Source organism: Paenibacillus eucommiae, from assembly GCF_017874215.1.
Taxonomy (GTDB): Bacteria; Bacillota; Bacilli; order Paenibacillales; family NBRC-103111; genus Paenibacillus_AI; species Paenibacillus_AI eucommiae.
This window is the reverse complement of the sequence record NZ_JAGGLB010000025.1, coordinates 1-115,343: the sequence shown is the minus strand read 5'-3', so window position 1 is coordinate 115,343 and position 115,343 is coordinate 1. Positions and strand designations below refer to the sequence as shown.

The window sequence follows — 115,343 nt, the reverse complement described above, 5'->3', positions numbered from 1 at the left end:
TAGTATTACGTTTTTATATCCATGTCTATTGTAGTTTTTGGCTGCTGCAATAAGGTTTTCAAACGATAGCTGTTCTTCTTTTCGTTGAGATATTTGGATTGACGGTGCCAACGTACGAAATTCTGGAATCCATCCGAATTCAAAGTAAGGTGATTCAAAATGCTCATGAATTTTTCTAGATAGCGTTGTTTTTCCATTCCCTGGTGATCCGTGTAAGATAATGAAATCTATGTTCATGGCTGTGCCCACCTTCTTTCTGTATGCTTGTTTCTTGCACTCTCTTACGGACCTAACCAACCTGCGCTACGTCCATCTCCTCATCCTCATTCACATGGACAAGCGTCTGGTAGACGCTGCATCTGCTTAAGAGCTCCTCATGGGTTCCCGAGTCGACTACTGCTCCTTTATCGAACACGATGATTACATCTGCATTCTGTATGGTCGACAACCGGTGTGCGATCGTGATCGTCGTCTTTCCCTGACGCATCGCGTCAAGCCGCTCTTGAATCAGCCGCTCCGTCGTCTGGTCCAGCGCGGAAGTCGCCTCGTCCAGGAGCAGCAGCTCCTTCGTCTCGACAACGGCTCTGGCTAGCGCAATCCGCTGCCGCTGGCCGCCGGATAATTGAATACCTCTTTCGCCGCAAAATGTATCGTATCCCTTGGGCAATGATTCGATCCAATCGGCGATATGGGCGGCCTCACAAGCCCGGCGTACATCCTCGCTGGTTAAATGATCGCGGCCGAAGCGAATGTTGGCTTCGATCGTATCCGGCAGCAAATAGGGCTCTTGCGGCACATAGGCCATTTTGTCGTACCAGTCCTTCCCCTGCAATTCGGATAATGAGATACCATTCACGGCAATAACTCCCTCCGATACCTCGTAGTGGCGGACCAACAGCCTGGCCAGAGTTGATTTACCACTGCCGCTTGCTCCTACGATAGCCGATTTGCGTCCAATCGGTATCGAAAGACTCAATTTATGAAATACTTTCCGGCTATCTTCTCCATAATGAAAGGAAACCTCGTTGAACTCAAGTGAGCCAATCGGAACGTCAAGCTGCACTTCGCCTTCCCGCCGCTGCAGGGCCATAAACTTGTGATGTACACGTTCTGTGAGGGCCTGTTGTTGCGACAAGCCGACAAGGCTGTGATAGCTGGAAGCCACTGCGTCCATGTATTGTCTCGCGTATTGAAACAAGACAACAAACACACCGATGCTGGTAGATCCTTGAATAACGCCGTATCCGACATAGCCCAGCACGACAAGTGATGGGACCCACTGGAGAGGCTCGGTAATAAACAACTGCCGGTTGCGCCAGCGCAGTTCTTCCATTACTTTGCGGAAATATGCCTCGAATGCCCGATTGATTTTGCCGCGTTCCCATTCCTGCCGATTAAAAGAAATGACCTCCCTAGTGGAAGTTATACCTTCCTCTACCTGCACCGTGTAGGCCGACTTTAAAGCTTGTTTGTCATGGGCGATACTCTTGAGCTCTGGAGCGGATTTCTTGCCTAATAGGATAAAAAGCAGGCTGAATATCGACAGTGCCACAAACAGCACCGGACTCGCCCAAGCGATAATCACAGCAAGTACAATTGCCTGCACGCCGTTACGGATCAAATTGGGAATGATATGGCTCGGATACATCGATACAGCAGCAATATCCGTTAGGAAGGTCTGCATCATATCTCCAGTCCGTACAGCTAATAACCGTTCCGCAGGTGTTCCAATTAGAATTTGCTTATAATCCAAGGTCAACCTTCTTCTGATGTAGTGTTCATTTTTGGCATTCATGATTCCCGCTAAGGCATGAGACACATTAGCGATTAAGGCTCCCATAGCGAGCAGCACGAGCAGCCAGGGCAGCTTATCGTATTGCTGTTCAATGATCACATCATCGATGATCCATTTCGGGATCGAAGTGTTGGCGATCAGAATGACGCCGGTTAAAATGAACAGAATCAAAGATACTATGTATTTCGTTCGAATCTCTCGAACGTAGCCGAATAGCCAGAGCAGCGACTTCATGAGGCATTCATCCTTTCGCCGTCCATGCTGTCCATGCCCTCGATAGAGGTTCTGGTTGCCATCGCATAGAACAGTCCCCGCGCTTCAAGCAGTTGTTCGTACGATCCCTCTTCCGCGATAACTCCATCTTTGACCAGAATGATCCGGGAAACATGTGCGATCGTGGACAATCGATGAGCAATGATGACCGTTGTGCGGCCCACCAGCAGCTTGTCCAGCGCTTGTCTTACTTCTCTTTCACTTACGTTGTCAAGGGCAGACGTTGCTTCGTCCAGCAGCAGTACGGGAGGATTCTTCAGAAATAAGCGAGCGATTGCAATTCGCTGCTTCTGGCCTCCCGACAGCTTGTACCCTCTCTCCCCGATTTCCGTATCATAGCCATCCGGCAGATTATCAATGAACTCCGACGCATAGGCCGCCTCGGACGCAGCAGTGATTTCCTCATCTGTTGCTCCCAATTTCCCAAAGCCGATATTATCACGGATCGAACCCGGGAACAGGAACGTCTCTTGAAACACGTATCCAACAGACTCACGAATTTGAGTAAGCGACATTTCTGTCATATCGACACCATCTAGCGAAATTGATCCTTTACCAGGCTGATAAAGCCGGCCCAGCAGCTTGATCAGTGTGCTTTTACCTGAGCCGCTCGGCCCAACGATCGCCACTGTTTCGCCAGCGTTGATGTGCAGGGAAAGATCGCTTAACACCGGGCGTCCGGGCTGGGCCGGATAAGCGTAAGTGACACCCCTTAAGTGAAGCTCTCCGCGGACATTGTTTAGCAGCACAGGATGAGACGTCTCGCGAACCTCAGGCTCTTCTTGCATGAACAGGTACAACCTCGTAATTTGGTGACTGATCATCTTTTGCTCTGTTAAATTCGTGATAAAAAATGTTAATCTCTCAATCACCATAAAATACAAAATCGAGAAAGCCACGAACCCGCCAACCGAAAGATCACCACTGCGAATAAATGTAACTCCCAGAAAAAAGATGAACACCGAGCCAAACGCCACCGTCAGTCTGCGGACCGTTCCACGCATAAAGGCGTTGAACAGCGATTTTCCCGCCAAATCCAGCAGCACATCCATTTTTCTTTCCAGCTTCTTCGTATCCCATCTATCCGCATTCATTTGCCGCATTTCAAGCAAGGAAGCCACACTTTCGTACTGCTGCGCGTTGACTATACCCGATTGCTCCGCATATTGTTTGCTGTAAATAGCCGCCTTCTTCTCGAAATACGGTCCAATCAAGTAATAGGAAAGGAAAAAAGGAATGATCGCGATACTCAAAATCCAATTCACCGTACAAAGATACGTAAATCCGATCATCAGAAATAAACCATGCTCGACCGAATTGCGAAAATAACGGGTAAACAACGATTGAATCGCCTGAACCTCATTATGGTATAAACTTAAAATGTCTCCGGTCGGAACACGTTCCGTATAAGTGATCCCGAGTGAGCGCAGCTGGTTGAACATGTTCTCATGAATTTTTTTGAGCGCCAGCTCTGACAGCGTCGTGTTCCACATATTCACCCTGCCGCTAAGCCAGGTTCGGACAAACAGAGCTGCTGCAAGCAGCAGGACAACTGTGATTAGCAGTTTCCCCACGTCAGCACCGTTCTGCAGTCCTTCGGTGAACTGCTGTAAAATAATCGGAAGCACCAGATCAGTTCCAGACAGCAAAAGACCACCTGTCACGATAAGCGCAAATTTCGTTTTGAAAAAGAGTAAGTGCCGAATAGCCCATCGAAAAGTAACACTGGCTTTCTGCGTTTCCACCTCATGCCCCCGTTTCTCTGTCTATTTTCAAGCATCTTCAAGCATCTTCAAGCATCAATCACAAGCGATTTCCAGTAATCCCATGCCTTCAAATAGGCTGCTAAATCCTCCGGATGGTGCTGTAGACAAGTCCCGATGCGACAATACAGCTGAATGATTGCTTCTTCAATAAGTCTGGACCTTTCAATTGGTTCATGTTTGAGCAAATCGAAGGCTGCAAGCAGAGTTTCCATGTTCAAATCATCAGGAGAGGAGCAGAAAGCATACATCAAATCATACGATACAGGCCCTGAGATCGGTGAAGGATCAATGATTCCAGCTAAACTATCTTGATTAAACACGAAATTATGGACACCACAATCGCCATGCAGCAAAAACCTGGCCTCAACCTTCGGTATTTTTCCAACAAATGATTTCACTATATAATAATCCTCAATGGGTAAAACATCCCCAACATGAACTCGGGCATATTCCACGCCTTGATCTATATATTCACGCCAAGTTTGATTGGGCCCTTCCAGCCAGGAACCCCACTTGTCCGTTTGTTGACTATTATCGTAATGGTTCATAAGGCCGTTGACCAGAATGGTCAGCCAGTTTATTTTTGCTCCCCTGTCAAAATGGGTCGTACCTTTTATGTAGGTATACACAACATACGCTTTTGCCGGGTCCGTGTAGAGGAGTTTCGGGATAAGCATGCTATGCCGGTAAGTATGAAACCATTGCTCAACCAACCTGATTTCTTGGGGGCGGTCCAGCTTCAAAACGTATTTGGGCTCGCCGTTTACTGAAAGCATATAGACAAGGCCATCCGTAGTTCCAGTCATGTTATGAATCCCATGATCGGTACTGCTATCGATTACACCTTTTTCATGTAGCTCCTTGATGATGTCATCCATATCCACCGTTTTTTGCAACAATCTCATCTTCCCCTTTATATAGTCGAAAGATCGACTACGTTGTTAATTTTTCAACAAGAACCTCAAGATGGGACTCCGTTAATTTGAGCAAATCAAATTTTCCGGCTTTAATTAATTCCATTAGCCTGTGTGTTTCTTCCCAAGCTTGTATATAGGCGAATTCACTTATTACTCCTTTGGATAGTGCTTCATCCAGTTCAGCGGCATCTTTTTCAAATACTTCTCCAGTAGGCAGTACAATCAAATCTAAATATAAATCATTGAACCAAGGCACGCTTCGCTCGTCTATTTCATTTCCCTGGCAAATATCAATGTACCACTGAACAATATGTCCAGCAGCATCAAACATAGTAGTTACGGAATGCAGCTTTCCAACGGGAAAGTGCTGCAGCCACATATATCCAGTGTCAACAATGCATAGGTTCTTATCCCCATATTGGGCAAACAACGGCTCAGTGACCTGATCCATCCGGATCAATGTGATATAACCAGTAAAATCATCATTTTCCAAATATGCTTGAGCATACGCCCTCTTGGCTACACGCTTCCAGTCCAATCGGTCTCCAAATTTCTTTTTCAAAGGATTAGTCTCCTTCTAGTTCTTTAAAAGATGATCTACTCAGCTGTAGTATTCCATGATTTGTACCTATATGTTATTCGCTGTACAAATGGGAATACCTTCCTATTTGTAGAAAAAGGACGATTTCCGCTAACAATAACTTCCCCCAAAGCGAAAAAGTGGACGTCAAAAAACGCCAGAAAAACTCACTTTCTGACGGTCGCGGGCCCATTCTCTTCTATTATGCTTGTTTTACACAGACATACCTTTCCAATTGCCTGACAATAGGTTTCAGCTCATGTTCTTTACCTACAAAATCCAACAAAGCATGAACAAGCACGGATTTATGGGATTCTTTGGCCAATTCCTCCTGAAGCATCGTGATCGCATCGCTCAATTCTTCTTTTCGGAAATTCGTTATAGAAAGCTCTTTGGTCGTTGATAGTAAATTTGCTAACAGACTAGTCCGATACTCTTTGATCAGGATTGATTTGCCCGCCTTCTCACATTGCATGTAATGGTTCATCATCGTATTTGAAAGCAGCGGCTGTGTTTTCTTCTGCACGATACAGGCCGCCATTTCTTCTACACGGTCAACAATATACACCGCAATCTCTTTAATATTCAACGGCTTGTTCTCGTATAACAACAGGAATATAAATTCCCTCACGATCCCGTTATACATAATAACCAAATCCCAAATATTCGGTCTAAACTGTTCTCCAAGTAAACGAATCAAGCCTTCCTTGCTATACTTCAGCAGGTTTGCTCTCAATTGAAGGAAATACGGAGCGATAGGTCCTTTCGAAGCATCGAGCTGTTTGATATCATGCATAATAAATTTATTGTTCAGGAAAAATTCGAAATGGCACTCGGTCTCAAGAATAAATACCTCCCGCAAGGACAGCGCTGCATCTGCTCTAATGCTTTCAACTCTAGTGTATAGGGCCTCCTGCTGCGCTTCGTGGAAAGCAATAAACAAATCTTCTTTCGATTGAAAAAATTTATATAATGACCCTTTGGCGATTCCACAATCATCGGCGATTTCTTGAATGGATGTAGCGGCATAGCCATGCTCCGAAAAATACCTTGCTGCCGATTCCATAATGTTTTGTCTAATAATGCTCAACATGTCCCTCTTTTCTAAAACAGATTGGCGTTAAACAGATTGGCGATCAAATCATAACTGTCAAAAAATAGATTGACTTTCAAATGAAATGAAGTAAAATAAAGTTTATTGTTTGACTCGTCGGTTTTTCATAAAAACTATAAGTCAATAATAAAGTGTTTGTTACATTTCGTCAAGGAGAGGAACCTACTTATGTCAACAGCAAATCCTGCTTCGGCAGCACCCCAGCCTGAATTTTCCATAAAGTCACTTATTATGCCCCTTATGGCTGTAATCATCGGAATGATTATGGTTATTCTGGACAGCACCGTCGTTAATGTCGCTATTCCCAATCTGCAAGGGTACTTCAACACCTCGCTCAAAGCGATCCAATGGACAATTACAGGCTATACCCTTTCTCTAGCAGCTGTAATTCCCTTGGCTGGCTGGTTAACCGATAAGTTCGGGGCCAAGCAGGTTTTTCTTACGACAATTGCTTTATTTACGCTCGGCTCCGTTCTTTGTGCTATCGCTCAGACGTCGGACCAGCTCGTTCTTTTCCGGGTTATTCAAGGACTTGGCGGCGGAATGGTCGCTCCGATCGGAATGGCTATGATTTTCAAGCTTTCACCGCCTGATAAGAGAGGCTCCGTAATGGCTATGCTTGGAGTTCCGATGCTTCTCGCGCCCGCTGCCGGACCCATTCTGTCAGGATGGCTCATTGGCCTCGCATCATGGCACTGGATATTCCTTATTAACCTGCCCATCGGTATTGTCGCATTGCTAGTCGGAATAAAATACTTGCCCAACATTGAGCGGCACAAAACCCCTGCCCTTGATATCTGGGGAATGATATTAGCGCCAATCGCATTCTCCATGCTAGCATTTGGGATGAGTGAAGGTGGTACAGATTGGACTTCTACCCGGACATTAACAGGGTTAATCGTTGGGGGCGCCGCGCTTATCTTATTTATTATTGTGGAGCTTCGTCAAAAGCAGCCGCTGCTCGAGCTTCGCGTATTCGGCTCATCCGATTTCACAAGAGGTGTTATTTTAACCTGGATTTCGCAAATTGCACTCATTGGTTCCATTCTGATGGTTCCCTTATTTTTGCAAAATCTGCTCGGCTACACGCCATTGGAAAGCGGATTGACTACGCTCCCTATGGCACTTGGTTCTGTCGTTTTCATGCCCATCGGGGGCAGGTTATTTGATAAAGTAGGGGCTCGTCCGCTTGCTTTTGTTGGATTAATAATTATCTCTACCGCTTTATTCCTGTTATCACGAGTCGACCTTGAAAGCACAAGAACTACGTTGATGCTGCCGCTAGGTATGATGGGAGCCGGTATGGGGTTATCGATGATGGCACTCAATACACACGTATTGAATTCTGCTCCTCGCAGACTGGTCAGCCGCGTAACGCCACTTACTACAGCTACCCAGCAAGTCGTGATGTCGTTCGCCATCGCCGGCTTAACCGGCTATTTAACTTCCAGAACAAGCCATCATATGGCAGAAGCAGGAGCCAACGCCAACATGGCCCAAAGCTCGGCAGCCGCGTTCGGTGATATCTTCTTTCTTACCGCCTGTGTCGCCGCCTTCGGTGTACTAATGAGCCTGACCCTGCGTAAACCACGTTTAAAGGACGATCACAACTCAGATGGAACAGAAGAAAAACCAGATGCTAAGATGATGATGGGACATTAAGCTATATATGTTTTATTAGGATTTGAGGGTTGAGCAGATTTAACTGCTCAATCCTTTGTTTTGCGCTGCAGGAAGGGGAGTTTCACACTCTGATTGCTCACAAATGTGCTAAGTACCTTTTAACGATGTTTTTCATCGTTAACTGGTGCAATTCTGGTTAAACAAGTTACTTAGTGATGTTTTTCATCACTAAAGTGCTTTATTCTTCCCGTTCGAAGCCTGTTTCGAGCAAATAACGATGTTTTTCATCGTTAAATCATGCCATCTATGGAAATCTGTCGATTTAGTGAAATTTTCATCGCTAACGCAATCGTAACAGCTGCAAATCAGCTTTTGATAGCCTGTTCTCCCCCAGAAAGTCGCTCTAACTCCACAACTCCGTATTCGTACAGAGACATATGATGAAACATATGATGAGGTTACTCTTTTTGCTATCGGTTACTTACATCTTATATCGAAATATGAGGTCCTTCATATTCAAGCAGTCTTCCTCCAAAAGGTTCTAGCACATTGTCAGCAATGGAAATTGCTTGATCGGGTTGAAATACTGGTGATTTAAAAAACTGTATGACACTTTGGCCAAATTGAGGATTATGATTGAAGACGTACTTGATGAGTCTAGAATGCTTCTCAGTCCAAAGTCGATGAAAAGCACAATATGCCTCTAAGCTTAAAGTTACAAGCATAGGAGCAAGCAAATGTGATTCGGGTGCTTCAGGAGAAATACCTTCAAGGTCACGAATTAAATCAGATAATCGAATACGCCAGTTGCCTTGTTCCAACAGGTTCAAGGGACTCGGTCCCATATCATAAATTTGTTTTGCGAATGCTGCTAATTCAGCTAACTTTCCATTAAGATCGAGCAATGCTGCTCCAGTGGCAAAGGCCTTAACAAAAGTTATGTTACCATTTTCTAAATTTTGATGACATAAATCCGCTGGTAGGAAGTACACTTCCACTTCTATACCTTCGACTAACCTTCTAAAATTCCACGTTTCACAACCTTCTACTATAGCAAATAAATCTAAATCAGAGGTATGTGTTGGATCTCCTAGTTGTACGGAACCAAAAAAAAGAATACCCTTTACTTCAGGCGTAGCTTTTAATTCAGTAGTAACTAATTCAAGTGCATCCCTAAAATTAGTATACATTCATTTACACCTCCCATGATGCAGCATCAGGATTGGGACAAGATTCACACATTTCAATGATATCTTGGATGTTTCAATAGCTGCTTATCTTACAGCAGAAAAAATTGCTTCATAATCATCCCTTAAAATCCCCATCATGATGACATCACTGTACCGGCCATTAGCAAAATGCCTTTGTCTCAGCCGTCCTTCTTCTTTAAAACCACATTTCAAATAACATTTTATTGCATTCGCATTATAATCATACACTTCTAATTGGATTCTGTTTAAGTTTAATTGTTGGAAAACAAATTTTTGCAATAGAAGTACAGCTTCTGTCCCGTACCCCTTATTTTGCAATTCTGGATTTCCGATCACCATACCCATTTCTGTGCTTCTGTTCTTCCAATCTATATAAAACAAATCAATTTGTCCTATATAAGCTTCGGTTTCCTTGTTCGCAATTACAAAACCTTTCTGATCTGATTTCCCTTCAAGTATGCCGTTCAGATAGGCTTCTGTTGAATTTCTTGTATGAGGATACAAAAAAACATCGGATAACTGACTCGTTATTACCGGATCATTAGCCCAAAATCTCATTGAATCTAAATCTTCTTTTCTATACTCTCTCAAAATAATTCTTTCACCAACAAGATGTGGCATCGTGTCACTTCCTCTTTTTGGATTTCGTGCAAAAGCTGACTGTTCTTAATCCTGCATTTACAGCTTGGGCCGAGATTCGCAAGATAGCCTTGGGATCTTCAGATATATTTTATAATCCAAAAACTGAACTTAGATACTTAGGTACCCCATTATTCAAATTACTATCAATTACTTTGTCTGCCACATTCCTTATCATTTCATGAGCGTTACTGACTGCATATTTCTCATCTGCCGCTTCAAACATGGGCAAATCGTTTAAATTGTCTCCAAAGCAAACCAATCTGTCAAAATGGTATTTTTCCTTTAAATACAGTACTGCTTGCTTTTTTGTAGCATGGCAATTCGCAATCTCAAGCCAATGAAATCCAGGCGTGTAGATATCTGGACCAAAGTGGCAAACACACTCTATATTTTCGATATATTCCTTATAAGCAGCATTGAGTTTGGCAGGGGTATCTATCGCATTAATTGTAATGATATTTTCATCCATGCACGCTTCGTAATTTTCCACAAGTCTAAACCGCTTATCGCCTTTGCTAAGCCTGCTGCCTATGTAATTGTCTTCACTTTGATTAAAAACACCTTTATAATGAATGATCGAATTCCCATTACAGTCAGTTGTATAAACTAAAGGATTAAGCCCTAGCTCTAGATACGTTTGGATAATCCTGGCCCCTGCATAACCTGATAAATAATTGCTCTTAACATTTCTATTACTTTCATAGTCGTAAATGAACACCCCATTAATTAAAACTAAGGGTAAATTTATTTTTAAACCCTGTAAGATTTCTCTCGCCGATTCTATGGAACGGGCTGTTGCGATTGTGAACTTCATCCCTTGTTCTATTAAATGATTGAGTATTTCCAGAGCTTCCATGCTTATTGCTTGATTATCATCTAATAAGGTCCCGTCTAAATCAGAAACATATAAGGTATTCATGAGAACACTTCAACTCCCTTAATTGCTGCGGCTAATTGTTAACTACTCCTTCTATTTCACTAATGATTTCCTCAAATATTGCAGAACATCTTACCACATATAACCAATTTTTAAAACAGTTAAATCAAGACAAATGAAAAAGAGCTCTATCTTTGGAAGAATAGGTTTATCAGAGCACCATCACAGAAAGGATGGTTACATGCTAGCAAACGTTGGGGATATTTACTGCGTGTACGTGGAGCGAATACAGCAATATACCGCCTGCCAAGTGACCATGTTGGAGGAACCGATTTCAAGTAAATCGCGTCCGCTCGCAGCTATTTTGGAACTCGACTGGATTGGAGACACGCTGCCGGATGAAGCCGAGCTGCATAAGATGAAGCCGCTTATTTGCGACTATTTCTTTTGGAATAACAAGCTGGAGCACTACTTCGCAGATGCTAATGTTCCACCTAATTATATGCTGGTAGGGAACCTCCCTCCGCTTACAACGGAGACAACAAATAGCTATGGAGAAAGCTGGAAACATTAATTATCGCTGCTGAGGGGCTTGAGGAACTGTTTTTAAATGAAGGTATGGACCAGCTCTCCCTGACAGGGACACTATCGCCTAAGCTAAAAATCCATGCCTTTGACAAGGGAAGATGGATTACGGCAATTAGTATCGTGCCACCAATGGGCTGCGGTCTGAATCGTTTAGGCTCCTTGCATCTTCAAAAAATTACGGAGCTTGACCTTGAGCCGATCGTTCATAGCTTCCCCGAATTGAGAGAATTACGTCTATGGGGCAAACCCGGGACAATCTCAGAAGCTATCTGGTATCGGTGTAGTGGCAAATAAAGACAAGCTTTTGGAAATTTTCGAAAATATTCGGGATTTTTAAGTAATATGGCTCCTCGAAGGGGCCTCATTTTGCTTTTCTCTGGTTGTATGATTTTGGGAGGGGATGGATTGTTCAAGAACTTATACGGAGGGCTTTTCAAAAAAAAGTCGTATCCTTCTTTCGAAAAAATATAACGTACCACTACGGATGCCTTACAAATTACTGGCCCAAAGAGGCTTGCCGTCCTTTAAAAGCTGAGGGATCATATCCTGTACAAGATAAGGCAAAACGTCTTCCCTCTTGAGATTGTCCAAGGTAGGCTCGATCCAATAGAACTCAAGATGTGCCTCTAAGGATTCAGGGGCAACACTTGCGCTTAGTTCTTTACTTTTAACTTCAAAAAGATGATTTATTTCGCAATAATTTTTTGCTTTAATACCAAACTCTATAACACCAAGAAAACGAATGATTTCACAAGTTTTAATCCCCAATTCTTCTTGCAGCTCTCTCTTCAGAGCAGTCTGTGCGCCTTCCCCCAGCTCAATTCCACCGCCAGGCAAAAACGAGTGCGCCCCTTTCATCCTAGCAATTAATATTTGATTATCATCCATAATCAAGGCTCTTGCGACATGACGAAACTGTATGGTCAATTCTATGAATCCCCTTTCAATTCATTTTCCCCCTCTTGCAAACGGGGACAAAGCAAATCAAAAGCAACTTATGGACATGAGGGACGTTATTTGCGAGTTTTAAGGTCTTTTTTGGATCTTACGGACATGAGGGACGTTATTTGCCTTTCATGGGGGTACACGGGCTCCTTTTTATCCAAATAAGGGATCTGATGTCCGTAAGCTTTCCTAAATTAGGGGAATTACGGTAAATAAGCGCTCTGATGTCCGTAACGATGATGAGTCCCCCCCTCACCCCCTTACTTGAATGTTTAAGCTGCCTATTCCAGATGTTTGATGCCGAATTTATAGTTTCATATTTTTATACATCCATTTAACCACCATTCTACATATTTACTTACCGATGGTGCGACCCACCTCCGACTATCATCATCATGATTCCATACAAATACATCTTCCTTGCACACAATCTGATTAATAATCGGAAATGCAAATAAATCACCTATGCCGCTTTCGGCGAAAAAAAGTAAGCTATCAAACGGCATATAGTATGTTTTAAAAAATTGTTCCCTATATCTCAGGTTCTCCTCGATTACTCTTTCCAAGGACCATATTAACCCAAGTTCATAACTTTCCTTGACACCGTTCGTTTCAAGTATTATACCTTTATATTCTTCAGGCAGTTTTACGCCAAATTGTTTTTCAACTGCAATAATATCATCTGTGGATGCTGGACCTGTGAAGGTGCATTTATTTGAAACACTTAGAAAGAATTCTAACCACATACTGGTACCTCCACATCCCACATCCCTTGTAGGAAGCCTCCAATAACCTATACCTCAGGAAAAAGTTCAGTTGATAAGTACCTTTCACCAGTGTCTGGAAGCAGGACAACAATTTTTTTGTTTTTATTTTCTACTCTTTTTGCAACTTGGAGTGCTGCTGATACGGCGGCTCCGGATGATATGCCTACAAGCAAACCTTCGACTTGGGCCAATTGCCGCGCAGTGTCCATAGCGTCTTCATTTTTTATTAGGATAATCTCATCTACAACCGATCTGTTGAAGTTCTCTGGAACAAAACCAGCGCCAATACCTTGAATTTTATGAATGCCTCTTGCTCCGCCAGACAGTACAGGAGAATTGTAAGGCTCAACAGCTATAATTTGAATGGATGGTTTTCTTTCTTTAAGCAACTCACCTACTCCGGAAATAGTGCCTCCAGTACCAACTCCAGCAATAAAAAAGTCTACTTCACCGTCGGTATCTCTCCAAATTTCTTCTGCAGTCGTTCTTTTGTGGATATCCGGGTTAGCTGGGTTCGTGAATTGTTGAGGTATAAAGGAATTAGGGGTTATTTTCGATAACTCTTCTGCCTTTTTGATGGCTCCGGCCATCCCTTCAGCAGCAGGTGTCAGAACTAATTCGGCCCCAAGTGCAAGCATGAGTTTCCTTCGTTCAATACTAAAATTCTCCGGAAGAGTAATGATGAGCTTATACCCCAAGGCTGCTGCTGCAAAGGCCAATCCCACACCTGTATTGCCACTTGTTGGTTCAATAATTACGGATTCCTTATTAATCAGTCCCCGTTCTTCTGCATCTTTGATCATGGCGAACCCAATCCTATCTTTAACGCTGCCTGCCGGATTAAAATACTCCAATTTTGCAATGATCTCTATATCGACTTGATTCTTTTTTGTGTAATTGGATAATTCCAATAAGGGAGTGTTTCCTATAAGTTCTGTTAGATTCTTAGCAATTTTGGGCATGTTTATCACTCCAAATCATGAAATCCAACTAAAATAGTTGGTATTTCCATGCTAACATAAGACTACCAAAATCACAATTCTGTAATCCAAGTATCCTGTCCGTTAAGGAGAAATGGAGTCAGTGCCCAGGTTTCGCCCAAATAAGATGAAGCATGTTAAGCCAGTAGCTTTCCGCTTTATCGATATGTATACCTGACTCTCGGATGATTTCTAAAATGTTCCTTGTTTGATGACATCCATATAAATGATATAAGAGTGGATTAAGTGCTTTTTGGATAATTGCATACATGTTCAATAAAAGAGTTTATTAAGCAATGCGGAGATTCCAGGGTTGAACTTAATTGTGGAACAAATAATGTTCCAATAAAGAATTTGTGTTCAGGTAATTCAATTATTCTTGGGTTTCCTTGTGCATCTGCTCCAACTATTCTTAATCCTGATTCATCAATTTGAGACTGGTATTCTGAATTAAGTCCATAATTACATCTAAATTGTTCTGTCACTTTTTGATTTTTGTAAATTCCAAATACTTTCGACAAATTCTTTATTACTATCTCGCCTTTTTGCTCGACTAAAGAACAAGTAAGTTTATTTACAACTAATTTAGAAGCATTGGGATCTAGTTCTTCATGACCTGCTTCTTGAATCATTAGCTTGTTCCTTGCATACTCAATAAGAATATTTTGAAAACCACCGCATGTACCTAACAGTGGAATGTTGTACTCACGTGAATATTGAATAATTTGTAATACTCCACTTACAGATTCAGGACTACCGGGAGCAATCCAAAAACCCTTATACATATTTATTATTTTATCCATTTGTTCTGAAATCAAAGATGTTGGAATCCAATCCCATTCTATATGAATTCCTAATTTCTCAGAAGAATGAATGAGTGCATCATTTGTAGCCTTCTGTGATGGATAGCTCGGATTGTAATCACCAACAATTCCAATTTTCATATGTTACCCCCTTGCGATGCATGAATTTTAACAACTAATAGCTGATAATATTAATTCCAGGGTTGTCCCACCAGTCTGTTGCAAGTCAACCTCTTGCTTGTATGTTCTCAACAGTTCCATTTTTGGCATGAGATCGGATCACTGCATCCGCCGCGTAGAGCGGGTAAATACCATCCTCAAGAGTACTGATTGGGGTCGTACCATTTTTAAGAATATCGACCAGATGACTGACAGCATTACTTATGCTGCTAGAGCGGTAGAGCATTCCGGTTTCCAAATCTTTGGGAACTAGATGGTTCAATCCCTTTTGAATGGGATGCTCCTCGATCTCGTAAAAACGTATCTCATCCCCGCTTTTGAGCATTTCGATTTTACCCTTTTCCAGATACAGATCCATTTCAAAAATTAAAAAATCCCTATCGTCAAAAGCTTCTGCATACCCCGTAACTGCCCCGTCTTCAAGCGTAAATGTAAAGGAGTATGTCCAGTCCTCGCGTTCATCCAGATTCGTCGGTATTTGCTGCAGCACCTTTACTTGCTCCATGGATCCCACAGTAAAACGGACAAGATCAAACATATGGGAGCCTGTGTTGTAAATCCCTCTCGTATAGCGCAGATGAATCTTCTTCAGCTTGCCGTACTGGCCAGACCGCAGCGCTTCACGTATTCGGGTCGCCCCATCGCTCCACCTTCTGGAAAGATTGACAACCACGGTGCGGCCATACTGCTCGGCGAGCGAAGCGATTGCCTCTGCCTCCTGAATGCTTGTGGCTACTGGTTTCTCCAGAAAAATAATCCTTGCCTCGGAATGCTCGAACACCGTTCGCAGCAGCTCAAGCCGAATGTGTTGAGGCGTGCAGATGCTGATTACATCCAATCGATGATTATTTAACATAGTAATGAGATCCATATAAAATTTGGTTTCTGGAGCAACTTGAGCGAGACGATCCCCCTGCTCTTGACGTACTCCGACAGCCGCAACCAGGTCAATATCCGGGTTCAAATGATAAGCCAAAACATGGCTTTGCGGAGCCGCCTTTCTTGGGATGTCGAACTGCAAACCAATATTGCCTAACCCAATAACTGCTGCTTGATACATGGTAGACAGCCTCCTTTTAACACGCTTGACTCCTTATTAACCTATTATAATGCCTTCCGTCCGCCTTCGACCAATCTATTTTTCCTGCACTTTCAGAGTATATAAAATCTCGGTCTCCAATTTCGTTTCATCATCACTCGGGTTCTCGTATATTTCTAAAATCGGAAAAGTAAACTCTCTTCCTAAAGCTTCTATATGCGAACGAATTTTCCTATGAGCATCGTCTAGTTCATTATAGGGGCCGATATGTTTATAGTAAGCATATTGTTCAAAAACAAATTCTCTTTCTTTTAATTTAATCCCAACTTCTATGGGTTCATTCAGCTCTATTCCGGCAAATAAAATGTGATTAACATCGTAAACAACGTGATTAATACCCTTGTGAGAAAGACTTTTTTCTTTCACCTCAGCCCAGACCGGGTTAATAACTTCAAATATCTCTTTACTGAATTCTTTATGTTCTTCGTGGATTTTGGAAACACCATATAATAAGAAAGCCTTTTTATCATTAAAAATAGTAATGTCCATAGCTGCTCCTTTCGAAAAGTGTTCTTAGTAATAAAACCTCACCGTTTTCCAATATGACATATTAATTCTACCATTTATTCCCTCAGTTATTCATTTAATTTTCCTAATATGACCTTTTTTCTGAGTTATCCATATTTGCTTTCGCTGCAAAAGCAAAAGGCTGCCAAGCGGCAGCCCTTCTAGTAGTAACCTATCGTTTTTTTAACGCTTATGCCTCGCACGGCTGTATACCGCCAAAATAGGCGCGAGCAATACAGCCGCGGCAACAAGAGACATTCGCACGGAGTAGCGTTTGCCGATCCAACCGACGAATGGGCCTCCGGCCGTCTGGCCCAGTGCATCCGACTGGCTCATCATCGAGATTACTGTCGCACGCGACTTGCTTTCGATGTTCAAGTTGAGCCATGTATCATACATCGGACCGTTCACCGTTCGCACGACCTCGAAGAGCAGGATCGCGACGAGTGCCCAGGCAAAGCTGGGGGCGAAAGCTAGCGCCAAGACACCTGCAATCCGTGCTACTGTCAGTACGATCATGCCGCGAAGAACGACCCGCTCATTGCTCATATCAATACGCTTCTCCACCACCCACATGACGAGCAAGCTCAGCAATGTCGACATTACGGCGATGAGTCCGATCCATGAAGCCATATTGAGGTGTATACCTTGTAGCTCGACCTGCGGAAAGCCTATATCTACAATGAGAAATGCCTGCCATAGGCGGTCGTAACCTTCCGAGGCGGCCCCGCTGAACAGTGTGACAATCAAGACCAGAAGCAGAACCGGCTGGCGCCCTATCACCTGCGCACCCGATAACCAAGTAGCTTTCATGCTTCTCCAATGCGAGGGAGCTTGCGAAGTTTCGTCTTCACACACAGCTCTGACAATATTGGTCTCCTTCATAAAGATTAGCAGAAAAATACCAAGCATCAAATACATCATGCCTCCGGCTATGTAAGGCAGGTTTGGCCCAATGGCAGATAAGCTCACGCTCAGTACAATGCCAACCAAAGTGCCAAAGAGACCTACACGTTTTGCTTTCAAAAAAATGCGTCCAGCCCTCTCTTCCCCAACCTCATCGACAATCCAAGCCGTATCCGCACCACTTATGAACGTAGCTCCGATGCCAAAAAACACCTGTGCCAGCAGCAGCCACATAAAAGCCGACATGAGCAGGCTAGCCTCCCCCAGCCACATCGCACTGCCCTCCAACACAAAGCCAAAGCCAAGCACGAACATGCCCAAAATGACAGACAGTCTGCGGCTGTACATATCAGCGATAACACCAGTGATGCCTTCAAAAATTAAAACCGTTACTTCCAAAATCATTCCCACCAACAGCAGTTGAAGGGGGTTTAGCCCTAGCGCGATAACCTGATATATGGCATAGGTCGTAAACATGGTTGCGTTGGCCATGGATGTTATAAACCCCATTATGGTATAAACTTGCGATGCTTTATGCTGCATAAAAAATCGGGTCCGCCTCTCTGATTTCGGCAGAATTCACACGTCACGCAAGTCCCGACATCGTCATGCACAGATCAATTGCGCGCGTCTGCTCTACCGATGATTTTCATCCTTTAGAATCGTAGATAATTTGACGGCCAATTTGTTTTTTAACATAATCGAACACCTCCGAAAGTAGTTCCTACCATTATACAAGCTCAGGGTATCACAGTTTAGGTAAAGTTTTTTTAAAATCATTTTATAACAACGAAAATTATATATCTTCAAATTAGCTGATGATACAAAAAAATGATACACTTCTCTGGAAGACATAATTTTCATTGTAAGGAGTGAATAATGTGGAAGTTTTTGCAGAATTTTTAGCGCGTATTGATAACCCGCAACATCGGGAACGAACGGAAGAAGTATTCGCTTGGGTAACTAAGAAATTCCCAAATTTAATACCAAAAATTGCGTGGAATCAGCCTATGTTTACCGATCACGACACATTTATTATTGGCTTTAGCGCAGCCAAACATCATTTGGCTGTTGCCCCTGAAAAGGCAGGGATTAATCGTTTCTCTGATGAAATTGTGCAGGCTGGCTATGATCACACCAAAGAGCTGGTACGTATCCGGTGGGATGGTCCGGTTGATTTCTCATTACTCGAGAAAATGATCGAGTTTAATATTTTGGATAAAGCAGACTGTTCAACTTTTTGGCGGAAATAGAAAAAAATAAGAGTGCATAAGAAAATCCCCTTAGAAAAGGGGATTTTTGTTTCTTCCTTTGGAATGTAATAATGCCGAATGAGACTAAGAATGTATACCGATTTCCGAAGTATGCTAATAATTCTAAATTCAGAAAATTTTACGTAGAAATGGGATTTTACGGATGATATAAGCAGCTAGAAAGCAAGTCATAGTTACAATTATCGAAACTATAAAAAATTTAAGAAGTGAGGGTATTTTACTATATTGAAAAAAGAAGGTAATATACACAGTGAAGAAAGCATGGATAAAATAAACAGCATAAGCATGATCCGCCATAAAGCGGGTTAGTCTGTTCGACTTGTTATATTTGGAACGAAAAGTACTTAGTAACCACAAACTTATTCCTATGCATACAAAGGGCTCCCAAAATGAATATACAAGTGACTGCCAATGCCATCCCCCAAAAAAAAGTTGCATCTGTCCGTCAAATGCTCCACCAATGTACAAGAGAATGGGAAAAAACAAAATACAAACAACACTAATTCGAAACCATTTTTTAATCTGGCTTTCATTTAGAAATGAGAGCCAACCAGATCTATAAGCAATGGTTCCAGATATAAAATAGCCGATATATGGAACAAAATGACCTAATCTCAGAAATAGAAATTGATTTTCAATGGGACTCCAAATTCGAATAATGAAATTAAGAAAAGATAATGTTATGACAAAAAGGAGAATGATATTATCCTTTGGAAAACGGTGATGAATGGGTATTATTTGCGCTTGCATTAAACATCTGATCAGTGCATAACAAAGGCTAAATATGAGCAGTGCCTCCAAAAACCACATTGGGCCAGGTGCAGCATGTTTAATAAAACCAATGGGATCACGGGATATTTCATCTATGATATATTCTATAAATGATTTACTTGTTCCAATATGATAAACGTATCTTATTACCGGATTCACTAGAAATACAAACAATAAAAGCGGGATGCCCAGGCGCAAGAATCGATCTTTAAGAAATGAAATGGAACCTTTACGATCATACGATATGGGCGTGAAAAAGCCGGCAATTCCAAAAAATAAAGACATAAAAAAAGCTTGATTCACAAGAACAAAATAAGTTAAGATCCCTTTTGTCAGCATATCGTCGGACAGATCGTAAAAATACCAACCTATATTAAATCCATATGTAATCGCCAAATGGAATGCAACAACCATCAAAGTGAGAAAGACGCGAAGATTATCCAGATAAATCAAACGATTTTGAACCATTGTTAACACCTCACTAATTCGCAGATCAATTGCAACACGATACAGTAAATTTTTTGGCAATGCAATTAGTTCTCTAGAACTCACAAAAAAGGAGTAAGTTATGAATAAAATGACCTGGTTAATTGCGTTTTTTATCTCCTCAACATTAGTAGGAATTTTATTTTTATTGGAAGGAAATGTAGGAATTAATTTAGCTGATGAAGGGTATCTCTGGTATGGTGCAATTCAAACAGCAATGGGTGATGTACCCTTTTTGGATTTTCAATCCTATGATCCAGGTAGATATTATTGGGTTGCATTATGGTTTCATATATTTGGAGACACTAGTATTCTAGCATTGAGAGCAGCACTTGCGATATTTCAAATTATAGGTCTTACATTTGGTTTAATGGTTATAAGGAAAATGACTAAGTCATGGCTTTTTATCATATTCGCTGGAGTTATTATGGTCCTATGGATGTATCCAAGACATAAGTTATTCGAGCCAAGTATTTCAATGATTGGGATTTATATGATTATGTTCTTATTAGAAAAACAATCATGGTCACGTTACTTATTAGGTGGCTTATTCGTCGGGATTGCGGCTTTCCTAGGAGTAAACCATGGATTATACATGGTAATATCCTTTAGTATAGCTATATTCTATATTTGGTTGAAGATAGATAAAGATAAAACTTTCAAAAAAATACTACTATGGGGAAGTGGAGTTGTAATAGGATACTCCCCAATGCTGCTAATATATCTCACTGTACCTGGTTATTTTGTGAATTTCATGAATGCAGTTAAGGAGCTGCTATTTTCCGGAAAAACAAATCTCCATTTACCAGTGCCGTGGCCATGGAAGATAGATTTTACGCTTTTAAATTTTATCGAAATGATGGGTCAACTATCAATAGGAATCTTTTTTCTCCTTGTACCGATTTTTGCTGTTGGAATCGGTTTATATGCATGTATCTCTAAAAAAATGATTAATCCTGCAATAGCTGCAGCTTCATTCGTAGGGTTGTCTTATACCCACTATGCGTTCGATCGAGCTGATCTTGGGCACCTGGCACAAGCAATAGAACCATTAATAATAGTAATTTGTTTACTTTCACTAAAGTTGACTGGCAGCAAACGTTATTTAAAATCAGCAATCATTCTATCTGTGTTATTACTTTTCACGCTCATTTCGGTCGGAAGAATGCATCCATACTTTCAAAAAATAACCTCAAAAGATAATAAATATATAACTTATAAAGTTAGTAACATTGATTTATCGATAGATGTGCATACGGCTAGCTTAATCGATCGAGTTAAGGAAATTAAAAATACTTATGTTCTAGAAGGAGAAAATTTATTTATTGCTCCACATTGGCCAACGATGTATCCGATATTAGGTTTAAAATCACCGTTATGGGACATTTATATGCTATTCCCGGAAACAGCCTATAAACAATTAAAAATGATTGAAGAACTAAAGAGGCAGAATGTTGCATGGGTCATATTGGGTGATATTTCTCTTGATGGAAGAGATGATCTCCGTTTTCAGAATACTCATCCACTTATCTGGGAATATTTCGAAAATAGCTTTGAAGTAATTATGGTTGAAGGACTTCCTTCAAATTACAAGCTGCTGCATATAATAAGTGAATGATTAATTAGTGATAAAAAAAGAGGCAACAAGCAATACCAATATGTACATACAGGTAACTGCCCCAACTAGTATAAGTAAAAATGATGAAAATAGTATTGCTCGATTTTTTCTTGTCGTGACATAGTCCAGGCCGTTAAACCAAAACTTTAGCAGCTTCAATAATGTGTAATTGGATTTTCCGGTTTTCCTTTCTCTATGTGCTGTTGGTGTGTTTACAATATTATTTGTTATTTGAAGTATCAGTCCTTGTATATTAGGATTGGAAGTAGCCTTCTTAAGGATCTCTTCTGCAATAGACTTTTTCATCACTAAAAAACTACTAAAATATATCTTTTTAGGTGATATTAAAAACCAATTTACGATGATAGTATTGACCTCTGAAAGGAGCTTCCGGAATGATGTTTGATTATACTTCACTCTTTGAGCAATTACGACATCATAACCCCCATCCATCTTGACGATCAGCTTAATCAGCTCCTCGGGAGGTGTTTGCATATCATCATCCATCAAAGCAATATAGTCTCCTTGAGCTAGGCTTAGTCCTTTTAAAATTGCAGCCTGCTGACCACAATTTTTCATCAGATCCAGATGTTTAATATTGGAATATTGGGCCGCTAATAAAGAGCATACTTCATTACTGCGGTCTATACTTCCATCATTAACTAAGATAACTTCCATCTTATAAGAAGCGGCATAATGTTCAAGTAGACTTTTTACGACAATTCCAATTGAGTCTTGGGAGTTATAGACAGGAATAACGACCGAAAGTTGAGTGCGCATCATGATCAAACATCCTGTTTGGGAAAATTTGCTTTTCTTAAAATATAATGGACGTCTCTGCATTCAAAGCCGACGTTAATATTAACCCGTAATGCTTCTAAATTATTGGAGGACACTCTAGTCATGACTTTAGAATAACCTGCTTCTTTCGCATATTTAAAGGCGGATTCTAATACAACTAGCCCTAGTCCGCTGTTTCGATATTTTTTATATACGGAAGCTAAAACTCCGTAACACGTAGTACTATTCTTTTCAATTACGTAAAAAAAACCAACATCCCGAGATTTCACTTCTACCTCGTATATGGCGGATGTATCGCTAAGGAGAGCATCACTAAGCCAATTTAGATATCGTTTATGTGCTATTTTCGTTCCAAATAGAGGGTCTAACGATATTCTGTCAGTGATGAATAAGTCTTCCTCTATTTTAGATAAAAACATACTCAGTTGATCAAACGTATCTACTTTTTTGTACTGAGATTGCTCGGACGTTTTTTTTACAAAGCTTGAGGGCTCTTTTGTCTTGTTCAGGTTATATAACAATTCGAATTGCGTTTCCATAAATCGAAATCCGTTATCTTCAAGAGCATGAATAAGATCCATTTTTTCTTTTGGCACTTTGGCGATAAGATAATCATACGTTTCAAATTCACTAGCTAAAATATTTAAGGAATCCGTCGTATCGTTTTCATCAAAATTGATCTCTAACACAGTTTTACCGAGGTTCCTCATTTCCCAGAAAGCATCGACTTTTTTCATGTTGACCCCTATCATATTATGTAGTTTATCGGATTTTCTGAGCACCTTGGATAACATCAGATTCTATTCATTATAACTTATTAATAGGTGTAGCGAGTACTTTCATGTAAGTCTCTTGTATCAATTGAATGATGTATGCTTGTTCTGAAGCGCTTAGTGAATAATACATGGGTAACCTTAATAAAGTATGACTTGCCTGCTCAGTAATAGGTAATCGCTCAGAGGACCATTGTTGTCCCATTTGGGATAGATGCAAAGGAGTGTAGTGTGAAGTTGCTGTAACCCCATTCTCTCTTAAATGGTTTATCATTTCGTTTCGTTCTTCTTCCGAATTCAAGAGAATGTAAAACAGATGATAATTGGGTGTGCAATGTTCCGGGATTATGGGCAGCCTTAACATTCCTTTGTTCTGTAAATGTTCTAAGCCGCTATAGTATATTTCAAATATCTTTTTTCTTTTCTCATTGATTTCCTTCCACATCTCTAACTGTCCAAACAAAAATGCAGCTAGCATTTCTGAAAGAAGATAGCTTGATCCGATATCCACCCAAGAATATTTGTCGACCTTTTTTTTCAAAAAGGAGGCTCGATTTGTTCCTTTTTCTCTTATAATTTCTGCTCTATTGATGAATTTATCGTTATTAATAACTAAGGCTCCACCCTCACCACATATATAGTTCTTGGTTTCATGAAAACTAAACGTTCCTAAATCACCTATAGTACCTAAGTATTTGTCCTTATATTTCGCTGTCAATGCTTGAGCAGCATCTTCGATTACATAAAGATCATAGCGATGCGCAATTTCCATAATGGTATCCATCTCACACGGAACACCAGCATAGTGCATAACAAAAATGGCTTTGGTTTTTGAAGTAATTTTTTCTTCGATTTTACTCTCATCAATGTTTAAGGTATCTTCTCTGATATCAATAAAAATGGGTTTGCCACCCTGCAGAATGAAAGCATTGACAGTGGAACTAAATGTATAGGAAGGAACAATAATCTCGTCCCCTAGTGTGATGCGAAGGAGTAAAACCGCCATCTCGAGCGCATGTGTACAAGAGGTAGTCAACAGAACATGATTTGCGTCGAAATTATTTTCAATGAAAGACTTACATTTCTCGGTAAAGGGACCGTCACCACATAGTTTCCCGCTATTAGCGGCCATTAATAGGTAGTCGTTCTCTTTCCCGATGGGTTGAGGATAATTAAATGGAATAATCATCTAGACAGCCTTTCTTTTTATAAAAATCTGATTTCTAAATCGTAAATATTTCAACAAAAATCGACTATATTCGCTCATTGTAACATGCATTGATTAAGACAACAATTAATAGATCATATTTTGATATGTACTTTTTACGATTGTGGAAAGCTCTATAACTTGCCCTACAAAAGAATTGAGGAGGCAATACTGTGGAAGATCATTCGCAAACTTGCATATTAAGTCGAAAAACCTTGAGAAGACTGTCGAAGTATTAAGAGAGCTAAGCGAAGGGAAAGCCAAAAAATGAGGATCAAGAGATCAAAGTTGTTATGTACGTAAGCAAAAGCAACGAGAACTAGATCAACGTGCTCCACGATTATTTTGTATGGGATACGGTAAAGAAGATCGGAAAAGCATTGTCCCTGCTTATCGAGGAGCCAGTGATGACGGCCGGTTATATCAAAGAGGAAATATTTGAGTTGTCGATTTTCGAAAACCTGCGAGAAGCGTGGGATAGCCGTACTGAGGATCTTGACGACTTCATAAGAATTACGAGTCCAGAACAAGCCGTAGATAAGCTGTCGGAACTCGTAAGAATGTCTATGTGGAGTGATCCTGAATGAGTGACTAACCAAATTACACGGTTTGATCTCACAGTTGGAGATCAAACCGCTTTTCAGCTGCAGCCTTCGGTTTTTAATTCAATTGAATCTTACTAGTTAGCCCGCCATCAACTGTTAAACATGAACCGAGGATATAGGTGGCCTTATCACTTGCCAGAAAGACAACAGCATGACCAATCTCCTTAGGCTCAGCAATCCGCCCGATAGGAATCTTCTCCCCCCAGCTTTCGAGAAGCTGCTGTTTCTCTGTTTCACTACACCCGGATAGCTGCTCATCGGTGGATTTATTCCGGGTCCACCCGGGCAATACAGCATTCACCCGAATGCCATAGGAAGCATATTCGGCTGCCATACTGCGTGTCAAAGAAACTACCCCTCCTTTGGCTGCAGAATATACTGTAAAGTTTCTATCCGACATGTTGGCGTGGACAGAGGATATGTGGATGATGCTCCCTTTTTTTCGCTCTATCATAGAAGGCAGTACATGCTTGGACATTAGAAAACAGCCTTTGAGATCCACACTCATCAACTGGTCCCATTCTTCCTCACGGATGTCCAACATGGGTTTGTAGAGATGCGTTCCTACATTATTAACGAGCACATCAATACGGCCCCACTTTTCCAGCGTCTGCTCTACTACCTTAAGCACATCTTGTTCTAATGCCACATTCACATTCACATACAACGCTTCAATTCCCATATGCTGCAAAAAGTCTCGGGTTGCTAACCCATCTTTCTCGTTATAATCAGCAATTACAATATGAGCTTGTTCCGCGGCGAAACTTTCTGCAATGCCTCTTCCAATACCTGCAGCTCCACCTGTAATGATGACAACCTGTTTTTCGTCTGACATGGCAAACCACTCCCTATTATAAAACCATTACCAATCCGCAACCGAGTGGTCATCCGAATGGAATTCTCTCGGCAGGTCGAAATCCCCTGCATATATTTTATCTTGCATAGCCTCTTCATCCAGTTCAATCCCCAGCCCCGGTCCTTCGGGCAGATCAATATAACCGTCCTTGATAACAAATGGTTTCTTTAGATAACCTTCCCCGAGTAAAACAAACTCTTGAGCGAGAAAGTTTGGCACATTGGCGGCCAATTGCAGGCTAGCTGCAAGATTGATCGGTCCCAAAGGATTGTGTGAAGCAAAGGCAGCGTAATAAGTTTCTGCCATTGCGGCAATCTTCTTACCTTCCATAATTCCACCGCAATGGGCCAAATCGGGCTGTATGACAAATGCAGCTTGTTTCTCCAGTACTTCTCTAAATCCCCATTTGGTAAACAGTCTTTCTCCTGTTGCTATGGGTATGCTTGTAGAACGTGCGATTGTAACCATGGTATCCACATTCTCCGGAAGACAAGGCTCTTCAATAAACAAGGGATTAAATTTCTCGATCCCTTTAGCGATTTGGACGGCAAGAGCAGGGCTGATCCGTCCGTGGAAGTCAATGGCGAAATCAACATTGTTGCCTATGGCACTACGAATCGCTTCAACCCGTTCAATTTGTCTAAATAGATAAGACGGCGTTTCCAGGATGTGAGCAATTTCGATGGCTGTCTTCACCATGGTGAAGCCTTCATCCGCTGCTTGCTTGGCAGATTCGTACAGCTCCTGTGTAGTTGCACCATGCACATGCTTATACATTCGGATACGATCCCGGACATGTCCGCCGAGCAGCTGATAGACAGGAACCCCCAGTGACTTTCCGAGGATATCCCACATCGCTTGCTCCAACCCGCTGATTGCACTGCTCAGAATAGGACCTCCGCGATAGAAGGTGCCCCGGTACATCATCTGCCACAAATGCTCTATCCTTCGCGGATCTTGACCAATCAGATGTGGTTCCAGCTCCTTCACTGCCATCTCTACAGTACGTGATCTCCCCTCCACAATGGCCTCACCATATCCGGTTATACCACATTCCGTGGTCATGATAAGAAAGGACAACCGCGGCAATACATGAATGATATTAATTGAGGCAATTTTCAATTCATACACTCCCCTATTTGATTTACAGTAAAATAAGTAAGTAAGCTTACCGCATAATGCAAGTTCAGGAGATTCAGCCTTTCACTCCTGAGCTGGCAATGCTGCTTTTAATTTGCTCTGAGAACAGCATCGTCAGGAAGATGACTGGAACGATGGTGATAATCGATAGCCCCATCATGAAATTAGGCTTGATCATAGCGTTCTTGGATAAATTGTATAAGGCGACATTCAGGGTCCACAGCTTTTGATCCTCGGTTACCATCCAGAACCAGAAGAAGTCGTTCCAGTTGCTTAGGAACAAATTCAAGGCTATTAAGGCGATGATCGGTTTAGACAGCTGCAGGCAAATTCGCGAATAATTGTACCATTCCGATGCTCCGTCAATCCGGGCAGCTTCGAAGATCTCCCCGGGAAGCTGATCAAAGAAACCTTTAAATAATAAAATGTAATAAGGAAACGGGTATAAAAAAGGAAGCAGCATAGCCCAGTAATTGTTATATAGCCCCAAGCTTTTGAACATCATAAACTGCGGAATCAGGATGGAAATAGAAGGCACCATCATCGTAGCCAGAAAAAACAGCATGAGCAAATTAGCTACGCGTTTCTTGAACAATCTTGATAAGCCATAGGCTGTTATTGAACAAATGATTGTTTCCATCACAATGGCCCAGCCGATGACAAGAAACGTATTGCCGATAAAGGTGAAGAAGCTGTATTTCTGAATCGTTTCGTTCTGCGGATACATATATACGGGCAGCTTCACGTAGTATTTGAAATTTTCCAGCATGAGAAAGAAGTTAGTCTTTGAAGTAATCGAAGACACTGCGCCTTCTACGCCATATTTTTCAATTAGAAAGCTTTTAATCTCGTCATCATGCCCAGATGCAGATCCTGAAGGGATTTCCATCTTCAGTCCAGACGGATCATACTTGTAGCACAATTTCTCCGCCGATTTCTTATAACGGTCGTTCTTTAATATGACATTCTTGTTCACATTGCTTGCTTTGAAGATACCGAAATCAAGCTCCAAGCGCATTTGAGCTTTATGAGCCCTGGTATAGAATATGGTTTTGCCATCCATAACTCCATACATTTTCACCTCATAGATAGGGTCCGTATTGCGCTCATAAGGGATGGAATACAAAACCATGGTCGAATCCTTCATCATTTGTTCCAATAACTCTTGGCCTGATTTCCCGGAACCGGAATAATCAAGCGCTACGGAGGTACTTATTGCACTCCTCGGAATAATCGTGGGAATGGAATCATAGATGATGCTGTCATCCTTCAACGAATTGCTGATCATAAACAGAAAAGGAAAGATAATGATAATGGAAAAAACTGCCGTCAACCAGAAGGAAACAAACCGCAAACGTCTTCCGGAATCAAAGTTCATGTTTGTTCGCCTCTATTCTGATTGAGATTTATTCATCCTTACTTGAAAAATAGTAATGATGGCTATCACGATAAACAACAAAACGGATGCTGCATTCGCTCTGCCATAAGAAAGATCCTGCTGAACGGTATTGTATATAAACACACCCATCGAGGTGGATACACCCGCTGGCCCTCCTCCTGTGAATTGGAAAGGTGCATCAAGGAGCTGGAAGGCACCGATGACAGTAATAATCAATTGGATAAAGATTAGAAAACGGATATTAGGCAGAGTAATATACAACATGCGTCTAAATCCCGTGCACCCGTCAATCGACGCTGCTTCATTAATTTCTTTAGCTACTCCCATGATAGCTGCCAAGTACAAGAGAACGGCCACTCCGCCGCCGACAATTCCCGGGAAAATAATGCTGAATTTCGTTAAATCGGCATCATTGAGCCATTGAAGCGGCTGCAATCCAAGGAATTTCAACACGGCATTAGCGAACCCATAATCAGGATGCCAAATCCATTTCCAAAGAATAACGTTTACAGAAAGCGGAACAAGGGCAGGAATCAGAAACAGCGTTGAAAAAAACTTTCTTCCTTTATAAAGTTCGCTTAAAAGTAAAGCCTGGATGATGGGAGGAATAAAAGTGATGATCAGGATCAGTGCTGTAAAAACCAGGGTGTTCATCCAAGCATCCCAATAGGCCTCCTGGTTAAGCAGAAATAAGTAATTTTTCAATCCGATAAACTTGCCAGGTGGATGGATGACATCATATTGGAAGAATGAAACATACATCGCCTGCATCATAGGATAATACCTCAGCCATACCGTGAAAATAATAGCAGGCAGGACAAATAACCAAGGTATTATTTTCCATGAACGCGATCTTGTTTTTCGAATAGTGCCCCATGATGCGTTAACAGTGGGTTCCATAGGATCCTCCATTTGAACAAATTAGGGGTACTCTCGGGAGTCTCCGGTGTACCCCTTTCTATAGGCTGTATAACATATATCCGTGTCAATATGGTTGCACGGTTTTTGGTATCTTACTGTTTATTAAACTCTTCTAAAACTTCCTTGGTAACAATATCCTGTGCTTTTTGCAGCTCTTTCTCCGGATCAGCGTTAGCATCCAAGATGAATTTCTGAATGGCCTGATCCAAATATTTAGTAAAAAAGCCGCGGCCATAATACTCTGGCTTGCTAGTCTTAATCGATTCTGCGAGGAAAGCTTCCATTTCGGGATCCATCGTTACTCCAGCATCGCTGTACTTCACATCAGTGCGATAAAGCGGCACAGGATTTACAGCACCTTTTGAGGCAGCATTTTTCATTAATGCAATCACATATTCTTTCGATGAGTAGAATTTGATAAATTCCCATGAAGCGTCTTGTTTGGCCTTGGAAGAATTCGGGTTGATGATAAAGCCTCCTCCGTAGGAGTTACCTAATCCGCGTTCACCGGAAGGTCCGGCAGGCATTAAGGCAAATCCGATATCCTCCGGCTTGGCTCCGAGGCTGACAGCCCAGCTTAACCAATCACCTGCGAAAGGCATCATAGCAATTTTCCCTGTGGCAAAAGCATTGACCATATCGCCGAATTTCATGGTTACATCGCTTTGTGTTACTTTTTCCTTGCGTAAGGTTCTGTAGAATTCAGCTGCTTTCAGCGCCGCCGGATCCGTGAAGGTTAGTGTAGCAGTCCCGTCCGGGTTTTCTTTGGTTAGATCGCCTCCTGCCTGCCACACATAATACTCAAACCACCAATCGGTAAATTCACCTGTTAACATGCCGTAACCCGCTTGCTGTTTATCCGGTTTGGTTAATTTCTTGGCATAAGCCAACAGTTGGTCCCAATCCTTAGGTGGCTCCGTAAGACCAGCTTCGGCAAACAACTTCTTGTTATAGCCAAGCTGCAGATTGCCCAGGCTGTTAATAATCGTATGCACATTTCCTGATTTGTCGGTAAATTTGTCCTGCTCCGTCTTCGGGAAGTTCGCGTAATCCGGCCAATCCGCAATGTAATCGTTTAATGGAAGAGTAATCCCCGCTTTGATGTATTTCGGCAGCACCGCGTAGGACGCACTCACCAGATCAGGCGCATTACCTGCTGCGACTCCTTGGAAATAATCATTTCCAACATCTCCTTCGTGAACAACCTTATTCAATGTGATATGCGGATTTGCTTCTAGAAACTTGGCTTCCATTTCCGCCGTGAAATCATCTTGTTCTCTGCTGGCTACCCAAAGGGTAAGCTCTGCCGGCTCCTTAGCTTTAACTTGCTCTGTGCCGGCTGGTGTTTCCCCAGCGACTTGTTTGGTTGGAGTCCCTCCATTGTTGTTCTCCGATGCTCCGCAGCCAGCTACAGTAAGCATCACTGCCAATACTAAAATCAGAACGCTCAGACCCCTCATTTTCGTTTCCTCCCAATAAGCTGTATTTGAATCCGTTTTCATAACTTATTTTAAATGGATTCCCCCTCATAAAACAGTAACTAAATTAGACAAAAGGTTCAGATTATTAACATCTTATTCCTCGATACCAGGCAGCGAATCTTTATATTCCCTCGGGCTTAAGCCTACTAAAGCTTTAAAGGTTGAACTGAAATACTTGGCGTTGCTGAAGCCGGTCATTTCTGCAATTTCATAAATTTTTAAATTAACGTCTTTAATCAGTTCCTTGGATTTCTCGATACGCACCCGCGTCAAATAATCGATAAAATTCACACCTGTTTTCTCTTTAAACAGCTTGCTTAAATAGTTCGGGTGTATATACAAGATGTCCGACAGCATCTGCAGATGCATATTCCTAGCATAGTTTTCATGAATATATTGTTTAGCTTTCTCTACAAGCAGTCCGCTGTTTCTCTCTTCCTGACTACCTGAATTCGAGTCGCTGTCATGTCCTTTGATCAGATTGATGAGAAACTTCTCCTTCTTTAACCGAGCATATTCTTCCTCCATATCCGCATCCTTCATTTCCTCGTCCAAAACAAGCTTAATCTTCGCAAAAATCCGCTTTAATTCATCAAAATCTACAGGTTTGGTCAGATAATCATAGGCACCCAATCTTAGGGCCTGCTGGGCATAATGAAACTCCCCGAATCCGCTAAGAATGACGGTTTTGATCCCAGGCTCACACTCATTCAGCTTTCCAACAAGTTCAATGCCATTTATTTCGTACATGATAATGTCTGTCAATACAACATGCGTCTTGTTTGCTTTAATAAACTCCAGTGCCTGCTCGGCCGATTCCACATCACCGCTGACTTGAAATCCAACGCTCCCCCAGTCGATCAGCTTTCTCAAGCCTTCTCTAACCCGATGTTCATCGTCCACTATAAGTAAATTATACATTTGGCGTCACCTCTTCAATCTTAGGTTCTTGACGTAAACAAGGCAGCTTGACGATCACTCTGGTTCCCGAACCAGCTTCACTTTGGATCATCAAACCATATTTTTTGCCAAAATAAAGCTTAAGCCTTGCATTCACATTGTGAAGTCCAATCTGATTGCCTTCGATACGGTCATCCTGCAGTTTTCGGTTCAACTGCTCCAGCATTTCAGGATCAATGCCTTTTCCATTATCACTGACCACAATGAATAATTCATCCAATTCCTTATAAGCTCTAATACTAACTGACTTGTCGCCTGTTTTTCCCGTAAATCCATGTAAAAGTGCATTTTCAACCAAAGGCTGAAGCGTTAATTTAGCTATCAGGCAGCCTGCTGCCTCATCTTCAATATCACATGCCCAGCGGATGCTGTCCCCATGCTTATATTTCATTACCTTCATATAGGCCTCAATATGACGAAACTCTTCCTCCACCTGAACAAGTGTATGATTGGCTTTAGTCCCTAATCTCAGCAAATCAGCAAACGCTTTAATCATCTGACTACCGTGCCCGTCACCATTTTCCTGCAGGGCAACCTCCCACCGTATCATATCGAGTGTATTATAAAGAAAGTGCGGATTGATCTGCATCTGCAGCGCATCAAGCTCTGCCGCCCTTCTTCTGAGCTCTTCGTCTTGTTTAATCAATTCCACCTTGTAGACGCTGCTGATTAAGTGATTGATCCGCTCCATCATGTGGTTGAATTTACGGCCCAATAGCCCGATTTCATCCTCATAAGGATCCTCGTATTTCGTCTCCGTGTTCTTTCCATAGATCATGCCCATGGCTCTCTTCAACTTCATCAGCGGGGTAGAGATGCTTAAGGTCACTCCATACGATATAAGGACGGCGATCCCAATACAAATGATACTAATCTGGATGATGATATTGCGAATCTTATACACGCTCGATAACAAGCTTTCCCTCGGGACCAGGAACGCCAGCTCCCACCCGGTATAAGCCGAATCCTGAAAGACAACAAGATCTCCGCTCTTCTTATCGATAAATCTTCCGTTCTTCTGCTTAAAGATCTCATCGGAAACATCCTTTCGCAAAAAGGGGCCGCTGACATTCTCATTCAAAGATACTTTAGCTCCGGAATCCCCCAACAGCAGCAGGTTCCCGTTATTCACAACATCCTTCGATTCAACGATATTCAGAAAAACATTAACGGAAATATTCATGACGATAACTCCAAGAGTTCCCCCATTTCCATCCGGGATAGCTCTGGCAAGCGTTATATAACTGCCTAAATTCATGCCGCTCATAAGTTGGTTTTCAAAACCATATTCAGCCGACGTATCCAACCATACAGGATAGCCCTTGGCTTCAATCGCCTTGGTATAAGTAGGGGACTTTCTGAAAGCGATGATCTGCTTTACTTTCCCGCCCTTTACTTCTCCATTATAATTAATTTGGGTAAATTCATCGGTATCGCTAATGATTTGAAGATTGGAAAGTAAGCTCCGATTAATGGATGTACGGTATAGAATAGCATTAATCCGTTTTTTTAAATCTTCGTATTTCTCCTTATAATCGGTTGGATTGGATTCTTTGATATGGTTGAGCGTATTACTGTCGACTAACAGCGCGACTAACTCTTCATCTGAATACAATCGATACGAGATATCCTCATATTTTTTCAATACCTCATTAATATTATTGTTAACAGTGCCTATATATTGATAAAGCGAGTTGGATACGGTTGTTTCAAGCTCTTCAGAGGAAATATCAAACAGCACATAGCTGATCACGATATTAGGAACGATTATAACCAGCAAAAAAGAGAGGACGAGCCGCTTGAATATATTCAAGCGGCGGATGGTGTTTATAAGAGCCTGCATAAGCAAGGTGAAGGGATTTCTAGCATTCATCGGATTACCTCTTTTACTATATATACTAGTGCAAATACAGAGTTAAACCAGCATCTCTTTAAACTAACAATAGCATATTCCCTATAGGCGAGGGAACGATATTTCATGTAAAAGAGAGAAACTCCAGCCGGAATACAGCGGAGTTCCTCCCTTGTTACATTTTATTTCGATAGATTTATGATCACTAGGGAGTAAAGGCAATCACTGGATCCCAGTTAGTTAAATCGAACGTTTGCGTCGATTTGCGGTTCAGACGGAAGTAGATCGCATCCCCAGCCGTCACGGATAGCGTCAAATTAACATCATAGCCTGTACTGTTGTTGTAGGCTATGTCCTGATTATAAATGTTCGTAGTATTGTGGATGATCTGGGCATTAACCCCATCCCCACCACCAACGTCATTTTTGGCTACATTGCCTGTTATCGTTATGCTGCCGCTTGCGGGGGCTACCCATTTACGGACTGCATCGGTTGTATTGCCCGGATGCATAACTCCAGCTGAAACCCAGTTATAAGAACCTGCTCCATACCAGCGGCTATTGGCACCATCCCATGTCATATTCGTATACGTGCTGCCATTCCCATACATATAGTACCATTGATTTTGTCCTTGGGTTCCGCTAAATCCGCTGGAAGCTTGATAATTGATTGTAGTGGGGCCGCCTGGGCCTGAACCTGGATCAGGCGTGTGAATGATTTGCGGATTGGTGAAAGTGCTATCATAGAGCTGACTGCCCTTTCTGTTCAGAACGAAATAAATGACATCTCCGGCTGCTACGGTTTGGGATACATATACGTGGTATCCTGTTGTATCGTAAATATCCTGATTCCAAAAGAGCGTACCGTTTTTCTTGATTTTAAAATTGACACCGTCTCCAGTAGCTGCAACAAGCTTTACCCGGTCACTAATCGTAATGGTGCCGTCTGAAGGCGCAACCCACTTGCGCACTGAATCCGCTGTGTTCCCCGGATGCTGGAAATCGCTTCCGACTAAATTGTAGGATCCGGTACCTGACCAGTAGCTATTCACGGAATCCCAAGTCATATTCGTATACGTGCTGCCATTCCAATATTGGTAGCCCCATTGGTTTGCACCCTGAGTACTGCTGAATCCGGTCTCAGCCTGATAAGTCGTTGAACCCGTTGAGTCTGTGGTGAACGAGAATGTGCTGGAACTGGTTGAACCATAAGCATTGGTAGCTATAACCTTCCAATAGTACGTTGTATTGCCTGCCAGATCGTAAGGCAGCGTATACTCGCTTACTTTAAGGTCTTGAACGTTCACTACTGGTGAGCTGAAATCGCTGTTATCGTCCACCAGCAGGTTGTAGGTCACTGCAGTGGTGGAATCAGCCCAATTCAGCGTAGGCTTACTGGAAACCCCAGTACTTGTATTTGCAGGAGACGTTAGACTAAAGCTGCCCGGAGCCGAGGTCCCCGTGTAGCTGATACTTCTTCTGGCCAGGTACGCATCGGTCCAACGATTCCATACGGCAGCGACTGAGCTTGTATAATATACATAAAATTGCCCATCGGTTATAGTCGGATCTTCGCCCATACCTACCAAGGTAGGATAGAAATATTCATTCGAGTTATTGACAATTAAAGTTCTGCCGCTGTTAAAATTTAATCCATCGTCTGATTCAATAATTTTTAGATGGGTGTTTGTAGCCGTTACATTTTCCAGTACACACATGATATATTTGTTAAGGTACGTGTTATAGGAAGCGCTTAGCCAACCCGTTGCAGGATTGCCCGTTTCCAGATAGTCAGACAATCCGCCTATGCCATCCTCCGTCCATGTTCCGCTATAATACTTTTTCCAAGGCACCACGGTATTGGAATTGATAGCTGCATCAACAACATCACTGATTTTGGCTCTGGCCACAGCAATATTATTGTATCCCCCTCCCGCTAGATAATCTCTGAAATACAAGTAGAAATAATCGCCTGCCTTTACATACGTACCCGCTCCAACTTCATACCCCTGTGTCGCTGAAGCGCTGTAAGGCACATTTGGTCTTACGATCTCTCCAAGATCCGTCCAAGTAGCCCCATCATCGGTTGATTTGGACATGGCCAGTAAACTGTAGTACTTCGTATGATCGCCACCCGGCCAAATTTCCACATGATAGAACATTAACAACGTACCGGTAGCCGGATCTTTATACACCGGTCCTCCAGCAGCATAATTATAGCTCGAAGGTATGCCAGATATCGATACGCCTGCACCTACTTTAGATGCAATAGGGTTAGTTAATGTTCCAATCGTTCTTGTAACCTTAGTACTATTCGCCGCATGAAACATATAATTCGAGCCTGATTTAGTAATTCCCATGGCCCCATCAGGCCAGAATTTCAAACCTACGCTTTCCCTGCTTGCCTTGGATACAACCGTCTCCTCACTGCCTGTCGTAAAAGCGGTGGCATGCACAGTTTGGGATAAATGGTATGCAACAGCGACCAACATAACGGAAAACATGATAACTTTCACCATATGCTTAACAATCATGGATCTTCCTCCCGTATATCGATTTAGATTGGATAAGATTTACGAAATACCAGATTTCAACTTTTGCCCATAGTTTCTTTTATCATTCATACCTCCTCCTCTATTTGAAATCGCTTACATTATTATTATAAAAGAAATACATTTTAAAAATAGTATATAAATTAGAGAAATGGTTCGGAATCTTAACTTGTTGTGCTGCAACTATTAATGATGAACAAACGAATACCCGCATAGGCCATCACTATTCCGTATTCATTTGCTGCCTCTATGACTTGATCATCACGTAATGAATTTCCGGCTTGAACCAAGTACCTCACACCACTTTGAGCAGCCCGGTCAATATAATCAGGATCAACCTCTAGGATAAGGTAGGTTCCGTTTTTCTTCTTTTTTAACTGGGTCAATGCTTCATCGTCATATCCTGGTGCGACAATGATATCGGAGACCTCTTTTTTCAGAAAATTGGCTACAGATACATCAACCTTGTCGCTGAAAGCCGCGCAGTCGCCGAATGAGGACATTCGGTCCGCGCCTCTTGCTCTTGCATATGCGGTAGCCAAAGGAGAAAGTTCGAGTCCTTCGACAAGGAGGGAATGGCTGTGGGCTCCAGCCGCTGTTAAAGATTTGTTTCTTTGAATGGTAGAGATGAGGAGGTAGAAACAAATCTTTAAAGGCGGACGCTACCGCTCTTCCTCCCACAGCCATTCCCTCATTCAGCTACAAATCGCACGAATCCTTGGACAAAGGCGTTGGGGATGAAGAACGGCCCCTCGAGCACGCACAACCTCCAGGATCTGCTACTTTAACGACGACTTTAACGATGTTTTTCATCATTAAAAGCGGCAAGTCCTCCCCATATCCTTGCTTTAACGATGGTTTTCATCATTAAATCCCTCTTATCCACCCTGAGAGGGCCATCCGACCTCTTTTAACGATGAAAATCATCATTAACGTGCTGATTGAGCTGGAAACACTTGCTTTAACGATGAAAACCATCGTTAAGTGCAGCTCATGCTCCTTTCGGCGGAAGGCGTGCTTCCTCTAGACATTACTATCACTCTACTCCCACATCCTTTCCCTGATCTCAGCTGCAAATCGCCTAACGTGCCACGTTCAAACCGATAACGGACTGCCAGTAGGGGTTGCTTCTTGAGTGAAAGGGATAGTGACGATAGGTAAAATCTGAGTTTCCTTCTGATCCTTAGAAAATAATGAGTTCAAAATAAAAAAAGTATTCGGATTTAACTCCAAATACTTTGCCCAGGCGTACGGCTCCTATAGTGTGTGCTCCCTCATGGTTTCCCCATGTTCACGCCAGTAACACACAGATCAATTATTGAAAATATCATACCTGATATATCCATTATTTTCAAGTAGAATCAGAAAACAATCTCTTGAAATAATATATCACTCATCCCCTTGAATCTCCTTTAAACAATTTGCCTAAAAAATAATTACATGCTAGTATAATAGATTGGAAAATATGGTTTTACTACTAATACATTTACTATCAAGGTACTCTAACTTAACCACGCCAACTTCGATAATTCTCCCTTCCATGGGATTAAATCTGTTAAGACAATACTCCAGCGTTTTGACCAATAAGTTTTGGTTAAGCATAATGGCTAACGTACAATATCAGGAATATAGTGGAAATAGAAATAACGTTGTAGTTGGTTATCTAAATACCCTCTCGTTTTAAGAAACCAAAAACTCTTCATAACTAATTCGCATCAGTTGATTATCTTTATATACGCCATCAAACAATTCCCGCTCATAGAGTATCTTCACTTTTTTAAAACCACACTTTTCATAACTCTTGATTGCTCTGATATTCCATGTTTGTGGATCGATATAAATATCCTCTGCTTCTCGCTCAGTAAATAAGAACCGAACCATCGATTTTAGCGCCGCGGTTCCAACTCCCTTATTCCAATAATCTGTCTCTCCAATAAATATATCCATCCCGTATTGTGGTCGGCCTTCTTTTACCCCGTATTCCTGAATTTCAACTTCTTGTAACTGGTAAAATTGCAAATAGCCAATTGGTGAATGGTTACATTCAATTATACATGGGGTGACATAATGCTCACCTTTTGCCCGTGGCCCATACTTTTCAATAATTTGTTCATGTGTATATTTGGTACCAGGACCTTCAATGTAACTTAGAACTTCTTTGTCATTAAGCCATTTAAATAACAAGGAGAAGTCTTCATCGGTATACAGCATTTTCCTAATAGATAGCTGACCATCCGAAACTAACACGAGCACCCCGCTCCTCTATCCAAAAATATTTTGCTATCACACACACCTATTTTTGAATGGGTCGTTCAAATATAATTTCGTGCGTTGTAGGCCTTCCATGACCGTTATAATTTTTCGCTAAAATTTGCACTAATCTCCAGCCATCCTTTGCATGCTCATCAATGGTTTCTTCATACGTTGAAGATGAGAACAACCCACCTAATGAAGTTTCTACATATTTGTATTCGTACATGGTTGAATCCTCCTCCTCCTTTTATTCAGAGCCAAATTTATCTGCCAACAGTGATTACCTGCCCATTTTTATCAAGACCACGAAATACAAAGCCCCCTACATCATTAACAGGCAATTCATTATAGGACACGGCAAAGCCATCTTGCACTTCCAATTCGATAAATATCGAAGAGTTATTTTTTATTTCATCTAGCTGTTCAGAAATTTCATTGTCTATATTGTCATTACTGATGATAACTTTTTCTATGTTCGCGTTTTTCACTTCTACTGCAAAAGTCGTTTCATATAATTTTTTTGAATTTAATGATGCTGACCATGTTCTGTTTATAGCATCGCCGGGCTCTCTAGAAAGTAATACAGAAACATTTCTTACCTGGTGTAATACTCCCCATTTTGTATGAATGACTTTGGCGTATTTGGTATTAGCCGTATCCCATATGATAATTTTGTTACTACCGAAATCCTTTTGGTAAACCACTTTGCCATCCTGATATGGAAGTGAGTTTCTAAGAGCCTTATTCTCATTAAATGAGTACCCAGATTCAGCCATAAAAAAATAAGATAATAACCACAGAAATACCAGCAGCAAAATAATACGTATCGGTTTTCTTTTCACCGTGTCTCCTCAGCTTTAATGTTATATGATTGACCATCTATTTGGACCTTATATTTTGATCTATATTACCACAATTCGGAAACCCTGTCTTGATTATAGAAAATTTGAAATCATGCGCAGCTTACTATCCATAACGGTTACTGCTGCTCCTCCCATTTGCTAAGAATGGAAGCTATAATTTCCTCTTTGGTTTCCTTCGTAAATCCGTTCCGCAGCTCTGTGATAAATTCAATAAATAGCAAGGATAAAAGCTCATTCAATTCCATATCCAGGGGATGATCATACTTCCAATCCAAATCAGAGAAAAGCACTTCAATACGATTAACTTCCCTTTGATGCAGTTTTACGTTGAGGGTCAGGTAGTCTCCCCCCTCTGTGTTATTGCTCTTATTTGAAAGGCTCCATTGGAATTTGGACGCTGCTTTGGAGTTTGGCAAATTCGGTTTATTCACTGTGGCCAGGACATTCTTGTAGGTTTCTCTCAAATTCAAAACGTAATCGTACATATCCTTCCCTTGACGGACGTGATCAAGAAAGTTATCAAATAAAAGCTTCACGAGAAAAGTCTTGTTCATTCCATGAATGTTTTCATTGGTCGTGTAGATGATATCTTCTATAAAAACATCTGCCCGGTTAAAATAATCACGAGGCGCACGAACTTTAATCGTATGGTACAAATCAGATGTATCCTTCTTGGTAAACAAACCTGCCCATGTTTTTAAAGTAAGCATACTACGCTCCCCCTTTTCTTCTCTACTACTATTATTCCAAATCTATTAAACATATGATAATAAAATTGAATTAGAAACATGCTCCGCTAAAAGCACAAAAACCACAGGTGCCACCCGTTAATGGGTGGTCTGTGGTTCAAAAAGAAAACGGCTCTTTATAGTCCTTAGGATGAAAAATTACCGGACTTTCGTTCGTCCTGCCAATGGCAATTACAGCGTGGTTCACATCTTCACGATAAGTTTTCAGTGCATTCTTGACCGTAGCAGCGGCGAGAGCACCATCGACAACTATGCAAAAGATGTTCATCGTCTTATTGCCGATATCGCCCCCGTCCACATGTCCAAGCCCTTTCCACCCGAGAACTTGATCGAGCATCCGCTCAACCCGCTGTCTTTTGACTAAATCGGCCTTGCTGCCTTTTCCCTTGATTTTATATTGAACGATGACCGTGTCATGATGCTCTGCCGGAATCTCTACGTAGCCGCCTGCTCTCGCTTTCTTCAGCAACGTCTCCAACAATTCGACTTCTTCCATCTGCCCATCCCATTCCGCGTATTCCGTTTTACCGTTCCGGCCAGATACTCCACTGTGAATGACGGCCCTCCGATTGTCCGGCTCCAGCCAGGCTTCGAAATAAAGGATGGTTCTTTGATCCTGTTCCTTTCCCTTTTCCTTTTTGTACAATTTGATCAATTAGGTCCCCCCATGTTTTCAAAATAGTACCGAAGTTCTGCATCCACTAAGAACGTCCTCCAATATGACGTCCGTATTCTTTTCTCATATTTTTCGTATAGAACTCCACAATGTTGCCTTCAGTATCTTTGAAATATAAGTTACTTCCTTCGTGGTTTTCCTTTACAGACACCAATAGATCAATGTCCATGGATTTCATCAGGGAAACTGTACCTTCAAATAATTCGGGTTTGATATATAAGGCAAAATGAACATGGATCCCACCCTCATCATATAGCCCATTTTTCCACTCACTAATAGGGGATTGCCTCGTTTTCAGTTGCTCTTCAGAAAAATTTCTTGGTAGCCACAATCCGAGCCTAGTGTTTCCACCGACGTATAACCAAGTAGCCCAAACACTTCCTGCACCACTCGTATCAAATTGCCCATTATTGTAACTCCACTGATCCACAATGGGGAATCCCAATTTATCAGACCAGAAGCTGACCGCTCTCTCCATGGATTGTACCTCTAACACCAACTCGGATACACCTTCAACCTGTAATTTCATGTTTTCAACTTCTCCCTATAGAAACACTATTATTATACTACCATAAATTAGGCAGAACAAAAGCCAATACCCTGGTCTCCCGTTGCATTGGCTTTAAGCTGCAATTCTGTTGATACTGCTGCTCATTCCGTTTCGGCTCTAACTCGCAGCCCATTCTTTTATCATTCTAACCAGTTCCTTCATCTGCAGCTTTATAGAAATCGGATCATTCCCCCAGAACAAATCAGGGTCGAGCTGGAACACACTATTGTTCTTTACTGCGTCAAGCGACTCCATACGCCTTCATTGTTTCCCCACACCTCGGAAATCATCTCACCCTGATCGAGAAAAATGTAATCGCCTGCATAATGGCCAACTACTTCATAAGAAATTTGCTTAAAGGACACCTTACCGATCATTTCCTGCTTTTGCTTATCCGGTGGAGTAAGCTGCAAGTGCTGATAGATCGCCTCGCCGCCACGGTAACCGCCATCCCCATAAATATAGAGGCTCTTGTCCACTACAAAAACACCCATTAATGCAAAAGTATCCTCCGGCTTGATAACGCCTTGAAGCTGCTCACGTGCCGCTTTCGCTTCCTCATCGAATTCCGCCAGCCACTGTTCGGCTTCGTTATTCTTACCAAGCGTTTCTCCGAGGAAAAGGGTAAGCTCCTTCATGCTGCTAAAGTAATTGTAGGGAATGGCCAGCGTCGGTGCAATTTTCTCAATCAGGCTCTGAGCGCTGCAGCATAATGAACTGCCCTTCCCCCACCCTGTAGGCCGTATCAATGGATCGCATTACGACGGCTCCTATCGGAACGATCATAACCGGGAATTGAAGGGCCAAGGCAATTGGGCTTAGCGTTCCCTGATCGGCTAACAGGCGTGCATCCTTCAGTTCATAGATAATCGTATTCATGATGACTTACATAAGGTATTAAGGAATAATTTAATTGAAAACAATTATCACTGTCAAATTTCCTTCTTTATCGTATTTAACATGTAGGCAGCAAACTCCGATAGCTGAAGCGGTTCCACCTTGTTATGTCCGATCGCCCCGTTATATTCATTCAAATAACTCTGAACCAGGTCCCGGTATTGTATCGGCAAATGAGTTATGCCCCACTCTCCTCCTTCTCTTTTTGAGCTTAATTTCCCTTCCCTTATATACAAAAGCACTCTGCACAAATTTAGGGTTACATATATCGGGTTACTAATAATCTCCTTGGGTGCACCTTCTACATCGTGAAGAATGGAAGCAAGATAGTATCGTCTCTCAATCGGCGGGTAGAGCTCTGCCAATGGTTTTCCATATAAAGTAATTCCTCTGTGATAGGCTATGGTGATTTGAGATGCCAGATCCCTATCCTTATCCCCCCCGCATACATAATGATCATCTGTACGATATTTCTCACGGTGATAATCCGAATAATGAAGCTCAAAGGGTGTTGGGTAATCAAACAAAGCAAGATTCTCATCCAAAATCACACTAAACTCAAGTCCGTTCGTCATTCCTTCGTGTAAAACTAGAACATCACGCACGATCCGTTTAATACCTGTTCTTGACAATTTCCTTTTGACAACTACTAGTAAGTCTATGTCACTCCTTGACGGATTGAAACAGCCCATAGCCAAAGAGCCGTGCAAGTAGATTCCTGACAGATTCTCTTTAAGCTCCTCTACAAATAAAGCTGTAAATGTATCCAAGTGCCTCTTAACCTGAGTATCCAAGACTCATTCCCCCTAATGGCTACTATACAATCTTAGTTTCCTATACAATCTTAGTTCCCAATCCAAACAGTTTCCTATACCATCTAATCTACTTCGCTATGCAGTTAAGAGCAAGGAATATTGCGCACTTGCACAAACCTTTTGGGAGGATGTTGACTCAGATATGGAGGCCGTTATATGATTAGCGTGCTAATTCACTCCTACGAGCTGCAAGCGGATAACAACTACGTAAGGGATGATAGCAAATTAAACGTTCCAAGAGATGTACGGAGGGAATTTATTGTGAAGGAAACATCAAGTTCAGGAGTAACACAACAGGTCATATCTATTGATAAAAAGAAGAGACTAGTCATCATGATATCACTGCTGGTGGGTACTTTCTTTGCCATTATGAATGAAACACTGCTTAACATAGCGCTTCCGGAGCTCACCGTAGAGCTTGCCGTGCCTGCGACTACACTGCAATGGTTGTCGGCAAGCTATCTGCTCGTGATCGGTGTCCTTGTCCCGGCATCTGCGCTTATTATTCAATGGTTTACAACACGCCAGCTGTTTTTGTGCGCGCTGTTGTTGTTCGGAATTGGGACTTTAATCTGTGCACTTGCCCCCGGTTTCCCGGTAATGATGGTAGGACGGATATTCCAGGCGGTTGCTGCCGGTCTTATGCTGCCTGTTCTCATCAATACCATAGTGGTGCTATACCCGCCTGAGGAACGCGGTGCAGCGATGGGAATGGTCGGGCTGATCATCATGTTCGCCCCAACGCTTGGTCCTGCCTTATCAGGACTTATTCTTGATACATTAAGCTGGCGTTGGCTGTTTCTGATCGTGCTCCCTTTTATTGTGATTTCTTTTTTCGTCGCTTATCGTTATCTGGTGAACGTATCTGAAATTACACGCCCCAAAATCGATTTGCTTTCTATACTGCTATCAACAATCGGATTCGGCGGCATAGTATTTGGCTTCAGCACTGCGGGTGAAGGACATGGTGGCTGGACAAGCCCTATGGTTTATTTTTCGCTTGGAATCGGTTCGCTCTCCCTGCTTCTGTTCGTGCTGCGTCAGCTTCGTTCAAAGGAGCCCATGCTTGATATGCGCACTTTCCGTTTCCCTATGTTCACCATTACAGCTATCATGATGGTCATTCTTATGATGACGTTATTTTCAAGCATGCTGCTGCTGCCTTTTCTACTGAAGGGGGCACTCGGACTGACGGCTCTGACCACAGGATTAATCCTGCTGCCTGGAGGTTTGCTGAATGGATTGCTGTCGCCGCTTACTGGTAAGTGGTTCGACAAGTACGGACCACGCGTGCTTATTATTCCCGGTGCCGCGCTGCTCACCGTTGTCATTTGGCTGTTCACCCGCATCACGCTCGATACTTCTGTCACATTCATCGTTATTCTTTACATCCTGCTCATGGGATCACTGGCCTTTATATTCACGCCTGTGTACACGAATGGATTAAACGCATTGCCGGAGCGCTACTATTCCCATGGAAATGCTATACTGACTACCTTCGAGCAAGTGTCAGGAGCAATTGGCGTAGCGTTGTTCATCAGCCTTATGTCTTCAGGAGAACGCAGCTATCTTGTAAAATCACTTAATCCAGAGGCTGCAGGCGAGAAGGCACAAGCACTGTTATCTGGTGTCAACGCCTCATTCACAGTAGGACTTGGCTTTGCCGCCCTTACCCTGATCCTTACATTGTTCACAAAAAAGGCAATTGCGCCAGAGGAGCTGCCTGCAGAGAGCTCCACAGAAAGCTTATCCAAGCCGCTGTAATTAGTCTTGATGCACGAAAACCGCTGAACTGCCGGGAATGCTTCCGGCAGTTCAGCGGTTTTTTTACGTTATGGTGGGACTTACCAGTGATTCGTAACTCTCTAAAGTAGTTCATACTCATAATATGCAGTTGGATATTGTTCAAATAATATTTGTTCCCCAACCTTTTTAAACCCGTTCATTTCATAAAAACCACAAAGCTGAGGACGATCAGCGGCGCAATCCAATCTTACATATTTCTTGTGATTCTTTTTGGCCAAAGATTTAGCCTCATCTAACATTTCGCTGGATAACCCTTTCTTTGCGAATTCTCTGCGTACTGCAAGCTTGTGCAAGAAGAGTGACTCGTTCGTTCTGACATTAGGCCAATAAAGGGAATCTTCTTCCTGAAGAATCATCGTTGCCACAGCTGCGCTCTCCAAAAAGCCAAGATAAATCTCCTTCATTTTGTAGCTGTCACGAAGCTTTTGAACGGATACTTGGTCGCTTTTCCACATTTCCTCTCCTTTATTTTTCAACCAAAGCGCTGTCTCATTAAGAATCGAGGATACTTCCTCCAGCTCTGCTTCTGTTATTTTGCGGATGGTCATGGGCTTCCGTTGTGAATTTGAAATCATCATTACCGCCCTTCTCTTTTAGCAACAAGAATAAGCTTAGCCCTCCTCCAATTCATTCATAATCTCCATTTTGCTTAAAGGTAAAGCATCCCAAATTTGCACTTCAATATATCTCTCCGGTCCATTAATTCCTTCTGAATTCCACGCTTGCGGCAGCCCGAATTCGTTGATTACATTGTAAATTTCATCAAGCGTATAGATCTGGCCTCGGTAAGGCTTACCATCCTGATATCTCATCGTAGGGAATAAATCTCCGTAAGTAAAACTAACGCTGTCCGGTTCAAATTCCTTCATCGCTATTCTCAGTTTTCTGCCATTTGGATACCAATCCAATAGCCATGGGCACTCCCCCAGCGTCATGTAATGAGGAAAACTTCGGACTGGCCTTCCGCCTTTCAATATGAATAGTTCTCTTGCCTTTAGTTCAAGATTGCGCCGAATTTCAAGGTAATCATCAGCACGTTTACTTGCGAATCCTCTTTGCTGAAGCCGAATATCCTGCAGCACTCGTTCCGATTCTTCTGCATCCAGCTCCGATAAATTACAAAAAGGCCCCGTTGCTGCATCATAATAATGATAAAAAAAATCTTTCATTCGTGCTCCCGTCTCCAACTAATTCTCTTTCTTCTCCTTACTTTATTTTACAGTTCGTTACGTTTTCTGTCCATTCATCTCCTAGAAGCATACGTCCATAAATTTATTGTTGCAACCTCAACCTAACGCTGTTAGGTTCCAAGCCGACGATCAAATGAGTTAAGTATTGTTCATACCGCTTCTTGGGATATATAGAAAGGGACGCTTCCGTCTGGGAGCGCCCCTTTTCCATATAAGGTATAGTGAACTTTAGAATCTAATCCGGGTGTTCATCCAATCACCGCTGGACCCGGGATAATATCTTAACTCAGAATATCGGCTTATTTTTTGTACAAATCTTTTGACAGCCATTCATCAATGTTAACGTCGTTCTTGATCAATTTTTGATCTAATAGAAATAGTCTGCCATTATCGAATGCTTCCAGGCCTTCTGCAGGGAATGGATTTTTCTGAAATAATGTGAATGGATAGGATTTCTTTACCACATCCAGATCATACCCCGAAGTGCCTGCGAAATAAACGTAAAAATCCTCAAGCTTGCTGTTGGCATCATCGTAAGCCTTTTGACGGGCTTCGTTCCATTTTGCGGCAAAATCCGGATGCTTTTCCAAAAATGGAGTGGCTGCAACGGTAACTGTGGTACCGGCCAGTCCCTGATGGTTGGCTGCTTCATCGATTGAAACCAAGCCTTTGGCTATAAACTGCGGTCCGGCGCCAACAGGTGCTGCATAGGCAGCGATATCGCCGTGGGATAAGGCTGCTTCTGCATCTTTGGGGGCCAGATTCACGATTTTGACGCTATCGAGGATTCCTGCTTCTTTTAAAACACCGATAACATATCTTTCCATGTAGGTGCCTCTGGCAACACCGACCGTTTTGTCCTTTAGCTCAGCTATTGTTTTGGGGCCATTCTTGTCGGCAAGCAGCCATACATTCGTTCCTACCTGGCGCAAAGTGATGATCGTTGTCTTCACTCCTGATGCTTTGCCAGTGATTGCAGGTACATCTCCATACAAGGCAACGTCAATATCTCCGGAAATGATCGCCTGATTAATATCGGGACCGCTGTTGAAGGCAACCAGTTTCACCTCTGTAACACCCAGAGGCTTTAATTCTTCCTCCAGAATACCCGCGTGGAGTCCCCAGCTTTCAATGCCGATAGGCGCTTTGCCATCCCCGCTTGTGTAAGCGACACGGACGATATAGGGATCCGCCGATTTAGCGGGCTCTGTTGCGGCTGGTGCTGTAGACTTCGGCGAAGCGGCTGGCGGTGCCGAAGATTCTGCTTTGGGCTCAGTTTTACCGCAAGCGGCAGCTAATACTGCGATCATGAGTATAAGCAGCAATTGAAAAACAATACGATTCGATTTCATGATATGGATTTCCTCCTGGTAGTTGGTTTCTTGTGGTTAGCTATAAATTCAAGCAAATATGTCAACCGTGAAGCAATTCGTTTATAATGTAGTTTTTCTCTTGCAGTGTTCCAGGCTTTCTTCCAATCCCCCAGCCAGCTATCTTCCGATAGCTGCCGATCAGCCCTAGTTCCAGCAGATCAGCTTCAACTGCACCGGTCAGCTTATCCGGATGAGGGGCTACATAAAGGGCATCGACAGGACAATACAATTCACACATGAAGCAGGTTTGGCACTCATCCTGGCGGGCAATGACGGGAGGTGCGTCCGGTACGCTGGAAAAGACATCCGTCGGACACACCTTCACACATAAATTACACTGAATACATGTATCCTCGTTTAGCAGCTCGATCATTTTGACACCTCCTTTGCAGACAGAGGCTGCAGAGGTTGTCTTTCCGGACGCACATAGAGCTCATCAAGACCTCCGCTGACTAGGCGGAAACCTTGCTTTGCATCCGCTACAGGAAAGTCGGTACGCTTATGCATGCCTCTTGTTTCAGTACGCTGCAGGGCGCTCGCATACATCCATCTCGCGGTAGCGAGCATCGAGACCACTTCCCGGGCCCGAAGAGAGTCAGCTTCTCCCGGCTGAAGATGAAGCCGCACAGCAGACCAGATTTCATGCAGCTTCTTCAGAGAGGCGCGAAGCGAATGCTCCGTACGGAACAGGTTCTTGTCATAAGGATATACCTCAGCTTGTACCTGTCTAAGTATATCGGTAACGTCCAGATCCTTTCTTTCCCTTTCCGCCGCCCGGATTCCAGCCTCACCGGCTCCCCGCAGACTGCGTGAAGAGGCTTTATCCTCAATCTTGAGGGCATACCCTGCTGCCGATTCCCCCGCCCAAAATCCGGATGAGGTAGCCCATGCTGCGTTATGACTGCCTCCTCCAGTAAAGCCTCCGCAAATCAGCTCCCGGGTCGCAGCATCTCCAGCAGCATAAAGTCCTTGAACGGATGTAGCACAGCTGTCGTCAATAATCCGGATGCCTCCCGTACCCCGAACAGTCCCTTCCAATCGCAACGTTATCTGAAAGGGCTGTGTAAATGGATCGATACCGGATCTGTCTAGCGGTAAAAAGAAGTTCGGATTGGAAGCGCGCATCCACCCCTTCATCTCTTCCGTCGCTTTGTCCAGCTTGGCATATACGGGCTCATTCAATAGTACCCTTGCAATTTCTGAACGTCCCCGCAAGGAACCCGCCTTTTCGATAAGGCTTCCATCCTGTTTGTAAAAAGAGGCCCAGTTGTAGAAAGCTGTCTTCGTTACACTGCCGAAGGCTGCTGAAATTGCATAAGCGTTGGAGAATTCCATACCAGACATTTCTCCCCCGGCTTCCGCAGCCATGAGGTAGCCATCTCCAGTCAGCACGTTACAACCCAGCGCTTTACTGAGGAACGCGCAGCCTCCAGTAGCGATCACTACTGCGCCTGAACGGACGATCCAGTGCTGCCCTCCCTGCTGACGCAATATGCCTGTTGCCCCTCCAACTCCGTGTTCGTCGATTAACAGCTGCAGCGCGGGACTGTGGTCAAGTATCCGGACACCGGCCTTTTTAACCTGCTTTCGCATCAGCCGCATATATTCGGGTCCATTCAGCGAGCCCCGATACGCATTTCCCTTGTCGTCGAACGGGAACGGAAATCCCCATTCAGCGATTTGATTGACATTCGCATAGGTTTGCTCCAATACCCGGTGCATCCACGGTCTCTCGGCCAGGAACCCTCCCATGGCCTCCCGGCTCTCCATCGCAGCTGTTCTCGATTCCGGATTAGGAGGTATATACCAGATTCCTGTACCGGAAGGCGCAGTTGCCCCGCTTGTGCCGCAGTAGCCTTTGTCAACAAGGACCACCTTCGCCCCATCCCTGGCAGCTTTCCATGCTGCCCATGCGCCGGCAGGACCTCCTCCGATGACAAGCACATCTGTCTCCAGCTTTAGACTGCAGCCCGCAGCAATCTTTTCGTAGCTATCCCCATTCGTATTCATGTTGTCCTCCAATCTGGCCGTTTTTTTCGGCCTAACCCGGCATTTTCCTCACGGCCAGTCGCCGCTGTCGAAGATACCCTGTAGAAAAAAACTAATATCAGAACAATGTTGTTAAAAACTGCAGTAAAGGCACAGCCAAAGCTGCCAGCACTAAGGCCGGAAGCATACTCGCTACACGAATACGGACAATGTCAAGCATATTAAAGCTAATGGCCATAATCATTACACCGCCAACAGCTGTAATTTCATTTGTGACCGCAAGCAGGGTCATTTCATCGATGACCGAGGAAGCAAGTGAGGCAGCTGCTGCAATCGCTCCTTCATATATAAACACGGACAGAGCAGACAGGATAACCCCGATTCCCAGAGTGGAAGCAAAAAGTATGGAGGCAAAGCCATCCAGCACTGCTTTGGAATACAGAATGCCATGGTCCTGACGCAAACCGCTGTCAAGTGCTCCCAGTATGGACATGGACCCTATACAAAAGAGCATCGTGGCATAAATAAAACCTTCGGACACTTTCCACTTCCCAAACCGGAGCACCGCTTTTTCCAAGCGTGCTCCCGCACGCTCCAATCGATGTTCGATCCCAAGCAATTCCCCAACAACGCCCCCCAATACCAGACTCGTTAACAAAATAAGCAGGTTGCCAGTTTTAAGACTCATCGAAGCGCCAAGAGCCAGCAGCGCCAACGAGAGTCCTTGAAGGACCGTTTTCTTGATCTGATCGTTCATTTTAGGCAGAAGTAAACCAAGTATACTTCCTATGATGATAGCTCCTGCATTAATGAATGTTCCCCATAATGCCAAATATGCTCGCCTCTTTATTTTCTGAGTTGTATACTAGATGGAATATTGCAAGTCAGCAGACCTCTTTGTCTTTTTTGTCAACAGCCTTTCCAGGATTAATTTCTCGAAATGGGCGAATCCGCTATCCTTCTCTCTCGGTCTGGGTAGTGTAATGCGCACATCCAGGCCAATGATGCCATTCTCGATCACGATAACCCGATCGGCAAGAGCAACGGCTTCACTTACATCATGTGTAACCAGCATGACTGTAAATTGCTGCTCCATCCATATATCCTCAAGGAGCTGCTGCATTTCAATGCGGGTCAGTGCATCGAGCGCCCCCAGTGGCTCATCCAGCAGCAGCAATTGCGGGCTGCCTACGAGTGCCCGGGCCAGAGCAACCCGCTGGCGTTGGCCTCCGGAAAGCATGGAGGGCCAAACGTCTGCCTTCTCTTCAAGCCCAACCTGCTGAAGGGTCTCGAGTGCAGGCTGCCTGGATTTAGATGCGGAGCCGATTTGAACATTATCGATAACCTTTTTCCAAGGAAGCAATCGTGAGTCTTGAAACAACACACGCGTTGTTTTCTGAATACCTGCAACCTGCCTGGAATCTACTCGTATAGATCCTGATGAGGTCTTATCCAGCCCGGCAACCAGTCTCAACAAGGTACTTTTTCCACACCCGCTTTTGCCAACTATGGCAATAAACTCCCCGGCCCCTGCGTTCAGACTAATATTTGATAAAACCGGAGAGGACTGAAATTTCTTTTCGACATTTTCGATTTGCAGCTTTACGCCACCAGCCTTATTACCCATCCATTAGCTCCTTTCTTCAAATTTGACTCGAGTAATTAGGATTCCATTTGAGCCATCTTCTCTCCATCCATTTAGCGATTAAATCAGACATCTTACCCAATAGGGCATATAAGATAATACTAAGAACGACGATATCCATATGGGTGAATTCTCTGGCGTTAGACGCCATATAGCCGATGCCTGAATCTACGGCTATTGTCTCTGCAACAATAAGTGTCATCCACATAATTCCAAGAGCAAATCGGATGCCGACCAGAATGCTTGAAAGCGCTCCGGGCAAGATCACCTTGGCAAATAGAGATAGGCCATTCAAACCATATACTTTACCCATTTCGATCAATCCCGGATCAACAGATCGGATTCCGTGAAGGGTGTTGATATAAATAGGGAAAGCTACCCCAAAAGCAACAAGAAACAGTTTCGAGGTTTCACCTATGCCGAGCCAGGTAATCACCAGCGGGATCATGGCCAAGTGGGGAACTGTGCGCAGCATCTGCACGGTGCTGTCGATATATCTCTCTGCCGTAGAAAATAGGCCATTTAACAGCCCCAGCAAAAATGCGATAGTGCCGCCAATCAGAAATCCGAAAAAAGCCCTTTTTGTGCTGGCCAGCACATTTTCAACCAATGAACCATCCTTAATTGTCTCAATAAAAGCTTTAATGACTTCTAGCGGTGTCGGTAATATTCGGTCTGACAAATAGCCTAATTCCCCCGTAACTTGCCATAATAGTAAGATAAACAAGGGAATAACCCAAGGCTGCCAGGCATGAATTTTTTTTTGTCGATGTATGTTCTGTCTTTCTGCCATTTTGTTCTCTCCACATCTCCTTTTTATGTTTTGCTATAAACAAAAAAAGACACACTCTAGATACATAGTCTTTCCATGCATCTCCAGTGGTCTGGTTGATACTTCCGCCATCATGTCGTAATTCATTTTCGTTATTCATTTGCTCTATGATATTGCTCAATCTATGAATAATGAAAGATATACTCGCCATATTAAACCTACTATTCCCACCTGTCAAGTGTAATTTAAATTTTTGTCGTTTAAAATTCCACCTATCATCCTGCAATTCTTTATGAAAACGTTGAAATGAACTTGATAGTATGTCTATTTTCCTCTTTATTTTGAATCCTCCCAATGCAAAAAACAGCCGAACTCAGTGAAAACTTAGTAAAAAGGATGAGTTAGAGATCACCAAACGTGATCCTACTCATCCTTTTTTAACAGGTTAATAATAGTCAAATTCCGTTATTTTCAAAAACGTTATATCCATTTTTTAGTAGTACTTCAATTGCATCATTCATGTTTGGTTCTTCATCAAAGTTGATGTAAAGTTGTCCATTATATCCTTCACGACTTTCTAAAATTCCAATATTCCTAATGTTAATGTTGTTTTCCCCTAACAATGATGCAACTTTTCCGATTATGCCTGGGACATCGGGTATATCAATGAAGACTTCAAACTTAGAAGGTATCGCCCCCCTAGGTTTGCTTACCAATTTAGATCTCCAATTCCTTGTCCGATCAAAAAAGTTCCAAATATCTTCTTGATTCTCTCTCTCAATTTTTCCAGCTAATTTTCCCAGTCGATTGATCCAGTCGTGCAATAGTGCCACAATGGCGTCCTGATTAGAAAAAGTAACATCAGTCCACAGCTTGGGATCTCCAGAGGCTATGCGTGTTACATCCCGGAAACCTCCTGCCGCTAATATTGAATATAATGGATCTGTTTCTTCAAGTTCTGCTACTTGATCCACTAGGTTAGCCGCTATGATATGTGGGATATGACTTATGGCAGCTACAACCTTATCGTGTTTATCAGGTGACATGACCACAGGCCTTGCCCCAATTTTCTTGAGACCCATTATAAAATGATTAATAGTACTCTCTGGGACGATCTCTGTTGGTGTTATTACATAAACAGCGTTCTCAAATAATCTAGCACTGGAGTACCTAATTCCTGATTTCTCAGATCCAGCCATCGGGTGACCCCCAATAAAATAGGTCCCATTAGAAAGACATTTTTTTGCAGCATCCACAATGACACGCTTTGTCCCTCCTACATCAGTTATAATACAACCTTTTTTAAGGTTCATATTATTCAATACTGACAGCATATCAATGGTTACCTTTACTGGCGTACAAAGAAATATTAGATCGCAATCAGAAACTTTTTCTTCATGAAATTCTTTATAACCTTCGTCCAGAATTCCTTCACTCATTCCATATGTAAGAGAATCTTCGTCCAAATCAATGCCAATTACGAATGAAGCCACTTCTCTCTGTTTGAGAGTAAGAGCTAACGATCCTCCAATGAGTCCACAACCCACAATACATACCTTTTTGAAATGCATTCAGCCCAATATCCCTTCTTGCATGATTTAATTGAATTAGTAAGTTCCCACATGTTCTTACTAGGAAATAATTCGAAAATATTTGTGGGAGATGGAATTATTGCCATGAAGGTTTCCTAATATCTTTTGGTAACATTATATCTGAATTCAAGAGTTTCGCCAAATAATGGAATATTAATCTTTGTACCGTAATTCTCCGTTTGTTCAACCGGAAAAAGATCAATCCCCTAAGAGGAATGATCTTTTTCTCTGTTCCTTGATGCCTGCAGCCTCGCGTTTCCAAGTTTCCGCCTGGCACTTTCCCATTAAGAGCTCTTCTGAATCGACTCCAGATGCTCGACCAGTCTGTTCCAGGTATCTGTGATACCCTCCAGCATGCCCATATCCATCACCTGCTGTAGTCCTTCAAGCGTCGCATATTCCGATCTGCTAATAATCTTTGTCCCGCTATCAGTCTCGATGAATGCCAACGTTACGTTGGTTTCGGGCATATTTTCTGCCACATTCCCCTCCGCATCTGAGAAATAATCCACATAAACAATCTTCTCAGGCACAACGATATCTTGGTACACACCCTTACCCCATGATTCCATGCCATAGAAATCGCCCTGGTTCTTGTCCTCGCACTTCATGCAATAATGCCAAACCCCGCCTACGCGGAAATCAACGTGACAAACCGGAAGCGTCCAGCCTCTCGGACCCCACCAATGCTTCAGATGCTCCGCTTGCGAGAACGCCTGGAACACTAGCTCACGAGGAGCATTAAATTCACGCTCCAGAATAAGCACCTTTCCTTCTACCCTGGATACCATTTGATTAGTCATTATAACTTCCTCCTCAATATGATTATTTGCTCAAAATAGTCCTGCCACAACGCTCAAAAACTCATCCATTATCCATGCTTAGTCTGACTGCTCTTTCCGTGCTTCCTTGCCCTGCAGCTTCTGCAAGTAGTCATCCAGGCGGTCGAACCGCTCCTCCCAGATGAAGCGATAGCTCTCCAGCCAATCGTCCAGCTCCCGAAAAGGATCCGGCCGCAGCCTGTAGATCCGGCGGTTCGCGTCCACCTGGGCTTCCACGATACCAGCCTCACTTAGAACACGCAAATGCTTGGATGCTTGCGGCTGGCGCAGCTGCAGCCTTTCAGCGATTTCCCCTACGGTGAGCGGACATTCGCGCAAAAGCTCAACAATCTGCATACGGTTAGGCTCCGCCAAGGCACTCATGACGTTAGGATTCATGGCCATCATCCGTTCTCTTGCTGTATTTGTACATGTTCTTCACTTGGTGCTTGAAGTTTGTATTTCCTTATGAAAATAATATACCACACAAGGAATATTCCTGTAAAGGAATATTTAAAATGAATTTCACCGTCTAGCGAGAAGACGACGAAACTGTGTTAATGGCGCTTGCTAGGCCTTCATCATTGCTAACTTCGGTTATTTTCCAATGAAAGTTCCGATCGGGGTAATCACATTAATTTGAGTTGCCATACTCATTCATTCCATCTTTCGAAGTTCTTAATATGTTGAAGCAGATCTTCATACCTGGGATAGCGCGGGGAACTGAAGCTGGCGGTCTGCGCCAGCTCGGAGAGCCATTTTCCCCGATCCCCTTCCGTTTTAACGGCTATCTTCTTCAGCTTATCTGCTCCGCCCCAGATTAAGTAAACGATAAGCTCTATCTCATAGTCCTGACAGCCTTGAACCTGATCGAGCAGCAGCCTAAGATGCTTCTCATCTTCCATATCGGCTTTGATCTTTAGCTTCATCGAATCTGTGCTATGCAGCATGCACTTCACCAGCGTAGGAATCGTCTCCGTGTTAACGCCATGTCTCTCAACCAAAGCAACCGTGAAGTCGTTCTGAACGGACTGGTGTTCTTCATCAACCTTCCCCATATATTCTTCAACTAACGGAAAATATGCCTGATCCGCCAACCCGAGACCGAAGACCGCATAGCTGCCTGGCATACAATTCTTTTCCCCTTCCGTATCCGCATACCATTCGAACGGTTCCATCGCAGCCCGGGCATACGCCTCCAGCAAGGGATGCAAATTCGGATATTCCAGGGCGTTGGCGAAGAAGCGATGTGTTCCCGACTTGGCCAAACCTTTGATCGGCAGCCATTGCTTGACGCCGGATTTCAGCTTGATTTGATAGCTTTTGTGGAAACCAAGGCTTAACAAGCGAGTTAGAAACCGAAGCGCACGCGCGTAGCTCTCCTCCGTTTCCTGCTTAATGGCTATGGTTGCTTTGGCAAACACATCATTGGCTGTGCATTCCACCAGTTCGTCATGAAAGCTTACGTCTTCCATGGCAAACGTTCCGCTACCTTCCTTCGTCATACGTTTTGCCCCGGCACTTCCCAACTCGATAGCAAAATTTAAAAAATCCAATCCCGTGATTCTACTGTAGGAGGGCTCGTATTTCAGAATCAACGTTGCGGCATAGATGACCAGTTCGATCGGACCTTGCTCGGTATTTTCCAGCCGGCCATCGCTTTTTTTCTTATATTCTTTTTGCCACTGTGTCCCTATTTCCCCTATTTCATCAAAATAACGGGGAATCCATTGTTTTTCCACCCAATTCCGTAAAGCTCTAGTCAAATAATTCCGATTTTCTGCAAGATGTTTGTTCCCTGTATTCACTCGTTGAATGTTCTCGAAAGTGGAAATGATCCGGGCGGCATCCAAATCTGGAAACAGCCTCTCGTCCAACAGATGCTTGGAGAGGAAAAATGTCTCTAACGGCTTGGTCGGATATTTTCCCGCTTCGAGCTTATCATCGATATATGAGCAGATGCGTTCCAGTAGATACTTCTTCTTCGTCTCGTCGACGTATTCGAGAATACAAACTTTGACCTCACCTTCACGTGCCAGGAAATTGCCGTTTAAAATAAATTGATAGTCGATCAACGCTGGCGGCATCGCGTCCAGTTTATGCCGTATATAAGAAGCAAGTTCAGGCACGATCCGCTCTCGCACTTGTTCCTCGGTCAGAGCTTCCTTGGAGTCGCTGTGTCTGGTCTTTTTTTCCGGCGTCTTCAAGTCGAGCTCCTTATCCGTCACTTTCACCCTGCCCTTGGCATATTCGAGCAGAGCATAATCATGAATTCCAACCTGCAGCGAAGTACGCTTTACGATTTTTTCCGCGTCCTTATTACTAATTTTGGCCGTCCATTTATCAATCTCTTGTTTCATCTTGTCCAGAATCGTTTCCAGAGTAAGATCCATGTCCATCTTATGCCCCTTTGTATTGAAGAATACAGCTAATTGTGAGTTATTTTCTATAATAACCCGTCCTAGCAGACAAAACAATTGGGCACGAGAAAGACGCCTTGCGAGGCGTCCTTTGATGTGCGTGTTCGTGAATTGGGTGCGTTGCAGAGGGAATGGCTGTGGGCTCCAGCCGCTATTAAAATTTGTTCCTTGAATGGAATCGATAAGGAGGTGGGAACAAATCTTTAAAGGCGGACGCTTAATATTAACGAATCGGTATGTATTCCCCACTGAAATGAAATTGATAGCTGTTGTCTATGCGGATATATCCGTGAATACAATGGCTTCTATCCCTGTATAACACACTGGAGTAGTTTTTATTGTCTTTATTACCTTCTGCAACCAGAATTTTGTTGTCATCACAAGCTATAACAATTCCGGTATGGTCGTGAGAATCATCCGATAGAAGCTTCTCATAAACGACAATATCACCACGTGCTGGCTCAAATCCATCTTGTTTATCGTGATAAAAAAATCCTGTTTCAGGCAACTGGGCCCAATCCAACCACGCGCCAACCCCAGCTAATCGATACGTGCAATTCGGATATCGAATTGGCAGTAGAATTCCAACCTGCATACAGCAGTGGTATACGAATGCAGCGCACCACTTCCCTTCCAGTACTTTATAGATATCTGAGTCCGGCCAATATTTGCAAATTTCCCTATAACGTTCATCTTCCGGGACGCCAATAATGTTTTGCCCTGCAAGCATTTCTGCAAAATCAGCCAGCATAAGACGTCTGTCTTCAGCGTTTCTCTTCAATGCTCCCGTATCTGAGTCACATTCCGCTTCTACATGCTCACCTGAAATTCCCAATTCAATAAACACATTTTGCAGTCTATGCATATCCGCCTTGGATAAGTTTTTACCTGTATTCTGAAAGTACATTTGCAATAAAATAGCATCTTTAATAATTTCTTCGTAGGTGCCATGGACTTGATGTCTATCTTCTTGATAAAAGATCGCACGTAGAATGAAAAACAGCTCTTCGTCGGTAAAGAGTTGAGTGCTACGTATTATAGGTCTTACTGCATCTGCACTGTTGGGACCAGGGAATTCTTTAATTCCAGTTTTATAGAAATAAAAACCATGGAGCAACCCCGCGATCGCAGCGATTTCCGAATCTTGCCCTCTTCTCATAGCAAGCATTGAAGCAAAATTTGAAACCCCAAAAAGATGAACATAAACTTCCTGTTTCACGGAGGTATTCTCTGTATTAAGAAGCATTTCATGAACAAGACCACGAACACTTTCAAGCCGCTTAAACTTGTTCTCACAAATCATTCGAATGATACCTCTTTGTCCAAAATTATCTCTTTAGGCCGAGCTTCCATTGGATGAGCATATGGAATCAATCTGAATTTCAACTCCTCGATACCATCGGGCAGACGCGGAATTACCATAAAGCTCAGCTGGGTATGTCCACCGCCACCATGAGCACCCTTTCCATGTACGCTATATTCTTGTTCTCCATTTACATCTAAAAGTAATTTCGGGCGAACGTGGCCGGTATTCTCATCCTCATTTAATTGGTTAATTTCAATAAACACAATGCTACCGTTCTCATGCTGCATGGAATGTGTTATTTCATATTCAAAACCATCGATAGCAGACTTTTTCATGATAGGCAGGACATTAATTAATTTGCCAGGTCCGTTGGGTAAAGTGATGGTACTACTCTCTGTAAGGCTGTGAATGAGCCCATTAATTTGGGGAATATCCAGATCGAATTCTACTGCCCATGCACTCACAATTTCATTTGGTGGAAAAAATCTTCTGCCGTTCGAGATACCTTTACGTTCCATAAGTAATTTTAGGATATTTTCATCAATAGCCTTAATCACATCATTGTATTCGTTAGGAACAGATTTCAATTCACTCCAAGCCATGAGGGCCTCCTTAATATTTTTTGGGTATGTCCCATAATAGCAGTCTACTAATCAAAATCCGTCGAGCGAACTAGCTAGAACTAATGCCATGATGAAAGGTACCAGTATTGCGATAGTACTAATTATAATTGCAACCATACATTTCTTTTTATCAGTCTTCATGTGCAGTGCACTTATTACGATACCAATGATCCCACAGACAATGCCAAGCAGCGATGAGATAAACATAACAAAAATTAATGCAGCGAAACTAAAAATAAGTGCTATATTCACATAACGTTTCAAAATAATTACTTCATCCCTTCTTTGAGTATTACCTTCTTACTCTACGCCAAACGAAGAAAATTATCATACCCACTAGCACAACTCCACTCAATGCAAACCACACATATGGATGTGCACGATCGAACTCGCCTTTAAGATTTACATGCTCTGTTGGTGCCTTACCTTTGCCTAAAATAGCTAAATCCTCTTGAGCTTGATCTATTACATTTGTCCGGTCACAAATTATAGTTACAAGAGCCTCTTTATCACTATACATCGTAGAGGGATGGGCATACACTAAATAGTCCTTACCTTCTTCAAAATTATATCCACAATCGCCACCGCCGCTGCCAGTTTGAATAATAAGTTGAGATTCAGATCCACCCTTCCATATTTGGCTTAATTCGAACAGTGCGGACTTAGATATCCTACCACCCAAGCTTCTATCCTCTTTCACCTCAATAACACGGCCAGCAAAAACCGCTTCCGAATGATTGAATTGTGCTTCGACAGTTTGAGGCATCGCACAAGAACATGCGTAAGCGGGCGCAGGACTGAAGATTGCCATAAAACTTACAACTAGACAAAACAGCAAAATTGAATGTATAGTTCTTTTCATTAGCCCCCTCCTTCTAACTCCGACATCACATCATAAACTCCACAATAATTAAACGTTCTGAAGTTTCCATATGTTTCAAGTATACGCCAAAAAGATTGTAGCGGCAGCCCTTCTGGTATGATGAGCATGTTCATGGCGTTAGTGCATTCCCTCTCTTTAGCTACAATCGCACGAATCACACAAACAGCAAGCTCAAACGGACAGCCAGCCAGGGTTTTTGTCTCGGTTGGAGGAGATATCCCAGCGGGAGCTGGGACTGCGGAATGGAGAGGTTTTGTTACTTTTACTAACTTTAACGATGATTTTCATCGTTAAAAGCACCACTTTCTCTCCACTATCTTACTTTAACGATGAAAAACATCATTAAAACCCTGTTATCCACCCTGAGGGGACCATCCGACCTCTTTTAACGATGAAAATCATCATTAAAGTGATGTTAGGCCTGGAAACACTTACTTTAACGATGAAAAACATCATTAAGTGAAGCACCCGCTCAAATGTACTACCAGTAGAGGTTGATTTCTTGAGGGAAAGGGATAGGAGCGATATGGAAAAAACTACGCTTCCTTCCTGATTCCCTTGGAGAACAAATGGTATTAACGAAACGAATGCTTCATTACTGCAAAGCTGCACTGAATGATAGGAGTTTATTCTACGCACTACTGACTGAGCTACCGGGCCTTATTATTGGGCATATGGCTCGGGACGGAATCGAACGCCGACACTAGGATTTTCAGTCCTATGCTCTACCGACTGAGCTACCGAGCCTTATTATTTGGGTATATGGCTCGGGACGGAATCGAACCGCCGACACTAGGATTTTCAGTCCTATGCTCTACCGACTGAGCTACCGAGCCTTATTATTTGGGTATATGGCTCGAGACGGAATCGAACCGCCGACACTAGGATTTTCAGTCCTATGCTCTACCGACTGAGCTACCGAGCCTTGAAATTAGAATTTGATGTTACCAAACAAAAATTAGATTATGTGGATAATACTATAAGAATAAAAATAGCTCCTCATCCAAAGGGACGAGAAGCCGTGGTACCACCCAAATTTAAAATTTTCTGTTGTCACACAGGAAATTTTTCTTTAATAATTTAACGGTTAAACCGGTTGCCCCTACTACTAGTGAACTAGGTTCAAGGAACTGCTCCGGAGTGAAATTCAACCAACCTATTCCTAAGAAACGCTCTCAATCTTCGACGTTTCATCCCTGTAAGGAAGTATTGATTTACTTGTCTCCATCTTTGCATCTACAGTATTTTGTTTTCAATATTGTATGTTAAAAAATGGAATTCGTCAACGATTTCATTATATTAGCGTTGTTCTATGCGCTTTTACTGCCCATGCTTGATGTTCCCTCATTCAGAATAGGCTCGTTTTGAGGAGATAGAAAATATCTTTGTGCCTTGCCAATAAAAGAAATGATTTTTACTCGATAACCTGTTTCCTCAAGTACTTCTCGCCTTTTGATTTGAAAGTACTACCCATCACTCACAACAATACGTGCATATGCTAAAGGCAACAAATCCTTCACTTCAACTTTAACTGGATTTCCTTTCTCATCGTTTAAGATCACCTTGATATCAGGGCAATATTTAAGGAGCATCTGACGGCAGTTCCCGCATGGCGGTAATAAGCAGTTATGTGCTTTATCGTGAGTGGCGACAATTGTCAAAATCTCGTTCACCTGCTGTAATAGCTGCTCCAATAGCAATATATTCCGCACAGGAGCCATGAATGCCATCACAGTTGATGCCAAGATATACCTTGCCATTCTTACAGCGGATTGCTCCACCAACAGTGTGGTTATAGACCCCGTCATCAAAGTTCTTTTCTAATACGTGAAGTGCCATTGTAATAAGCTCATGATCACTTTGCGTTAAGTTATATGTCCTCATGCTTTTCTCCCGTTTCCAACTTTCATATAATCTACGCTTAAGCAATTTTTCGTACAGCGAACCATAGTTCAACAAAGTTGAGTCCGTCTCTACCGCCGTAGATTTCCAATTCCATTCCATCGACCTGCTCATATCCCGCTGCTGGCAACCATTCGGAAAAAAATCGCCGGTATAACGTCTCGATGGTATCATCAAATGTATCCCAGGTGAATGGTTCTGACGGGAAAATCGCCCAAGTCTGCGCAGGGATCGTTGTGGTAGAATATCCATTTGTTTTGCTGGACTCGCTCTTAAATGCACACAGCATATACGGAAAAGTATCACTTTCAGTTTTTCTATAGCTGCAAACCGCATGTACTTTATATAAATCCTGACTTACAAAAGAAGGGAAGTCGCCAGCACTGGCAGCAAGTCTTTCAACTTCGCCATTGGCGTGGCATTGCTGCCACAATTGCGCTGGCGTATGAGGTGCTTCACCGCCTCCATTTGTATGAAACACTCCTTCGATGCCAAATACTTGAAAAGCCTCCTTAGTTTCGATACGATAATTCATGGCTTCTGCTCCTTTAATCGTAATAAGGAAGGAAAGCCGAGGATAGGCTTTGAGCGCGATCCCGTCTTTACGGGCCATTGCCGGAGTAACACCATGCAGCAATTGAAAAGCTCGCGCGAAAGAAACCGGGGATTCATAGCCGTATTTTAGGGCAATATCGATAACTTTCGAAGCATCGCTATTTTGCAATTCAAGTGCAGCCAGAGTAAGCCGTCTACGCCGAATATATTCCGCAAGCGTCACATTCGTAATGAATGAAAACATTCTTTGGAACTGATGCGACGAACAGCAAGCTTTACGGGCAACTTCAGTCAGTTCAATCTCTCCAGTTAAATTCATTTCAATGTAATCCATTGCCCGATTCATCCTCGCTAGCCAATCCATCTGATTCCCTCCTCTCAATCGAAGTATAAAGCAGTTGCAGCATCGCATCGCAACTATTTGTGCACAACTAAGTTGCGTCTACTCAAATCATTATAACGTTAATGGAACAAATTGTTCCTGGTATAATATGCTCATTTAGAACAGTCAAAATAGTTTTAGCGGAACTATATAAATCAGAATCAATGTTAATAAAGGCAACCTTTTCTTTGTTTTCGTATGCGAAAGTTGGCAGTACCACTCACCCCATAGTTGGATGGTGCATGCGGTCTGGTTCTCCGCGCTGTCTGTAACGGTAAGTTTACAATGAGCTATAAAGGAGCTGGTTAGTCTTTTTTATATTTCTCTTTGAGGATACTGGAACAAACTCCAGCACCGACCATTAGAAATAAAGATCCAAAATTCCATAAAAACTTCCCGCCGAGCAATGTAATGTCCTCATCGCTTCTTAATAATTCATCAATCGTTAAACCAAAGAGATCGCTTACGTTAATGATGGCTTCTCTCCAAAAATCATATTTCAGCAGCAACCTTTCACCAATATATACGTCATTAAGACCCTACGCGAAAAGTAAAGACAGCTGTGGTTGCAGGGCTCCGCAACCTCTGGTTGCCATCAATATCCCCCTTGAGTAATCTTTACGGGTCTTTCTGTATATGCTTAATAAATCAGATTCCGGGACGGTTGTTCAGTTTCTGTACATTTGTCCCGTTTATAATAAGAATCGATTTTGATTTTATAAACTGGAGGTAGATTATGAACGCTTCATTCAAAAAGTATGTTGCTGAATTCATCGGAACATTTGTACTTGTTCTATTCGGCTGCGGCAGTGCTGCTACGGCAGGTGGTGAGCTCGGGTATTTGGGAATCGCACTAGCATTCGGCTTGACCATTGTGGCGATGGCCTACGTCATCGGTCCAGTTTCGGGGTGTCATATCAACCCGGCGGTTTCATTTGCCATGCTCATCAGTCGGAAGCTGACAGTCACCCACTTTATAGGGTACGTTGTTTCGCAGATTGCAGGTGCAATCGCGGGCTCCGCCCTACTATATGCCATCATCGACTCCACAGGCAAGGCCGTGACGGGGCTGGGTCAGAATGGTTTCGGCGCTGGCTATGGGATCGGGATACCGGCGCTGATGGCGGTAATCGTCGAGGTCTTGTTAACCTTCGTTTTTATTTATACGATTCTTGGGGTGACCTCAGGCGAGAGCAATGGAAGCGTGGCCGGCTTGGTCATCGGGCTAACGCTCGCTTTCGTACATATTCTTGGCATTGGCTTAACGGGAACTTCCGTCAACCCCGCAAGAAGCTTGGGGCCGGCGGTTCTGCTTGGCGGGCAGGCCTTATCGCAAGTATGGGTGTTTCTTATCTCTCCGCTTGCCGGCGCGGCGCTGGCCGTTGCTGCATATCGGGGACTAAATAGGAATCAAGAAAAAAATACTTAAATTTCAAAAATAGGAAGGTTTCCTTGGAAGGCGCCCTTCCTACAAAGCAACATAGTTTTTCTGAACCATGAATGCGGGAGATTCGGGCTAACCCATAGTTGAAGGTAACGCGCTTGAGTTTGACCCGAAAGAACAAAAAATTTTTTTGAGTTAGCCCCTTCCGTCAAAACGGCGGAGGGGACATTCGCTTTCCGTAAGCAAATGTCCTCATCCAAGTACTTTCACATAACTAAGCGCCTTTAGGACACCCATGGCAAAGTAATGTGAGCTATGGTACCCATTAGTTGAACGAAGGTTGTCAAGAATTGGCTGACAGCTCCACTGTACTTACCCAATACTTGCGAAATCAATTGTCGGGAGCTTATACTTTAGTCGACTAATCCTTGTTTCTAATGGTTCTAAAACTTCCGTTTATGATACGGAAGACCCTCGCCTTCTTCGCAATATTGCTTAAGACTATATAGAAAAATAGCCCAGTTATAATTACATACGCGATAAAATGCGGTCACTTCCTCCCAATTCATCTGACGAAAAATGATAGAAGTCTTCCCGTTTTTTTCCTCGATATCAAAGGAAATAGTCGTACCTATCCATTCTGGATCTGAATCTACACACTGCCATAAAATCTTTTTATCGGTAACAAGCTCATCAACTCGCATCTTTGTTAAGCCTTTGCCACCGAATCGGAACTCATTTGTAAAACCTATCTGATCATTGACTATTAGTTCATTTGTCCATATTTCTGAAAGCCCTTTTACAGTGGTTAATGCTTCATATACCTTTGAAGCTGGAACGTTCACAGTCTGTAAGTGCTCGATATTTGCCATATTTGCTCATTCCCCTTCCAATGTAAGGATTTAATTTTGTAGTTAGTCCCTAATTTGTTACCGTGATCCATATATTCAGAATTTTCGAATCTCCCTTTAATGTACCATGGTGCAGTTGATGTGATTTCTTATCGATTGCTATGTTTCTGTTGAGAAATCTGACGCATTTCTAAACTATCCTGCCCGTTAGCTATTATGAGACGTATATTTCCAGATTTAATTAATACAACCCTTTTCAATAATATAGTTTTCATTGGAAGTTTTTAAAACTAAATCAAAATTCCGATGATAAGGATGCATAAATAAATTTCATATTGAATTCTACGCTCTTCATGGGATTTTCTTAAATAATTTATATCTGTTCCTCTTTCAGTAACATCACGTATACTCCTTCTCATCAGCTCGGTTTCCCCATCTGTATACAAGTAAACTTTTAAGTCATACAAATTGAGATCTGTAAAGGCAACGGACATGCCTTCAACAATATTTATTTTGTTTTGTGAAGGAATCAACATACTCTTTGTATAGTTCGTGCCTATTGTATAAAAATCTAAACCATCTCTCATCATATGAATATCTCTCTCTAAAGCGAATATATTATGAGCAGCAGAATGACAAGCTGTCATTCTCTCTTGATGGTGTTCATTCTTGTATTCATAGTTGATTAAAGTGTACTCTTCCTAAGATGAGAACCGATAATGTAGGGGTCCGTATTGATATAATTCACATCGTCATGTCGCAGAAGCTTTAAAAGATTATGGGCGAACGTTGTCTTTCCAGAGGCACCATGACCCGAAATCCCAATGATGAATCTTTTATCCTCACTTCTACTCAAATTGGCTATTTGATGTAAAATCCTGTCCATATCCCCCCCATTTGCCTTATTGTTTTATGTTCATTATCTTGCGTTTTATACAGCCTTTAATAATATCTATACTTTACAATAAGTCCCCTATTCTTGTTTAACTATACTGCCCGTTAGAGCAAGAAGGCCGCCATTCGTTTTGGCAGCCATCGGTATTTAACTATCGTTCCTCGTAATGTTTAATTATCAAACCGACAAAATCTAGCAGTGTTTGGGACCCCTTCGTATGGTCAACCATTGCTTAAATAGCCAAGCAGCTTGTCTCTTATGCCATCCCATTCTTTATCCAAGATGCTATATACGTTAGAGTCCCGAAAATGCCCATCGTGCATGATCATCTCTTGACGCAAGGTTCCTTCTAACTGTGCTCCAATCCTTTGAATTGCGCGATTGGATCTTTCATTTCTTGCATCTGTACGAAATTGTACTCGAACAAGGTCCAGCTCTTCAAAGCCATATTTCAGCAATAGATACTTGCACTCTGTGTTTACACTAGTTCTCCAAACTTTTGGATGTAACCAAGTGCCACCAATTTCAAGCTTCCGGTCTCGTTCTGAAATATTCATATAACTAGTACTCCCAACAATCTCATTCACATCTTTATCAAAGACCACGAACGGATACCCCAATCCCTGATCTCTTAATTCTATTTTCTTATTCATTTCCAAATGCTCAGGTTTACTAACTTCGGACGGGCTGTACTTCCAAATTTCACTTTGGTTGCTGGCCTCAAATAATCCGTCAAGATGTTCGAGTGACATAGGAATTAGTCTTACTCTTTTCCCTTCAAGTTGAATTTCACCTTTTATCAATATCAACCACGCCCCTTCTTCCAAAGCAGTCATCATCACACTAAAAATTATACCAGATTATTGAGGACCTAGAATTCAATTTTTCTGCCCGTAAGCTTAACCACGTTATCTAGTAGTTGGCTGAATACTGGGTTGGGCATTGCCTAAGTTTTTACTCTCGTAAGTTCTCCTCTCATAAATTTCTGCCAGACTGGAACGTTGATCTCTTCCATTTAAAACTTCTGTTTCACCAGGAGTTGCATAGTTACCAAAGTCTATTTTCCATATGCCTTCTTTCATGATTAACCTGTTGGTGACCATTCCTTCACCTTGCCCTTTAACGTTAATGGTAATTACTGCACTTGCATGCGTAGCATCGTCATTGAAAAACTTGATGATCTTGTAAGAAATGAGTGTATCTTGATTTAAACCATTTTCAAATTCGCTTCTTAAATCTTTCTCGCTAATTCCTGTCGCAGTCACATAAGTAAAAGCTTTATCAAAATTCCCTTCTATTGCACTATCTAGGAATGCTTCCAAAGTGCGTTGAGCTTCGGAAGTAATTGCTGATGTTTTGCCATTCGTAAGTAGTAAACTCCCTAATATAACTAGTACAAATATTCCAAGCATCGACCAGCGATAGGAATTTTGTTTAAACAAATTTATCATTGTTATTCTCCTTTTGAGTTGTGCCTTGTTACCGGATAGGCTTGCCGTTCCTGGAAGTTGCCTTTGTTCGGATATGTTCATCAACAGTGTTATAATAGTTTGTCCATACTCCTTGGACTCATAGGATTGAATTTGAGTAAGGGCGCGGGCATCACATGCGATTTCTTGGTCCTCGCGCATACGGCGATATGCGTACCAAAGTATCGGATTAAACCAATGAAGAATAAGTAAAACCTGCATCAACCCATTGATTGTAATATCTTTTCTTTTATAATGGGCTAACTCATGAAGAAAAATATAACGCAGCTGTTCAGATCTGAGTGTCTTTATTGTTGCTTCTGACATGATTAAAACCGGATGAAAAAAACCGAAAAGAGTTGGACTCGCTACTTGATTCGAACACATCAACGGAATAGACCTCTGGATGGACATCTCTTGTTTACATGTTTCAAACATTTGCAGAATATTGGGATCACTGATACAACTTTGCTTTTGCAGTCTGTTGGCAAATTTCCTATGGATAACAAAAGTGTAAACACCTAAAAATATAACGACAAGCACCCAAATCCATAAAATAATTTTCAAAATTATTGGAATATTGCTATCATATATAAAAATTTGGCCTGTGGTCTCTTCTGAAAATATGCTAGCGGATGTTATTCGATGATCTAAGTCGTAATTCGTTGTATTCATTTGCGGAGTCTTTGCCCCGGTAAAAAGATTAAATATACTAAAGGAGCTTTCTGGAACCCACGGAATTAGAAGTCTCAAGGTCAAAAGCAGCCATAATATATAGTGCCACCTAGGCTTCAATCGATTTCCCAGCACAAATTTAACTAAAAGAATAAGAACAACCAAGAGGCTGGCCATAGCAGATGTAGTTAAAACCCATTTAAAAAAATCTAAAGTGAGCATTGTAAAATGATCCACAATCACCCTGTCCTTCCCTCGATTATATCGATTTACTTTGTCTTTTCCTCAAGTATATTTTTTAATTCTTCGATATCCTTTTGAGATAATTTCTCCTCCTGTAAAAAATGAACGAACATCGGCTGGAGTGCTCCGCCATAAATACGTTTTAGAAATGATTGGCTTTCAGCCTTTGAGCATTCCTCCTGGGTCACTATAGGATAATAATGATAAGTTCTTCCTTCCTCTTTGAAACCGACTGCTTTTTTTTGTACTAATCGGCTTATCAAGGTCTTGATTGTTTTCGCTTTCCAATTGGATTTCCCCTCCAACATCACCACAACTTCGCTTGAAGACATGGGAGATTTAGCCCAAAGCACTTTCATTACTTCCCATTCAGCATCAGATATTTGAGGAATATTCTTCATGATTAACACATCCTCGCTTACAATTGTAGTCAATGTGTTTATATTACATCTGTAATCCTTGACTGTCAATTTTCACAACACTTTCTATTTAACATAACTGTACTGACCGTAATTAGCTTCAATCCCCGTTTCTCCACTCTTTTTGAGCTATATAAATCCGATTCCATGCAAATAATTTAGTGTCCAATCTTCCAACTCTTCGGGTGTTTTATGATCAACATCAATGAATGTGGTATTAAATTGGTTGTACCATTCTTTTTCGTATGGATACATTTGTATAAACTTTTCAAAAGAACCTCTTTTTCTGGAATGATCATTTTGTTTTCTATTGAGAAGAGTATTCTCGCTTGCATCTAAATACACAATAAAGTCGGACCGGCAATCCCCAAGTTCCTGAAGCTCCTTTTTTAATTGCCCTTTAACATCCCAATTCTGACCTATCGATAACGGAAAATACAGCGTGAAAAACTCAATGTCTTCTGGACCCCGATCAAAGATAACTTTGCCCTCGGGAAGACTTTGGAAACGCTCGATTTCTGTTTCAATAAACATCCTTTGATTTATGATAAAATCTTTCTCTTTGTTCATATCTAGATTTAGTTTCTTTCTCTTTTCAATCATGGGTATAGGATTCTCGAACGAAAAAGTTACTGCTTTAAGTTTATTTTCTAATCTTTTAGCTAATGTTGTTTTTCCTGATGCCATAAAACCTTGTAAGGATAATATTGTTTTCAGTTTGTATCACTCTCCCCAAATATTTTGAATCTGGTTGTCTTGTCAGTTATTTATATATAATCCACAATACCATAATTTAGGGGCTTAATCTTTACTTTTTCATGATTCTGATATAACTCTCCTGCCCTTTACTCAGCGGCATCTTGATCACTAAGGTCATTAGTCGGCTCCTTCTTTGGCATATGCCGCTGCAATTGCACGCCCAAATCCGCTATCACCTCCAGTAATGATCGCAATCTTCCCTTTCAGCTTGCAGCTACCGACATACCCAGGATAATCAAAAATGGGTCGTGGTATCATGAGACACTCCAGACCAGGAACTTGATCCTGATGCTGTGGTCGAAATGCCTTTACGCGCTTCCCGAAGCATCAGCAATCCGATTAACAAAGACACCACGCCAATAATGATTAGCAGTGCCCCCATCTCCCGACCATAGGCTGTCAGCGCTCCATTCCTAAACGCCATTCCGCGTACTAAACGGTTAAGCCAGTTCAGCGGCAACGCCCATGCAGTGACTTGAAAAAATGTTGGAAACGCAAGCGGTGTCAACTGAATTCCCGTAGCAAGAAACGATGGGTACACTACTAAACTTGTTCGTAAGCCCACTTTGGAAACATCTTTGGCAGAATAACCAATCAAAATCCCCATTAGTGATAAGGCAAAAGAATAAACCAGCAAAGGAATAATAAAAAGATAAGGCTCCGCTTCAAATCGCATGTTTCCCACATGCTTTAATAATCCATAACATAGGAGTAACGAGAATGTACTCAGAACAGCGTAAGGTACGCTGCGAATCCAAAGCTGTGCAGGCGATTTACCGTAAGCAAACAGCTTCCCTTCTGCCCGGAGACGAGGTGCAATAGATCCCGCTGCGCTAGTTGTCATCATGACTACGATGATATTGACAAATCCCAGCACCATAAAGCCGACATAGCTTGTCGTCGGATTAAACAGCATGCGCTGTTGGAGGGATAACGGAGATAAAAGTCCTTTCGTTGTATCGGTATCCATCCCAGTTTGAGCGAGACGGGTCATGGAAATAATCGTATTTTCCGTTGTGATGATCTCCTGGATGGCGGTTCGGATACCCGTGAGCCCTGAGGGCATCGTGTTATCCATTAAAATCCCGATATTCGAAGACATCCCCTGCAGCTTGCGCAGCTCCAGTTGATCCGGAAGCATGATAACTGCTACAGCCTGCTCGTTTGCCAGCAATGTTTGGGGATCCATGCGGCTTGGGAGTACATTCGTGACTTTCAAATATTGGGACGCATTCAATTTGGAAATCAACTGCCGCGAATAAGAACTGTGGTCCTCGTCAATAACAACAACAGGCGATTTGCTGATTTGGTTATTCGAAAACATCAAACCAAAGAACAAAGCCGCAATTAGCGGACCAATAAAGATAGCAATAAGAAACTTACTGCCCGCAACATACTTACACTCCTCAATCAGCGATTTCATCAAGATTCACCTCTGCAGTCATACCCGGAAGGAGATCATCATTTGATTCTATGGATATTCTGACCAGAAACATGCTTAAATCGGCTTGCCCTCTCTCGCGCGTCATGCGCAAGCTGGCAAATTGAGGGGCGGCCGCAATCGAAGCGACAACACCCTCGACCTGGACAGGGCGATTCAGATACGGAAAATGAACCTTAACACTTTTATTGACCTTTAGCTTTTGTATGGCAGCTTCTTGTACATAGAGGTCTGCATAATAGGCAGTCTTTTGCACAACCGCAATCGGCATCCCTTGCGCGAGCTTGTCCCCCGATTTTACAACTATTTTGCTGATCTGTCCGTCATCCGGCGCAAGCACATCCGCTTGGCCTCCTTCAGCTGATTCAACTTTAAATAGCTTCTCTCCTTTTTTGACGGAATCGCCTACAGCAATGTTGACCTTGACGATTGTTCCATGACTTTTGTCATACACAATCGTCTTTTGCTCCGCTTCAATCATCCCTTGTTTTCTACTCTCAGCCTGGCTGACTGCATCCTTCCCTTTAGCAGCAAGAAGCGAACCTCCTGCGATAAGCACCACCGCAATTCCAATATACAGACCCATTTTAAGTTTCATTGTTCTGTCTCTCCCTCTCCCTGAATGCTTCTAACATACTGCTCTTAGTTTCTATTCATCATGATTTTTCTAACGGCGTTCTCGGCAGCCTCCATGATCACTTCCCCTAATGTAGGATGGGGATGGATGGTCATAGCCAAATCCTCTACGGTCGCTCCCATCTCGATAGCTAAAGCAAGCTCCGATATGAGGGTTGACGCCTCTACGCCAACAATTTGCGCACCCATTACAATTCCTGACGCCTGATCCGCTATAATTTTGACAAACCCTTCTGATGCTTTCAGCGCCAATGCTCTGCCGTTAATGGTGAATGAAGATTTGCCAATGATAACTGAAATGCCTTTTTCCTTTGCTTCTGTTTCACTTAGACCTATACTAGCCAACTCCGGTTCAGAAAAAACGACAAGCGGGATGGCTTTGTAATCAACGATAGAAGGTTTACCTGCAATGGCTTCTGCTGCAACCTTAGCTTCATAGGAAGCTTTATGGGCAAGCGCCGGACCCTTCGTAATATCTCCAATTGCAAAAATATGTGGAATAGCTGTTCTGCACTGTTCATCTGTTTCGATCAATCCCCTGCTTGTTACCTGCAAGCCGGTGCGCTCCAGCCCTAAACTCCCGTCTGTATTCGGCGTTCTTCCAACGATCACTAGTGCATACTCCGCTGTAGTAAGAAACTGCTCCTGATTTTTCAAATAATGAAGCGTTAGCATATCCGCATCCTGTTCCGCTTTTATAGCTGTCGCTCCCGTTATGATGGTGATGCCGTCGGCGTTCAACTGCCGGATAACAGGGGCCGCAAGATCGACCTCGAATCCTGACAACACTTGTTCTCCTCCCTCTAGAATCGTCACCTTTGTGCCAAATTTCGCATACATCTGACCTAGCTCCACACCGATATATCCACCACCGATAATAACCAGGCTGGTTGGAATTTGAAAAAGCGACAGAGCTTCCGTGGAAGACAAGATACGTCCGCTGAATGGCAATGCCTGCAGCTCAATCGGACGAGAACCCATTGCCAGTATAACGGTTTTAAAAGAAATCATTTGTTCTGTTCCTGGTTGTTTAATAGCAGCTTTATGCTCATCAACCAAGCTTGCCTCTCCTTTCAGAACCGTTACTCCAGCAGTCTTTAATAGATAATCGACTCCTCCGGCCTGCTTGTTCACGACCGCTTGTTTGAAAGCCTGAGCATTCTCAAAGGGAGCTGAATCAACCGCCTTATTCCACTTTCTGTGCAAATTGTAGCGTTGAGCTTCTGCAATCAATGCTTTGGAAGGAATACAGCCTACATGAGTACAAACCCCGCCAATCTGGCCACGTTCTACAACTGCCGTCTTCATTCCAAGCTGTGCGGATCGCAGCGCCGCTGTATAACCTCCCGGACCTGATCCAATAACCAATGTGTCTACCGCTTCAAGCTGACTCATCCCCTGACACTTCCTAACCTAATAATTTTAAAATATGATGAACGTAATATATTATAACCATCATATTTTAGAACAGTCAATAGCTCTCATTTTTCTTTTTTTTGAAACTTACGATTGCAACAGGAGAATTGACTCGCTTTATTATGATGGTTATAATATTTCAAAGTAGATCTATGAGTGATGGAGTGATTGTGATGCCTTATCCTGAAGGCCATAAGTTAAAAGTTCGAGGCAAGATCATCGAAAGTGCTGCCCAAGCTTTTCGTAAGAATGGGATTCGCGACATCAGCGTCCCGTTCATTATGAAAGGAGCCGGTTTGACTCATGGAGGGTTCTATGCCCACTTTGATAACAAAGAACAACTGGTAGCCGAAGCCTGCCGATATGCCATCAGCGATACGATTGCCCTTCTACAGGAAGCCGCTGACCAGGAAAAGCAAGGCACCAAAATCAATGCTGTCATTGATTACTACCTAAGTCAGTATCATCGTGACAAAACGGAGATGGGCTGCATTCTCCCCACCCTTACCGGTGAAATAGCCCGATCGTCAGCAGAGGTTCGTCAGGTCTTCACCGATGAGTTGGAGCGTATGATTGATTTTATCTCCGATCTGGCGGAAGTCGATAAGTCCACAGGCAGTGCTCTGCTTAGTAACATGGTCGGGACGCTTATGCTGGCACGATCTGTTAATAATTCCAAGCTGAGTGACAGCCTCCTCACGGCAGGCAAGAAGCATGCCAAAGATTTAATTAAGACCTAGCCCTACCAGAAGGCTTCGGACAACCACATGTATTAAATCTCTGATTTTGTGAAAATGAAAAAGGAGCTGTCGCGGCAGCCCCTTCATCGATTATATAGAGTCCTCATTAAACTAGCGTACCCAGGCAGCTTAATCCTCAAGAGCTCTAGCTTGAAACTCAACAACCCAAATTATGATTCATAGTTCACTGGCAGATTTGGCGCCATGGCTACGCAACCATTGAATCAGTTCTGTAGCGGGACTACGTTGCGCTGCATCCAGTGGGGTCAATCCATCCCAAACCGAAATCCAGTTCAGTTCAGGACCTCGGTCGAGAAGGTACTCTGCAGATCTCCGCTGTCCACCGTGGCAAGCGCACCAGAAAGCTACGGTAATCTTGTCCGGAGGTGAAAGCTTGCTCCCCATCGCCAGTGTGGATCGCTTTCACAACGGTTACTGCCAACGTATCATCTTCAAGCAACATACCGACAACAAATTTTCCCATGAAAAAGAGGAGCTTCTATGTAACAAGCCCCTCCACTAAAGTGTCCCGTTAACTGAAGTGAACTATCCTCCAATAAATTGCATTAATAACTGGTTGAACTTGTCACGTTCTTCCCAGAAGGGACCATGACCGCTGTAATGAAATGGAACAAGCCGTGAATTTTTTATTAGTTTATTTGTCTCCTGAGCATTGGTAAACGGAACGATTTTATCATGGATGCCGTGAATAATTAGCGTAGGTATTAATATTTTACCAAGATCATGGTACACGTTCTCATCTCTTAATGCAGTCATGACTGCCGCGGTTGAATAGCCAGCTGCTTGTAATCCTAGCTGAAAGAACCAGTCCGAGAATGGTCCAGTAATATACTGGAAGAAAAAAAGGTCGGTTACTCCCTGCAACATTTTAGGGCGATCATTGTATGTTTCTGTAATGAACTTATTTGCAAATTCTTCTGGAACACTAGTTGGAGATGCAGCGTCTATAAGAACAAGTTTGGAGACTCCATAACCTTGGTATCGAGCCATATATCGAATCGAGATCGCTCCTCCTGTGGAGTGTCCTGCTAGTGTGAAGTCTTTTAACTGTAACGCCCTTATTACTGCACTAATATCATCTGCCAATCTGTCAAAATTGTAGCCTCTGAAAGGTTTATCCGAATTACCATAACCCCTCCAGTCAATGCCTATACACCGATATCCCATCGTTGGAAGAACATTAAACTGATATTCAAACTGCTTATGACTTAAAGGCCATCCATGTATAAATAATATAGTTTTATTTCCCTCCGGGTTAACATCCTCTACATATATGTTTACACCTGGTTCTACAGTAACAAAGTATCCCACGCCAATTCCTCCGTCAACTAAAATCGTCTCTACAATAAGATACTCACCCAGGTAAACATAGGTGAATGTCTATTCTTTGTTTATAGGCGATGAATCATCAACTGTTCCTGGAAATTAGCTAATTGACATAACCCTCCCCTACACGAATTTGAACTTCATATGTTTTTATTTCCTTTCGTGCTTAATTATTACGTTGCATTAGAGTCAATTCCAGTAATCAACCTTATATATTGACTCTTCTTTTCGTCTCGAATAACAACACCTAATACAGCCAGGTCTTCGCGCAAATATTTAGCTTCTTTCTTTTTATCTTCTTTTAAAGCACGCTCTCGGACATTCAGCATGGCATGGATATGTGATGAGATATTCGGGGCGTCTAAAACCCACCTTTGGTATTGAGCAACAAAAGGATCCTCATCCTTCCAAGGGTATCTATGCTGATGAAAAGCCTCCTGAACAGACTCCAACTTCATGTCAAGGACGGCTCGGCACAATTCATGACTTCTTTGTCCAAGTACTACAAGGTTCTTATTCTCAAAGTAAACCGCAGAAATTTGTCTTTTCTCAATGATTTTTTCTGAATCTCCTACTACTAACTTCAATTGATTATCTGATACCGTCACTTTAAGGCTATCACTAAACACCATGAATGCACAAAACAGACCCACGAAAGCACCAATAATTGAAGCAACGATCGAAACCCAAAAATGATTAAGTGAAGCGATAAATATTAATAATTTTTCCATGGGAACGACTGGAAGTTTGAGTGCCCCCTCTGCAATAACTGGAATAAACCAGCCAATGACTGCTCCAAGTATCATGGGAACCACAACGATAAATGTTTTTTCTAACTTATTCAAACCTAGAATCGTTTCCTTATTTTCTCCCATCGAAACCACACCTTTTCTCGTTTGATCGATCACTCAAAAAATTGATCATTTAATCAAATTATATCTTTTTTTTCATTCCTGTCAATTCTAAATCATTAGTCACCGCTTACCTGGTCAGCCGTTGACCTCTAAATTTTCAATAGTCGATTGCGCTGGCATACGCACAACAGGGCTATCTTCAGTCAGTATGACAGAATGATAGCCCTTCTATGATTCTGGATTTCCAGATGCCATTTCAACATGAATAAAACTTCCGTCCCCCCTAGTTCAACCCTGAATCGTTCGTTGTTCGGCTAGCTTTAACATGTTTAAGCTGGGCAACGATGATGACGCTAATGATTACCAGAAGGAACCACGAGCTGATCTTGCTGAAACTAACCAGCTTCCAGGTTTCGTGCTGGTCAGGGTATTTCCAAGCATCAAAAAACGTGGCTATATTTTCAGCTGACCAGATGAAAAATCCTACAATGATAAAAGCAAGCGTTAAAGGCATACGATAAGTTATAGTCCGTACCCGATATATGATCCATGTTTTCCAGAAGACAATAAATACAAGTGCCGTCAGCCACCAACGAAAATCGGGAATAAAATGATGGGTGAAAAAGTTGAAATAGATGGCTCCTCCTAGCAGAACCGAAGACGTAAGCCCAGGCCAGCCTGTCATGTCCATCCGCAGTCTCCGCCATATCTGACACATAAAGCTTGCTACACTTGCATACATAAATCCGCTATAGAGTGGGACACCAAATATCTTAGTATACCCAGACTCAGGGTATGACCATGATCCCATCCACACCTTATATATCTCCAGCATCAAACCAATAAGATGAAATATACAAATTACTTTGATTTCATCACGCGTCTCTAATCCGCTGCGGTACATGAGGTATTGCACTCCAAGCAATATAAGTAGAATAGCATCATAACGATGAAGGAACGGTATCTCTATTGCACTAGAGAGAGCTAATGTTCCAAAGATAGCAACAGGAAATATGCAGCTCATCGCCTGATGATAGCCAAAATGCAGTAGTTGTACTAAAGGTTTCAATGATGTTTATCTCCTCTCCCCATACCCTTTTAATCTTACGATTGATCAATTTTGAGTACTTATCTTTTATTAATCATATAGGTGTATTGAGTTTGGAAAAAGAGAAAATTGCTTATTTAAATTTTCTTGTTTTCAGTTCTGCCTGTTAACAGAACAGGCTGCCGATAATGCTGGCAGCCTGTTGTCATAGTACTATAGTGTCCCGTTAGCTTAATTGGTTCCCAAATAGGTTAAAACTTTCTCATGGTTCCATATCTGTACTCACAATTAATAATAATTAGCTGGACTTGCTATGGAGCCTTCTTCTAATCTCGTTCACAAGCAAATTTCTCTCCTCTTCGGTTATTACATCGGCGGTTAGCTTGCGTGCTGCAATAGGGGCAATCCAAGAATCGATGTCTGCATAACCAACGCCAGATAGCCTCTCGTATTCATCCATAAACATGCGAATGCTAGCCTCCCGCGTTGCATTTAGAACGACACCCGCTTCACATGGCAGATGCGGGGGCAATATCGCATATCGAATCATAACGATATATTCGGCCAAGTCAGCTTCCGGATTCCCGGTCGAAGCATTGCTCCAGTCAATAATTACCGCATCATTATCCCGGAGCAGTATGTTGCCCGGATTCGGATCTCCATGACAGAGCTGCTGTTTCATCGGTAATTGATCCAATTGGGCAATCACTGCTGCTTTGTCGGCCTCAGGCAAATATGGAGCACGCCGAATGTCATACTTGATGTTTTCCCGCTGGCTCGGCATATTGGGAACCGAATGCGTATGGATTTGATAAAAAAGTCGTGCCGTAATTCGGGCATCGACGTAGTCGTCGAACACATCTAGTGGTTGCTGCAGCTTGGACTGCTCTATGGCTCTGTCAACAAAACGATTCATGATCGAATCGCCATAAATACGCTCGAACAAAATACCTGAGCGGCCTTCTATATTCACCAGTTCAAACGGCTGGGGAACAGGCAGCCCGCACTCCCAGGCGATTCGGCAATGATGTAATTCTGCTTGTAAGGCAGCGGTGCTCGTGGTAGGCTTTGCTAACTTGACGATCTTGCTCTCGTCCTCCCATTCAAATACTTCCCCGCATCCTCCTTCTCCAATTTTGTTACCTAATTTTTTGATCATGCTGCTCTCTCCTTCTTCGGATTTAATGAGTGAGACATAAGACTTTCTATTTGCAGCAGCATCTTGTCATCTTTTATATTATGTTAATCCTTCTTTTATCGTTAGATTTTGGTACATTTCTTCTAACATTTCTGTAGCCTCGTTAATATCAAGTTCTAATGAGTTGGTGTTAATCATCGTGCCAATTCCAAGCCAATAAGTAGTTAATTTAAGAAATATTTTTTCCGCCTTGCTCTCTTCAATCGTACTTAACCGGCTATCGATCTGCAAAAAAGCAGCATACAACTCCTCATTAAGCTTATTTTTATTCCTTTTTAAGTAATCCATTCTAAAGTCAGAAAGGTATAGCGTTCTGAAAAGATGCTTTTCATTTCGAGCGAATAGCAGGCAACCGATCGCCAAATTCATGGCAAACTCGTTTTTGTCATTGTCGAACTGTTTCATGCTGGCAAGGGCAAAGTCAACTGCTTGGTTAAACACATCGTCTTTTACCTCTTCCATGTTTCCATATACGCTGTAAATAGGCTGGGTAGAGCATCTAAGTCTTTGCGCTATACTTCTGGCGGTCAGTACCTCCAGCCCTTTTTCACGTACCATTTCAAACGCTGCCTCTAAAATCTTTTCCTTCGTTATCTCTGCTTTTGGGGGCATTTCATCATCTCCACAATTTATAAATACATATGTTATATAACAACCGTTCTATTACAATAGAATATATGGTTAAAAATGGAATGTCAATATATTTATTCACTTAATGGCCCCCCATTGTTTTGGGGTATTGCCACATAGATAAGCAGGCCGCCGATCATGTCGGCAGCCTGGCGTTATGGAGTATTATGTCCATAGTGGTTATACTTTGTTTTCGCCACTGTCACTCTGACAAATCTTCAAGCAGTCCACGCAGCATCCTTTTAATTATCCTTTAACCGTTTGTGCCAAAACCTTTTATAATGGGGAAAGTAGAACTTGTTTAGCTGTTTGGGACTTTCATTAGTATGGTGAGATTGTTTGTTATTTGATTATAAGCCAATTGATATGATTTACCACTATTCAGACCATATTTTCTTGCATTCACTGCCGTTAGTCTAAAACTACCGTCAGGTATGTCTCCTATGGTTGCTATACGGAAGGTTCTACAAACTTTACCTCGTCTTACGTTAATTATCGTTCGTTTATCCAATATACCCAGTCGGTCAAATGTGCCGTCAGTGAAGGTTATAAGGTTGTTATTGGTTTCATTCTGGTCAAGAATAAATCGCTCAACGATTTTAGTGACAGGTGCTCGAAACATCCTCAATACTTTGGTTTTTTCGTTAAACGTAAGTAAGAAACGTTGCTCGCTTTTAATTTGGAAAGGTCTAGCGGTTATGGGATTCATATCTGCGAAATTAAAATCACATTCAGATGCATCACCTTGTAATACTTTGACCTTTCTCTTTACGCACCCTCTTTGTAGGGTAACAACAGAACCATTAGGGATATTAAATAAATTGGTCGGTAGTCCTCCTCCACACTCAACGTTCAAATTTATCGTATTCTGGGGTACGTTAGAAGAAATGTTAAAATCCACAAGCCCTCTTAAAATCATTTTCATCCCTCCTCTATTACTTTAAGGTATGGGAAAAAATTCAACTTGGCTTGTGTTGGAATACAGAATACCTTATTTAAAAAATGGACAGTGTGGACTCTTAACACCCACACATTTTCATGTGAAAAACATACCATGTTCTAAAATACCTGATTAAAGGAGACAAACTGCTTTGATAACACAAAAAAAGACAGCTATTTCTATTGTTAAAGGGAATCGACAAACTCCGCTTACACTCCAACAGCGCTTATCTCAACTCATAGGTGCAAATTTATCTACACTAATCAATCCTTTTGGGCTTGTTGAGGCTGCCAAGATTCGTAAAGTGTTGAACTCTGTTATTGTTGTCAGGCAGAACAGTGACTCCATTATTCTCTCCCCGTCAGGTCTTCAAATAATGACGATTAACCGAAGAGCACAAAACCCAACTGCAAGAAGGTTTAGCGTCGCACTAAATTCAATAGCGAGAGACGGACAATCGAATAGCCCCACAATTTTAAATAATCTACGGATCGTACAGATTGGAAAAGATTTTCTAGAAACTACTGTTACTGGTGATTCCATTCAACTTATCCCTTTAACAAATGTTACAGTTATTTTTGCTACTTCTAGAAGCACAATGAGAAAAAGAAGCAAATATTCTAAGCTATATTGAAGGAATACCTATTCCTGAACAACAACAAGTAACAGAGAAAAGAGCAACTTTCAGCTCCATATTCTTTGTATTCCAACAATAATGAAGCCTCTAGATCTGCCGTGGAGGCTCCATTATTTTGCCCTAATCCGCTCATGCTTCTGTTCTCAAATGAATGTTTCCTATGAAATAGTACATAATCAAAAAAGCCCATCCGTAAAGGGTGGACTTCATGCTTATTCTAAGGCTTCAATGATTCGGATAGCGCTCTTTCAGAAACTTTACAGATTGGTTTATTAACGCTTCTAAAACCTCAACATGAATATCTGCTACCTTATTGATGTAAACACATGCTTTCGCTGCCGTATATTTTCCGAAGTCCTTTAACAATGCCTCCCGCTCTGTGTCACCTGTCGCAAAATACAAACTGATCTTGGCCTTACGAGGTGAAAAACCTACTAGCGGTGCATTGCCTTCGTGACCGGATTCATATTTATAATGATACGAACCAAAGCCAATGATACTCGGTCCCCACATCTTCGCTGGATAACCAGTTGTTTCGGTAAATATATCTAATAACTTATAGGCATCTTCACGCTTCTTAGGATTTTCGACATTTTCAATAAACTCAATAACACTGTTGTCGGTTTCTTTTGTTTTCTGTTCATACATACGTAAAACCTCTCCTTCCTGCGGGTAAATCATATTGATTATTATAACACGAAACTGTGAGCATCTGTACTGAGGGGCTGAGTCGCATAGATGATGTTTTGCTTCGCAGGTAACGCAGAGTGCCACCCGCAAAAATAAAAGCAAAGCATGCTTCACATCTGTTATATCTTAATTTTGATTAAAAAGTTAATCATTAAGACATAAAAAAAGTTAGCTTTCATCACTACCAGTGACCGCTTCTCCATTCGTCGATACGAGGATCTCCCGCTTTTCTGCTTGCTTTTGATAGTTTTGATAGCCTTCCATAACTGCATCAATATATCCCACTACCTTGCACAGATCTTTTTCTGACATTTGACTCAGTTTCGCCATTATTTCGATATCTTTGGATGATGCTCTTTCAGTGTCAGTATGCTCAAATGTATGTATGTCATTATATCGCTGAAGTGATTCGCCTGATAAAATCCAGTCTACTGAAACATTGAAGAACTTTGCTAAAGAAAGGAGTGCGTCTGCTCCTGGCTTCGCCCTGCCTCTCTCCCAATCTCCGACATTGCCTCGGGAAACCATAATGTTTTCTGCTAATTGTTCCTGATTGATTCTGGATCTAAATCGCAACTGTTTGATTCTTGCTCCAATATCCATACATTTACCTCCATGATAGGTAGAAGTCTCAGAGAACGTAACAACTCTCTAACACGATTCATTATAGCGCACGTACGTTCGTTTGTGAATAACTTTTTCCAAAATCAAGGATATATTTTGAAAAGTACACGGCTCTCGAACACAAAACCCTTCCGTAAAGGCTAACGAGATGCCTTGTTTCCCCGTCAGCCATCCATGCCGCGCAGATGATTAAGGCTGCTGCTCGCGTTCGGTCGCATCAAGCGCTTCGAGTTTTTGCTCATACTGACGCAGTAGGGCTGGATCGGGCCCATCCCGGTACTTTTCGATGAACGCCTGAAGTGCCTGGCGGTATTCCGAAATGAATTTCGGATTGTTGGGGCTTGATGCAAACTTGGCTTCAGCTTTTATAACCTGATTTAGGTCTTTATTCATTACCCACTTTTTTCCGTAGTCAGACTCATCGCTCATAATGAGGATATTCCGTTCGAAACCCGGAACATATTTGGCGACGAAACCTTCACCCTTGGGCGGAATAAGAATGGCATTGCGCAGCGGATAAATGCTGGCGGACATCGTATTGAAATTCGCCACCACATCCTGCCCCTCGGAGGTTTTCAGGACTGCTTCGTACTCCCAAACATATTCATCATTGTACAGGGAGTTTGTTTCCTCTGCATAAACAATGATTGCAGTCCCCTCAGTTCCAACGGCGTTAAGAAATAATGAATTTACATAATGTGTTACGAAAATGTTGAAAATTGCCGCCAGAAGACCCAAAATGGGCAAGATAAACAACCATCTGCCATGGTTACGCCATATCGACAAGAGGATACCCATGGCAAAGCTGCAGAATAAGATCAGCAAGAATGACCAGATCGGGTGATGCGTCAGGAAAAACAAGACGGCCGAGATCATATGCATGTAATCACTCACTTCCTCTCACGATTACTATCATCTAAAGTTCAATATTACTCTTTGTCAAAAAAATCATCTGGCAAATTTAATTCCTTCAAACAATCTATAAATTTCACCCTGAAATTAAGATTGTTTTTATATGCCGGCCATGCAGCCTTATAATAAGGCAATAGCTTCTCATGTGGGATAATGCCCCAATATTGAATTGAGTTTTTCACGACCTCCATGCCGCCCCCCATGAACATCTGTTCAATGATTTCCCAACTTTCCGGTTTGTCATGGCAATTGCGGGTGGCATAGATGGCAGCGGATTGCATATTCAAGTCGGCGTGGCACAAAAAGGGCGCAAAGTTCTGGAGTGTAATCGCCCCAGAAGTTTCCAAAACATACCCCACATGACGTAACGTTTCAGGGTCGTGAACCCGGTCAAGACTTTGCACAATCACTTTTATAAACTCGGATAAATCAACAGATTTACCGTAATAGTTCAGAATGATTAAAGCTTGTAAAAAATCCTCATTTGCTTCAGCGTGCAGCAGCTCCAGAAGATAGTCTCTTCCCGCGGCAACAGAGGTTTTGCAGATCAGACGAATGGCTGTACTGCGATCTTTTGGTGTTTGCTCAGCAACATTTCTCAAAAAATCAATGGTTGGCTGCGAGATTTTCTTAAACTTGAACATGCCATCAAGCGCTTTTGATTTGATTTCTTCGTTTGGGGCGTTTTGATAAACTTGTATCAAAGTATTTTCATCGCCCGGCATTTTGCTGCCAAACCAAGTTATCTCATAATCCAGCATAATTTCATCCAGCCAGCGCTCATACCAGTCCAGAAAGTTATCTTCATAGACAAAGAAAAAAGGATGATCAGGATAAAAATCTGATGTGTAAACGACTTTCCCCCTGTGTTCTCCTTCAAGTACGAGATACATATCGTAATCGCAGCCTTGCGTGCCCATGCACAACATGCCGCCCAGCACTCTATCACGGGCTGCGTCGTATTCCAGATCGGAAATATCCTCATCACGGATCAATGGTTCGATCAGATGGTTCCATTCCTCTTGTGACACTTTAGGGTGCAGAACGCATTTTGCAGCGAGTGCATTTGTATCGGTATAGGAAGCTGCCTTTTCCAGCGAATAAATCCCGTAATATGGCCCGGCGCCTCCATTTCCAATTTCCGTTAAAAACTGCGCATAAGGCTCAGGGAGGGTAATCTGATTCTTTGCTTGCCAGTCCGCAAGCTCTTCTGCTGCAAGCTTCTCATTAACACTATATTTGTGTGAGGATGCTCCAAACACCAAAAAAGCCTTATCTTTGCGCTTGGCCTTTTTGAGTTTGTCTTTTATTCGCTCAAGCTGCGTTTCTTTTTTCCAAAACAACATTTTGAATTCCCCCTGTTGATTAGAGCCGGGCTTCCTTCGTATGTTTATCCAGCAATTTCAGCAGATGCGGAAAACGGTATTCTCCGTACATACGCTGTATGTGCCCGGCAGCGACTGCTAGCTCCATGCCGATAGAGGTTATGTACAAAGGCTTGGAGCTGTTGCCTCGATAAATCTTTTGGACAAAGGCATCGTTGTCATGAAAGGCCGTTTTTGCAACACCAATCACTGGAATTTTCTCTGAAAAATCTGTGTACACATAATGTCCGAGCCCAGGCTTTTTCTCGTTGTTTAAGTACACATAGCCATCCACAACAATGGTATGTATTTGGTTGATATCAGTAAGTTTCAACAGTTCCTGTATGCAAGGGAGCTCTCGTTTATAGAAAAAACCCGGTTCGTATTCGTGAGGGTTTTCCGTATAAGACATGATAACTTCGAGTGGTTTAGAATCTTCCCAACTTTGAAACATAACCCCCACTGATTTCGCTTGATTTTCCTCATAATACACATCGACAGCGATGATCATGGATAGTGATTCCTTCCTTGAAGCACATTGTAAGCTATAGATTATAGCCAATATATCACATTTTGATGTCAACGGGGAACAGGTGAGGGAATCATCCGGCTTTTCAGCGTGAACAGGCTGCCGGTAATGTCGGTAATGTCGACAGCCTTGTGATTTGCGATATGCGAGCTTTGTGTTTTTTATCCTATTTGTTTTTCCTCAATTCGATACCATAACTCACAATACTCATAGCCGTCATTGTCTGTACAATACATTTCGAAATTGCCGCCATCTATCATATTAAACTTGGATGTGGGCAGCCATTCAGAAAATATCCGGTTTTTTAATGACCGCAAATCATCATTGCCGCTGCCAGTTCCATCACTTAATGTTGAAAATACCGCCCAAGTAGATGCTGGTACATCAATAATTGTATACCCACTCACCTTGCTATTCTCCGATTTGTAACATCCGATAAGATAAGGGAAAGTGGTATTGTTTGTGAATTTGTAGGAATCGTATGCCAAAACTGCTCCAAGCTCTTTGCTAAAATTGCCTTCGCTCCACCAATCCCCAACTACCGACTGGCGCAATCTGTCAAACTCGCCATTCTTGCCTATGTTTTGCCAAACCTCCGGGATCGATACTCCTTGTTCGTTCGCAATATTGTCGTAATTGTATATGTCCTCTAACCCAAAAACTTGGAAAGCATCCCGTTTCTCAATGCGATAATTCATCCCGACAACTCCTTTTAATATTATTTGAAAGGAGATGCGAGGATAGGCTTTTAACTGACTTCCGGCATTGCGCGCTAATGTAGGAGTCAATCCGTGCAAATTTTGAAATGCTCGAGAAAATGATTCTGGGGTTTCATATCCATATTTCAAGGCTATATCAATGACTTTATTATTTCTGTTTTTTAAATCAAAGGCGGCCAGCGTAAGCCTCCTACGCCTGATATATTCCGATAAAGGTATTTCAAGCACAAATGAAAACATGCGTTGAAATTGATAAATAGAACATAAGGCAATCCTAGAAATCTGTTCATAATCAATATGATTTTCTAAGTTGTCTTCCAGATAGTCAATTGCACGATTCATACGTTGAAGCCAATCCACGGCGTTCCCTCCTTTCAAAAGGAGCATATCATGAGGTAGATCAAGCCGCCTGATTTTTCATGCAGCAAAATAACAGGTGATTGAAAAGTTCTTTTAAATAATTCTTTAATGATTTGAATTATCCTGCCGTCTAGGCTAGCTTCAGCGGAGAAGTCATGGATTCATTCAAATACTTACCGCTGCGCCACTACAGTTCACAACAAAAAAGACCATCCCGTTGCCGCCTCCTATAAGACATTTAACGGGATGATCTATGTGGGTCAAGCGATATTAAATCAGATTATCGCATCTGTTGTAACTGTCAGCTTGGCTTAACCATTGCCCAGCAAGCTATCCACAACAAAGTCAAGCTGCTTATCCAGCGAAAAGATATCATTGTAGAAGAACAAGCCAAAGCTCATATCGATAAGCCGGCCCTCCTTCACTGCTGGAATGTTATTCCAAATCGAGTTATCTGATAAATCCGCCATCCCTTCAAAGGCAGAGCGGAACACATAATCACCAGCATACTGAGGCAACACTTCGTAGGAGACATCCATGCTAGTCGCATCATTCTTGGAGTTTTCTATTTCCTGTTGCACGATCTCGGGTGCTTTCATTCCCAAATATTGATAAATGATCTGCGATCCCCGTCCGTAACCCATCCCCACCATTACGGCCATAGAACCTTTGTTGCTTTCCATAATTGTGACTGTTTTATCCAAGATACCAGCTTGCTGCAGCTTCTGCTTGCTTAGTTCCACCTTCTTATAAAAGTTGTCCAAAAGTTCTTTGGCCTGACCTTCTTTACTAACTGACTTCCCCAGAATTTCCATGCGTTCTTCCACGGGCAAGTCATATGGTATATAAATAGTGGGGGCAATTTTATGAAGATTGTTGTAAATTTCATCCGTTGTAACAATAATGAGATCCGGATCAAGGGCAATCACCGCTTCTTGGCTCGGTTGGCCAGACCCCAAAGTGGTGATGCCATCCAATTCGCTAGCGATTGCCGCATCGTCTCCTCCCACCAGTGAGGAGATACCAACAGGTTTTATTCCTAGAGCAAGCAGATCGCCCATCAAATACAGGACAACGATCCGCTGCGGGTTAATGGGCACTTCCACATCTCCTTTGAGGGTGTGCACAATTCTCGTTTGCGGCGTCACAACTTCGCTCCCCTTAGCTTCAGCATTTGATGTTGTCTGTGCTTGCGTCTCTGCCGGGCTCGCCGTCGCTCCATTATTCACAGGCGCATTCGATGTACACGCCGATAGCAACAACATCAAGCTCATGGCTGCCGCCAATATCATTTCCTTGTTTCTTGTCTTTCCAATCATCGATAGCTCCCCATCTCCCTTTGATTTGACTAATTTATTTAGTCCTCCCTCATTGTAGTGATCTTGATAATCATTATCAATATCTTGAACGTCCATATCAGTTATCATTTTTATCCGATACTCACTTGGCGTCATATGATTGTATTTTTTTAACATTCTGATCAAATTCAATTCGTCCACAAAACCACACGCGGTTGCAATTTCTTGAATCGTCGCATTAGTGTTTTGCAAATGCCGCTTGGCTGCACTCAACCTAATTCCATTCAAATACTCTTGAAAACTTTTATGCTCGCTTTTTTTAAACATTCTCATCAATTGACTCCTGCTAATAGGCAACATGTCAATAGTTTGTTGAATGGACACAGGCTGGCTATAGTGTTCTTCTAAATATTGCTTAATTAAATCCACATAATCAGGTTGGAAGTAACGAATATTCCCCTCTTCCAACTCCTTGTAAATTTCATACACAATCTGATACAGGACAACCTTCGCATAAAATTGTTTCAACGCGGATTTCCGATTCCAACCGTCATACATACTCAAGAACTTCTCCATAAAAAAAATAGGATTCCCTGGTGAGAAGCCATATGCTTGTATAAATGGATTCATTTGTTCTAACAAGCGATGAATTTCTCTTTTGTAAAATGGCGGAGTTTCCGTTCTATACAGTACCATGTAAGTCTCGAGACTTCTGCTTGTAGGATGAATCGATACTTCCGTTCCTTTCCCTCCATGAAAAATACCATAACGTTCCGATTGATAAACGGTACGATCCAGTTTTACGGTAGCCGTTCCACCATAGGTATATACCAGCATACTAGTCGGCATTCTGTAATTTTCGATCGGTTTGTCCGGATGAAGCAGCTTGTAACGAACATCTATTAATGAAATGGATGAGCGTGCCCATATTTGAACAGCTATATCAATCATCCCTCTTGTAAAGCGGTGAGTGGAACCCATTTCTTCCGGCATCTACCTTCACTCCTTCAATCGACATCATATTTGTATGGTAAACTAATTGAGGATGATTATCAACCTCAATGTAATGACTTTCTGAGCAACTTCATACTCCTTATCGCTTGAAACTCCTACTGCATTCTCTTCCTTATCACAAGAAAAAAGACCATCCCGTTTCCGCCTCCTATAAGGCATTTAACGGGATGATCTATGTGGGTCAAGCGATATTAAATCAGATTTAAATCAGATTAGACTTTTGAAGCAGTCGATGCAAAATGGCAGCAGCCTCGGCTCTTGTCATGTTCGCTTTCGGTGCAAGCTTATTACCGCTTCTTCCCGAAACAATGCCAGATTGTACATTATCAGCAGTACTGTCTTGTGCCCAGGAAGATACTTCAGACGCATCTACAAATGGAAGAAGGATTGCTTCTGTTGCAACTGCCAGCTTGGCTTTCAGGTTTGTAATCGACATGGCTTTGGCGATGATAACCATGGCTTGTTCACGAGTAACCTTATCATTTGGCCGGAAAGTCCCATCCTCAAATCCATTGATCAACTGATACGAATAAGCCGTATTGATCACGCTGCTATACCAATCAGCAGCTTTTACATCCGAGAATGGTGTTGCTCCGTTTTCAAGCTTCAGCCCTAACCCGCGAACTATGACTTGAGCAAATTCAGCACGGGTAATTTCCATATCTGGATTAAACAAATCATTGCCAGTACCCTCGATCACCATACGAGATCCCATATCGTTAACCTCAGCATGTGCCCAATGGGCTGCAACATCACTAAATTTAATCGGATGCCATATGATGGAGTGCACACTGTTCGTCATACTGTTCATCTGTGCGTAATATTTGCCATCTATTAGCACTACCTTTGTCGGTATATGGCGAACGTTTCCGTCTGCGTCAATGACAACGCCAGTGGTAATCTTAGTTGGATCTACACCGCCTGGTATGGCAATAGTACGTTCCACGTAAGCGTTGAACTTGGAGATTTCGATAGTCTTATCTCCATATACAGCTCTTACCGTAAAGTCGATAGAGGGTACTACAAGCGTAAAGGATCCTTTGTTTGCAGCATCCTCAACAACTTTTACCATCGAGGCAGTTGGTGTTGAGATTTCTACCTGTATCTTGATGTCTTGCAAGTCTACAGATTTCCCGAGCTTCTCGGAGATGGCATGGATATTAATTTGCTGTGCAGGCAAGGTATATGTGGCCTGTTCCGTTTTGATTTGCAATACGGCCTGTTTGTCTTCCATATTTTTAACCATCTGACCGTTCAGCTCGCCGATAACAACCGCTGATTTCGTGTTCACCGGAATCACGACCACTGCGCCATTCTTTTCCGCAGCCAGCCGATCTTCCAGCTTTTTCTGATCAATTATCACAGTCGTAACCGTCTGGCCATTCACTGTAGTTGTCGATGCTGTTCCTGCATTCTCCACCTTGCCGTTCACAAGAACGTCTACTCCGGTGTTCACTGGCTCGGGTGTGGCTGATTCCACTACAGGTGTACCACTGTCCGGATTGACTTCTGGAACCTTTGGCGTTACCGCATTAGAGAGATCAGATTCTCCACTCTCGCCCACACTATTGATTGCTTTCACCTTAAAAGTATAGCTCGTCCCGTTGCTTAAGCCTGTAATCGTAATTGGACTAGCTAAACCGGTAATTGTATGGTTTCCAAGTGAATCTGTTACCTCATAGCCTGTTATCGGACTTCCACCATCATTGGTTGGGGCTGTAAAATAAACGGTAGCTTGTCCGTTCCCAGCAATCGCATAAATATCCGTTGGTTTGGCTGGCACCGTTTTTGGAATGACGTTAGCTTCCAAGGAAACCGGGCTTAAGCCAGCTAAATTGGCTGCTTTTACGACAAAGTAGTAGTTCGTGCCATTCGTTAACTTTCCAAGCGTATACGTTGTATTATTATAAGATACGACAGTTGGCGTTTCATCGAATTGTCCTGATACAGTTGACATGTAAATGTTGTAATAAGTAGCACCCGTTACCGAACCCCAGTTCAAAGTCGCACGTCGATTGCCGTAGTCGGCAGTCAGGTTTTGCGGAGTGACAGGCAGATCAGGCAATATGACCGTTGCCTTCGCCGTGCTGCTATATACCGTAGCCGTTTGCACACCTGGTGCGCTTGTGTCCGTGTTGGTCACAAGGCAATAGTAATACGCAGTATAAAGATCTGTACTAGATACCGTAATCGATGGTTCTGTTGCACCCATGACAAAGGCGCCTCCAGAGGTACTATCGATGTCATTTCTTATCCATTGATAAGTCAATTCTTCGCCGCCACTGGCCTCAACACTAAAAGTAAGGACTTCTCCCGCTTTCACCGTTTTATCAACCGGTTGTACATCGATGCTCGGCGTTTCCGCGTTCCTCAATGCGTTTACTGTGATCGTAGCTGAGGCACTCGTTGCCGTTGCGGTCTGACTACCGGATACACTGGTGTCCGTATTGGTTACTATACAATAGTAGGTCGTCACCCCTGCACCTAGGCTAGGCACGGTAAGTGACGCGTTCGTTGCATTATTCAGCGCGAAGGTTCCTGAGTCGTTACTTCTGTACCACTGGTAGCTCAAATCTCCGCTCCCGGTAGCTGCAACGCTTAGGGTAAAGCTTTCTAACTCATTCACCGTTTGATCTTCCGGATCCATAGTAATAAGCGGTGCTTCCGCATTCACCACCGAGTTTACCGTGATCGTGGCTGCGGCACTCGTTGCTGTTGCGGTATGACTGCCGGATACACTGGTGTCCGTATTGGTTACTACACAATAATAGGTCGTCACACCAGCACCTAGGCCAGGCACGGTAAGCGACGCTTTCGTTGCAGTATTCAGTGCGATGGTTCCTGAGCTGTCAGTTCTGTACCACTGGTAGCTCAATTCTCCGCTCCCGGTAGCTGCCACGCTCAGGGTAAAGCTTTCTAGCTCATTCACTGTTTTATCTTCCGGGTCCATTGTAATAAGCGGTGCTTCGGCATTCACCACCGCGTTTACGGTGATTGTAGCTATGGCACTCGTAGCTGTTGCAGTTTGAATACCGGATACATTGGTGTCCGTATTGGTTACTACACAATAGTAGGTCGTCACCCCGGCACCTAGGCCAGGCACGGTAAGCGACGCTTTCGTTGCATTCAACGCGATGGTTCCTGAGCTATCAGTTCTATACCACTGGTAGCTCAGTTCTCCGCTCCCGGCAGCTGTAACGCTTAGGGTAAAGCTTTCTAACTCATTCACCGTTTTATCTTCCGGTTCCATTGTAATAAGTGGCGCCTCGGCATCCATTCCAATCGCATAAGTGTTCTGAGATAGAGGGATGATAGAAGTCGTAACGGAAGAAAGGACCAATAGAGCCATTAATACAATTTTTATTGCCTTTGACTGCGTCAAAATATATTACCTCCAGTTATAAAAATCTGCTTCATTCCGTATATTTCTGCAATTGCCCAACTAACTTTCTAATATCTCTTTATTGTTCTCCTCTCCTGTTCAAGCATAAGCATTCATTCTGCCTTAATGATTAAATTCCAAAAAATAGTCAACCCACTTACTTAAGATTCGACAAAAAGTTCCACCCACCTTCTTGGTTAATTATACTTAACCTTCAAATCAATGCGAGATTAGTTCCGAAAGCTAGCAAAGTGAAGCAAGGGGATTGAAAATTACATTGTGTCATATCAAGATCGTGCAGAATTGACCCAATAAATGAAACAGCGGCGGACTAAATTGTCTAAGAATGCCGCTGTTTTTTATTGAACTAAAGTTTTCGTTAGCGCAATAAATTACCCGCGATGCCTATAACGGAGCTTCTGCGTTGTGCCTGGAGGTAACAACTTTTCCTAAGATCTCAGTAAACTTTTTAGAAGCTCGGCCGTTGATGATGATGCGGTATAAATCATCATTTTTAACGCCGGATTGTTTGGTTGCTGTAAAGTCACGTGCTCAAACTCCATCTCCCCGATCAAGGGGTCACTCCATCGCTTGTGGCAATTGGTGATGACTTGAACGTCATGCCGCAGCCAACAAGAACGGAACAGTTCACTTATCTGCATAAATTCCTCTATTAGTTCCTTAAACCTCGGGTCATGTTGGCAGTATGCGTAATCTGCTCGAAACCGTGCAATCATGACATGCGCTTTTTCTTCCCAATCCAAGTTGTTCATTTGAAGCGAAGAATCAGTCAAAAACCTTCTCAACCAATTGGGCCGCTGCTGCATTTCCTTTGAGAATACCGGTAGTCTAAACACAACCTCTGCAGCTTTGTTCCACATTAATAAATCCCAACTTCTCCCCAATATAAAAGCTGGATTAGGTTCAAGGGCAAGCACTGTTCGCTCCAAACCGGTACTCACCTCTTGATCCACTTCATCTTTCTCCAAATCTGTTTGGCTTACCAGCATGTGGAGATGACGTCGCTCATCCATGGACAATCGTAACCCTTCGGACAAACCATCCAGTACCTGCTCGGATGGATTAGCTACTCTGCCCTGTTCCAATGAGGTATACCACGAGGTACTTATATGGGCAAGTTGGGCCACCTCTTCGCGTCGAAGTCCAATCGTTCGGCGTCGACCATATGACGGCAACCCTACTTCTTCCGGAGTAAGGCGCTCTCGACGTGCTCGCAAAAATTCACCCAGCGTTTCGTTTCTAAAACTCTTTTTCATAGCTTGATCCCCTTTATCCTAACACTTCCAATCGTACGATAAACACAGGAAGGCAGTTGATTCCGCAATCTGTAATACTACTAGTATAGCATCGACAATATGAGGAGGCATCGAAAGTGAATATTTTCGTAACTGGAGCAACAGGAAAAATAGGAAGCCGGTTTGTACCACGTTTGCTACAACGCGGTCATAACATTAAAATTTTGGTTCGCGATGTTTCGAAGGCGGATTCTTTTCAACAGCAAGGGGTCGAGGTTATACAAGGTGACCTTTTGCAAATAGAAAATCTCGCAACTGCGTTGCAAGGTATTGATACCGTGGTACATCTGGCGGCACAATTTCGTGGAGTAGATGAAGCAACTGCGAGAATGTCGAACATCGATGCCAGCATTGTTTTAGCGGAGGCTGCCCTAAAGGCGAACGTTCCAAGGTTTGTGTTTGCAAGCACGAATTTAGTCTATGGTGCAAGTACTCATAGCAGACCGAGCCGTGAAGATGATGGGCTACGACCTGCATTCCCTTATCCACAAACTAAAGCGACAGCTGAAAAAGATTTGCTTCGGATGCATCGTGAGCAGGGATTAGGGCTTCGTATCGTAAGGTTTGCTTTTGTCTATGGGGAACGTGATCCCCATATCTCTGAATTTCTGCCGATTATGAGCAAATGGAACCCTGCCAAACGACTCCATATGGTGCACCATGCGGATGTAGGCCAAGCACTGCTGCTTGCCGTCTCCACACCGGACATTGATGGCAGCATCTATAACGTTGCTGATGATTCCCCCATTACAGTGTCAGAGCTGGTTCATCTCCATGGTTTTCCTCACCAAAAATTGGCGGGAGGAGCCTTGCTGCAAGAGTTCAATCCATGGGATATGATCGTGGACATAACACGCATACGGGACGAATTAAACTATCGTCCTATATTCCCTACCTTCTATACGGCAAGGGATGCAGGAGCATTGTAATAGTTCCACCTTAAGCAACGAACACGAGGAGTATTCGTTACACTCAAATTTGCCTGCCAACTGCAAGGTCTTTGTGATAAACAGTTTGGTTATTCTTTCGTAGAAGATCCGCTTTTCTATGGATCTTCATAGTAGTAGTTCAATGGAAAGAGGAGCTGCCAGTAGCAAGCTCCTCCACTTTAGTTATCCGTTAATTCAAAAAAATAGCTATAAAACGTGTAATAAAAAACGAAAGAACATTTCCTGATTATAAATTACTCTATTCTGACTCTCCAGCCCTCTTCGCACCAAAATGAATTCTAACAACCGTGTCCAGCTCCACTTTACCGTCTTGAATCAGAAACTCTTCGAAGCATTTTCCCGTCATAATATACATTTCCTGCTGCTCTAACCATCTGCAAAACGCTCTACTGGTCGGTTCAAGCATACGATGAAGCGCAGGCGTGACGACGAATGACCCACCTTCACAATCACCCAGGCTGACTTGCGAATCCCCCTTAACCGATACGGCTTCGGTGATGTCCATGTGGACCTCATAATAGAATTCCTCTTTAGCTGCACCGCCGTTGTTGTGAACTCGAATTCGCAGATCGGAGCTGTCAAAGCCTTGTGCCAGTGCCCACTTGATCATGACGGCGAAAGCTTCTTTCTTCACTTGATGCCACTTCCTGCCTTTCCCGCCAACAGCCTTGTAATAGGCCGCCCGGTACGGCTGCAGTTCGATGAGCTCTTTTGTCTCCGTCATGACCGGCTCAATCGGGATGTAGATATCCATTTCGTGTCGCTCGGGCGGAATACCTAAGTGGGTCGCGCAACGCATGTCATAGTGTTCCATTATTGGACCGGATGCCGTTTGATACGACGAGCGCGGGAACCACTCCCTGAAAATATAATCATACATCCCGCTTGATCGACTCCGTGACCGATCCGATCGCCGTGAACCTTGCATACTTCGTCTTTGGGATGTGCCGTGCTACCGTCCCTGGAGGCACGAGGTCCATGCTTGTCACTTCGATCCCGATAAAATAGGTGTAGCCGCTCTCGTCTTGAGCTACCGTCAACGCATAATCCATTTCTTTCTCTGGTTCTACTCTAAGATGCGCGATGCTACCGAACGTATCCTGCCACGTATCAAAATATCGCTTCCACAAATCTGGAGACTCAAAACCATCTTCCATCCGGCATTCGATGCCGATTAGCTTCATAGCCGGTCTCGTTAACACCGATACTTCGGGTGTTGTTTCTACCATCGACTCTTCTCCTTTTCGCTGCTGCGCGAGATTGACAGCGAGGAATGAGGGCAGAAGGAACCTTCTCCTCCGATAGCTTTCCGGGGTAATACTGTATGCGCGTTTGAAAGCTCTGCCGAACACGTCATGCGAATCAAAGCCATACTCATAAGCAATATTGGCGATTTTATCTCCGCTTTGGTCGATCCGTTCGGCAGCCAGATGTAGCCTGCGGCCTCGGACATAGGCCATGACCGTATAACCGGTATACGCTTCAAACACGCGCAGAAAATGTGACTTGGAGAAGCCGGCCAGTTCTGCTAGCGACTCACACGCAATGTCTTCCAGCACATGCGTTTCAATATAATTAAGTACGGATTGTATACGTTGCTCATATTCCATGGATGTGCACCTCCACGGCCTTTATTGTAGCATGGGAAGCTACGAGCTTCTCGATGTTTTTTCACATATCGTTGACGTTCCCTCACAAGAGAAAACTACCCCGATACCGCAATGAAGGTTACAATTCGTTTTGGCATCCCTTTTAGCATTAAACTATCGTCTCAGGTTAGCTCAGCAATTAGTATTTATTTTTATTGTGACACATGTGATTTGACAATCCATCATCGGTATTAACATGGAACACCTATAGAGTTGAACTCCGTTGAGTCACCATACCTCATACGTACTAAATGAGATGCGTGATCGTACGATAAATCCTTTAACTTTGCATCAATATAATTTGTATCTAATTGTTCAATAAGTGCCTGACTGCTTATTCGCATAGAGCAGAAATCCTCCTACAAAATACATTTTCTAAGCCCTTTAAAGATATCTTTAGAAATATTGCTTAATTGTTGATTATACTTCTGATTAATTACATATAAGTATTCCTTTTTTTCCTACAATAATTTCCCTTGTCTTTTTCTTCATGATCTAAGCACCTATTGAATTTGTCTTAGGTTTAATATTACTAGTTAGCATAATACCCACATAATCATTCATCTGTTAGTTCAATAGCCACCCCCCTAATTTGAATTCTCAGATGGGATGGACGGCGCTGACTCATATCACCAGGCTCGGGTATAAATTCCTTATTTTTAAGCCGTGATTGGAAATACTCTTTTTTTACAACTTCTATTTCTTTCAACAATTCGAGCATTGTTGTGCCAAAAGCATGACATCCAGGAAGTTCTTCTACAAGACCAATATAATAACCCGAACGATTATTACTCTCAGGTATACATTCGGAAATGAAGTTGTAGCTCCTCGTCATGTAATATGCAATATCTTTGCTCACACATTCACAACCTTTTAGAGTTAGTAATAAAGTGAACCCTTTAACACAACGTTAACCTGCATTTTTAGCGAAACTGCAGGCCGCCGCGGCAGCTGTTGTTCAATGTTGAGCTATCACATCCCGTTAGTTCAAAAGTCAATTGTATTGAAAAGAAAATATTCAATTATATCTCTCCTCGTCCGGGGAAAATAATATTTGTCATCTTGGCAACCGTGAAGGACAGTTAAGTTATCTGATTGCTCTTTTACGGACCAGTAAATTCCTGCGATCTTTCCTCCTTCGTTTTACGGAGCCCAATGATTTACTTTCCTTCGGACGTATCTGTCTAATCATTAGCAACTTTATCAAAGATTTTATGGATCTTATTAGTTATCTCGTTAATGTTGCGGGAACGATATTTCAAAATAGGGTTGTCCCAATACTCGGGCCCAGTTTCTTCGTCTCCTATTTTCACTAAATATAATGTATACGTACCTTCTGGACTCATGGATGGGTACCATCCTAAATCCAAAATCAATCCTTTCTTTTCATTTCTAAAATAGAATATATCCTCGTGTAGTTCCATTTCATAAGGATATGATTCGTCATGAAAGTCATCAGGATTAATTTCGAAAAAATGATTCCAAACGACAGTCCAATCCGATGGAATTTCTAAAGGTACCAACTGTAGGGTCATTTTTAATAACACATCCTAAGATATCAATTATTCTTCATATTGATTAAACTATCCTGCCCGTTAGCTTAATGATATTCCAAAGAACTCATCTGCTACTGTTGAGCTCCTGCCCCCCAACGGTCGCGGAGTTTCCCTATAAGGAGCTGCTGGAATAAAAAAAAGCCCTGGAGATGCTCTCCCCAAGGCTCTTTTTGCCGGTGCTTCCGGACACCAAAAATATACCATATTCTGTATGTAAGGTCAATCCCAGATTTCCTCTGCCAGTTCCGCACCCATAACGTCCATGACGTTATCCTGTCCCGTTAGAATGAGTTGTTTTAACTTGCTTTTGAATAATTGAAGATATCAATTGAGTAAAGGAGAACTAATCGTCCGTCTTACTGATTCTATTAATATTTATTCAAAATTTGATATTCGCCTTTGTCGAAGGTTTCCTCTAAATATTTCTCTCCCCATTCGCACAGTGCAATTAAGATCGGTGCCATAGACAATCCAAGTTCTGTAACCGAATATTCAACTTTCGGCGGGACCTGATTGTATATTTTTCGGATAACGATTCCGTCTTCTTCTAGTTCTCTTAATTGCTGAATTAGCATTTTCTGTGTTATCCCCTGTATCATCCGCTTTAACTCGCTTGTTCGCCTGGCCTCTTTTGTTAAATGATAAACAATAAGTGATTTCCATTTCCCGCCAATGATACTCATCGTAACATCAAGCGTACAGTAGTACGTTCTCATTCCTCCACGCCCCTTTGTTTGTACAATTATTACTTTTTGGTTACTACATCACTAAAAAGTGTGTACTTCTATTATTGATGCTTTTAATTCATAATAGCATGAATCACAAACAGGAGGAAATGAAGTCATGGGTAAAGCAAACTTAATTGGAGTGTCCTTAAGTAAACAGCAGAAACTTCTGGTTTTTACTTTAGTTTTATTGACCTTTGTCACGGGCACAAGCGAATTTGTCATTGTCGGATTGCTGTCCGAGGTTGCATCTGATTTGGAAATAACGATTTCGTCGGCAGGGGCGCTAGTATCAGGATTTGCCGTTGCGGTTGCCATCGGTACACCTATCGTGACCGTTTGGATCGGCCGTTATCCTACGTATCCGCTGATGCTGGTATGCATCCTAATTTTTATTGCAGGCAATATAATCAGTGCGCTTTCCTCTGCTTATCCTTTGCTTATGGGGGCAAGGGTGGTTACCGCTGTTGTTTGCGGACTGATGCTGACAATAGCCATGACGGTTGCCAGTGACACAATGCCTGCCGAGAAGCGAGGCACAGTCGTTTCACTCGTATTCGCTGGCTTTACCATAGCAAGTGTGCTGGGTGTTCCGCTAGGAACCTTGATTGGACAAGCAGGCGGTTGGAACATGGCTTTCTGGTTCACGGCTTTTTTAGGCGTCATTTCCTTGGTCATGTTGGCGATTACACTTCCTAGAAACCTGAAGGGTACCCAAAGCTCATTAAAAAGCCAATTGGGTGTATTGACACATTCCCGAATTATTTTAGCCTTTTTTGTCCCAGCGCTAAGCATTGCTGCCACTTATGTTGTGTACACTTATGTCGCGCCTATATTGGAAAATGTGCTACTGATCCCAGTCAGGTATACAAGCCTTATTTTGCTGCTATATGGAGTCGCCTCTATCATCAGTACTTTGTTAGCTGGTAAAATTGCTATTCGCAACGGATTGGGGAAATTAAGGTTTGTTTTTGTTATTCAAGCCGTCATTCTTGCCTCTCTTTATTTCACTTTACATTCGGCCATTCCCGGATTGATAAGTATCTTATTAATCGGTCTTGCCGTTTACTTATTTAACGTAACATTCCAACTGCATTTAATGGATTTGGCTGGGGAATATTCTCCTTCAGCCAAGGTATTCGCCGCTTCTTTATTTCCCGTATCTGTTAATTTGGGCATTGCTGCCGGAGCGGCAATTGGAGGACTGGTTGCGACCAATATCGGTCTACTCCACACCGGATGGGTAGGCGGGGTGTTAGCATTAGTTGCATCACTCCTTACCTTTATTAGCTATCGGTTGTACCGGACGAAATGACATTTTACGCACTTTGTCCTCTAGCATCGACTGCCGCGGTGGTAGCACTGCCGACGGGCGATGCCTAGCGAAGGGAATTGCTCGAGCTGATCCACCTGATGCGCGAGGAACCGCCAACCTTTTCCGACTAAATTCCTGACTACACAAGGATTCTTTGCTAATCTTGTCGAAGGTCATTATCTGGAAAGTAATGAAAGGAGTCGGAGGAAGGATCATTGGAAATAACCTCCTCGGATACGAATAGGTAACTGGTACCGACCATGTAATTACGCAAGTCCTAATCGTTCCGCAAGGTGGAGCTTGTTCGAAGCATCTCCCGATTCATTCGAAACAGACTATTCAGATGACTGTATCCTTGTTCGATAAAAAAATGATTGTTAGCTGTTTCTGTCACATCGTTACCGACACAAAGTATGGTTCCGTATTCTTTAGGCAGAGACTCTTTTAATTGATTGGCTCTTATTAAAAGATATTGATAAACTTTATCAAGTAAATCAGCGTCGTTTTCTCTTTCAGTTATGGCCTTTAGATTGACATAAATGGAATGATTGTTTTCTTTTGAACGACCGGGAGGGACAATGTTAATTATGCTTACTTGACCCTTTGCGACCATTTTCCCATTTTCATAAGCACAATAAACGTTTCTCCAATTATCTTCTTCGCCGACCCACCAAAATATTGTGTTTTCTTTTGCTGTGACAGATTTATGTAACTCGCCAAGTAACGGCATGTCTTCCTTTTGGAAATTACGAATGAAATTTTCTATTGATGATTGGCTCAAGATGATACTCCTCTCATAGTAGGGGATAACACAGTTTAGGGGTAGTACCAGCGTAGCTGACACCACCCGCAAACATATGGATAAAAATGTAAGAACCCTCCGCGTCTGGAGAGTTCTTTTTAGGGGTAGTACCAGCGAAGCTGTCACCAAGTGCCAACCATTATAATTCTCCTCTCATAGCCCTTTTTAGCTCAGAAGGCTCCCAATCTGCCGGCAGCCTTCTCTTGATGTTTTATTTGGGTCCCGCCAACATTACACGGAAATATACGCAAAGCCTTTCAAATGTGACCGGCTTAGCGTTTTTTCTTAACTCTAAGCGAAAAGAATTCTTGACGAATCTCAGCCTAGAAATACCTGCGATATAATTCTCTTCGCCGCTCACCTCGTAGCTGGGCATATATTTGAGTGGTGGATGCTTTTTCGTGACCGAGCATTCCTTGGATAAATTCCAGCGGCGCACCGTTATCCAACAATTGGCAGGCGTAGGTGTGCCTGAATCGATGTGGGTAAACATTCACAGCAATTTTCTCACGGGTTGCTAGCTTTTTTAACGAGTAACGAATTGTAGGTATCGACATCCGGCGAGTAGGATGAGTATCTGTAACAAATAATGCTTTGCAGGTGTCATGTCGGCTCTCAAGGTATCTTTTAAGCCAAATCTTACATTCGGTTGTAAAATAGACTTCCCTTTGTTTTGCTCCCTTACCGTTTACAATAACTGAGCAGTTTTCCCAATCGATGTCTTCTATATTTATTTTTTGTACTTCGCCAACACGGCAGCCTGTGCAATATAAAAATTCAAGCAGAGCATATTCACGAGGAGAAAGGCAGGAAATCTTTAGATGAATGACATCCTCTTCGATTAGAAATTTGGGGATGCGTTTATCCGTCTTTGGCTCTCTCAGTTTAAGGGCAGGATTCCGCGAAATATGCCCTTCCTCAAATGCAAAGCGAAAAAGCGAACGTACGAAGCGAATTCGATGTCCTAAATTGCTTGGCTTTAGCCGCTCCGACTGTTTAGACAAGTAATTTTTAAGCAAATCTAAATGAATTCCCTCAATTTCAACATCACCAATTCCGCCAATTAACATCTTGAGTTGCAGAACGTACGCTTTCAAAGTGTGAGGACTGAATCCCAAAATGCGCTTATCAGCTTCATAAAAAACCCATAATTCATTCAATTTCATAACAAAACCCTCCCGTTTTTCATTCTAGTCTCACTAGAATCGGGTGGATTTAATCATAAGAAAGAAATGCTCAATGGCTGCCGTATGGCGCCAATGAGCATTCAACTATCGTGTCCCGTTAGCTTAATCGTCGAATGATCTCGCCGGCATTAATTAAAGAAAAAAGTGCAGTGAAATTGCTTCACTGGCACACCAACGCATAATTAAGCAGCCATAGTTATTGCACCCAACCTTAACTAGCTTTCGAAATATCTCTCGCCCCAGGCCAGCGGCATCTTAGGAATCTCCCGTTCTATCGGGGGCACCCATCTCTTCCAAGCATCGTAGAATGATGAAGGGCCTTCTTTCATCAATTTAATCGCCCGTTCGCCATCAGATCGAATGGCACGCGCTAAGTCAACGGAAATATTGCCTGCTTCAACCGCATCGTTAAAATCTGCTTCATCTTTCCAAGAATATTCATACCGATCTGGGCTTACCTGAATATCAAGCAAGTAATCCATTGTGTCAAAGCCAATTGGAGTTCGGCGAAGCGGTTCTTGCAGGTTGATGTACCATCCCCAAAATGTATGATCATCGCCCCACATAGCATAGACGGCATGAGCTGCTCCAGGCGAAACAAGCATCAGTAGATTCGATGCCCCCCATGTATGGTCACTAAGGTCATTCAAAGGATCTGAGGTTACAACTAGAAGGTTTTTTGCTGACTTGAGAGGATAGCCTGGACCCCAATACAACGCGATCAATTTAGGGGTATCCTGTACTATTGTCGCTGCGGTGACGCTACATATTTTATCTTGCCATACTCGTCGCAACACGACTTGATCTCCAGGATTATAATGGGCTTTGCTCAAAAAAGTCACTCCTATGTGCCCAACATTGCGAGCTGTCAATTTGAAAATCACGTGTTCCAGCGGCAGCCTTTTTGTTTAACTATCGTTCCCGTTAGTTGAATTGGTTGGGGGGTTATAAATTGAAAGATTCCAATCAAGATGAGCAAAGTCACGAGTACTATTATAAAAGTTAAGCTCAACCTCAATATATTAGATGACTGAAGTTGTTTGTTCTGAACTTGCTTTTCCAGAAATCCAATACGTTTTTTAAGCTCCTGAATATCTTTCTCCATTGGTAATCCTCACTTAATACCACATAGCTGAATTGCCTTTACGCTTTGCTTTTTCGGGGTTTAAAAAAGTGGAGTGGCGTCGTGTAAAATTATTTTAAAATGATGTGGCTTTTTACCTCCCTTCGGTGTCTAATGAATTGTAAGTTCAGGAGGAGGTACTACTGGTGTCACGAGCTCAAGACAAAAAGAAAATCCCTGTTCTTCCGGAGGAGCAGGAGCACATCCAGCATTTCGAAGCCATTTATAATCAATATCGAGATAGAATTCGAAATTATATTGCAGTAAAGACAAATTCGGCAACTGCCGATGACTTAACGCAACAAGCTTTTTTAAAAGCAATGGAAAACTTTCACTTGTTTAAGTGTAACTCCAGTATATTTACTTGGCTATTCAAAATCGCGCAAAATATTGTGAAAAACGAGTATCGTACGAGATCACGAAATAAAGAAATGGTGCACGAAGTAATCGATTTTCAGTCCCAATCGATATCCCTCGATATTGCTAGAGATGTCGATATCCGTCTTGATATTAGTGCTGCATTAGCCCGATTGAATGAATTAGATCAGCAAATCATATCATTGCGTTTTTTCGTCGATTGCACTTTATTGGAAATATCCAAAATCATCGGGATGCCTGAAAGCGCAGTCAAGAACAGACTCTATCGTGCCTTAAACAAACTAAAAAAAGAATTAAAAGAATGGGGTGACATTACAATCATGTCTATTAAAGAATTGATATCAATTGTGGATAAAAGCGAGGCTCCCTCCAAGAATGATGGTATGAACAAGGTATACCATGACTTATTTGAAGAGTTGAAAAGCAATGTAGATCGAATTATTACAACCTATCGTCATCGACCTTCTCAGAAAATCGCTATTGAGATCTATCCGGATCTGCCCACTTTTCATCAAGCAATAAACGAGCCGGATGCGCCCAATTGGTTTATGGGAACCTATGAAGACAATAAAATTAAAATCGTATCCCCACTCAACCCAGGCCCTGAACATACGTATCAATCGGTACTACGGCACACTATAAGCTTGTTTACGATGTGGTTAGTGAAGGATATTAATCCGTTGGCACCGAAATGGCTTACACACGGGCTCGGCGGGCATGAAGCCAAACAAATGTCACAAGAATATATCCAGTATAGCACCTCCGAAGCGATTCAAAATAACGCTGTCCCTAGCTTTCAAGCATTAACTGATGATACCTGGGATTTCGAGAAGATAGGGGGATATGGATTCTCGCATTTGATCGTAGAATATCTCATCCATTCATACAGTTTAGATGCGCTCAACAAATTCATACGCGATGCCACTGATTTTCAAGGCGCATTTCAAGTATCGGAAGCTGAGCTGCACGGGATGTGGGTGCAATATTTAAAATCTAGGCTATGTTAAATTTTGATACTAGTATTTGACCATAACAAAACCACCTTCGAAAAGGTGGTTTTGTTATGGTCTCCCATAGCTCAACAGTACACTATACATTGTTCTATCTAGTACAGCCTTATAGCCCCAATCATTAAACTATCCTGCCCGTTAGCTTAATAAAATCAAGGAGCAACTACAACGGCAATTTGATCCTTGTATCGTTCAACTAACGTACTCATTAGCGTAGCAAAAGATGCAGGTGGTTTTCTAGTGATTTGCATGATCTCAGCTATATCTTACTTTCCCAGCTACTTTTACTAAGTTTATAGTGGTTATATTTTTGATTGTTAATTTCAATACTATTTTGAAATTCAAATCCACATTTTTGAATCACTTTATTCGACGGAACGTTACGTATCTGAGCTATAGCGATGAGTTCCTCGGTAACGGTGTTTTCAAACAAATATTTAATTAACCCTTTTGCGGCTTGAGTCGTATACCCTTTGTTTCTGTGGTCATTTGAAATCCCATAAAAAATCTCTCTATTTGGTTGTTGCACTTTGTCCAATATTCCTGTACCACAAACACCAATAAACTTACCGGTTTCTTTGCATATTATCCCCAATCGCAAACGAAGTTGTCCCATATCTCCATCTTTTAATATAGCATTTAAAAACCGTTTATTATCTGGTATTTCATAATTCTTAATCCAGTCTGCTCGTTGTTCCTTGGACACGTTCCAATCAATCAAAAATTCATAAAAATGAGGTTGCCAGGTAATGTTGTGTAGTTCATCTAAATCCTCAATCCTATACTCACGTAAAATTATATCTTCACATTCAATCATAAATACGTGGTTTAAGTCGCCTTTTTTCATTTCCAATCTCCGAAGTCTTCTCATGATGTATGTTAACATACAAATTAAGGTGATAACGGGTAAAAAATCATTATTACTAAACTGCCCAATAGCTTAACGAGGCTGCCCAATCATTCAATTACGTATGTTCAATGATATCCTACATTGATATATTTTCGATCTCGGGAAAGTGGTTTCAAATATAACACTTGAGATACTCTCAACACTAACCCATTGGATTTGATTCGAGAAGTTGAAGAACATTTCGGATTTTGTAGAGAACATTAATTAACGATTCTTAAGCTTGGCAATTCACCAGGCTTTTTCTAATTATTACATCATTTCTTATTGAGCATTACTGCCCTTTAGCTAATAAAAATAAGGAACAGCTGCCGCGGCAAAATGCTCCTTGTTTCATTCAACTAATGTTTCCCGCTAATTGGATAGGCAATAACAGTCAAATTAATCTCCGAAGTACGCGTGCAAAATAATATTGGCGGCGTTCAAGAGTATAATCATCAGGTGAAGCAAAGTTAGGAGTCTGCCAAGCTAACAATTTCTGTATTGCTTCCAGCCAATCCCTATCCCCTAGCACACAGTAAAGATCTCTCAACTGTTCAACCAACTCGAACAATTCCAATAGCTCCCCCATTGCTGCAAAGCTTTGCCATTCTTTTAAATAAACATCCCTTAAATGTATTTTGGTGGAATCAGAGATCGACCTCCTGATAACATGAAAAAAGGAACATATACTGAAGAATGGATGAGCTATTGCAGACCATGCCCAATCAAAAAAGATAATTCCCCTCTCAGTTATGTGAATGTTGCCTGGGCGTAGATCCCCATGATCAAGAGAATAAGGTATTGGGTACTTCTGTACTTGTTCACAAAGCTTTTTCCAATAAGGGATCTTCTTCAATAAATTGGATACTTCTTTTTCGTCAAGCTCAAACTGAGAGCCTTGAAGTAATTTGACAGCATCGACCACCAAGCTTTCAACTCTGGAGATCAGTACCGATGCCCTCAAATCATAAAAAGGATAAGGATTAGAGAGATTTATATAGTCAATGGCACTTTTTTGAAATTTAGCATATTCTTTAACAACTAAGGTTAGTATGGCTTTATCTGCGTCTGCCGAAAGATCCGATCCCCCCATATCTCTCATTAAAATTGTTTTGGTGCTTTCGTCGAATGCAGCCCACTCTGGCAGCTGTATGATATCCCAACTTTTCAGTTCCTTGGTGATTTCAAACTCGCGGATATAAACATTTGACGGTATTTTTAAGTAAAAATCGCCTTCGTTTGTAGGGCAACAAAATACACTTGACACATAAGCATTTTTGATTTGTCTCATTGATCCTGTTGGATTCTTGCCCAACAGTCGAAGTGTTTTGATTGCCCACTCAGTGTAAATTCCATAACCATTTTTGTTGACCCAAGGTAGTGTAAAGCTCTTATTATAATGAGCAGTCAAATTACCTATAATAGTATAAAGAGCCGTCTGATCACTATACTTTACTAATAAATTGTCAATTGGCAACCAAGAATAATTCGATAAAATTGGATACTTTTTGTCTTTGGGTTCAAGAATCATATAAGTTGAATCTGAAGTTATACTTTCAATAATATACCTCCTGAATACTGGGATCCCATATTCGTATTCGAACCATTGGAGATACGGATCAGGATTATCAAAAGCTATATTTCCTGGTACTCTTTGATCGAATTCAGGTATTTTCCACACATTATTAGTTTTTAGGACGAATACTTTTTTTCCATCATCTTCTGAGAGAAGAAAAAAGAGCTTTTTATTTTCCATAAATCACCTCCAAATAATTTGTAAACTCATATAAATGAACTCCTTTTGTTTCTTTGGAAATCTGCCCGTTACTTCAATAAAAAAAGGAGTTACGTGTCAGGCAAGCTCCCACACTATCGTTACCCGTTAGCTTAATCTACGAGCTTTCCAGTAATTTTGCAACTCGCAAATTGCCTCTTTCCTTTGATAGTGATACAGCATCATTACCGCCTTCAACTTTGGCATAAACATCAACGCCATGTTCCAATAATAAGCCGAGAGCGGACAAAAGCTGTGGATGCGAAAATAATTAAATCAGGAGGGTTCTGTGCCGAAGCCGAACCCTCCTGAAAATGCTTAAGGCTGTGTAAAAACACGAGTCAGTAAAATTGTTGCAACATATTCGAACTGTAAAAGGTAAATTAAATTATGTTATTTCAATCCCCTTATTGCTCAATGGATATAAAATTTCTTCATCACACATGCTGATATAGCAAACGCGTTTGAGGTTTTTCAAATGCTCAAATCCGCTTACCGATTGAACATCAAATTGGCCGTCTTCACCATCCCAATCTGGCTGGATTAAGTGATAAATTTCATTTCCGCCATCAAAACACAGTTCAATAACTTTATCCAAATCTTGAAGTTCCAATTTCAAATTGCTGAAAAATTTTAACATTTCTTCGATTGGATCTGAAGCGTTATACCATTCAAACTTGTCATATTTCTCTTTCAGAATTTCTAACTCCGACTCAAAAGATGGAGATTGATTTAATAATGAATCAATCACAACCAACTTAAAGTTGAAGTCCTCAAATAAGCCTGTTGCGTCTTTATAAATATCCATTGAAAATCTCCCTCTGTTCAAAATATAATTTTTCTCATCGGTATTGGCTAAGGAGCGCCATGACCGGCCAGTTGTCACGCAGGCTTACGATGCGGAGAAGCTCTTCTTCCGCTGCCTGACGTTCTTCCGCCGTCATGCGGTCGAACAATTCGAGCGGCGGCCCATCTTTTCGCTTCTCCCAGGTCGGGGCATCCAAAAAATAAGTGACAAACCATCTGATCAATTTAATTGTACCGAATGTATGTTCTGTTGTAAAGAGCGGTTTTCGGACTATCCTCCCGTTTCTTCTACGACAGAAGACAGCCGATCATTGGCCAGCTGCCTTCATGTTTCATTCAACTATCGTACCCGTTAGTGCAGAAAACCTTTACATTTTTCCCTTCCATCCACGGAGCTTTAATTAATGTTTCTTAATGGAGCCCACCCAAACATCTCCAACTTTAACACTATACGTTTTATCTGTATCTCCATCAGAAAGATGAATGGTTTCGACTTTGTAAGCCTTCCCTTTAATAGCTTCAATTTCTTTTTCACTCATCCAACCTCGTTGGATATTGTCAATTAGTTCACTCTCTGCGAAAATATCGCTATCCATATAGAGGTGCCAATCGAACATTTCTAACTTTTCTCTTAGATAAGTGTACTTGTGATAAGGGAATTGTTTTTCTTGATTTCCAACTTCAAACGTTTGGTCGTAAAAGTGAAGACAATCTTTATAAGCAGCTACCATCTGCGAGTTGATGAAGTGTGGGTCATATATCCATAACTTCAGATAAAAATCTTCTTCTAGTTTTAATAACTTTTCATTCCAAATTCGATAAACATCCAACATCGCTTCAAGGAGAAGTCGATTGTACCAAACAGGAGGATTCTTTTTTTTCTGACGTGTTTTTTCCAGCCTCTAATTTTCTTCTTTTTGCTTATGAACAACTATAACCCTCCAAATAAAGAAATTATTATAAAAGTCTATCCAATCCAATTGCACTAATTACCAATCGCTCTTTTTTATTTTCAAGCATTTTTTGTGTCCAGTCTACAAAACCACCATCACCAATATAATACTCCTTGTCACCTATAACAGTCTTTATAGTAAATTGCAGACCTTTATAGTATTGATTCTCCTTGTTTGGAGTACCTGTACTTATCTTTACATTCTTTAATTGCAGCTCATGCCCATGACTTATGACTCTTGATATCAATCCGGCACTGTCCTTGTAACCGCCCCGCTCACTAAAGATAACCTCGATATCAGATTCAAAGAGTGTTTTGAAGATGCTTTGATACACTTGTATATGTTCCCAGAGTGATTGTTTTTCAAAGCCGTATGATCCTTGGTCAACTCCGGAAGTCACCATACAAAACAAATCAAAGTGGGGCAGCATCCCTGGTACATTACCAAAGAATTGTGCACGCACATGTCTATGGGTTGTGGAAAAACGAAATAAGTCTTCTCTTAAGTTATTGGTTTTGATTAAATCAGCAATATGCAAAGCTATAAGATTAGTTGCATCCGAAACAACTTCCGTTCCTCTAAGCGCAGAGATAACCTTATTTTGATCAACGGGGCCAATTACAGAGGTACAACCCAAAGGTGCAACCGGAGACAATTGAATAGGAGTAACTCCATGATGAATTGCAATGTTCAGAACATCCATTTCCAACTGTTTTAGCTGAATGGCATCCACTTCGGCGGGGTGCACAAAACGGTTGTCCCTGTATCTTTTTAGCAGGTCACTCGGAGTAGATGTTTTTAGTCTTTCATTAAAAATTTTTAAAAGAAGTGTGTTCAAGTCGCCCCCCGATATTTCTTCAACTAAGAGAGCAATCAAATCGGCATTCCCGAGTTTTTTCAATATTCTTTCAAGATCGGCTGTACGTACAGTGTCCACAGAGTTCACGCTCCTTTTCTTTTCCTTTCTTTTCTTAAAACAAAAAAACGCCCCAAAATATGGGACGAATTCGTCGCGGTACCACCCAAATTGTCGTAAAATAACGACCATCTTAGCAGGCAGTAACGGGCCTGAACCGGCGAAGATTTAACTCGCACTCAGAAACCGGCGTTCAGCAATCACTCACGGGGGCCTTGCACCAAATGAAGCCCCTCTCTGATCATGAATGATTGTCTACTTTGTTTCCTCATCGTGTTGGTGATTTATGGATGATTATATAGGGTTGATTGGCTTTCGGTCAAGATTCAAAAATCCAAGCACACTCTCATTCTTCTCGAATGACTAAAAGTACACCAATAAAAATTAATATAGTACCTATCCAAAAAGACAAGCCAATTTGTTCACCAAGTAATAACCACCCTAAAAAAGTACCGACTATCGGTTGGAAAAAGAAAAATAATCCGCCACTTGAAGCGTCGAGCATTTGCAGTCCACGATTCCACAGTAAAAAGGCGCACGCTGTTGAGATGACTCCCATATATAAAAGACCGCCCCAAATAGATGGATGCATCATGGCTTGAATATCAAGGTCCGGTAATCGGCTAATTGTAAAAGGTGAAAGTAAAACAATGGCTACAAGGGTAGTATAGCACGTTACGACAATTTGTGAATATTGCCCAGGTACCCGTTTAATAAGAACAGACATAAGTGCCCAAGTAAGTGCTGCAATAAGCAGTGATACACCACCAAGTTGAAGAGATGGATCGATATTGGCATTACCGACAATGATACCGACACCGATTGTTGCTAAAATAATAGAAATTGCTTTTTTTAACGTAATCTTTTCTTTTAAAATGATACGCGCAAATAGCACCATGAATGCAGGTGTCGTTGAAGTAATGATGGCACCCATTTGTGCAGTAGAAAGCATCGTACCCACTTCTTGGGTTATGATAGAAATTGTATGTCCAATAAGTCCAATCGTGAAAATTAATAGCAAATCTCGTTTTTCAATACGCCATGATTGCTTTGTTACAACGCCAATGATTAGCAATGCCAAAAGTGCAATTACATAGCGAATCCATACTAATTCAAGGGGTGGCACAAAGTCTACCACATGTTTTACCACAACATACATCCCGCCCCAAATACTAGCAGCGAGTGATAAATATAACGAACCTAATAAGGTGTTTTTCACTGTTGTACCCTCCGTTTCACTAGACAATTCCTGTCCTTAACGGAGTTGTAGTTTTTCTACCGTTAAGGAAGAAAAACTACTGGTACATCATTTTCAAATAGTGGTGACCACATCATCGGTTTTCAGCTCACTTTCAAAAGAATAATTATATTTTACACGAATTTTGTTGATTAGGGTATTAACTGTTTTAACCATAACTAACCTGCCCGTTAGCTTAACAAAGAAAGGGAACAGCTGCCGCAGCAAACTGCCCCTTATTTGTTCAACTAACCTGCCCGTTAGCGTAATGGTTCAACTAACAAAAAAGCATTCTTAATGATTAGAGTAATGCTTTTTTGTTCGAGTTTGACTTTACGCGTTTGATTTTTTTGTTCCACCGTCATTCCATCGATGTTCCTCTAACAGAATTGTTGAATCACCTAATTAGTTATGTGACGTTATGTATTGCAAAATCATTAAACTTCTGTGTGCTGTCAAAAAAGATTTTCAATAGTTATTTAAAAGGCTGTTGATTTCTCGACAGCCTGGACAGAAGAATTACTTCTGCTGTTCATTGTATTTCAAATGTAAAATGGGGTAAGGGCGGCCTGCTCCATCCGTCAAATCTTCACCGATTATTCCGAAACCGCTTTTTAAGTAAAACCTTGTCGCATTCTCATTTTGTTTATTCACATCAACGGACGTGATCCCAAAACCATTGATGCATATTTGCATAATTTGTTTCCCATACCCTTTACCAATTTTATCGGGATCGAGAAATAGTGCTTCCAAGTGATTTTCATTGATGGCGGTAAAACCAATGATAGAGTCTTCGGTATACCAGAGACGTACATCAAGATGAGGAAAATACATGGGTAATTCTTTTTTGATTTCCTCTTTATCCTTGAAACTCAAAAAATGATGAGTGGCCATTACCGATCTTTCCCAAAGATTTATAATCATATCATAGTCATTAACGGTTGCTTTTCTGTTTTGTATCATTTCGTTCTGCTCCTTTTTCTTTTTAATTTATCACGCTCCTTTCATCACTTTTTTGTAGATGGTGATCGTATATCTCCAGTTGATATATGACTTCATGCTTACCACTCTTTTCGGAATTATATTAATCGATTTGCAATCAAACATATTTCACTTTAATCATCTATTTTATCATATTTAGTTGATGCCATTCAATAGCTGTTCCTCTCTTTTACGGTAGAACCATGTTATTCCTTTTTTACTTATTCTCAAAGTATTCATTTTGCAAAAGACCCATATGAATGATGTCATGCCATTCACCGTCTCTAAATAGACTTTGTCTGCTGCTTCCTTCCTGTTGAAAACCAATCTTAGTGTACAAACGAATAGCTCTATCATTAAATGAAAATACAGACTGCCGACCATATTCCAGATCGTATCCTTTCGTTTGTAGTGGGCCAGTTCATGCGCGACCACCTGTTTAAGCAGTTGTTCATTAACTTTCTGAATGCATTTTCGAATATTTTCACAACGGATCGCAAACAAGTATGACGAAAATACTCCATCATTGTTACTCTTTTTTTCTGCTGATCTATCTCAACAATTTCATTTATCACTTTATCTTGATATACATTGTTACTTTGATTAATAGAATAAGCAGGCATCAGCGCCTGCTTATTAATGTGTGTTATTCAACTATCCTGCCCGTTAGCTTAATAAAAACAAGGAGCAACTGCCGCGGCAAACTGCTCCTTGTATCGTTCAACTAACGTGTCCCGTTAGCTTAATCTCTTTCGGACTTTCTAATTGATTCAATTAAGGCTTGTGATGTTGTTGAATACCCCCATTTGTTCTCAATATTCGCAATGTGTACTCTTGTTTTCCACAAACCATTGAGAGTTTCTGCAACTTCAAATGTTGTTGTGCAATCACGTAGAATATTACACATATAACCATAACTACTCATGAATTTCATTCCACAATCGCTGAACTGAACACATATATCGGTTTCGAAACCCATATAAAAAAGAACTTTAATTTTCCGTTCTGTAAGCAACCTATGAAATTGAACATGATGAAACACAAGTAGATCACCTTCTTGTGGCTTTGCAGGGTCTGGTATGTCAATAAACTCGTAGACTTTATCGTTTTGTTTCAACCATTCCCAATTATTGATTTCATTTGAATGTTTACCTTGCCAAAAATGAACCCAATCTCTTGGTGGAAATATATCATCCTCAGTATTTGGTTTTTCTGACGAATTAGTTTGTTCATTTTTCGGTTTATTGAGACTATCACGTTCTTCTTGAGTAGTCGAATAATTCCATTGTGGGTACTTTTCTAAAAAGAAAGCATGATTACAATGGAAAATCTGAACTCCTGATTTTCTTAATTCATTGACCGTAGGACAAATGATTTCTTCAATAATTTGACGTTTTCGATTTGCATGTGAAATACCCCGTTCTGTGCTTAACTCGTACCCTAATTCGGGAATGCAAGGTCCGTTTTCCCAACCAATATTCCAAATATCTACAAGTGCAATACCTATTTCATCCGTATCTAAAACGTAGGGAGAAATTCGACGAGATAAACTGGATTCCGTAAAGGGTAAATCAGCTACTGGAGATATTGGTGTGTACTCTAAATTAATATTAAACTTCATTTTGATACTCCCTTTCCAATTGCAGAAGAGTCCTTTCGATAGATTGTATTTCGATATATGTACTACTCAATCCTGTAAAATCATTAAACTATTCTGCCTGTTAGCTTAATAAAGAAAGGGAGCAACTGCCGCAGCAAACTGCCCCTTATTTGTTCAACTAACGTTCCTCGTTAGTTTAATGAACCTCTATTATGCATTTGAATAATTAATCGAGACCACTCCTGGTTTACCTACGGAAAGAAGGAGTACCCCAAGTACCCGAAGAAGAACTTCGGCTCGTGCTCCTAGTTTGTATCCTCCCTTAGTTGAACGGAAAAAAGTATCTTTATATACTAAAAGTGAGACCTTTACATCTAAAGTAATCTTCAGCTTGTTTAATTCTTTTCCAATATACTCAACAAAAAGTTCATAACGTCTCTTTAACCATTCAAATGACCTACTCATGATGTTTGTAATTATACATGTATGAGTGATCCGGTAGGACGTCCAAATTTTTTTGAAAATATCCCAACCTTTATTTCGCCTGGCACAATATTTGATTGTCAGGAATTACAGATGCAACTACGGAGGCAAAAAATGAATTCAATCGGGAAGAACGGAAAAGAAGCGGCGGAAGCGATTCGGAATTATGTCAAGCCGATTTTCGGTTTTGCGTTGAACCGGGTCAAGCAGCGGGCGGAGGCGGAGGATCTGGCTCAGGAGATTATGCTGCAGTTGTTGAAATCCTTCTCCGGGGTGCGGGACATTAGATGCCTTGAGGCTTACGTCTGGACGGTTGCCCGATACACTTGGGTGAATTGGTTGAAAAAGCGTGCGCACGCTCCCCAAGCGATCGAAATCAACGGCATGTCCGAACTGTCGGCCGCCCCTTCCCGGGAGCCGCTTGACCGGCTGCTGGTAACCGAAGCTTACCGCGAGCTGCGCCGGGAAGTCGCGTTTCTGTCCGACATCCATCGCCGGATCGTGGTCATGCATTACTACGACGAGCTTAAAATCGGCGATATCGCGATTGCTCTGAACATTCCTGTCAACACGGTGAAGTGGCATTTGAGCGAGGCCAAAAAGGAGTTAAGGAAAGGGATGAAACGTATGCGTGCAACAGGAACTTTGAGTGTCAATCCGGTCAGCATGGGGGAAATGGGCCATTCCGGTTCGGCCGGCAGACTGGGCGAAACCAACGATTTTCTTGGACGCGCCTTGGCGCAAAATATCGTTTACTCGGCTTATCACAAGGCGCGTACCGTACATCAAATCGCGGAGGAGCTCGGAATGCCGCCGTCTTTGCTGGAAGGCGAAGTCCGGCACCTGGCCGATTACAATTTTCTCATCCAAACCTCTCCCGGCAAATATCAAAGCAATACCATCGTCTGGGACCTCTTCGAGTTGGCCGTAGCCGGTCATCAATTCTGGCAAGATTGCGCCGCCGAAGTGGCCGATGTTCATTTCGACGCGTTAATGGAAGTTCGCCGGCAAGTCGAGGATAGCGGAGTGTACTTTCCGGACGGCGACTATAACTTCCTGCTCTGGACCTTGCTGCCCAAGAACGTCGAGGAGCAATCTTGGCGGAGCATGCCGGCGGGCGACAACTTCGATGTGGTCGCACCAATGCGAAAGGACGGAGGGCAGTATATTGCCTATGCGGCGTTGAACCGGAGCCGCAATGCCGATCCGGGTTTTGATTTGAGTAGTTACGTCACCTTCGGTCCGTCGCTCCGCTACGTCGAAGACACTCCCTTATACTTGTGGCAATTCAATACGTATTGGAGCGACCGCCAGATGGATTGGCGTTTCCTGGAATACCGGAATGTCGAAATTTGTCATGCGTTCCAACAAGGGGAACTGTCCGACAACGAAGAGAACAGCGAGCAATATTCGTTCCTGCTGGAGAAGGGTTACATCCGCAAGACGGAGGAGGGGTACAAATTCAATGCGATTTGGATCGACTCTCCGCAAACGTTGGATCGGTTGAACAAGGCAATGCCGGATTTGTCCGCTCTGTATGCGCCTGCTGTCGGCAATCTCTACGATAAAATGCTCAAGCTGTTCCTGCAAAATCAGCCGAAGCATTTGGAGCCGCAGCTTGCTTACATGGTGAGAGGCAATACCGGCGGAGGCCGGCTGGTCGCTTATATTTTGAAGCATTTGATCGATAACGGGAAGTTGAAACCGCCGTTGCCGCACCAGCAGAAGACGATTTCAACCTGGATGGGGCCGGTCAAGTAAGTCGGTTCGGAAATGTATACGAAGAATGGCCGTTGCCGGGTGGTGGCTATTTTTACACAAAACTCTGTCTGTCCAACGAAGTGATTAGGACATCGCTATTTCACCACGGCCCCCTCCTGAACGTATGAAAATGATTAAAAACCACCCATGACGCATGTGCGTCATGGGTAGTTTTTAATCGCAATCGTATCTGCCGGATTTCTCCTTTACCTGACGATTTTTAATCTTTCTTGTCCGCAACCAACCGTGAGAGGCCAGATGCTCCACATACTCAGCAGATCTATTCAGCAAAACTGCCCGTTAGCGTAATAAAATCAAGGAGCAACTGCCGCGGCAATTTGATCCTTGTATCGTTCAACTAACGTACTCATTAGCGTAGCAAAAGATGCAGGTGGTTTTCTAGTGATTTGCATGATCTCGGCTATATCTTACTTTCCCAGCTACTTTTACTAAGTTTATAGTGGTTGTATTTTTGATTGTTAATTTCAATACTATTTTGAAATTCAAATCCACATTTTTGAATCACTTTATTCGACGGAACGTTACGTATCTGAGCTATAGCGATGAGTTCCTCGGTAACGGTGTTTTCAAACAAATATTTAACTAACCCTTTTGCGGCTTGAGTCGTATACCCTTTGTTTCTGTGGTCATTTGAAATCCCATAAAAAATCTCTCTATTTGGTGGTTGCACTTTGTCCAATATTCCTGTACCGCAAACACCAATAAACTTACCGGTTTCTTTGCATATTATCCCCAATCGCAAACGAAGTTGTCCCATATCTCCATCTTTTAATATAGCATTTAAAAACCGTTTATTATCTGGTATTTCATAATTCTTAATCCAGTCTTCTCGCTGTTCCTTGGACACGTTCCAATCAATCAAAAATTCATAAAAATGAGGTTGCCAGGTAATGTTGTGTAGTTCGTCTAAATCCTCAATCCTATACTCACGTAAAATTATATCTTCACATTCAATCATAAATACGTGGTTTGAGTCACCTTTTTTCATTTCCAATCTCCCTTTTTGCATTACCGAAGTCTTCTCATGATGTATGTTAACATACAAATTAAGGTGATAACGGGTAAAAAATCATTATTACTAAACTGCCCAATAGCTTAACGAGGCT

The 115,343-nt window shown here is 42.2% G+C and carries 109 protein-coding genes, 3 tRNA genes, 6 pseudogenes, 1 riboswitch and 2 other annotated features (1 of these 121 running past the window's edge); of the genes and pseudogenes, 13 read left to right on the top strand and 105 right to left on the bottom strand.

Features of this window, described 5'->3' with window-relative positions; all coding sequences use genetic code 11:
- From J2Z66_RS29265 to J2Z66_RS29240, 6 genes are all read right to left on the bottom strand, one after another.
- Positions 1-237, bottom strand: partial view of a P-loop NTPase family protein gene (locus J2Z66_RS29265; protein WP_209976295.1) — the 5' portion only. 345 nt of this gene lie to the left of the window's left edge; the window shows 237 of its 582 coding nt (coding positions 1-237); its start codon is at positions 235-237; the stop codon falls past the left edge of the window.
- Between the two features lie 52 nt (positions 238-289).
- Entirely contained in the window at positions 290-2,029 is a 1,740-nt protein-coding gene (locus tag J2Z66_RS29260; RefSeq protein ID WP_209976294.1) for an ABC transporter ATP-binding protein, read from the bottom strand.
- On the bottom strand, positions 2,026-3,813 hold the full coding sequence (locus J2Z66_RS29255; RefSeq protein WP_209976293.1) for an ABC transporter ATP-binding protein: 1,788 nt from the start codon (positions 3,811-3,813) through the stop codon (positions 2,026-2,028). The genes J2Z66_RS29260 and J2Z66_RS29255 overlap by 4 nt, the downstream gene beginning before the upstream one ends.
- Positions 3,814-3,860: 47 nt before the next feature.
- Positions 3,861-4,733: a protein kinase family protein gene (locus tag J2Z66_RS29250; protein ID WP_209976292.1), complete on the bottom strand. Its 873-nt coding sequence runs from the start codon at positions 4,731-4,733 to the stop codon at positions 3,861-3,863.
- A gap of 34 nt (positions 4,734-4,767) precedes the next feature.
- Positions 4,768-5,313, bottom strand: coding sequence for a ribonuclease FAU-1 family protein (locus J2Z66_RS29245; RefSeq protein WP_209976291.1), 546 nt, complete (start codon positions 5,311-5,313; stop codon positions 4,768-4,770).
- Positions 5,314-5,533: 220 nt separating this feature from the next.
- Positions 5,534-6,424, bottom strand: coding sequence for a TetR/AcrR family transcriptional regulator (locus tag J2Z66_RS29240; RefSeq protein WP_209976290.1), 891 nt, complete (start codon positions 6,422-6,424; stop codon positions 5,534-5,536).
- Between the two features lie 189 nt (positions 6,425-6,613).
- On the opposite strand from J2Z66_RS29240, the gene J2Z66_RS29235 reads away from it, so the two are divergent.
- Positions 6,614-8,107, top strand: coding sequence for a DHA2 family efflux MFS transporter permease subunit (locus tag J2Z66_RS29235; protein ID WP_209976289.1), 1,494 nt, complete (start codon positions 6,614-6,616; stop codon positions 8,105-8,107).
- 449 nt (positions 8,108-8,556) lie between these two features.
- Here the strand turns inward: J2Z66_RS29235 and J2Z66_RS29230 are convergent, their stop codons facing one another.
- From J2Z66_RS29230 to J2Z66_RS29220, 3 genes are all read right to left on the bottom strand, one after another.
- Positions 8,557-9,258 (bottom strand): nucleotidyltransferase domain-containing protein, encoded by a 702-nt coding sequence (locus J2Z66_RS29230; protein ID WP_209976288.1) that lies wholly within the window; start codon positions 9,256-9,258, stop codon positions 8,557-8,559.
- 84 nt (positions 9,259-9,342) lie between these two features.
- Positions 9,343-9,900: a GNAT family N-acetyltransferase gene (locus J2Z66_RS29225; RefSeq protein ID WP_209976287.1), complete on the bottom strand. Its 558-nt coding sequence runs from the start codon at positions 9,898-9,900 to the stop codon at positions 9,343-9,345.
- A 109-nt stretch (positions 9,901-10,009) separates the two neighbouring features.
- A complete protein-coding gene (locus tag J2Z66_RS29220; RefSeq protein ID WP_209976286.1) occupies positions 10,010-10,840 on the bottom strand; it encodes an HAD-IIB family hydrolase in 831 nt (276 codons plus the stop codon).
- A 199-nt stretch (positions 10,841-11,039) separates the two neighbouring features.
- Here J2Z66_RS29220 and J2Z66_RS29215 point away from each other — a divergent pair, with 199 nt between their 5' ends.
- Positions 11,040-11,372, top strand: coding sequence for a hypothetical protein (locus J2Z66_RS29215; protein ID WP_209976284.1), 333 nt, complete (start codon positions 11,040-11,042; stop codon positions 11,370-11,372).
- Positions 11,373-11,875: 503 nt separating this feature from the next.
- On the opposite strand, the gene J2Z66_RS29210 is transcribed toward J2Z66_RS29215, so the two are convergent.
- The 7 genes from J2Z66_RS29210 to J2Z66_RS29180 form a co-directional block, all read right to left on the bottom strand.
- Positions 11,876-12,313 (bottom strand): NUDIX domain-containing protein, encoded by a 438-nt coding sequence (locus J2Z66_RS29210; protein WP_376774498.1) that lies wholly within the window; start codon positions 12,311-12,313, stop codon positions 11,876-11,878.
- A 332-nt stretch (positions 12,314-12,645) separates the two neighbouring features.
- A complete protein-coding gene (locus tag J2Z66_RS29205) occupies positions 12,646-13,077 on the bottom strand; it encodes an SMI1/KNR4 family protein (protein WP_209976281.1) in 432 nt (143 codons plus the stop codon).
- A gap of 47 nt (positions 13,078-13,124) precedes the next feature.
- Positions 13,125-14,060, bottom strand: coding sequence for a cysteine synthase A (cysK, locus tag J2Z66_RS29200; protein WP_209976280.1), 936 nt, complete (start codon positions 14,058-14,060; stop codon positions 13,125-13,127).
- A gap of 260 nt (positions 14,061-14,320) precedes the next feature.
- Positions 14,321-15,022: a CTP synthase C-terminal region-related (seleno)protein gene (locus tag J2Z66_RS29195; RefSeq protein WP_209976278.1), complete on the bottom strand. Its 702-nt coding sequence runs from the start codon at positions 15,020-15,022 to the stop codon at positions 14,321-14,323.
- 85 nt (positions 15,023-15,107) lie between these two features.
- On the bottom strand, positions 15,108-16,121 hold the full coding sequence (locus J2Z66_RS29190; RefSeq protein ID WP_209976277.1) for a Gfo/Idh/MocA family protein: 1,014 nt from the start codon (positions 16,119-16,121) through the stop codon (positions 15,108-15,110).
- A gap of 75 nt (positions 16,122-16,196) precedes the next feature.
- On the bottom strand, positions 16,197-16,649 hold the full coding sequence (locus tag J2Z66_RS29185; protein ID WP_209976276.1) for a GyrI-like domain-containing protein: 453 nt from the start codon (positions 16,647-16,649) through the stop codon (positions 16,197-16,199).
- A 201-nt stretch (positions 16,650-16,850) separates the two neighbouring features.
- On the bottom strand, positions 16,851-18,083 hold the full coding sequence (locus J2Z66_RS29180; RefSeq protein WP_312894826.1) for an MFS transporter: 1,233 nt from the start codon (positions 18,081-18,083) through the stop codon (positions 16,851-16,853).
- Positions 18,084-18,454: 371 nt separating this feature from the next.
- On the opposite strand from J2Z66_RS29180, the gene J2Z66_RS29175 reads away from it, so the two are divergent.
- Positions 18,455-18,826 (top strand): iron chaperone, encoded by a 372-nt coding sequence (locus tag J2Z66_RS29175; RefSeq protein WP_209976273.1) that lies wholly within the window; start codon positions 18,455-18,457, stop codon positions 18,824-18,826.
- A 129-nt stretch (positions 18,827-18,955) separates the two neighbouring features.
- Here the strand turns inward: J2Z66_RS29175 and J2Z66_RS29170 are convergent, their stop codons facing one another.
- Positions 18,956-20,086 carry an acyltransferase family protein gene (locus J2Z66_RS29170; protein WP_209976271.1) on the bottom strand — a complete coding sequence of 377 codons (1,131 nt, stop codon included), beginning with the start codon at positions 20,084-20,086 and terminating at the stop codon, positions 18,956-18,958.
- Positions 20,087-20,186: 100 nt separating this feature from the next.
- Between J2Z66_RS29170 and J2Z66_RS29165 the strand changes: the two genes are divergently transcribed.
- Entirely contained in the window at positions 20,187-21,722 is a 1,536-nt protein-coding gene (locus J2Z66_RS29165) for a glycosyltransferase family protein (RefSeq protein ID WP_209976270.1), read from the top strand.
- Here the strand turns inward: J2Z66_RS29165 and J2Z66_RS29160 are convergent, their stop codons facing one another.
- The 3 genes from J2Z66_RS29160 to rffA form a co-directional block, all read right to left on the bottom strand.
- Positions 21,723-22,505 carry a glycosyltransferase family 2 protein gene (locus tag J2Z66_RS29160; protein ID WP_209976269.1) on the bottom strand — a complete coding sequence of 261 codons (783 nt, stop codon included), beginning with the start codon at positions 22,503-22,505 and terminating at the stop codon, positions 21,723-21,725.
- A 2-nt stretch (positions 22,506-22,507) separates the two neighbouring features.
- The gene (locus tag J2Z66_RS29155) at positions 22,508-23,260 is read right to left on the bottom strand and encodes a GNAT family N-acetyltransferase (protein WP_209976268.1); all 753 of its coding nucleotides are present in this window, start codon (positions 23,258-23,260) and stop codon (positions 22,508-22,510) included.
- A gap of 70 nt (positions 23,261-23,330) precedes the next feature.
- A complete protein-coding gene (gene rffA, locus J2Z66_RS29150) occupies positions 23,331-24,485 on the bottom strand; it encodes a dTDP-4-amino-4,6-dideoxygalactose transaminase (protein WP_245375925.1) in 1,155 nt (384 codons plus the stop codon).
- Between the two features lie 347 nt (positions 24,486-24,832).
- On the opposite strand from rffA, the gene J2Z66_RS43050 reads away from it, so the two are divergent.
- Entirely contained in the window at positions 24,833-25,090 is a 258-nt protein-coding gene (locus J2Z66_RS43050) for a hypothetical protein (protein WP_245375924.1), read from the top strand.
- Positions 25,091-25,163: 73 nt separating this feature from the next.
- On the opposite strand, the gene J2Z66_RS29140 is transcribed toward J2Z66_RS43050, so the two are convergent.
- The 19 genes from J2Z66_RS29140 to J2Z66_RS29050 all read right to left on the bottom strand — a co-directional run bounded on the left by J2Z66_RS29140 (position 25,164) and on the right by J2Z66_RS29050 (position 43,050).
- A complete protein-coding gene (locus J2Z66_RS29140; protein WP_209976266.1) occupies positions 25,164-25,943 on the bottom strand; it encodes an SDR family NAD(P)-dependent oxidoreductase in 780 nt (259 codons plus the stop codon).
- Between the two features lie 27 nt (positions 25,944-25,970).
- Positions 25,971-27,095, bottom strand: a complete 1,125-nt coding sequence (gene dgoD, locus J2Z66_RS29135) for a galactonate dehydratase (protein ID WP_312894822.1) — start codon at positions 27,093-27,095, stop codon at positions 25,971-25,973.
- 64 nt (positions 27,096-27,159) lie between these two features.
- Positions 27,160-28,482 carry a carbohydrate ABC transporter permease gene (locus J2Z66_RS29130; protein WP_209976262.1) on the bottom strand — a complete coding sequence of 441 codons (1,323 nt, stop codon included), beginning with the start codon at positions 28,480-28,482 and terminating at the stop codon, positions 27,160-27,162.
- A gap of 12 nt (positions 28,483-28,494) precedes the next feature.
- Entirely contained in the window at positions 28,495-29,403 is a 909-nt protein-coding gene (locus tag J2Z66_RS29125; RefSeq protein ID WP_209976261.1) for a carbohydrate ABC transporter permease, read from the bottom strand.
- Positions 29,404-29,516: 113 nt separating this feature from the next.
- A complete protein-coding gene (locus tag J2Z66_RS29120; RefSeq protein WP_209976260.1) occupies positions 29,517-30,884 on the bottom strand; it encodes an extracellular solute-binding protein in 1,368 nt (455 codons plus the stop codon).
- Positions 30,885-30,998: 114 nt separating this feature from the next.
- Positions 30,999-31,826, bottom strand: coding sequence for a response regulator transcription factor (locus tag J2Z66_RS29115; protein WP_209976259.1), 828 nt, complete (start codon positions 31,824-31,826; stop codon positions 30,999-31,001).
- Entirely contained in the window at positions 31,819-33,738 is a 1,920-nt protein-coding gene (locus tag J2Z66_RS29110) for a cache domain-containing sensor histidine kinase (protein ID WP_209976257.1), read from the bottom strand. Before J2Z66_RS29110 ends, J2Z66_RS29115 begins: the two co-directional genes overlap by 8 nt.
- A 184-nt stretch (positions 33,739-33,922) precedes the next feature.
- The gene (locus J2Z66_RS29105; RefSeq protein ID WP_209976256.1) at positions 33,923-36,250 is read right to left on the bottom strand and encodes a glycoside hydrolase family 183 protein; all 2,328 of its coding nucleotides are present in this window, start codon (positions 36,248-36,250) and stop codon (positions 33,923-33,925) included.
- Between the two features lie 182 nt (positions 36,251-36,432).
- Positions 36,433-36,810, bottom strand: a complete 378-nt coding sequence (locus tag J2Z66_RS29100; RefSeq protein WP_281068900.1) for a hypothetical protein — start codon at positions 36,808-36,810, stop codon at positions 36,433-36,435.
- 691 nt (positions 36,811-37,501) lie between these two features.
- A riboswitch (ZMP/ZTP riboswitch) is annotated at positions 37,502-37,582 on the bottom strand.
- Between the two features lie 366 nt (positions 37,583-37,948).
- Positions 37,949-38,515, bottom strand: coding sequence for a GNAT family N-acetyltransferase (locus J2Z66_RS29095; RefSeq protein ID WP_209976254.1), 567 nt, complete (start codon positions 38,513-38,515; stop codon positions 37,949-37,951).
- A gap of 46 nt (positions 38,516-38,561) precedes the next feature.
- Positions 38,562-38,747, bottom strand: coding sequence for a DUF4177 domain-containing protein (locus tag J2Z66_RS29090; protein ID WP_209976253.1), 186 nt, complete (start codon positions 38,745-38,747; stop codon positions 38,562-38,564).
- A 37-nt stretch (positions 38,748-38,784) separates the two neighbouring features.
- Positions 38,785-39,363 (bottom strand): hypothetical protein, encoded by a 579-nt coding sequence (locus tag J2Z66_RS29085; RefSeq protein ID WP_209976252.1) that lies wholly within the window; start codon positions 39,361-39,363, stop codon positions 38,785-38,787.
- 137 nt (positions 39,364-39,500) lie between these two features.
- Positions 39,501-40,094, bottom strand: coding sequence for a hypothetical protein (locus J2Z66_RS29080; RefSeq protein WP_209976250.1), 594 nt, complete (start codon positions 40,092-40,094; stop codon positions 39,501-39,503).
- A gap of 136 nt (positions 40,095-40,230) precedes the next feature.
- A complete protein-coding gene (locus J2Z66_RS29075) occupies positions 40,231-40,788 on the bottom strand; it encodes a hypothetical protein (protein WP_209976249.1) in 558 nt (185 codons plus the stop codon).
- Between the two features lie 46 nt (positions 40,789-40,834).
- On the bottom strand, positions 40,835-41,338 hold the full coding sequence (locus J2Z66_RS29070) for a VOC family protein (protein WP_209976248.1): 504 nt from the start codon (positions 41,336-41,338) through the stop codon (positions 40,835-40,837).
- Positions 41,339-41,476: 138 nt separating this feature from the next.
- Positions 41,477-41,614, bottom strand: a complete 138-nt coding sequence (locus J2Z66_RS29065) for a hypothetical protein (RefSeq protein ID WP_209976247.1) — start codon at positions 41,612-41,614, stop codon at positions 41,477-41,479.
- A complete protein-coding gene (locus J2Z66_RS29060; RefSeq protein ID WP_245375922.1) occupies positions 41,593-41,997 on the bottom strand; it encodes an ABC transporter substrate-binding protein in 405 nt (134 codons plus the stop codon). The genes J2Z66_RS29065 and J2Z66_RS29060 overlap by 22 nt, the downstream gene beginning before the upstream one ends.
- Before the next feature lie 46 nt (positions 41,998-42,043).
- Positions 42,044-42,238 carry a hypothetical protein gene (locus J2Z66_RS29055; protein WP_209976243.1) on the bottom strand — a complete coding sequence of 65 codons (195 nt, stop codon included), beginning with the start codon at positions 42,236-42,238 and terminating at the stop codon, positions 42,044-42,046.
- 53 nt (positions 42,239-42,291) lie between these two features.
- On the bottom strand, positions 42,292-43,050 hold the full coding sequence (locus J2Z66_RS29050; RefSeq protein ID WP_245375921.1) for an aminoglycoside adenylyltransferase domain-containing protein: 759 nt from the start codon (positions 43,048-43,050) through the stop codon (positions 42,292-42,294).
- A 354-nt stretch (positions 43,051-43,404) separates the two neighbouring features.
- Here J2Z66_RS29050 and J2Z66_RS29045 point away from each other — a divergent pair, with 354 nt between their 5' ends.
- A complete protein-coding gene (locus J2Z66_RS29045) occupies positions 43,405-44,835 on the top strand; it encodes an MDR family MFS transporter (RefSeq protein WP_209976331.1) in 1,431 nt (476 codons plus the stop codon).
- A 101-nt stretch (positions 44,836-44,936) separates the two neighbouring features.
- Here J2Z66_RS29045 and J2Z66_RS29040 read toward each other — a convergent pair whose 3' ends face one another.
- From J2Z66_RS29040 to J2Z66_RS28940, 21 genes are all read right to left on the bottom strand, one after another.
- Positions 44,937-45,455: a GNAT family N-acetyltransferase gene (locus J2Z66_RS29040; RefSeq protein WP_209976242.1), complete on the bottom strand. Its 519-nt coding sequence runs from the start codon at positions 45,453-45,455 to the stop codon at positions 44,937-44,939.
- A 33-nt stretch (positions 45,456-45,488) separates the two neighbouring features.
- Positions 45,489-46,046, bottom strand: coding sequence for a hypothetical protein (locus J2Z66_RS29035; protein WP_209976241.1), 558 nt, complete (start codon positions 46,044-46,046; stop codon positions 45,489-45,491).
- 320 nt (positions 46,047-46,366) lie between these two features.
- Complete coding sequence (locus tag J2Z66_RS29030) at positions 46,367-47,419, bottom strand: ABC transporter substrate-binding protein (RefSeq protein ID WP_209976239.1); 1,053 nt, start codon at positions 47,417-47,419, stop codon at positions 46,367-46,369.
- A 61-nt stretch (positions 47,420-47,480) separates the two neighbouring features.
- A complete protein-coding gene (locus J2Z66_RS29025; RefSeq protein WP_209976237.1) occupies positions 47,481-47,813 on the bottom strand; it encodes a 4Fe-4S dicluster domain-containing protein in 333 nt (110 codons plus the stop codon).
- Positions 47,810-49,450, bottom strand: coding sequence for an FAD-dependent oxidoreductase (locus J2Z66_RS29020; protein WP_209976236.1), 1,641 nt, complete (start codon positions 49,448-49,450; stop codon positions 47,810-47,812). Before J2Z66_RS29020 ends, J2Z66_RS29025 begins: the two co-directional genes overlap by 4 nt.
- Positions 49,451-49,547: 97 nt before the next feature.
- Positions 49,548-50,261: a DUF554 domain-containing protein gene (locus J2Z66_RS29015; protein WP_209976235.1), complete on the bottom strand. Its 714-nt coding sequence runs from the start codon at positions 50,259-50,261 to the stop codon at positions 49,548-49,550.
- Positions 50,262-50,294: 33 nt separating this feature from the next.
- The gene (locus tag J2Z66_RS29010) at positions 50,295-51,056 is read right to left on the bottom strand and encodes an ATP-binding cassette domain-containing protein (RefSeq protein WP_209976233.1); all 762 of its coding nucleotides are present in this window, start codon (positions 51,054-51,056) and stop codon (positions 50,295-50,297) included.
- A 16-nt stretch (positions 51,057-51,072) separates the two neighbouring features.
- Positions 51,073-51,867: an ABC transporter permease subunit gene (locus J2Z66_RS29005; RefSeq protein ID WP_209976231.1), complete on the bottom strand. Its 795-nt coding sequence runs from the start codon at positions 51,865-51,867 to the stop codon at positions 51,073-51,075.
- Between the two features lie 434 nt (positions 51,868-52,301).
- Positions 52,302-53,417: a prephenate dehydrogenase gene (locus J2Z66_RS29000; RefSeq protein ID WP_209976230.1), complete on the bottom strand. Its 1,116-nt coding sequence runs from the start codon at positions 53,415-53,417 to the stop codon at positions 52,302-52,304.
- Between the two features lie 305 nt (positions 53,418-53,722).
- Positions 53,723-54,244 carry an SRPBCC domain-containing protein gene (locus J2Z66_RS28995; protein WP_209976330.1) on the bottom strand — a complete coding sequence of 174 codons (522 nt, stop codon included), beginning with the start codon at positions 54,242-54,244 and terminating at the stop codon, positions 53,723-53,725.
- A 75-nt stretch (positions 54,245-54,319) separates the two neighbouring features.
- Positions 54,320-54,667, bottom strand: a complete 348-nt coding sequence (locus J2Z66_RS28990) for an ArsR/SmtB family transcription factor (RefSeq protein WP_209976229.1) — start codon at positions 54,665-54,667, stop codon at positions 54,320-54,322.
- A gap of 245 nt (positions 54,668-54,912) precedes the next feature.
- Positions 54,913-56,658, bottom strand: coding sequence for a DUF6138 family protein (locus J2Z66_RS28985; RefSeq protein WP_312894820.1), 1,746 nt, complete (start codon positions 56,656-56,658; stop codon positions 54,913-54,915).
- Between the two features lie 244 nt (positions 56,659-56,902).
- Positions 56,903-57,982 (bottom strand): CHAP domain-containing protein, encoded by a 1,080-nt coding sequence (locus J2Z66_RS28980; protein WP_209976228.1) that lies wholly within the window; start codon positions 57,980-57,982, stop codon positions 56,903-56,905.
- Entirely contained in the window at positions 57,979-58,587 is a 609-nt protein-coding gene (locus J2Z66_RS28975) for a hypothetical protein (protein WP_209976226.1), read from the bottom strand. The genes J2Z66_RS28980 and J2Z66_RS28975 overlap by 4 nt, the downstream gene beginning before the upstream one ends.
- Positions 58,588-58,900: 313 nt before the next feature.
- Positions 58,901-59,470 carry a hypothetical protein gene (locus J2Z66_RS28970; protein ID WP_209976225.1) on the bottom strand — a complete coding sequence of 190 codons (570 nt, stop codon included), beginning with the start codon at positions 59,468-59,470 and terminating at the stop codon, positions 58,901-58,903.
- 696 nt (positions 59,471-60,166) lie between these two features.
- Positions 60,167-60,238: transfer RNA gene (locus J2Z66_RS28965), tRNA-Phe, on the bottom strand.
- 16 nt (positions 60,239-60,254) lie between these two features.
- Positions 60,255-60,327 (bottom strand) — tRNA-Phe (locus J2Z66_RS28960).
- A gap of 16 nt (positions 60,328-60,343) precedes the next feature.
- Positions 60,344-60,416: transfer RNA gene (locus J2Z66_RS28955), tRNA-Phe, on the bottom strand.
- A 79-nt stretch (positions 60,417-60,495) separates the two neighbouring features.
- Positions 60,496-60,731: a binding site (T-box leader), on the bottom strand.
- A 395-nt stretch (positions 60,732-61,126) separates the two neighbouring features.
- A complete protein-coding gene (locus J2Z66_RS28950) occupies positions 61,127-61,375 on the bottom strand; it encodes a cytidine/deoxycytidylate deaminase family protein (protein ID WP_209976223.1) in 249 nt (82 codons plus the stop codon).
- A 37-nt stretch (positions 61,376-61,412) separates the two neighbouring features.
- Complete coding sequence (locus J2Z66_RS28945) at positions 61,413-62,312, bottom strand: AraC family transcriptional regulator (RefSeq protein ID WP_209976222.1); 900 nt, start codon at positions 62,310-62,312, stop codon at positions 61,413-61,415.
- 323 nt (positions 62,313-62,635) lie between these two features.
- Positions 62,636-62,839: a hypothetical protein gene (locus J2Z66_RS28940; RefSeq protein WP_376774496.1), complete on the bottom strand. Its 204-nt coding sequence runs from the start codon at positions 62,837-62,839 to the stop codon at positions 62,636-62,638.
- A 227-nt stretch (positions 62,840-63,066) separates the two neighbouring features.
- On the opposite strand from J2Z66_RS28940, the gene J2Z66_RS28935 reads away from it, so the two are divergent.
- Positions 63,067-63,759, top strand: coding sequence for an MIP/aquaporin family protein (locus J2Z66_RS28935; protein ID WP_209976221.1), 693 nt, complete (start codon positions 63,067-63,069; stop codon positions 63,757-63,759).
- A gap of 398 nt (positions 63,760-64,157) precedes the next feature.
- Here the strand turns inward: J2Z66_RS28935 and J2Z66_RS28930 are convergent, their stop codons facing one another.
- The 10 genes and pseudogenes from J2Z66_RS28930 to lpdA all read right to left on the bottom strand — a co-directional run bounded on the left by J2Z66_RS28930 (position 64,158) and on the right by lpdA (position 72,497).
- On the bottom strand, positions 64,158-64,586 hold the full coding sequence (locus J2Z66_RS28930; protein WP_209976219.1) for an SRPBCC family protein: 429 nt from the start codon (positions 64,584-64,586) through the stop codon (positions 64,158-64,160).
- Positions 64,587-64,802: 216 nt separating this feature from the next.
- Positions 64,803-65,451, bottom strand: a pseudogene (locus J2Z66_RS28925) (uridine kinase family protein).
- A 230-nt stretch (positions 65,452-65,681) separates the two neighbouring features.
- Positions 65,682-66,263 (bottom strand): GNAT family N-acetyltransferase, encoded by a 582-nt coding sequence (locus J2Z66_RS28920; protein ID WP_245375919.1) that lies wholly within the window; start codon positions 66,261-66,263, stop codon positions 65,682-65,684.
- A gap of 105 nt (positions 66,264-66,368) precedes the next feature.
- Complete coding sequence (locus J2Z66_RS28915; RefSeq protein ID WP_209976217.1) at positions 66,369-67,847, bottom strand: M56 family metallopeptidase; 1,479 nt, start codon at positions 67,845-67,847, stop codon at positions 66,369-66,371.
- A gap of 26 nt (positions 67,848-67,873) precedes the next feature.
- Positions 67,874-68,248, bottom strand: a complete 375-nt coding sequence (locus J2Z66_RS28910; protein ID WP_209976216.1) for a BlaI/MecI/CopY family transcriptional regulator — start codon at positions 68,246-68,248, stop codon at positions 67,874-67,876.
- A gap of 147 nt (positions 68,249-68,395) precedes the next feature.
- Positions 68,396-68,953 (bottom strand): AAA family ATPase, encoded by a 558-nt coding sequence (locus J2Z66_RS28905; RefSeq protein WP_245375918.1) that lies wholly within the window; start codon positions 68,951-68,953, stop codon positions 68,396-68,398.
- Between the two features lie 192 nt (positions 68,954-69,145).
- Positions 69,146-69,331, bottom strand: a pseudogene (locus tag J2Z66_RS43565) (NAD(P)-dependent oxidoreductase); the annotation flags it as partial.
- The gene (locus J2Z66_RS28895; protein WP_209976215.1) at positions 69,261-70,448 is read right to left on the bottom strand and encodes an ABC transporter permease; all 1,188 of its coding nucleotides are present in this window, start codon (positions 70,446-70,448) and stop codon (positions 69,261-69,263) included. The gene J2Z66_RS28895 and the pseudogene J2Z66_RS43565, both read right to left, overlap by 71 nt.
- Positions 70,432-71,064: a biotin/lipoyl-containing protein gene (locus tag J2Z66_RS28890; protein ID WP_209976214.1), complete on the bottom strand. Its 633-nt coding sequence runs from the start codon at positions 71,062-71,064 to the stop codon at positions 70,432-70,434. The genes J2Z66_RS28895 and J2Z66_RS28890 overlap by 17 nt, the downstream gene beginning before the upstream one ends.
- Before the next feature lie 44 nt (positions 71,065-71,108).
- Positions 71,109-72,497 carry a dihydrolipoyl dehydrogenase gene (gene lpdA, locus J2Z66_RS28885; protein ID WP_209976213.1) on the bottom strand — a complete coding sequence of 463 codons (1,389 nt, stop codon included), beginning with the start codon at positions 72,495-72,497 and terminating at the stop codon, positions 71,109-71,111.
- A gap of 194 nt (positions 72,498-72,691) precedes the next feature.
- Between lpdA and J2Z66_RS28880 the strand changes: the two genes are divergently transcribed.
- Positions 72,692-73,258, top strand: a complete 567-nt coding sequence (locus J2Z66_RS28880) for a TetR/AcrR family transcriptional regulator (protein WP_209976327.1) — start codon at positions 72,692-72,694, stop codon at positions 73,256-73,258.
- 546 nt (positions 73,259-73,804) lie between these two features.
- Here the strand turns inward: J2Z66_RS28880 and J2Z66_RS28875 are convergent.
- The 6 genes from J2Z66_RS28875 to J2Z66_RS28850 form a co-directional block, all read right to left on the bottom strand.
- Positions 73,805-74,590: an alpha/beta fold hydrolase gene (locus J2Z66_RS28875; RefSeq protein ID WP_209976212.1), complete on the bottom strand. Its 786-nt coding sequence runs from the start codon at positions 74,588-74,590 to the stop codon at positions 73,805-73,807.
- 188 nt (positions 74,591-74,778) lie between these two features.
- The gene (locus J2Z66_RS28870; RefSeq protein WP_209976211.1) at positions 74,779-75,480 is read right to left on the bottom strand and encodes a YqeB family protein; all 702 of its coding nucleotides are present in this window, start codon (positions 75,478-75,480) and stop codon (positions 74,779-74,781) included.
- Between the two features lie 262 nt (positions 75,481-75,742).
- Positions 75,743-76,528 carry a DUF817 domain-containing protein gene (locus J2Z66_RS28865; protein ID WP_209976210.1) on the bottom strand — a complete coding sequence of 262 codons (786 nt, stop codon included), beginning with the start codon at positions 76,526-76,528 and terminating at the stop codon, positions 75,743-75,745.
- Positions 76,529-76,805: 277 nt separating this feature from the next.
- Positions 76,806-77,666 carry an aminoglycoside phosphotransferase family protein gene (locus J2Z66_RS28860; RefSeq protein WP_209976209.1) on the bottom strand — a complete coding sequence of 287 codons (861 nt, stop codon included), beginning with the start codon at positions 77,664-77,666 and terminating at the stop codon, positions 76,806-76,808.
- 78 nt (positions 77,667-77,744) lie between these two features.
- A complete protein-coding gene (locus tag J2Z66_RS28855) occupies positions 77,745-78,317 on the bottom strand; it encodes a TetR/AcrR family transcriptional regulator (RefSeq protein WP_209976208.1) in 573 nt (190 codons plus the stop codon).
- Positions 78,318-78,636: 319 nt separating this feature from the next.
- A complete protein-coding gene (locus J2Z66_RS28850) occupies positions 78,637-79,254 on the bottom strand; it encodes a hypothetical protein (RefSeq protein WP_209976207.1) in 618 nt (205 codons plus the stop codon).
- A gap of 172 nt (positions 79,255-79,426) precedes the next feature.
- Between J2Z66_RS28850 and J2Z66_RS28845 the strand changes: the two genes are divergently transcribed.
- A complete protein-coding gene (locus J2Z66_RS28845; RefSeq protein WP_209976206.1) occupies positions 79,427-79,909 on the top strand; it encodes a hypothetical protein in 483 nt (160 codons plus the stop codon).
- Between the two features lie 228 nt (positions 79,910-80,137).
- Here the strand turns inward: J2Z66_RS28845 and J2Z66_RS28840 are convergent, their stop codons facing one another.
- The 9 genes from J2Z66_RS28840 to J2Z66_RS28800 all read right to left on the bottom strand — a co-directional run bounded on the left by J2Z66_RS28840 (position 80,138) and on the right by J2Z66_RS28800 (position 92,081).
- Positions 80,138-80,560 carry a DUF1801 domain-containing protein gene (locus tag J2Z66_RS28840; RefSeq protein ID WP_209976205.1) on the bottom strand — a complete coding sequence of 141 codons (423 nt, stop codon included), beginning with the start codon at positions 80,558-80,560 and terminating at the stop codon, positions 80,138-80,140.
- A gap of 210 nt (positions 80,561-80,770) precedes the next feature.
- Positions 80,771-81,205: a helix-turn-helix domain-containing protein gene (locus J2Z66_RS28835; protein WP_209976204.1), complete on the bottom strand. Its 435-nt coding sequence runs from the start codon at positions 81,203-81,205 to the stop codon at positions 80,771-80,773.
- 210 nt (positions 81,206-81,415) lie between these two features.
- Positions 81,416-82,108 (bottom strand): energy-coupling factor transporter transmembrane component T family protein, encoded by a 693-nt coding sequence (locus tag J2Z66_RS28830; RefSeq protein WP_209976203.1) that lies wholly within the window; start codon positions 82,106-82,108, stop codon positions 81,416-81,418.
- 47 nt (positions 82,109-82,155) lie between these two features.
- Positions 82,156-83,484, bottom strand: a complete 1,329-nt coding sequence (locus J2Z66_RS28825) for an SMI1/KNR4 family protein (RefSeq protein ID WP_209976202.1) — start codon at positions 83,482-83,484, stop codon at positions 82,156-82,158.
- A gap of 19 nt (positions 83,485-83,503) precedes the next feature.
- Positions 83,504-84,064, bottom strand: a complete 561-nt coding sequence (locus tag J2Z66_RS28820; protein ID WP_281068899.1) for an endonuclease V — start codon at positions 84,062-84,064, stop codon at positions 83,504-83,506.
- A 128-nt stretch (positions 84,065-84,192) separates the two neighbouring features.
- Entirely contained in the window at positions 84,193-85,110 is a 918-nt protein-coding gene (locus J2Z66_RS28815; protein ID WP_209976200.1) for an AraC family transcriptional regulator, read from the bottom strand.
- A 311-nt stretch (positions 85,111-85,421) separates the two neighbouring features.
- Positions 85,422-87,401 (bottom strand): ABC transporter substrate-binding protein, encoded by a 1,980-nt coding sequence (locus J2Z66_RS28810; RefSeq protein WP_245375917.1) that lies wholly within the window; start codon positions 87,399-87,401, stop codon positions 85,422-85,424.
- Positions 87,402-87,624: 223 nt separating this feature from the next.
- Positions 87,625-90,804, bottom strand: coding sequence for an S-layer homology domain-containing protein (locus J2Z66_RS28805; protein WP_245375916.1), 3,180 nt, complete (start codon positions 90,802-90,804; stop codon positions 87,625-87,627).
- 449 nt (positions 90,805-91,253) lie between these two features.
- Positions 91,254-92,081, bottom strand: coding sequence for a helix-turn-helix transcriptional regulator (locus J2Z66_RS28800; protein ID WP_209976199.1), 828 nt, complete (start codon positions 92,079-92,081; stop codon positions 91,254-91,256).
- A gap of 116 nt (positions 92,082-92,197) precedes the next feature.
- On the opposite strand from J2Z66_RS28800, the gene J2Z66_RS28795 reads away from it, so the two are divergent.
- Complete coding sequence (locus J2Z66_RS28795; RefSeq protein ID WP_209976198.1) at positions 92,198-93,049, top strand: NAD-dependent epimerase/dehydratase family protein; 852 nt, start codon at positions 92,198-92,200, stop codon at positions 93,047-93,049.
- A gap of 259 nt (positions 93,050-93,308) precedes the next feature.
- Here J2Z66_RS28795 and J2Z66_RS28790 read toward each other — a convergent pair whose 3' ends face one another.
- The 6 genes and pseudogenes from J2Z66_RS28790 to J2Z66_RS28770 all read right to left on the bottom strand — a co-directional run bounded on the left by J2Z66_RS28790 (position 93,309) and on the right by J2Z66_RS28770 (position 96,991).
- The gene (locus tag J2Z66_RS28790; protein WP_245375915.1) at positions 93,309-93,824 is read right to left on the bottom strand and encodes a hypothetical protein; all 516 of its coding nucleotides are present in this window, start codon (positions 93,822-93,824) and stop codon (positions 93,309-93,311) included.
- Between the two features lie 39 nt (positions 93,825-93,863).
- A pseudogene (locus J2Z66_RS44170) lies at positions 93,864-93,950 on the bottom strand (GyrI-like domain-containing protein); the annotation flags it as partial.
- A complete protein-coding gene (locus J2Z66_RS28785) occupies positions 93,943-94,680 on the bottom strand; it encodes a helix-turn-helix domain-containing protein (RefSeq protein WP_209976196.1) in 738 nt (245 codons plus the stop codon). The pseudogene J2Z66_RS44170 and the gene J2Z66_RS28785, both read right to left, overlap by 8 nt.
- A gap of 595 nt (positions 94,681-95,275) precedes the next feature.
- The gene (locus tag J2Z66_RS28780; protein WP_209976195.1) at positions 95,276-95,578 is read right to left on the bottom strand and encodes a type II toxin-antitoxin system HicB family antitoxin; all 303 of its coding nucleotides are present in this window, start codon (positions 95,576-95,578) and stop codon (positions 95,276-95,278) included.
- A 325-nt stretch (positions 95,579-95,903) separates the two neighbouring features.
- Positions 95,904-96,254 (bottom strand): hypothetical protein, encoded by a 351-nt coding sequence (locus tag J2Z66_RS28775; protein WP_209976194.1) that lies wholly within the window; start codon positions 96,252-96,254, stop codon positions 95,904-95,906.
- 389 nt (positions 96,255-96,643) lie between these two features.
- Entirely contained in the window at positions 96,644-96,991 is a 348-nt protein-coding gene (locus J2Z66_RS28770; RefSeq protein ID WP_209976193.1) for a winged helix-turn-helix transcriptional regulator, read from the bottom strand.
- A 127-nt stretch (positions 96,992-97,118) separates the two neighbouring features.
- On the opposite strand from J2Z66_RS28770, the gene J2Z66_RS28765 reads away from it, so the two are divergent.
- Positions 97,119-98,315, top strand: coding sequence for an MFS transporter (locus tag J2Z66_RS28765; protein ID WP_209976192.1), 1,197 nt, complete (start codon positions 97,119-97,121; stop codon positions 98,313-98,315).
- A gap of 310 nt (positions 98,316-98,625) precedes the next feature.
- On the opposite strand, the pseudogene J2Z66_RS28760 reads toward J2Z66_RS28765, so the two are convergent.
- The 3 genes and pseudogenes from J2Z66_RS28760 to J2Z66_RS28750 form a co-directional block, all read right to left on the bottom strand.
- Positions 98,626-99,045 (bottom strand): annotated as a pseudogene (locus J2Z66_RS28760) (GNAT family N-acetyltransferase); the annotation flags it as partial.
- Positions 99,046-99,440: 395 nt separating this feature from the next.
- Positions 99,441-100,283: a tyrosine-type recombinase/integrase gene (locus J2Z66_RS28755; protein ID WP_209976191.1), complete on the bottom strand. Its 843-nt coding sequence runs from the start codon at positions 100,281-100,283 to the stop codon at positions 99,441-99,443.
- Positions 100,284-100,519: 236 nt separating this feature from the next.
- On the bottom strand, positions 100,520-101,137 hold the full coding sequence (locus J2Z66_RS28750) for a ribonuclease FAU-1 family protein (protein WP_209976190.1): 618 nt from the start codon (positions 101,135-101,137) through the stop codon (positions 100,520-100,522).
- A gap of 436 nt (positions 101,138-101,573) precedes the next feature.
- Here J2Z66_RS28750 and J2Z66_RS28745 point away from each other — a divergent pair, with 436 nt between their 5' ends.
- Complete coding sequence (locus J2Z66_RS28745; RefSeq protein WP_209976189.1) at positions 101,574-102,812, top strand: RNA polymerase sigma factor; 1,239 nt, start codon at positions 101,574-101,576, stop codon at positions 102,810-102,812.
- A gap of 262 nt (positions 102,813-103,074) precedes the next feature.
- Here J2Z66_RS28745 and J2Z66_RS28740 read toward each other — a convergent pair whose 3' ends face one another.
- The 10 genes and pseudogenes from J2Z66_RS28740 to J2Z66_RS28700 form a co-directional block, all read right to left on the bottom strand.
- Complete coding sequence (locus tag J2Z66_RS28740) at positions 103,075-103,662, bottom strand: GNAT family N-acetyltransferase (RefSeq protein ID WP_209976188.1); 588 nt, start codon at positions 103,660-103,662, stop codon at positions 103,075-103,077.
- 436 nt (positions 103,663-104,098) lie between these two features.
- Positions 104,099-105,460: a phosphotransferase gene (locus J2Z66_RS28735; protein WP_209976187.1), complete on the bottom strand. Its 1,362-nt coding sequence runs from the start codon at positions 105,458-105,460 to the stop codon at positions 104,099-104,101.
- Positions 105,461-105,866: 406 nt separating this feature from the next.
- Complete coding sequence (locus J2Z66_RS28730; RefSeq protein WP_209976186.1) at positions 105,867-106,286, bottom strand: DUF6892 domain-containing protein; 420 nt, start codon at positions 106,284-106,286, stop codon at positions 105,867-105,869.
- A 400-nt stretch (positions 106,287-106,686) separates the two neighbouring features.
- Positions 106,687-107,118, bottom strand: coding sequence for a hypothetical protein (locus J2Z66_RS28725; RefSeq protein ID WP_245375914.1), 432 nt, complete (start codon positions 107,116-107,118; stop codon positions 106,687-106,689).
- Between the two features lie 124 nt (positions 107,119-107,242).
- A complete protein-coding gene (locus tag J2Z66_RS28720) occupies positions 107,243-108,175 on the bottom strand; it encodes a hypothetical protein (protein ID WP_209976185.1) in 933 nt (310 codons plus the stop codon).
- Positions 108,176-108,232: 57 nt separating this feature from the next.
- Positions 108,233-108,435, bottom strand: a binding site (T-box leader).
- Positions 108,436-108,500: 65 nt separating this feature from the next.
- The gene (locus J2Z66_RS28715) at positions 108,501-109,373 is read right to left on the bottom strand and encodes a DMT family transporter (RefSeq protein WP_209976184.1); all 873 of its coding nucleotides are present in this window, start codon (positions 109,371-109,373) and stop codon (positions 108,501-108,503) included.
- Positions 109,374-109,910: 537 nt separating this feature from the next.
- Entirely contained in the window at positions 109,911-110,354 is a 444-nt protein-coding gene (locus J2Z66_RS28710) for a GNAT family N-acetyltransferase (RefSeq protein ID WP_209976183.1), read from the bottom strand.
- Positions 110,355-110,589: 235 nt separating this feature from the next.
- A pseudogene (locus tag J2Z66_RS43040) lies at positions 110,590-110,742 on the bottom strand (GNAT family N-acetyltransferase); the annotation flags it as partial.
- Positions 110,691-110,807: pseudogene (locus tag J2Z66_RS44165) on the bottom strand (hypothetical protein); the annotation flags it as partial. The pseudogenes J2Z66_RS44165 and J2Z66_RS43040, both read right to left, overlap by 52 nt.
- Before the next feature lie 307 nt (positions 110,808-111,114).
- The gene (locus tag J2Z66_RS28700; protein ID WP_209976181.1) at positions 111,115-111,993 is read right to left on the bottom strand and encodes a cysteine hydrolase family protein; all 879 of its coding nucleotides are present in this window, start codon (positions 111,991-111,993) and stop codon (positions 111,115-111,117) included.
- 576 nt (positions 111,994-112,569) lie between these two features.
- Between J2Z66_RS28700 and J2Z66_RS28695 the strand changes: the two genes are divergently transcribed.
- Complete coding sequence (locus J2Z66_RS28695) at positions 112,570-114,216, top strand: RNA polymerase sigma factor (RefSeq protein ID WP_209976180.1); 1,647 nt, start codon at positions 112,570-112,572, stop codon at positions 114,214-114,216.
- Between the two features lie 421 nt (positions 114,217-114,637).
- Here the strand turns inward: J2Z66_RS28695 and J2Z66_RS28690 are convergent, their stop codons facing one another.
- Positions 114,638-115,225 (bottom strand): GNAT family N-acetyltransferase, encoded by a 588-nt coding sequence (locus J2Z66_RS28690; protein WP_209976179.1) that lies wholly within the window; start codon positions 115,223-115,225, stop codon positions 114,638-114,640.
- Positions 115,226-115,343 lie beyond the last annotated feature (118 nt).

Excerpts from the sequence above, each read along its gene's own strand:
- J2Z66_RS28730 (WP_209976186.1), bottom strand. The coding sequence starts at position 106,286 with ATGGATATTTATAAAGACGCAACAGGCTTATTTGAGGACTTCAACTTT.
- J2Z66_RS29110 (WP_209976257.1), bottom strand. The coding sequence starts at position 33,738 with ATGAATGCTAGAAATCCCTTCACCTTGCTTATGCAGGCTCTTATAAAC.
- J2Z66_RS28770 (WP_209976193.1), bottom strand. The coding sequence starts at position 96,991 with ATGAGAACGTACTACTGTACGCTTGATGTTACGATGAGTATCATTGGC.
- J2Z66_RS29235 (WP_209976289.1), top strand. The coding sequence starts at position 6,614 with ATGTCAACAGCAAATCCTGCTTCGGCAGCACCCCAGCCTGAATTTTCC.
- J2Z66_RS28800 (WP_209976199.1), bottom strand. The coding sequence starts at position 92,081 with ATGAAAAAGAGTTTTAGAAACGAAACGCTGGGTGAATTTTTGCGAGCA.
- J2Z66_RS29180 (WP_312894826.1), bottom strand. The coding sequence starts at position 18,083 with ATGGGGTTTATAACATCCATGGCCAACGCAACCATGTTTACGACCTAT.
- J2Z66_RS29000 (WP_209976230.1), bottom strand. The coding sequence starts at position 53,417 with ATGCATTTCAAAAAGGTATGTATTGTGGGTTGTGGACTCATTGGAGGA.
- J2Z66_RS29230 (WP_209976288.1), bottom strand. The coding sequence starts at position 9,258 with ATGTATACTAATTTTAGGGATGCACTTGAATTAGTTACTACTGAATTA.
- J2Z66_RS29165 (WP_209976270.1), top strand. The coding sequence starts at position 20,187 with ATGAATAAAATGACCTGGTTAATTGCGTTTTTTATCTCCTCAACATTA.
- J2Z66_RS29195 (WP_209976278.1), bottom strand. The coding sequence starts at position 15,022 with ATGAAAATTGGAATTGTTGGTGATTACAATCCGAGCTATCCATCACAG.
- lpdA (WP_209976213.1), bottom strand. The coding sequence starts at position 72,497 with ATGAGTCAGCTTGAAGCGGTAGACACATTGGTTATTGGATCAGGTCCG.
- J2Z66_RS29155 (WP_209976268.1), bottom strand. The coding sequence starts at position 23,260 with ATGAAAAAAGTCGATGCTTTCTGGGAAATGAGGAACCTCGGTAAAACT.
- J2Z66_RS28970 (WP_209976225.1), bottom strand. The coding sequence starts at position 59,470 with ATGAAAAGAACTATACATTCAATTTTGCTGTTTTGTCTAGTTGTAAGT.
- J2Z66_RS29060 (WP_245375922.1), bottom strand. The coding sequence starts at position 41,997 with ATGAAGGAGCTTACCCTTTTCCTCGGAGAAACGCTTGGTAAGAATAAC.
- J2Z66_RS28870 (WP_209976211.1), bottom strand. The coding sequence starts at position 75,480 with ATGGGAGAAAATAAGGAAACGATTCTAGGTTTGAATAAGTTAGAAAAA.
- J2Z66_RS28850 (WP_209976207.1), bottom strand. The coding sequence starts at position 79,254 with ATGATTTTAAGAGGGCTTGTGGATTTTAACATTTCTTCTAACGTACCC.
- J2Z66_RS28910 (WP_209976216.1), bottom strand. The coding sequence starts at position 68,248 with ATGAAGAATATTCCTCAAATATCTGATGCTGAATGGGAAGTAATGAAA.
- J2Z66_RS28945 (WP_209976222.1), bottom strand. The coding sequence starts at position 62,312 with ATGGATTGGCTAGCGAGGATGAATCGGGCAATGGATTACATTGAAATG.
- J2Z66_RS28905 (WP_245375918.1), bottom strand. The coding sequence starts at position 68,953 with ATGGCATCAGGAAAAACAACATTAGCTAAAAGATTAGAAAATAAACTT.
- rffA (WP_245375925.1), bottom strand. The coding sequence starts at position 24,485 with ATGATTATTCCATTTAATTATCCTCAACCCATCGGGAAAGAGAACGAC.
- J2Z66_RS29055 (WP_209976243.1), bottom strand. The coding sequence starts at position 42,238 with ATGAATACGATTATCTATGAACTGAAGGATGCACGCCTGTTAGCCGAT.
- J2Z66_RS28980 (WP_209976228.1), bottom strand. The coding sequence starts at position 57,982 with ATGATTTGTGAGAACAAGTTTAAGCGGCTTGAAAGTGTTCGTGGTCTT.
- J2Z66_RS29105 (WP_209976256.1), bottom strand. The coding sequence starts at position 36,250 with ATGATTGTTAAGCATATGGTGAAAGTTATCATGTTTTCCGTTATGTTG.
- J2Z66_RS29170 (WP_209976271.1), bottom strand. The coding sequence starts at position 20,086 with ATGGTTCAAAATCGTTTGATTTATCTGGATAATCTTCGCGTCTTTCTC.
- J2Z66_RS28740 (WP_209976188.1), bottom strand. The coding sequence starts at position 103,662 with ATGAAAAAAGGCGACTTAAACCACGTATTTATGATTGAATGTGAAGAT.
- J2Z66_RS29090 (WP_209976253.1), bottom strand. The coding sequence starts at position 38,747 with ATGTACGAATACAAATATGTAGAAACTTCATTAGGTGGGTTGTTCTCA.
- J2Z66_RS28830 (WP_209976203.1), bottom strand. The coding sequence starts at position 82,108 with ATGCATATGATCTCGGCCGTCTTGTTTTTCCTGACGCATCACCCGATC.
- J2Z66_RS29220 (WP_209976286.1), bottom strand. The coding sequence starts at position 10,840 with ATGAATACCTTATATGTTTCTGATTTAGACGGGACCTTATTAGATGAT.
- J2Z66_RS29190 (WP_209976277.1), bottom strand. The coding sequence starts at position 16,121 with ATGTATCAAGCAGCAGTTATTGGGTTAGGCAATATTGGTTTGCAGTTC.
- J2Z66_RS28735 (WP_209976187.1), bottom strand. The coding sequence starts at position 105,460 with ATGGAAAATAAAAAGCTCTTTTTTCTTCTCTCAGAAGATGATGGAAAA.
- J2Z66_RS29130 (WP_209976262.1), bottom strand. The coding sequence starts at position 28,482 with ATGAACTTTGATTCCGGAAGACGTTTGCGGTTTGTTTCCTTCTGGTTG.
- J2Z66_RS29240 (WP_209976290.1), bottom strand. The coding sequence starts at position 6,424 with ATGTTGAGCATTATTAGACAAAACATTATGGAATCGGCAGCAAGGTAT.
- J2Z66_RS29020 (WP_209976236.1), bottom strand. The coding sequence starts at position 49,450 with ATGAATACGAATGGGGATAGCTACGAAAAGATTGCTGCGGGCTGCAGT.
- J2Z66_RS28790 (WP_245375915.1), bottom strand. The coding sequence starts at position 93,824 with ATGGATATCTACATCCCGATTGAGCCGGTCATGACGGAGACAAAAGAG.
- J2Z66_RS28725 (WP_245375914.1), bottom strand. The coding sequence starts at position 107,118 with ATGTTGGATGTTTATCGAATTTGGAATGAAAAGTTATTAAAACTAGAA.
- J2Z66_RS29005 (WP_209976231.1), bottom strand. The coding sequence starts at position 51,867 with ATGGCAGAAAGACAGAACATACATCGACAAAAAAAAATTCATGCCTGG.
- J2Z66_RS28880 (WP_209976327.1), top strand. The coding sequence starts at position 72,692 with ATGCCTTATCCTGAAGGCCATAAGTTAAAAGTTCGAGGCAAGATCATC.
- J2Z66_RS29160 (WP_209976269.1), bottom strand. The coding sequence starts at position 22,505 with ATGATGCGCACTCAACTTTCGGTCGTTATTCCTGTCTATAACTCCCAA.
- J2Z66_RS29215 (WP_209976284.1), top strand. The coding sequence starts at position 11,040 with ATGCTAGCAAACGTTGGGGATATTTACTGCGTGTACGTGGAGCGAATA.
- J2Z66_RS29115 (WP_209976259.1), bottom strand. The coding sequence starts at position 31,826 with ATGTATAATTTACTTATAGTGGACGATGAACATCGGGTTAGAGAAGGC.
- J2Z66_RS29010 (WP_209976233.1), bottom strand. The coding sequence starts at position 51,056 with ATGGGTAATAAGGCTGGTGGCGTAAAGCTGCAAATCGAAAATGTCGAA.
- J2Z66_RS28895 (WP_209976215.1), bottom strand. The coding sequence starts at position 70,448 with ATGAAATCGCTGATTGAGGAGTGTAAGTATGTTGCGGGCAGTAAGTTT.
- J2Z66_RS29035 (WP_209976241.1), bottom strand. The coding sequence starts at position 46,046 with ATGAAAGATTTTTTTTATCATTATTATGATGCAGCAACGGGGCCTTTT.
- J2Z66_RS29205 (WP_209976281.1), bottom strand. The coding sequence starts at position 13,077 with ATGTGGTTAGAATTCTTTCTAAGTGTTTCAAATAAATGCACCTTCACA.
- J2Z66_RS29260 (WP_209976294.1), bottom strand. The coding sequence starts at position 2,029 with ATGAAGTCGCTGCTCTGGCTATTCGGCTACGTTCGAGAGATTCGAACG.
- J2Z66_RS28785 (WP_209976196.1), bottom strand. The coding sequence starts at position 94,680 with ATGGAATATGAGCAACGTATACAATCCGTACTTAATTATATTGAAACG.
- J2Z66_RS28765 (WP_209976192.1), top strand. The coding sequence starts at position 97,119 with ATGGGTAAAGCAAACTTAATTGGAGTGTCCTTAAGTAAACAGCAGAAA.
- J2Z66_RS29025 (WP_209976237.1), bottom strand. The coding sequence starts at position 47,813 with ATGATCGAGCTGCTAAACGAGGATACATGTATTCAGTGTAATTTATGT.
- J2Z66_RS29080 (WP_209976250.1), bottom strand. The coding sequence starts at position 40,094 with ATGCTTACTTTAAAAACATGGGCAGGTTTGTTTACCAAGAAGGATACA.
- J2Z66_RS28930 (WP_209976219.1), bottom strand. The coding sequence starts at position 64,586 with ATGGCAAATATCGAGCACTTACAGACTGTGAACGTTCCAGCTTCAAAG.
- J2Z66_RS28690 (WP_209976179.1), bottom strand. The coding sequence starts at position 115,225 with ATGAAAAAAGGTGACTCAAACCACGTATTTATGATTGAATGTGAAGAT.
- J2Z66_RS29120 (WP_209976260.1), bottom strand. The coding sequence starts at position 30,884 with ATGAGGGGTCTGAGCGTTCTGATTTTAGTATTGGCAGTGATGCTTACT.
- J2Z66_RS29140 (WP_209976266.1), bottom strand. The coding sequence starts at position 25,943 with ATGTCAGACGAAAAACAGGTTGTCATCATTACAGGTGGAGCTGCAGGT.
- J2Z66_RS29040 (WP_209976242.1), bottom strand. The coding sequence starts at position 45,455 with ATGATGATTTCAAATTCACAACGGAAGCCCATGACCATCCGCAAAATA.
- J2Z66_RS28835 (WP_209976204.1), bottom strand. The coding sequence starts at position 81,205 with ATGGATATTGGAGCAAGAATCAAACAGTTGCGATTTAGATCCAGAATC.
- J2Z66_RS28950 (WP_209976223.1), bottom strand. The coding sequence starts at position 61,375 with ATGAGGACATATAACTTAACGCAAAGTGATCATGAGCTTATTACAATG.
- J2Z66_RS28860 (WP_209976209.1), bottom strand. The coding sequence starts at position 77,666 with ATGATCAAAAAATTAGGTAACAAAATTGGAGAAGGAGGATGCGGGGAA.
- J2Z66_RS28975 (WP_209976226.1), bottom strand. The coding sequence starts at position 58,587 with ATGGCTTGGAGTGAATTGAAATCTGTTCCTAACGAATACAATGATGTG.
- J2Z66_RS28985 (WP_312894820.1), bottom strand. The coding sequence starts at position 56,658 with ATGGACATGGATCTTACTCTGGAAACGATTCTGGACAAGATGAAACAA.
- J2Z66_RS29030 (WP_209976239.1), bottom strand. The coding sequence starts at position 47,419 with ATGAAATCGAATCGTATTGTTTTTCAATTGCTGCTTATACTCATGATC.
- J2Z66_RS28825 (WP_209976202.1), bottom strand. The coding sequence starts at position 83,484 with ATGTTGTTTTGGAAAAAAGAAACGCAGCTTGAGCGAATAAAAGACAAA.
- J2Z66_RS29045 (WP_209976331.1), top strand. The coding sequence starts at position 43,405 with ATGATATCACTGCTGGTGGGTACTTTCTTTGCCATTATGAATGAAACA.
- J2Z66_RS28935 (WP_209976221.1), top strand. The coding sequence starts at position 63,067 with ATGAACGCTTCATTCAAAAAGTATGTTGCTGAATTCATCGGAACATTT.
- J2Z66_RS29125 (WP_209976261.1), bottom strand. The coding sequence starts at position 29,403 with ATGGAACCCACTGTTAACGCATCATGGGGCACTATTCGAAAAACAAGA.
- J2Z66_RS28990 (WP_209976229.1), bottom strand. The coding sequence starts at position 54,667 with ATGATGGCCATGAATCCTAACGTCATGAGTGCCTTGGCGGAGCCTAAC.
- J2Z66_RS29185 (WP_209976276.1), bottom strand. The coding sequence starts at position 16,649 with ATGGACATTACTATTTTTAATGATAAAAAGGCTTTCTTATTATATGGT.
- J2Z66_RS28810 (WP_245375917.1), bottom strand. The coding sequence starts at position 87,401 with ATGCCGGAAGAAATGGGTTCCACTCACCGCTTTACAAGAGGGATGATT.
- J2Z66_RS29070 (WP_209976248.1), bottom strand. The coding sequence starts at position 41,338 with ATGAAATTACAGGTTGAAGGTGTATCCGAGTTGGTGTTAGAGGTACAA.
- J2Z66_RS28700 (WP_209976181.1), bottom strand. The coding sequence starts at position 111,993 with ATGAAGTTTAATATTAATTTAGAGTACACACCAATATCTCCAGTAGCT.
- cysK (WP_209976280.1), bottom strand. The coding sequence starts at position 14,060 with ATGCCCAAAATTGCTAAGAATCTAACAGAACTTATAGGAAACACTCCC.
- J2Z66_RS28855 (WP_209976208.1), bottom strand. The coding sequence starts at position 78,317 with ATGCCCCCAAAAGCAGAGATAACGAAGGAAAAGATTTTAGAGGCAGCG.
- J2Z66_RS28890 (WP_209976214.1), bottom strand. The coding sequence starts at position 71,064 with ATGAAACTTAAAATGGGTCTGTATATTGGAATTGCGGTGGTGCTTATC.
- J2Z66_RS29225 (WP_209976287.1), bottom strand. The coding sequence starts at position 9,900 with ATGCCACATCTTGTTGGTGAAAGAATTATTTTGAGAGAGTATAGAAAA.
- J2Z66_RS29065 (WP_209976247.1), bottom strand. The coding sequence starts at position 41,614 with ATGGAGTCGCTTGACGCAGTAAAGAACAATAGTGTGTTCCAGCTCGAC.
- J2Z66_RS28710 (WP_209976183.1), bottom strand. The coding sequence starts at position 110,354 with ATGATACAAAACAGAAAAGCAACCGTTAATGACTATGATATGATTATA.
- J2Z66_RS28840 (WP_209976205.1), bottom strand. The coding sequence starts at position 80,560 with ATGTATGAACAGAAAACAAAAGAAACCGACAACAGTGTTATTGAGTTT.
- J2Z66_RS28695 (WP_209976180.1), top strand. The coding sequence starts at position 112,570 with ATGAATTCAATCGGGAAGAACGGAAAAGAAGCGGCGGAAGCGATTCGG.
- J2Z66_RS28775 (WP_209976194.1), bottom strand. The coding sequence starts at position 96,254 with ATGACCCTACAGTTGGTACCTTTAGAAATTCCATCGGATTGGACTGTC.
- J2Z66_RS28755 (WP_209976191.1), bottom strand. The coding sequence starts at position 100,283 with ATGAAATTGAATGAATTATGGGTTTTTTATGAAGCTGATAAGCGCATT.